Here is a 112128-nt window from a genome sequence, read left to right on the forward strand (position 1 = left end):
GCCGCCCGCCAGACCGCCGGGATGATCCAGCCGGTATAAAGCAGCAGCACGGCAAATACCCCCAGCAGCAGCGTGGTGCGCTGGTTGGCCAGGGCCCAGAGGGCCACCGCCCACAGAATGTTGCTGGGAATGACGCCCTGCAGCCAGAACACACTCCACAGGCGGGAACGGCCCTGGGCGTCGGGGGTTGGGTGCACGGAAGCGGTGGCGGTCATAAGTCTCCTTCTGGTTAGGAAACGTGCCGGTCCAGCCTGCGCTTGGTGGCTGGGAACGTCAACCCGCGTCGCACGTCACGCTTTGGCGTCGGCGGGTCCCCGCCATGCTCGACTCAGGCCCCCGCGGAGCCTGTCGCCATCACCCCTTCCCACCCGCTTCCCTCCCTCGCCCAACCTCGACACCTGTCGCAGATTGCACGGTTCGGGCGGATCACCACGCCAGCCAGCGCTGTCAGTGCTTAACAGCGTGGGAGAATGCCGAAAGCGTCTCCAATCGAGCGATGTTTGCAACTCTTCTGATTGGCATTGCACAGCGCCAGGGGCTCAGATGGCGTGCCACCGGAAAAGGGTGGCCGGGCTTCGAACACCCGAGTTGATGTTGATGTATGCGCTTGCCAGCCGGCGTCACCTCAGCGTGGCGCCGGCTGGCAATCCGTCTGCCGGCTATGGCGGGCGGTGCGTGGGGGCTTCCGGGCCCGCCGGACTGACATCAACCCGGTGTTCGAACCACGTACCGCCCGCCACTTTTATGGGTGGCGGCTACCGATTGCCCTGCACGGAGCTCTGCCATGAACGAATCGGACTTCCCCCATCTGCACGCCTATCGCAGTACCGCCCACGACGACGGTTCGCCACAGGCTGCGCCCGCAGTGGACAGGAACACCTTCATTGCCAATCTCAACCGCATCGGCTCCGGTGCGGCGGCTGATGGGCAGCCGTGGCCGGAGCGGCATCAGCTGCCCGGGCGCTGCCTGGCCCTGGCCGACGCCGATTGCGCGTTGAGCGGGTTGCGGGTGGTGCTGGAGATGCTGCTGGCGGCGGAACGCACCCGGCAGAACGGCGAACCCGGGCAGTACGTGGGCGATCGGGTGATGGAGGGGTTGGTCATGGCCTGCCAGTCGTTGTGCGCGCAGGCGGTGGGCCGGTTACAGCCCGAAGGGTGAACGCCATGCGCAACGGCCTTCAGCGAGGACCGCTTTCAACAGGCGTCAATGCTCGCTGAAAGCGCTTCTCAGATCGACGCCGATGATCGGCGAGAAGTCCACCTTCCACAGCTCCAGCTCGAAGAGCTGATCGTGATTATCCAGGCACAGGGTGACTCTCACCGGCACGCCGTCAGCATCGGCAAGCATGGCCGTAGCAATGTCACTGCCGAAAAGCTGGGTCGTGCTGGACAGGAACACCACGCCCCCGAATCCGACGACACCCACATCCTCCACCTGAGCGAGCGCCAGATCCTTCAACAACCGTTCGGACAGCTCGGTCGTCTCCGGCAGCAGCCTGTGGATGAGGGAGACCTCGTCGGGGGTGAGGAACCTGGGCACGGGATGTCCTTCAAGGCACTGCACCCGCCATCGGCAGATGCTCGATCCGCCATGTCCTGGCGTAGATGAGAATGACGCTTCCGGTCGAGCTGGTCTCGAGACGGAAACACTTCAGGCCGGACAGCGGATAGCCGACCGCCTTCCAACGATCAAGAAGATCAGCAAGTCCCGGCTCGTTATCGTCACCCCTGGCGAACTCAATTCGCTCTTCACCCAGTAAAACTGGCAGAGCGTTCTGCGCGAGCAGACATCCTGTGCAGCATGAGCCGGATAGGAAACAGCCATGACAACGCATCGATGGAGAACTTCTTCCAGCGACAGTAGCGGGAACATACAAAGCAGAGGATCTAAAGCAATCACGACGAGACACGCGCGAACGTCGCCCTGCACATCGAGATGTTCTAGAACCCAAGACAGCGCCACGGCTCCAGCGACGAGCCGCCCCAATAAAGTTCGAGACGCAGCAGGCACTTGGCGGCTGATGGCTACCCGGGAAACACTGGACGATTAACCTTTGGATCAGGCCCCGCCCAGCTTCTTAACATTCTTCCCCTTCACCACGTCCAGCATCGACTTGACCGCCTCAACTCCATGATTCAGGGCCACTATTAGAGAATCGCAAAGTTTCAGATCATGATCATCCAACGCCGGGACTAGTTCCTTCAGCAACTTCAGCGCTAGATCCGTCTTCCCCAATAGCGCCAATGCAGTTGCATGATTGATATGAGCGTGAGCACCTCTCAAGCCCCGCGTCTCAAGAAATGATGCAAATTCCATCAAGGTCATTGAAGACTTCGCTTCAATAACGTTTCGCAGCTCGATCGATGAAAGAATGCTCTCAACCACATCATCGTCTGCCATTTGATCCCTTCCGATAAACGGCCGATCCGCGATTCGGCTGCTGTAGGAAAGATGCGGCCCAAAGGAGTCAAACAATGGAAATACAAAATTCCATACATAGAGCCCCCTTGGGACGAACTCCAGAACAATTCCTTGTGCCACATAGTCATAGTCACTTCGGAAAAAATATCCGCTTGACCCGCCGATCAGGCCGGACCTTTTCCGCAGAAGGCTGCAAATGTATCGCTTGTTCATCTTATCAACGGCCTTCAGGCTTAAGTTCCACCACGAGAGTTCCCTCGGGGAGATTCTTGACGTACTTATTGTACTGATCCCAGGAGATGTAAGCCCAACCAGTCTTCAGATCGAAGATGGCTTGAGGTGCATCAACTGGGCCGTACACAGCGTCCGCCCGTGAGGACCCCGGGTACCCATACCTAACAACCCTACGGCCAGCGTAGCTCACCTCAGTCGCATACTGAGACGTCGGGCATGTGGTATCCACCAGGCGCTTGAACTCACTATGGATGAGCGTTCCGCGTATCCAAGGCAGTGAGCAACGCCATCCACAGGTGGCGTCAATGGTGGACGCTGCTTGGTTTGCCAGCCTCTGGAGCCGATTTCCGACCGCCTGCAACTCCGGTGAAACAGGTACGGCCTGAGGTATGTATTTTTTATCGGCCAAGCCTAGCGGATCGACACGGCCAGTGGGATCTCCGCTTCCATACGCGAACGAGTGCAGTCCACCCATCAACCCAATCGGATCGCTCTGGGTATACCGCCCCACTGCCGGGTCGTATTCCCTCCGATAGTTGTAGAACAGCCCACTCGCATCCGTCGCCTGTTGGCCCGGGAATCGCAGCGCCAACTCGAATGCCACGCCATCGCCGTCCGGGTCGGTACTCGGAATCTGGTTGCCGAACACCTCGCTCTTGTTGCTCCACTCCCAGATCGCCACATCGCGCGCCGGGTCGATCACCACGCGCGGCGTACCCAGATGGTCCGGCTGGATGTAGGCCAACTCCGGCACACCTGCGCTTGGCACGCTGATCAGCGCCACCGGGTAGTTGTCCAGCCAGATGGCCTGCTGCTGCGCCTGGCCCGTGGCCGAGTAGTTGCCCAGCCACTGCCCTGCTTCGTTATACAGGGTGATCTGTGCAGCGCCACCAGCCGGGGTGCGCAGCACGCGCTCGCCGCGATGGTTGTAGGCGTAGCTTTCCAGTACGGCGTTGCCTTGCTTCACCGCGTTCATGCGGTTGGCATCGTTGTAGATGAACGTCTTGCCGCCGATGCTGGTGGTGTTGCCCACCGCGTCATGGTTGCGCGCTTCACCATCCACCGCAGTCAGGCGATGACTGGTTGCGGGATAGGTGTAGCTGGCAGTGCCCGCCGAAGTGGTCAGCGCGGTGCGATTGCCGGTGGCGTCGTAGGCATAGGTTTCAATCGGCGTGCCGGTCGCACCGTCCTGGGTCTGGGTCAGGCGACCCAGCGCGTCGTAGGCGTACTTGGCCAGTACCGTCGAGCCAGTGCCGTTCTTCAGCTCGGTGATCGAACCGACCGGATCATAGCCGTAGCCCAGCGACAGGCCACCCGCGGCCGGGTCATGTACCGCCTGCGGGCGGTAGTCCAGATCCAGCGGACGCTGCAGCTGGCGGCCATTGCCGTAGGTCCAGCCGGTCGCCGGACCGAAGGCTGCATAGCTCACGTTGTTCACCACGATCTGGCGCGCCTGGCCGGGCCGGGTCAGGCCGATCTGGCTGATGCGGCCCTGGATATCACGCACGTAGTCGGCCACGCTGCCGTCGGGGTAGGTCAACGCAGTCAGACGGCCCGACTTGCTGTAGGCGTAGCGCAGCGTGCTGGCCACACCATTGACGGTCTGCACCTTGCGGGTGACCTGACCGAAGCGGTCATGGCAGTACTGGGTGCTGCCGTTGGCATGCAGCACCTGCCCCAGCCGCCCCTTGGCGAAGCGCTCGTCGGCGGCGCAGGCCGCTGGCGCCACGTCATAGCTGTAGCCTACGTCCAGATTGGGGTCCGGATAGGCGACTCCGATCAAACGGTTCAGCGCATCGTAGTGATAGGTGGCGGTGACGCCGCGCGCGTCGGTAGCGGTCTTGCGATTGCCTGCCGCGTCCACGGTGTAGCTGCTGGCGCCACTATCCGGGCTGACCTGTCCGGTCAGATCACCGAAGCCGTTGTAGGCGTAGGTGGTGTGCAGGCCCTTCGGATCAGTGACCTGGGTGACCTGGTCCAGCGCGTTGTACTGGCTGCGGATCTCCGCCGCGACGCCGCCCACGTCCTGCAGGGTCTGGGCCAGGCGGTTCAGCGGGTCGTACTGCTGGCTGGTCACGCGCTGCAGTGCGTCGGTCACCGTCTGCAGGTTGCCGTTGGCATCGTAGGCAAAGCCGGTAGCGTGATTGCCTGCGTCCTTCAGCGCGGTCAGCTGGCCGAGCGTGTTGAACGTGCGTGCCAGGGTACGGCGCAGCGTGCCACCGGTGTCCAGCGTGTCTTCCTTGAGGCGGTTGCCGGCATTGTCCAGTGTGTAGTGAATCGTGTTGCCTGCGTTGTCCTCGATGTCGGTCAAGCGCAGCGCAGCATCGTAGACGTAGGAAACGCTGCTGCCATCCGGCTCGGTGATCTTCTGCACCTGGCCCGTCGGCCAATAGCTCAGCTGGGTGACCCGATCCTCGGCAGTGGTCGCGCCGCGTACGGTGATCGAGGTCGGCCAGCCGCGAGCATGGTACGTGTAATCGGTGACCACGCCGTTGGCGTCCTTGACCGACAACGGCCGCCCGAGTGCGTCGTAGGCCAGGGTCTCGACCGTCTGGCCCAGCGCATTGGTCACGCTGTGCAGGTCGCCCTTCCGGTAGCCACAGGTAGCGTTGGTCGCGCAACCCGCATCATCCGCCGGGTAGTAGGCGTAGGTAACGGCATCAACCACATCCGTGCGCGGACCATCCACGCTCTTCAGCAGCCCTTCCACAGGGCAGCTCCCTGCCGCAGCCACGTCCGCGGCTTCGCAATACGTGTAGCTGGTGATGCGCGTCTGACCTGACGCGATGTCGGTCACCGTGTTGGTTGTCGGCTGACGCCGGGTATTGAAGGACGTTCGGGTTTCACGATTGCCGATGCGAGTGGTCAGTACCGCATTGGTTTCGACGTCGCGCGCCGTGGCCACCACCCGCTGTTCGGGCAGGCCGAACGCTTCGGTCACGGTATGGATGCTGACGGCACGACCGCTCACCGGGTCGGTGCCCTGCGCATAGGTGTGCTTGGTCTGGATGCCGCGACGATCAGTGTAGGTATCCAGACGCCGGCGGAAGTCGACACTCTGGTCGTAGTAGGTTCGGCTGACGGTTCCCTGCGAATCGGTCAGGCCGGTCACCTTGCGCGACGGCGCGGTGTCGCCGCCGGGTGTCAGGGTGTAGTCGGTCTGCCGCCCAAGCGCGTCAGTCACGACCGCACCGCCGTTGGGGCTGTAGGCGAGCGTCACGCCATCGGCACCGCCGGCGTGCTGACTGGAAATGACGCGACCGTCGGAATCATAGGTAAAAGTGCTGTAGCGACGCCCGTCTTCCGCGGTGATACCCGTCAGGTGCTGGGGGAAATCCTGATTCTCGTAGTGATACGTGCGCACACCGCCACCCGCATAGGTCACCGTGGCAACCTGGTTCTGCGGCGTGTAGGTATAGGTGACGAGCGCAATGCCTTCGACCAGTACCGAACTGATCAGCGCCTCATAGTCGTTGGACTGGTAGACGAACTTCAGCGTGCGGCCACTGCTGTGGGTGACGGCCGCAAGGCGGTCGCTGTCATCGTAGATATAGGTCAGCGACGTGCCATCCGGGAAGCGCTTGGTGATCAGACGCCCGTCCGCGCCGAAGGTCGAGATGGAACCCGCCGAATACAGCGTCCAGTTACCGTTCTGGACGAGACGATCACCACTGTCGTCGTCCGCCTCATAGGCTTGGCCGATCTTCTTGAATGCCCGTTGGAAACCGGTGCTTTCAATGATGCCCACACTGTCAGCGCCATCCAGTGCCAGGTGGGCGCCCAGCGAATGGGTCCAGCCATAACCGAAGCCACCGGAGGACGTGGAAATGCCGGAGTGATAGAAACGCGTCAGTGCGATCCAGCCAAGATCGAAGTCCGGCGCAATCTCATACTTCTCGCCCGTTTTAACATCACATGGGTTGCCGACATTGCCGTCGCAGGTACCGCCGTTGGAGGCCGGGTCATTGTCGGGAATCGGACTCATGTTCGCCGCTGTTTCGTTGCGGGACATGGGGCAGCTACCGTTGCCGCCGTCCTCGTCGCACTTCTGCGACTTCGAGGTGATGGTCGCAACGAATTCTTCGCTGACGCAGGCGTTGTGCTTGCTGGACCACTGCGTGAAGGGGATCGGGCAGTTCAAGCGTCGCATGCGAGCAAGCCCTGTCGTTCCTGCGTCGAAGGGCACGCACGGAGACTCCGCCGAATTGCTGCCCAGCATGCCGGTGACCCGGTACTCCCTGACCTCCGAAATTCCGTCCATCCCTGGAGCAGTTGGGCCCCATTCTCCTTCCGGCACAGCAGTTTCCCCAGGACACTGGGGATTGATGTCCTGCAAGTCTGCAATGAGCGCTTCCAGCACTTCCTCTTCGGACAGGAAGCCACCATCACCCGCGCCGTAGTAGGTCCAGTCAGGGTCGGATGGCTGCGTCTTTCCCATCCAGTAGGTAATCGACGTGTTTCCGTTCAAGTCCACGACTTTCGACTTGATCTTGTCGACGTACTGCCAGCCGAACTGGAACTCCGGCGGGAAGGGGCTGGGCGCCGGCAGGTTCTTGATGGCGGCCACCGCCGCCTGCTGGGTCTTGTACTGGGTCGCATCGCCACCGGGCTGCGAAATGCGCCAGGTAATCTTGCTTTCTTGCGCCTGTGCCACTGCAGAGGCGAAAAGGCCCGCGACATCCGTCACATTTCCACCCGCGCGGATTCCAGATCCAGCCGATTACCGCGACAGCTTTCGGAGCAGCCTGCGGGCAGGAAACACCTGCAACCGCCTGCATCCCTCACGCATCAGAAGATCCTGGACACCCATGGAACAGGATCATGAGGCGCATTCCCCCGCATTGCCGTACCGCACTCGGCACTCGCCGTTGGCGCAGCACTGCCATCGCCATCCTCACTCTGCTGACGCTTCCCGTGGCCACCCTCGCCTCACCCGTGGCGGATAGCACCTGTACCCTCCCCGCCCGCCCGGGCGAGCGCATCATCGACGTTCCCTTTGACGTCATCGACGGGCGCATCCATGTGCAGGTGCAGGTCAACGGCAGCGGCCCGTACCGCTTCGCCATCGATACCGGCGCCAGCGGCATGGCCCGCGCGGACAGCCGTCTGGTGCGGAAACTGGCGCTACCCGCGGACGCCAGCACCCGCCACTCCGACGGCGTGCAGACAGCCTGGGCCGATACGGTGCGCATCAACGCCCTCGCGCTCGGCGGGCTGCGCCACAGCGACGTGACCGCGCTCACCCGCGACTACAACGCACGGCAATCCAAAGACGCAGTGTTCGACGGCATCCTTGCGCGCGGATTCTTCGCTGATGGCGTGCTGATCATCGATTACCCGCAACGGCGCCTGCAGTTCCGCCGCGACATCGATCTCCTGCCCGCGCAATCAGACACGCTGGCCTATGCACGCGCCTTCCGCATCCCGGTGAAGATTGGAGCAGTCAGCACGGAGGCGCAGCTGGACACCGGCGCCAACGTCGCGATGGTGCTGCCCACTGCACTCTTCCGGCAGGCCGCCGGTACCGCAGTGACCACCGGGGATCGACTGACCCTCAGTCACGGCGAGGTCGATGGCGGACGCGCACGGCTGGATGCCACCGTATTGATTGGCGGCCTGGCACTGCAGGGGCTGCACGTCCGGGTGTCCGACCGCTATCCCGAAGCGGTGGTGGGCGCCCATGCGCTGCAGGAAGCGGTGGTGCTGATCGATCAGCGCAGCCAACAGGTGGCGATCTGCCCAAGCAGGCACCACCGCAACTGAGTCACTGTCGGCGTGCTGCCCGCCATGCCGGCCACGCTTCAGCGATCACGCCCACTGCCGACCTCAGGAACAACAGGGCGATCACTGCACCGACGACAATGTCCGGCCAGCCGCGCCCGGTCATAGCCACGCCACCTGCGGCCACCAGCACGCCCAGGTTCGCGGCCACGTCATTGAGCGAGCACTCGAACGTGCTCTTCATGTTGATGTTCAACCTGCGGAAACGCCATAGCAGCGCCAGGCAGGTGAGGTTCGCCACCAGGGCAATGCCACCGAACACCAGCATCAGTGTGCTGGACGGTGGCACGCCGTTGACCAGCTTTCCGGCCACTTCGAACACGATGAACACGAAGAAGGCCAGGATCAGCAGGCCCTTGGCCAGCGCCGCGCCCGCCTCCCAGCGCGCGCCCCGGTTTACCGCCCACAGGCTCAGGCCATAGACGATGGCATCGCCCAGCATGTCGACCGCATCGGCCTGCAGGGCACTGGATCGCGCGGCAAGGCCCGCGCCGAACTCGATGAAGAACATCGCCAGGTTGATCGCCAGCACCGCCACCAGCACCCGCCGCTGGGCGCTGTGCAGCGCTATCGATGCCAGCTCCTGGCGTTTGTGGCCGCAGCACTGGTCCATGGGGGCGCTCCGCCGGGCGTGCCCGGGCTTGAAATGAAAGGGAGCTGCCTTTATCAACCTTTTAGCCCCTACAAGGTCAAGCCCATGACAGCCCCATTCACCATCGGCCAGTTGGCCCGCCAGACAGGCACCAAGGCAGAGACCATCCGCTATTACGAAAAGATCGGCCTGCTGCAGCCGCCGCTGCGTTCGCAGGGCAACTACCGCTGCTACGACGCACAGGACCAACGGCGGCTGGCATTCGTGCGCCGTGCGCGCGAGCTGGGGTTCGCCATCGAGCAGATCCGCGAGCTGATCGCCTTCGGCGAACAACGCGAGCACCAATGCAGTTCGGTGGATGACGTGGTGAAGGCGCACATTGCCGACATCGCGCGCAGGATTGCCGACCTGCAAGTGCTGCAGGGCGAACTGCAGCGGATGATCGGCAACTGCCCCGGCGGGCGCGTGGCCGATTGCCGGGTGCTGGAAGCCCTGCAGCCCGCGCCGGCTAGCTGAGCAGGAACCGCACGCGATTCGGCACCCGCCTTAGACGCCGGTCGCGCCCGCCGCCCGCGCCAGCTCCGCCGCCAACGCATCGCCCTTGCGCTCGCTGTAACGGTCCACGAGGTAGTCGGCGCGGCCACGGGTCAGCAGCGTGAACTTCACCAGTTCTTCGACCACATCCACCACACGATCGTAGTAGGGCGAAGGCTTCATCCGCCCGTCTTCGTCGAACTCCTGCCAGGCCTTGGCCACCGACGACTGGTTGGGAATGGTCAGCATGCGCATCCAGCGGCCCAGCACCCGCAGCGTATTGACCGTGTTGAACGACTGCGAGCCGCCGCAGACCTGCATCACCGCCAGCGTCCGGCCCTGGGTCGGCCGCACGCTGCCGTCTTCCAGTGGCAGCCAGTCGATCTGGTTCTTGAACACGCCGGTCACCGTGCCGTGCCGCTCCGGGCTGACCCACACCTGCCCTTCCGACCAGTGCGACCACTCGCGCAGCCGCTGCACTTCCGGATGCCCCTTGTCCACGCTGTCCAGCAGCGGCAAGGCATGTGGATCGAACACGCGCGTGTCGCAGCCCAGATGCTGCAGCAGGCGTTCGGCCTCCAGTGCCAGCTTGCGGCTGAACGACTGCGGCCGCAGTGAGCCGTACAACAGCAGGATGCGTGGCGACCCCTGGCGTTCGGCGGCCAACCGCTGGTGATCGGGCTGGGGAAGCGAGGCTTGCCTCAGATGGGGCAACGAAGGACTTGTGATCGGCTTATTCATTCGACTATTCTAGAAATATGGAAACATCGAATGCAATCGCTGCGCTCACCGCGCTCGGCCACGCCACCCGCCTGGCGGCCTTCCGCCTGCTGGTCGAAGCCGGCCCGGCCGGTCGCATGGCCGGCGACATCGCCACAGCCCTCCAGGTTCCGCCCGCCACCCTCAGCTTCCACCTGAAGGAGCTGGTACAGGCCGGACTGGTCGAGAGCGAGAGCCAGGGCCGCCACGTCTGCTACCGCGCGAACTTCAGCGCAATGACCGGCCTGATCGAGTACCTCACGCACAACTGCTGCGCCGGTTCGCCCAGCGAACAGTGCGCGCCGTTGGGCAATCCCTGCAGCTGCTGATTCGGAAACGCCATCATGTCCCGCTCCATCCTGTTTCTCTGTACCGGCAACAGCGCCCGCAGTGTGCTGGCCGAAGCCACCCTGCGCGCATGGGGCGGCGGCCGCTTCACGGCCTACAGTGCCGGCAGCCACCCGACCGGCCAGGTCAATCCGTTCGCGCTTGCACAGCTGCGCGCGGAAGGCATTCCGGTGGCGGGACTGCGCAGCAAATCCTGGGATGAGTTCGCCGACGCGGCTCCGATGGATCTGGTGATCACCGTCTGCGATGCGGCGGCAGCGGAAGCCTGCCCGGTGGTGTTCGGTGATTTCATCCGCAGCCATTGGGGTCTGCCGGACCCGGCCGCGGTAGAGGGCAGCGATGCCGACAAGGCTGCCGCCTTCGCCCACGCGCATGCCATCGTGAAGGCACGCGTGCAGGCCCTGCTGGCGCTGCCCGGGCACGTGTGGCAGGACCGCGGAATGCTGCAGCAGGCGCTGGACCAGATCGGCCATCTGCTGCCGGCAGCGCGCACGCCATGAGCAAAGCGGCACCCATGGGCCTGTTCGAGCGCCACCTGACGCTCTGGGTCGCGCTGTGCATCATCGTCGGCACGCTGCTCGGGCACTTCCTGCCAGGTGCTTTCGCCTCCCTGGCGGCGGCTGAAGTGGCCAAGGTCAACCTGCCGGTGGCGGTGCTGATCTGGCTGATGATCATTCCGATGCTGCTGAGGGTGGATTTCGGTGCGATGCGCCAGCTGGGCCAGCACTGGAAAGGCATCGGGGTGACGCTGTTCATCAACTGGGCGGTGAAGCCATTCTCGATGGCGCTGCTGGGCTGGCTCTTCCTGCGCCACGTCTTTGCCGATTGGCTACCCGCCGGCCAGATCGACAGCTACATCGCCGGCCTGATCCTGCTGGCCGCCGCGCCGTGCACGGCCATGGTGTTCGTGTGGAGCAACCTGTGCCGCGGTGATGCCAACTTCACGCTGAGCCAGGTGGCACTGAACGACGCGATCATGGTGGTGGCCTATGCACCCGTGGTGGCGCTGCTGCTGGGGCTGTCGGCCATCACCGTGCCGTGGGATACGTTGCTGCTGTCGGTCGGCCTGTACATCGTGGTTCCGGTACTGGTGGCCGCATTGCTGCGGCGCTGGATCCTGTCGCGCCATGGCGAATCCGGGCTGCAGACGGCGCTGCGCCAGCTGGGGCCACTGTCACTGTCGGCGCTACTGCTGACGCTGGTGCTGCTGTTCGGGTTCCAGGGCCAGCAGATCGTGCAGCAGCCGATGGTGATTGCGTTGATCGCGATCCCGATCCTGATCCAGGTCTATTTCACCTCCGGCCTGGCCTACCTGCTCAACCGGCGCCTGGGTGTGGCGCATTGTGTGGCCGGGCCGTCGGCACTGATCGGCGCCAGCAACTTCTTCGAACTGGCGGTGGCGACGGCCGTGGGCCTTTTCGGTGTCCACTCCGGTGCGGCGCTGGCCACGGTGGTGGGGGTGCTGATTGAAGTACCCGTGATGCTTTCGGTGGTGAAGATCGTGAACCGGTCACGCAACTGGTATGAGGCGCGCGAGCGCGCTTGAGGCGGCCATGCCGGAGGCGGCGGCTGGATCGCCCCGTTACTTCCAGCACGTATGAATGGTGTACTACATCACTACATTACCAGCACGACCTGTCGCTGGGTCGGCGGGCGGGCCTCGTTCCCTTGCCTGATTCATCCAGGAGGGCGGGCGCGCCTTCATGACCCGGAGATGTCGAATGAAACGCAACCGAGTGAAGCTGTGGGCGCTGGCGGCACTGTTCCTGGCCACGGGCAGCGTATCGGCGCGGGAGATCACGGTTGATCGCGGCGCCTACGCGCTCCAGGCACAGGAGTCTGGTAGCGGCGCGGTCACCGTGGTCTTTGAATCAGGGTTCGGCCAGGGTGCCGGCGTCTGGAAGGATGTAATCACCGGGCTGGGAGAGGACTACCACAGCATCGCGTACGCGCGCGCCGGCCTCGGAAAGTCCGGCAGCAATGGCCAGCCCAAGCGCATCGACGAACACCTGGCGGATCTTACTGCCGTCATCGATACACTCGCGCCGGGGCGCAAGGTCGTGCTGGTCGGCCACTCCTATGGTGGACTGCTCGCCACCGAGTTCGCGCCGCGTCACCCCGATCACCTGCAGGGCCTGGTACTGGTCGATCCGGCCACGATGGGGCAGCGGCACGCCTTCAGGCAGGCCGATGCCGCACGCATCCAGGCAGACGACACCTCGCTGCGCGCCATGCTGCCACCTGCGATGGTCGCCGACTACGCCATCCTCATCGAGCAGCTTGATGCGCCGGGTGCGCAGACACCTCAGACGATGCCGGATGTACCGGTCGCGCTGCTCACCGCCACGCAGATCGCCAGCGAACCGCTCTTCTTCGAAGAAACCGCACAGGGCAAGGCTCTCTGGAAGATCCAGCACGCCCTGCTCTTCTCCGGATTCACCCGAGGCTCGCATCGCTATCTGGACACCGGCCACAACCTCCATCGCGAGAATCCAGCGGCGGTCGTCTCGGCCATCCAATCGGTCTCGGCTCGCCCCTGGTCGCCAGCGGGCTTCTGTGCATGTGGAACGGCGCTGGAATACGTTCACATTCATTGATCCATACTCCGCAGCACCACGCCGCATGCTGCGGCAAGGCCCGGAGGTTGCGATGAACACCACACGCCTGTTCGCCATTGCGTTGACCACGGCTGCCGCGCTGGCCGCGGCACCCGCCTTCGCCGATCCGCCGCACCATGCGCGCGGCAACGGGCCACCGCCGCACGCCGGTGGCCCGCACAACCGTGATGCACCTCCGCCGGGCTGGCAGAAGAAGGCCTGGCGTCGTGGTGATCGCCTGCCATGGGCGGAAGTGGACCGCCGCTACTGGGTGGACGACTACGCGCGCTATCACCTGCGCGAGCCGGGCCGCGACCGGCGTTGGGTGCGCCAGTCCGATAACGAGTACCTGCTGGTGGAGATCGCCACCGGTTTGATCATCGACGCGCTGCATCGCTGAAGCGACTTGCAGCGTCTCCACACGCGGCGAATTACCCCGGTGCAGACATCTTACGACCGGGGCCGACCCGATCGGCGGTGCTTGCGCCCACGGCGCCGCACCTGCTTGCGAGGCGGCCCGGCATTCATGCCGGGCCGCAGTGCGATACTCCCGCACATCAGCGCCGCAGCAAAGAGCCCCATCGCCACCAGCATTTCGAATCCGCGATCACCAAAGAGCAGGCGGATGGAGATCTCCAGTGAGCACAACCTGCCGCAGCGAAGGCCCTGCTCGTTGAAGCCATAGATGAGCACCAGTACGCCCATCAGCCCGCACAACGCCATCAGGGCCAGGCTTGCGATGAAGATGAAAGGTCGATGGATGCGCATGCGCTCGTCGCGGTCTTCTAGGGCGATGTCCAACGCGACGTTGCGAGCACGCGATCGGAAGCATCCAGCTCCACCGACCAGGCTTCGGTATCCAGGCCCAGCCGGTTCTCATACCACCATCGCTGCGCACAGCGACCACTGCATCCCCTGCTGGCATAGCGGCTAAAGGGAGCACCGGCGTGCTCCAGCACGTCAGGCTGCCCCAGCGCCCGGAGTACTTCGGCCTTGCCCGCCCCAACCGGAACCGAGGCAAGCGCGTGGGAATGCCACGCCGAGATTGCCGAGCAACCGGCAACGTACGCCACGAACAGGCCGGCAAGCCCCCACATCAGTGTCTTCATTGACGGATCCCCTCCTGCGCCACGCGCCCGCGCATCATCCGCGCAGACCTTCTGCAACGTCAAACCTCGACAAGCGGGCCTGTTGCAGCGCCCGGCATCCGTGCTAGCGTGCGCCGACCGATGATTCAGGATGAACACAGGGACGCCCGTCGATGGCAGGCAAGAGCCGGAAGGACAGGATCGCGCAGGAGATCGGCCTGTTCATGCAGCAGTACGCGCGCAAGACCCAGCGCCATACCGAACCCAACGACCGGCCGTACGATCGGAAACTGGAAGAGCGGCTCAAGCGCTTGCCACCGGAAGAACTGGGCAGGCTGCTTTCCGGAGAAGAGGACGACGATGACTAGCCCCGCCGGAATGGCCAGGCGCGCCATCGTCGTGACAGTCTGTAGCGCGCTATGCGCCTGCGGCCTGGTGATGGACAGTTCGTTCGACACCCTGCAGCAGGCCATCGACGCCGACATGGTGAACAAGGGATGGATTCCCGATTGGGTGCCCCACGAGGCGACCGACCTGCGCGAGGTGCACGACCTGGATTCAAACACCAGCGCGCTGGCCTTCACCAAGCCCCCTGCGATACCACTGCAGCTGCCTGCGGATTGCCAGGCAACCACATTCAACAACAGCGATCCTGTTGCGTTCGATCGATACTGGTGGCCTGGCAACGCGACGCTCAGCGCGTCGTACCGCGTCTTTCACTGCGCGCCCGAATCTGGAAAATCAGTCTTCGTCGCCATCAACAGGACCGAAGACCACGTGCTTTTCTGGCGAACTTACGCGCGGTGATGCGTTAGCGCCACCTCACTCCTCCCCAGGACCCCATGATGCCCAACGCACGTGCACGCTTCGCCGCCCTCGCCCTTTTGCTCCCGGCCTGCCTGCCGGCCTACGCCGCGCAGAACGCCCCCGCCGACGTCAAGGCCATCGAACAGGTGGTCGAATCGTTCCGCACTTCGCTGATCAACAAGGACAAGCCGACCTACATGGGCCTGTTCTTCTCCGACAAACCGGAAGACATCGGCTGGCAGTACGTCTCCGAGGATGTGCGCCTGCAGGACATCCGCAAAGCGAAGCCCGATGCGATCAAGGCACGGCAGATTCCCGCCAACAACTTCATCGCGCTGATCGACGGGGTCGTTGCGTCGCCGAAACCGAAGGAGGAGACATTCTCCAATACGAAGATCGAAACGGATGGCGATGTGGCCTCGGTGTCGTTTGACTACAGCTTCCACGACGATGGAGTGAAGACCAACTGGGGCAAGGAAATGTGGCAGCTGATCCGTACCGAACAGGGCTGGAAGATCTTCTCGGTGATCTATTCGATCCGCGATTCACGCAGCCCGGCCGAATGAGTGATCTGTCAGACTGGTGCCCACCGTTCGTCCATGCCAGCCAGACCCGATGACCCGGATTGCCGACCTCAACGCCGACCAGCTCGCCCACCACGCGCTCAACATCTTCATCGCCCAGGGCCGTCACGTGGAAGGCGCACGGGTGATCTACCGGGCGCTGCAGCTGGACCCGGACCATCCCGCTGCACTGCGCTGCCTGAGCGATTTCCTGGCCCACCAGGGCACCGAGCCGTTCGCAGCGGCCACGCTGGAGCACGCCTTGTCCGGCGCCGTTCCACTGAATGACGATGCGCGCCGGATGCTGGATGACCTGCGCTTCCTCGACATCTGGTCCTGGGGATTCTCCCGGCACGTCTCCGGCGAAACCAACCTCAGCGGCGAAGCATTCAAGAACCGCGAGGATTTCGTGTTCGATGGCCCGGCCTATGCGGCCTTCCTCAACACGGTCACCGAGCCGGCCGGTTCGCTGCAGGGCGCCTTCCAGGCGGCCGTCCGCATCTGCGGGCTGATGTCCGGCCTGCTGCGCCACCCGGAGAAGGACAATCCGGCGTTCGATGATGTGCTGCGATCCTCCGCCTTCGTCGAGACCGAGGCGTACCCGGCATGGCTGGCCTCGCCGACGGACGATCTGGATGCCCTCGACCAGACCATCCAGGCGCAGCGCCAGGCCGGCTGAAGGAAAATCCAACGGACGTCCGACGCTTTCCCGACGCCCGCCTGCACATCCTGTCGTGAGATCACTTCATGGCAGGACCGGCATGCAGCCACCCTCCCCCAAGGACAGCGGTAAATACCCGCATGGCAAGACCGGCCTTCGCCGCATCTTCTACACGCTGATCCATTCGCGCGACGGCTTCATCGCCACCTTCCGTGGCGAAGCCGCCTTCCGGCAGCTGTTGCTGCTGCATGCGCTGCTGATCGCCACCGCGTTCCTGCTGGACATCAGCCAGGTCGAACGCGCCGTGGTGCTGGCGGTCTGCTTCATCAGCCTGCTGGTGGAGCTGCTGAACTCGGCCATCGAAGCGGTGGTCGACCGCATCTCGCTTGACCACCACCCACTGTCCAAGAACGCCAAGGACATGGGCAGCGCCGCCCAGACCACAGCACTGCTGATGGTCGGCACGGTGTGGGGCGTGATCCTGCTGGGTTAGCTCGCGCCCGACCCGCCGGGCATGGCCCGGTGCCACAACGCCGCAGCCGCTAGCGCCAATGCGAGATCGCGAGCTTGGTCAACATGGTTGCGGCGATGGCCCAACCGAAGCTCAGCATGGTACCGATGATCACATATTCGGTGTGTGCCCGCGCCTGCCGGTCGGCGAAGCGCAGCACCGATTTGGCGGCCAGCATCAATCCCACGCCCTCCGGCTGGCCCAGCAGCAGGAACATGAAGATCAAGCCTCTTTCCAGCCGCCCGATATAGCGCCCTGCGGTCTGCATGCCCTTGTGATCGTCGCCCTGCACGGCTGCGGTCGTAGGCGCCGATTCGGCGCTTCCCATATTGAGTCCTGCCGTGAACGGCGCAAGCAGCTTCTCCACCAGGACGCCGCCGACGTTGACCACCAGGATCAAGCCGCTCGCGATCGACATGCCCTGATACATCAACAGTTGGACCTGGGTCGGGATCATCCCGTACCAGCCATTGCGGGCAACGTGAGGGAACATCAACGCGATCGACACGATGAAGGCGATATGCACCAACTGGTCAATGACGAATGCGTGCACGCCATCGGGGAGCCAATGCACCTTGATCCAGTCCATCACCGCATGGCTGAAACCGATGATGAGATAGACCCATGGGTTGATTGAACCGGTCAGCGCGGCGATGACGAGCAGCACCACTGCTACGTGCAGCAGCAGGCCATGCAGTTCCTGCTTGCGCGCGATCATCTTCGTGGTCTGAAGCACGAAATCGGCGACAAGGTGAGCGGTCAACAGTACGAGCAGCGTTTCAAGCATATCCTTTCTGCCTGTGAGTCCTTCCTGTGGCTCGCTTCGCGATAGCCAAGTCGCCGCCAGAAGCAACGAAATTTAGTTGCTTAAGCCAAAGCAACGCTATTTAGTTGCTTTTCCAGAACCGTGAACGCTCCCGTACGGCTGCATCAGTGCACGTTCAGCCGCGGTGATCAGCGCCAGCAAGGCAAAGACGCCAGCATCGTGATAGACCCGGTTCACCGATTGTCGGTGCCGGTTCAACGCATTGGCAGCTTCCAACTGCGAGGGGGCATCGGGGATCAGAAACAACGACGCCACCTCAGCCTGACTGCGTGTCCAGCGCGCGACAATAACATCACAGGCAGACACCACTGCCGGTAACCAGTACAGATCCTCCCGTTGTACTGGCAGGGCTACGTCCATGTCCTGCGTGCGCCCCATGGATTCAAGCAACCGACCGGACAGCACGAATGCCTCACCCAGCGAACGCGACACCGCCTTCCGGTCCAATGCCTCTACCGTACCCAGTCCAATCGCGATCCGCGTGCGCGCCCGCGACTCCGACGCGGCAAGCTTGGCCTTGATCCAGGTCGCCAACCTCAGGAAACCGTGCGGCTGGGTGACCGCCAGCTGCCAGGCGTCGCCCCGGTAGAACTCGGGGCCGACAATGCCCGGCAAAGGCCACTCCATGGCCTGGGCCACGGCAACGGAAATCACTTCACGGACGTCATCAATGGTGGCCGCGTCCATCTCCGTGGACTTGACCAGGTCGCCGGTAAGCACGGCAATCAGATCAGACGATGTATCGGGCATGTTCATACCTTGGGCTGCACAGGCTGTACCTCACAGGACATCTGCGGCTGGGCAGCGCCGGCCACATCTGTGCCGGGCCCGCTCAACGCCATTCTACCGTCGTAGCGGTTGATCACTGCCTGCAGCCTGCCCGCGCCAGCGACCTGCGGAAAATCCAGCCGATACAGGTTCGCCTCCACCTCCAGCTTGCCCGCGCGCGCGCTCGGACGGTTGACCCAGACCACCGACGCCTGGCCGGAGTCCAGGATCAACACCATCGGCGCCTGGGGCGTGGCGCTTGTGCTGCTGCAGGACAGCTGGATCACCCGCGGCGGCGTCAGATCGAGCGCCGACAGCTTGCATCCACCGAGTGCGGTCGTCGCCACCAGGACCGATACGAGTGATGGCCGGAGCAGAATCTTGGTCGTGGTCATCGCCCGATCGTAACCCGACAATCGATCCTATGACCCGGCGCATCGTGCAGGAACCTGCCGGGTCCGCTTGCACGTCCACGTGCCTTACTTCGTCAGGGCGAAATCCAGGCCTGCGCACACCGCCGCCACCTGCGCATCATTGCATTCCTGCGGGTTGGTGCGCGGGCTGTCCGGGTAGACCTCGGTGGTTGTGGCAAAGCGCGCGTCGGTGAAGCCGGCGCAGGCGCCGATCGAACGCGACTCACCCCAGACCACGCCTGGCGACTGCAGCGGCAGGCCGACCAGGTTGCCTTCGGCGTCTGCCGGGGCGATGTGAGTGACCGGGGCGACGGCGGTGATCAATGCCTTCTGGAACTCGGCCTGCGGATCTTCGCTGTTGCCGATCACGTAGAAGCCATCCGGAATGGTGTCGCGCTCGAACGGCTTGCCGTCGCGGGCGCAGCGCGCCGGATCGAACTCGTGCAGGTCGCTGTCGGTGGTCTCGTGCAGGTCCAGGTGCACCAGCAGGTTCGGCTTGCGCTCGGCCACCCAGCGCATCAGCGCGGCGGCTTCCTCGATCTGGCCGCCGTCACGGAAGCTGCGGTTCGGGTCGATGGCATCCGGGTTCCAGCGCTGGATGCGCTCGTAGCCCCACGGGCTGACGCACGGCGCCACGATCAGGTTCAGCCGGCCCAGGTAACGCTCGGCCTGCTGTTCCAGGAACTGCAGCGCGCCGTGCACGCCGCTGGTCTCGTAGCCATGCACGCCACCGGTGATCAACGCGGTCGGCAGCGCCGGGTTCCAGTCGTGGTTGACCGCGGCGAACAGCGGGTAATGGTCAGGTGCATAGTCCAGCTGACCGTACTGGATCACATCGAAGCTGTCGTCCAGGCGTTCAAGGGCGGCCACCACGTCGTCGTGGTAGCTGCGCTGGCGCTGCTGGCGGGCCCGCCACTGTGCGCGTTCCGCGTCGCCCCAGGGCTGTCCGGGGGTGCCGATCGGGTAGAACTGCGCAACAGTCATTGGGGAACTCCAGGGGTCGAACGGATGGGTGCAGCCGGACATTCTAAGCCCTGTCGCGCCTGCGGGCGCCCCACCCCGGCACCGCCTTCATCCAGGCCGGGTCATCTGGTTGTAAAATCAACGGTTTTTGGCCCCTCACCCCTTGATGGCGAACGCAGCGCAGCCGGTCCTGGGTGGACCGGAATTCCTCCGCCTGCTCGCCCGTCTCAGCGACGGCGCGATGCCGGCCAGCAGTCCCGCCCTGACCGATCGCCTCGGCCAGTGGGTGGACTGGAGCCGTGCCGTGGCCCTGTCCGGGGCGCTCGGCGGACGCCTGCCCGAGCCGGGCGAGGCCACCGAAGCGGCCGGGGATGTGCTGGACGACTGCGCCCAGGCCCATGCCAGCCTGCTGGCCTCGATCAGTGAGGATGCCGAGGCCGAGCGCCTGCTGGACCTGGCCGAAGCCGCCGCCGCACCCAATTTCGCCTCGCTGCGCCAGCGCTACCGGGTGCTGCAGCAGGCCATCCAGACCGCCACCGGGCGCCTGCGCGGCCGCCTGCGCGACCAGCTGGTGCAGGTTTCACCCGAGCTGGCACGGCTGGCCGAGGTCGATGCGGTGATGGAACAGACCCTCACCCCGCGCGAGCACAGCCTGCTGGCCACTGCGCCGGCGGTGCTCGGCGCCCGCTTTGAACGCGTGCACGGCCAGCCCGGCTGGCGCGCGGCCTTCCGCCATGACATGCGCATCCTGCTGCTTGCCGAGCTGCAGCTGCGCTTCCACCCGATCGAAGGGCTGCAAGACGCCCTGCGCTCCCACTGACCGGAACACCATGTCCAGAACTGCTTTCCATGTCGTTGTTTTCCTTGTCGGCCTGCTGGCCGTGTGCTGGATCGGCATTGGCTACGTTTCGGTGCATCCGCTGGGTGCAGCGGTGGCGGCAATCATCGCGGCCTGCTACATCGCCGGTGGCGTGGAGCTGTACCGCTATCGGCAGGCCAGCAACGGCCTGCGCAGCGCGCTGAGCGATCTCTCCAGCGCGAAGGAAAGCCTTGCCCCCTGGCTGGAGCGCGTGCCGATGGGCCTGCGCAACGCCGTGCGCCTGCGCGTGGAAGGCGAGCGCACCGCCCTGCCCGCGCCGGTGCTGACCCCCTATCTGGTTGGACTGCTGGTGCTGCTGGGCATGCTCGGCACCCTGCTGGGCATGATGGACACGCTGCGCGGCACTGGCCTGGCCCTGCAGAGCGCGACCGACATGGCCGCCATCCGCGGCTCGCTGGCCTCGCCGGTGCAGGGCCTGGCCGTGGCATTCGGCACCTCGATCGCCGGTGTGGCCAGCTCGGCCATGCTCGGCCTGCTGGCGGCGCTGCTGCGCCGTGACCGCCTGCAGGCCGTGCAGCAGCTGGACCGTGCCATTGCCGGCGACCTGCACCCGTACTCGCAGGCCTGGCAGCGCGCCGAGTCGCTGCGACTGCTGCAGGCACAGTCCGCCGCGCTGCCGGCGCTGGTCGACCGCCTGCAGGCGATGACCAGCACCTTCGAACAGCACAGTGCGGCCGCCAATGAGCGCCTGCTTGCCGGCCAGGCCGAGTTCCTGACCCAGAGCCAGGCGCTGCAGGAACGCCTGGCGGTCTCGCTGCAGCAGTCGCTACGCGAAGGTGCCGAGGCCAGCGCCGCCGCCATCGGTGGCGCGCTGCAGCCGATGGCCGAGACCACGCTGGCCGGCCTGGCCCACCATGGTGAGGCGCTGCATGCGCGTGTCGAGCAGGCGGTGCAGCAGCAGCTGACTGGCCTGAGCGACGGTTTCGAGCGCAGCCGCGTCGCTACCGAAGCCAGCTGGGCCAAGGTGGTGAGCGAGCAGACCCAGGCACAACAGGCGCTGGTGAGTGATCTGCGCCAGCACCTGCAGGCCTTCAGCGATGGCCAGGGCACGCAGGCGGAAGCACTGGTCGCGCGCATTGGCGAGCGCCTGCAGGCCGATGCCAGCGGCAATGCCGAGGCCTGGCGCGCCGCTGCCGAACAGCAGCAGGCATTGAATACCGCGCTGGTCGAACGCCAGCAGCAGGCCTTGCTGGCCGCCAGCGAGCACCTGGACGCGCGTGCGCAGGCGCTGCTGCAGGCACTGGAACAGCATCACAGCGCCAGCCAGGCGCTGCTGCAGGATCATGAAGAGCAGCGCTCGCAGCAGTGGCAGGCCGCGCAGGCCGCCAACGCGACCGCGCACGCCGAACTGCAGGCCAGCCTGGACAGCCGCGAACAGCAGCGCCAGGCGCGCTGGGATGCGGTCAGTGCCGAACTGCAGCAGGCCCACGCCGCGCTGCAGGCCCAGCTGCAGGCCGGCGACGAACAGCGCCTGCAGCGCTGGAGCGATGCCCTGCAGCACGTTTCCGCCGATCTGGCCGAACGCCTGCAGGCCAACGGCGAACGCCTGGCCGCGCAGCAGCAGCAGGTCTGCGACACGCTGGCGGCCACCGCACAGCAGATCGGCGAGAACGGTCGCGCCCAGGCCAGCGCCACGCTGGCGGAAGTGTCCACCCTGCTGCAGACCGCCGCCGCTGCGCCGAAGGCCGCCGCCGACGTCATCAACGAGCTGCGCAGCACGCTCTCCGAGAGCCTGGTGCGCGACAACGCGATGCTGGAAGAGCGCGGCCGCCTCCTGGCCACCGTGCAGACCCTGCTCGATGCGATCAACCATGCCTCGCACGAACAGCGCACCGCCGTGGACGCGCTGGTCGGTGGTTCGGCCGAGCTGCTGGAACGCGTCGGCAACCGCTTCACCGACCATATCGCCGCCGAGACCGGCAAGCTGGATGGCATTGCCGCAGCGCTCAGCGGCAGCGCCGGTGACGTCGGCCAGCTGGCTGGCGCCTTCGGCGATGCGGTTGCGCAGTTCGGCAGCGCCTCCACCGAGTTGTCCGGCCGCCTGGAACAGATCGGCGGCGCACTGGATGCCTCGCTGGCGCGCAGCGACGAGCAGCTGGCCTACTACGTGGCGCAGGCGCGCGAGGTGGTCGACCTCAGCCTGCTGTCGCAGAAGCAGGTGATGGAAGAACTGCAGCAGCTGGCCGCGCGCCGCGGCAAGGCCGGCAGCGCATGAGCGACGAGCTGGAGGTCGACGGCGGCTCACACGCCCCGATCTGGGCCGCCTTTGGCGACCTGATGTCGGTGCTGCTGGGTGCGTTCGTGCTGATCCTGGTTGGCGTGGTCGCGGTGCAGCTGGAGCTGTCGCAACGGCTGGACCAGGAAGTGAAGCAGCGCCAAGCCGAAGCCAAGCGCCTGCAGACGCTGGAACAGGCGCTGGCCGGCCCGCTCGCCGCCGGTCGCGTGACGCTGGTGGATGGCCGCATCGGCATCAGTGGCAGCGTGCTGTTCGCACTGAACTCCGACCAGCTGCAACCGGAAGGCCAAGAGCTGCTGCGCAGCCTGGCCGCACCGCTGGCCGCCTATCTGGGGACGCGCGAAGAGATCCTGATGGTCAGCGGCTTCACCGATGACGCGCCGGTGCGCGAAGGCAACCGTCGATTCGCCGACAACTGGGAGCTGTCGGCGCAGCGATCACTGACCGTGACCCGCACCCTCATCGCCGATGGCGTACCGGCTGACGCGGTGTTCGCCGCCGCGTTCGGCAGCGAGCAGCCGGTCAGCTCCAATGCCAGCGAAGATGGCCGCGCGCGCAACCGTCGCGTGGAAATCGCGCCGATTCCCAAGCCCAAGGCCGCGGATGCCAAGTAAGCCACCCGCACTGGATGGCCTGCGCGCACTGGTGCGCGATCTCGATGCGGGATCGCGTTCGCTGCCGCATTACCCGCAGGTACCGATGCTGCAGCAGGTGCAACGCGAGTGGTCGGAGCTGCGCAGCGAACTGCAGGTGCGCCGCTCGCTGCGCACCGAGGCCCCGGCCGATGGCGGTCCGCTGAATTCGGCGGTGCTGGTGCAGCGCATGCTGGACACGATGCAGTCGACCAGCCCCGGTTACCTGCGCCACTTCATCGACTATGTGGACACCCTGTCGTGGCTGCAGGCGCTGCAGGATGGCGCCGCCAGCGGCGGCGATACCGCGAAGCCGAAGCGTACGCGCAAGCCGCGCTGAACACCGATTGGTAGTGCCGGCCGCTGGCCGGCAGCTGCACATTGCCAGATGGGTCCACGTGGCTGCCGGCCAGCGGCCGGCACTACCCGTCGTGGTAGGCGCCTCACAACGAATGAACATGTCACCAGACAGTCATCTGTCTAGCGCACCATTTTCACGTTGATCCACGGCGCCTGCAGCGCCACCGGTCGCATCGGTTGTCTCCCCTTTTTAACTCCATGAGCTCCGCGCCCGTGCGGTGGCTCGTGCCTGCCTGAGTGTCCGTAACATGACGAAGACTTTGTTGGCCGCTGCGCTGTCCCTGGCGCTCGCTCCCGCGGCCTGGGCGCAGGATGCTGCCCCGACCTCCACTGGCACGTCCGCCACCGATCTCGATGCGGTTTCGGTGATCGGCAGCGGTGAAGCGCGCCAGGTGCAGCGCATCACCCGCGAGAACCTCGACATCCTGCCGCCGGGCACCAGCCTGCAGAAGACGCTCAATCTACTGCCGGGCGTCAACGCGCAGTCGGCCGATGCGCTGGGCACCAACGAGCAGTCGATGACCCTCAGCCTGCGCGGCTTCAACTCCACCCGTCTCGGTTACACGCTCGACGGCGTGCCGCTGGGCGACGGCGCGTACAACAACTACAACGGCCTGACCATCAACCGTGCGCTGATCAGCGAGAACATGGCCGGCGCGGAACTGGCGGTGGGCATCGGCAGCCTCGGTACGCCGTCCACCAGCAACCTCGGCGGCACCATCTCGTATACCTCTGACCGCCCAGCCCAGGAGTTGGGTGGCCGCGTGGTGCAGACCTTCGGCAGCGATGCCAACCGCCGCACCTTCGTGCGCGTGGACAGCGGCGAGTACAACGGCTTCTCCGGCTACGTTTCCGGCATGAATGCCGTCTCCGATCTGTGGAACGACCAGACCGCCTACAACAAATCCACCACCAAGCAGTTCAACGCCAAGGGCGTGTGGAACTTTGGCCGCGGCCAGATCACCGGTTTCGTCGATACCTCGCGCACCACCCAGGCGGACTACTTCTACCTGTCCAAGGACGAGATGTCGCGCGGCCTGGGCTGGGACTGGGGCGGCTACGCGCCGGACTGGAACAAGGCCGTGGCCAAGGCCTACTGCAACACCGCCAGCTTCAATGCGAAGAAGTGCGACAGCAGCGGCCCGGACAAGGATGCCGATGGTGCTTTCACCGCCGGGCAGATCCTGCGCGACGATAACCTGTACTACCTGGCCGGCGACTTCTTCCTGGCCGATGGCTTCAGCCTGCGCGCCCTGGCCTACCACCACGATGACCGCGGCGAAGGCCACAACTGGAACAGCGGCGCCTGGTCGAACAAAGGCACCGCACAGGAGATCCCGATCATCTTCCGCAACACCATCTACACCATCGACCGCGATGGCGGCACGCTGTCGTTCGACTGGGAGCTGGGCGCGCACCGCATCGAAGGCGGCGTCTGGTACGAGCGCAACACCAGCAGCGCCGAGCGCTACCAGACCGCCGTGGACGGCCCGCGTGACCTGAGTGGCATGAACACCCTGCCCTCCGATGTCGGCGTGTTTGCCCAACGCACGCGCTGGAAGACTCACCAGTTCTTCCTGAAGGACACCTGGCGCCTGCTCGATGACCGCCTGACTCTGGAGTTCGGCGCCAAGAGCCCGCATGCCACCTCCGATGCACAGGCACTGCCGGGCGATGCGAAGACGCCGATCTCGCCGACCACCAACAACCAGTTCGCCACCGGTTCGCTGAAGGCCAGCAAGAACTTCCTGCCCAGCATCGGCGCCAACTTCCACCTGACCGAGCACCACGAAATCTTCGCCAGCTACGCCGAGAACATCGCCATGTTCCAGGGCGGCTTCAAGCTGGGCCCGCAGGCGGTCAGCCAGGCGACCTGGAACGCACAGGGCAACCTGAAGCCGGAGGAATCGCGCTCGCTCGAAGCCGGTTACCGCTTCGTCACCGATACCCTGCAGGCCTCGATCGCGGCCTACAGCGTGCGCTTCGACAACCGCCTGCTGCAGTACAACCCCTGTGATTCGCGCCAGCCGGTGGGTCCGACCTGCGGCAACCGCTTCTACAACGTAGGCGGCGTCGACAGCCGCGGCGCCGAGCTGACCGTGCTGTGGACCCCGAACGAGCACTTCAGCTGGTACACCTCGGCCTCGCTGAACCGTTCGACCTACGCCTCCAACTACGTGCAGGCCGGTGTCGAGCAGCAGATCAAGGGCAAGATCCAGACCGATACGCCCAAGCAGCTGCTGGCCACCGAGATCACCTGGCGTGACAACGGCTGGTTCGCCAGCCTGCGTGGCAAGTACACCGGCGAGCGCTTCTACACCTACACCAACGACCAGGGCTTCGGTGGCTTCACCGTGTTCGACCTCGCCAGTGGCTATGACTTCGGCGAGGTCGGCTTCGCCAAGGGCATGCGCCTGTCGTTCAACGTGACCAACCTGACCAACAAGCGCTACGCCAGCAACCTGGATTCGAGCGTGTTCGCGCCCAGCGACCCGGCCGGCAAGCTGTACGTGTTCCATGCCTCGGCACCGCGCCAGGTCTTCGGTACGATCGACCTTCGCTTCTGATCTTCCGCCCGGAGTCCACTGATGCTCACGACCGCCCTGCTGCTGGCCACCCTCTCCGCCAGCGGATACTCCGCTCCGCATGAGGCAACGGGTGCACCACCGCGCACCCTGCAGCTGGGCGGTCGTACCTATGTGGACAAGGGCCTGGTCGCTGCCGGACGGTTGCCCGCGGGCACGGTGGACTTCCTCGGCGATACGCTGGGCTCGTTTTCGTCGCTGGCGGTGCAGCCCGGCACCTGGAAGCGCACCGCCAGCGGCTACGAAGGCGTGCTCTGGACCCTGCCCGACCGCGGTCGTAATGATCCCGAGGCCGGCCTGTTCTACGACTACGCCGGTCGCGTGGAGCGCATGCAGCTGCGCATCGACGTTACCCCGGGCAAGCCTGCGCTTGGCACGCTGAGCATGGTGCCCGACAAGGGCGTGGTACTTAAGGATTTCAAGGGGCAGCCGTTCACCGGTGCCGACCCGGGTGAGCACACGATCACCCAGCGCGATGTGGTGCTGCCCTCACCGGCCAGCGGCGCAGGCGCGGGCAAGGTCTCGCTGGATGCGGAGTCGCTGCAGTTCACCGCCGATGGCCACTTCTACATCGGCGATGAGTACACCGCCAACGTCTACTACTTCGATGCGCAGGGCCAGCTGCAGGGCGTGATCGTGGCACCGCCGGCGATCCGTCCCCAGCGCGATGGCAAGCCCGCCTTCGGTTCGCTGGCGGCGCCGCAGACTGGGCGCCGCAACAACCAGGGCGTGGAAGGCATGGGCCTGTCACCCGACGGCAGCCGCCTGTTCCTGGCCCTGCAGAGCGCGACACTGCAGGACAGCGCAAAAGGCAACGCGGCCGGGCGCATCAACACCCGCGTGCTGGTCTACGACGTGACGGCCTCGCCGACGCCGCAGCAACCGATCGGCCATTACGTGATGGCCCTGCCCGCCTATGCACACGACGGCAAGGGCAAGCTGGACCGTACCGCCGCGCAGAGCGAGCTGCGTGCACTGGATGCCCACCGCTTCCTGCTGCTGGCCCGCGACGGCAACGGTCTGGGCAAGGACGGCGATGACCCGATCGTCTACAAGTCGGTGCTGCTGGTGGATGTGGCCGATGCCAGCAACCTGGCAGGAAGCAACTATGAGTCCGGTACGGCCTCGGTGCTGGCCGACCCGGCGGGCACCGTGTTGAAGGACGGCATCGTGCCCGCACGCAGCGACGAACTGCTGAACCTGCTCGACCGCCCGCAGCTGGCGCGTGCCGGCCTTGACCTGAACACCAAGCGCGGCCCGCATGCCGGGCTGCTCTCGGAAAAGTGGGAGGCCATGGACGTGCTGCCAGCGCTGGACCCGCAACACCCGAACGACGTGCTGCTGCTGATCGGCAACGACAACGACTTCATCGCCCGCCACTGCCGCATGCAGGGCCAATCCTGCGACAGCGCGTACGACAACGACAACCGTGTGCTGGTGTACCGACTGACCCTGCCCTGACCGCAACGGGTATTGCCGCAACCGTCTCGCTCGAAAGCCTGGTAGTGCCGGCCGCTGGCCGGCATCACGTCCAGGCCGACCACGCATGCGGGTACTCGCCAATCAGCTGGACAATACCGGCGCGTACCGGGTTCGCCAGGATGTATAGGGTTTGCCGCGCCAGCGACTCCTCGGCCCTCACGGCATGATCGAAGTAGCCAGGCTGCCACACCGTACTTCGACGACCCGCCAGGCGATTCAGGGCAAGCGCGCTCGACGACTTCATTCGGCGCGCAATGCCTGAAAGGTGAGCTGCACGCAGCTCGAACATCCAGTGGACGTGATCCGGCATGACGACCCATGCGAGTGACTGTACGAGCCCGCGCTGTTCGATGTAATGAAGCTGGTCGATTACACATGCCACTGCAGCTTCGCTTTCAAAGAGCCGGCGGCGCTGATGTGTGGTCGTTGTCAGAACGTAGACCTGGCCGATGATCGATTGACGGCCCAGGCGGAGGCGATGGCTGCTCATGCCCCATGGTGGAGCGATCATTGCGCGTTGAACGTCAGGCCATGCCTCGATGGATGTTCGGAGATGTCTGAAGTTGAATGAGGTTGCCGGCCAGCGGCCGGCACTACCAGGGACCATGGATTGCCGGCCAGCGGACGGCATTAGCAGTACTCACCCGCGCAGGGTGGCGCCGCCGTCGACGTACAGGTCGCTCATTGCCACGTGCCCGGCCTGCTCGGAGAGCAGGAACATCACCGAGTGCGCGATGTCTTCCGGGGTGGCCAGCTTGCGCATCGGGATGCCGGCCTTGTACGTCTCCAGGTTGCCGGCAATCACCCGCTCTGCGCCATGCTCGTCCTGCCACATGCCGGTCTGCATCGGGGTCAGCGTTGAACCCGGGGCGACGATGTTGCAGCGGATGCCCAGCGGCGCCAGTTCCAACCCGAGGCAGCGGGTGAACATCGTGGCGGCGGCCTTGGACGCGGCGTAGGCCGCCATGCCGTGCCGCGGCACGCCGGCGGCATTCGAACTGACGGTGACGATCGCGCCCCGACCCCGCGGTGACATCACCCGCGCCAGCGCACGGCCAACATGGAACACACCATCGGCGTTGACTGCGAACACCCGGCGCCAATCGGCATCCGTGGTCTCCGCAACAGCTCCCACATGCAGAACACCCGCCACGCTTGCGGCGAGGCCGATCGGCCCTATGCTGGCTTCCACACGATCCACCAGGGCGTCCACCGCCGCGCTGTCGGTCACGTCGAGCGCAAACGCCTGCACACGTGCATCCACTACCACGGGCGCCTCGCGATCGGTTGCCACGACCGTGCAGCCGGCCTCGGCCAACAGCCGTACCAGGGCCTCGCCGATGCCGCCGGCGGCGCCGGTCACCAGTGCCACGCGACCTTCAAAGCCGGTCAACTGCATGTTGCGATCTCCTGTTGCTCATCCCAGTGGCGCAGGCGCGCCGACAACCACGGTGCCAGCTGCGCCACCGCATCGCGGCCGGTCAGCTCGGCATGCAGGAACGGCAGTTCCAGCGCCTGCACCTTGCGTGCGTGCGCGCGCCACAGTGCCGACTGCAACTGCGGCCGCGCCTGGTGGTCCCGCCCCGCGCGCACGTGCACCAGCGTGCCGTCGAACGGACGGTGGATGTGTTCGCGGATCAGCCGGTTGGTGCCAGTCACTGCGCGCACCACGCCATCAAGCACCACGTCCGGCAGGCTGCCGAGCGCACTACCACCGCGACGCAGGAAGGCAAGAATGCGTTCACGGCTGTCCAGCTCCGGATGCGCCTCCGGGTCATGGCCTGCAATCGCCAGCAGCGCACGCAATGCGGCGATGGCATCGGGTTCCGGCTCAGCCCGCCAGCATTCGCTGGGGTAGGCGTCGAGCAGCACCAGTTCACCAACTTCACGCCCGATTTCATGCAGACGCACCGCCATCGCCTGGGCGAGGATGCCGCCCACCGACCAGCCCAGCAGATGCACCGGTCCCTTCGGTTGCAGCGTGACCACCCGCTGCACATAGTCATTGGCCATGGCTTCGATGCTGGACGGCAACGGTTGCTTCGGATCCAGCGCGGGCGACTGCAGGCCATATACCGGGCGTGCCGGCTGCAGGGCGCGCGCCAGCGTCCGGTAGTTCCAGGCGATGCCACCGGCCGGGTGCAGCACGAACAACGGAGTGGGTCCGTCAGCATCAGTGGCAGCCAACGAGATCACCGGGCCCAGCGCGTGATCGGCCAGCGCGGGTGGCTCGGCGATACGAACCGCCAGCGCGGCCACGGTGGGCTGGGCAAACAAGGCCCCCAGACCCAGATCGCAGCGCCAGCGCTGCTCGATCGCCAGCAACAGGTGCACCGCCGACAGCGAGTCACCGCCGAGACTGAAGAAGTCCGCATCCACCGCCACCGGCGCCTCACTCCTAAGCGCCTGGGCGAACAACACCGCCAGCTCCTGTTCCAGCGGCGTGCGCGGCGCCAGTCCGGAAATCTCGCTCTGCGGCGGCTTCGGCAACGCGTTGCGGTCGAGCTTGCCGTTGGCGGTCACCGGCCACTGATCCACGCCAACGAACGCCGACGGCACCATGTAGTCCGGCACGCGCGTGGTCAGGTGGCTGCGCAGCATCACGGCATCGGCAAGCGCCGCTGGCACATAGGCCACCAGTCGGGCATCGCCCGGCGTGTCCTGGCGCAGCAGCACTTCCACGCGCTCCATGCCCGGCAGCTCGCGCAGTGCCGCCTCGATCTCGCCCAGCTCGATGCGCAGGCCGCGCAGCTTCACCTGGTGGTCGCTGCGGCCCAGGTATTCGACTGCGCCGTCGCTCCGCCAACGCCCCACGTCGCCAGTGCGGTAGATGCGCTCCCCTCGTAGGAAGGGATCGGCCAGGAAACGTTCGGCGGTCAGGTCATCGCGGCCGAGATAGCCACGCGCCAGCTGCACGCCGCCCAGATACAGATCGCCCGGCACACCCACCGGCAGCGGCTGCATCCGCGCGTCAAGCACGTACAGGCGGGTGTTCCAGACCGGGAAGCCGATCGGTACCGGCCGTGAGCGGTCCTGCGCAGAGGCCGGCCAGTAGCTCACGTCCACGGCCGCTTCGGTCGGGCCATACAGGTTGTGCAGTTCGGCCTGCATGCGCCCATGGAAACGATCACGCAGCGATGCGTCCAGCGCCTCGCCACTGGTGAACACGCGGCGCAGCTGCAGGTCTTCGGAGGCCGGCGCGGCAAGGAACGCGTCGAGCATCGACGGCACGAAATGCGCGGTGGTGATGGCATGCGCACGGATCAGCCGCGCCAGCTCGGTCGGATCGCGATGCGCGTCCGGGCCCGCCACCACCAGCGTCGCGCCGCACAGCAGCGGCAGGAAGAATTCCCAGACCGAAACATCGAAGGTCGCCGGGGTCTTCTGCAGAACACGGTCATCGGAACGGATGCCGTAGTGCTCGCGCATCCACAGCAGGCGATTGACGATGGCACGGTGCTCGATGACGACGCCCTTCGGCTCGCCGGTCGAACCGGAGGTATAGATCACATAGGCTGCATCGCTGGGCGCCGGATCGGCCCACGGTGCTGCGAAACTCAGCGCGGTCCATTGGTCGGGGGCAAGCACCGGCACACCGTCCATGCGCGCCGATACCTCTGCCGCAGCCAGTACGCACGCCGGCTGCGCCGAGGCGAGAATACGCGCGAGGCGCTCATCGGGATGGGCAAGGTCCAGCGGCAGGTAGGCGGCACCCGCACGCAGCACCGCCACCAGCGCGATCACCAGTTCCAGCGAGCGCGGCAATGCCACCGCCACCACACTGCCCGGACCGACCGCCATCGCGCGCAGTTGTGCCGCCAGCGCGAAACTCCGCGCTTCCAGCGTTGCGTAGTCCAGCGTGGTGTCGCCGAACACCAGCGCAGGCGCGTGCGGATCACGGTCCATGCCCTGCTGCAGCAGTTCAACCAACGTAGTCTGTGGCAGCGCATGCGCGGTGGCATTGAAGCCATGCACCACCTGCTGCGCTTCTGCGACGGTGGCCAGCGGCACCGCCGCGATGTCTCCGGCCTCCAGCGCCGCCGATACGAAATGCAGCAACCGGGTCGCGTGCGCCTCCACATCGTCCCGACTGTACAACGCGGGATTGGCTTCGATCTCCAGATCCAGCAGGTGCTGGCCATCGCCACGGAAGCCCAGCGTCAGATCATCCACCGGCCCGGTGCACAGCACTTCCAGCGTCGCCCGCACGCCGTTCAGTGCCAGTGGCTTGTAGAACGGCTGCACATTCACCAGCGGACCGTGCAGGCGCTGCTGCGCGCCCACCAGGCCCAGGTCGCGGCGCAACTGCTCGCCACGGTAGCGGCCGTGCTTGCGGCCCTGGCTGAGCTGCCGGCCCAATGCCCGGGTAAACGCCTCGACACTGCCCTCGCCGGCCGCCACCCGCAGCGGCAGCACATTCATCACCATCGCCGGCACCCGCGCCGATGCGTTGCCGAGCCGCCCCATGTAGGGCACCCCCAGCACCACTTCATCGGCGGCGCTCATCCGCCGCAGGTACTCGGCCGACAACGCGGCCAGCACATCCGGCCAGGGCTGCAGCCAACGCACCGATGCCTGCAGCAGCTGCTCACGGAATGCAGCATCGAGCGGCTGCACCCAGCGCAGCGCGTCGTCACTGGCCGCGAGCGTACCGGCCAGGCCCGCGCCCGCCGGCGCGCCCTGCATCTGCTCGCGCCACCACTGCCCGGCCTGCGTGCGGCGCGGGTCGGCACGATAGGCGGCATCATCGGCCAGCACGCCCGCCAGTCCCGGCAGTGCCTCACCCGCACGACCGGCATACAAGGCGCATACGCGATCAGTGAACAGCGCCATGCCATAGCCATCGGCTGCAAGGTGATGCACACGCAGATACCAGACCCAGCGCTGGCCACCCAGATCGAACAACACCTGCTGGCTTATGCGGTCGCGGGTCGGATCGACCGCGCTGAGCCGGTCGGCCTGCATCAGGGCACGCGCCGCCGATGCCGGGTCGGTATCGCCGGATAGATCGCGCACCGACAGCAGCGGCACATGCGTCGGGTCATGCCACTGCAGCGGCTGGCCATCGGCACCTTCGGCAAAGCGCAATGCGAAGGCCTCGGTTTCAACCGCCGCCCGGTTGGCCGCCGCCATGAATGCGGCCACGTCCAGCGCACCCTCGATCCACACCGCATGCGCGGTATTGAACGACGGATTGTCCGGTGCCAGCCGCTGCGCGAACCACAGTCCGGCCTGGGCCTCGGTCAGTGCCACCGGCGTGGCCAGCACAGCGACGTTCATGCGTTCTGCGCGGCCTGCAGTTTCTGCACCACACCCCACCACTGGCGCAGCGTGGTGTGCTCGGCCAGCTGCGAGAACTCCAGCGGCAACCCGGTGTTGCCCCAGGCCAGGACCAGGCCGAGCATGCGCATCGAGTCCAGGTCCAGATCGATCAGGTTGTCGTCGTCACCGATCTCTGCCGGCGTGCACTCCAGCACCCGCGCAACGTCGGCACGCATCCGCTCCAGATCCAGCGCATCACCCGTGGCAGCCATCACAGCACCTCCAGCAGCTGATCGGTGGTCATCGGCACGCCACAGGTGCGTGCGATCCAGTGCAGCGCCTGATCGTGATCGGCACGCGAAAAGTCCGCCACCGCATCGGCGGCGATGAAGGCCTCGATGTCACGCTGGAACGCCTCCACCACGGTCGCGGTGCAGCCGATATGCGCGTACACGCCGGTCACCAGCAACTGGTCACGGCCGCGCACCCGCATCAGCGTTTCCAGGTTGCTGCGCTGGAACGCGCTGTAGCGGTGCTTCACCAGCACATGCTCGCCCGGCTGCGGTGCCAGCGCCTCGATGATCGGCTCATGATCGGCATTGCGGCGCATGCCCGGGCCCCACAGGTCGGCCTGCAGGCCACGGTCACGGCGATCCTGGTCGCCATGCTGGGCGGTGTAGAACACCGGAATGCCATGTGCGCGGCAATGCGCCAGCAGGCGCGCGATGTTGTCCACCGCCGGCCGCAGCGGCGCGTTTCCGGCATCGAACGCGGCCAGGAAGTAGCGCTGCATGTCGTGTACCAGCAGCGCGACACGATCACGCTGCGGGCGCCAGGGGCCACGCGCCTGCGGCAGTTCGGCAGCGGTCGGCAAGGGATAGTTGGTGATACGGGGCAGCGCCATCAGCGCGTTCCTCCTGTCTGTTGCAGATGACGCGCACGCAGCTGCGCACGCAGTTCGCGGCGGCTGATCTTGCCGACCGCAGTGGTATCGAAACTGTCAACGAACACGACCTGGTCCGGCACCTTGAAGGCGGCCAGGCCGCGGGTACGCATCCAGGCCTTCAGTGCCGGCGCCTTGATCGGCTCCCCCTGCTGGATCACGAACGCGCAGCTGCGCTCACCGAGATACTCGTCGGGAATGGAGACCACGGCCGCGTCGAACACACCAGGGTGGGCCAGCAGGTGATCTTCAATCTCCTCGGCGGAGATTTTCTCGCCCGCGCGGTTGATGTGGTCACCGGCACGGCCCTGCACCACTAGATAGCCACCGGCCAGCTGCTGCACGCGGTCACCGGTTCGGTAGAAACCGTCGTCGGTGAACGAGCGCGCGTTGGCCACCGCATCGTTGTGATAGCCACGGATGGTGTACGGGCCGCGGGTCAGCAGATGGCCCACTTCGCCTTCGGCCACCGGCTGGTCGTGGTCATCGACCACGCGCACTTCGTCGTCCGGGCTGATCGGCCGGCCCTGGCAGGCCACGATCAGTTCCTCCGGATCATCCAGCCGGGTGTAGTTGACCAGGCCTTCGGCCATGCCAAACACCTGCTGCAGGGTGCAGCCCAGGCCGTCGATCACTCGCCGTGCGGCTTCCGGTACCAGTTTGGCGCCGCCTACCTGCAGTACCTGCAGGCTGGACAGGTCGTGCTTGCTCGTAGCCGCTGCCTGCGCCCACAGCAGCGCCAGCGGCGGCACCAGGCCACAGCAGGTCACGCGCTCGCGGGCGATCAGCGGGAAGGCCGCATCCGGGCCGGGGCCGGGGCTGAGCACCACGCGGGCACCGGCATACAGCGCGCCGAAGAAACCGGGCGAGCTCATCGGGAAATTGTGCGCGGCCGGCAGCGCGACCAGATACACGCTGTCGCGGTCGATGCCGCAGATGTCATTGCTGGCGCGGAACGAATAGATGTAGTCGTCGTGGGTACGCGGAATCAGCTTGGACAACCCGGTACTGCCACCGGAGATCTGCAGGAACGCCACCGACTGCGGATCCGGATCGGCCGGCAGCTGGCCGCGGTCGCCCTGCAGCGCCTCCAGCGCGGTGAACTCCGCCGCATCGCCGTCGATGACCACGTGGCGCAGTGCCGGCACCTCGGCCTGCAGCGCCCGCGCCAGCCCGCGATGATCGAAGCCATCGTGCAGGTCGGCAGTGATGTAGGCACTGGCCTCGGCCTTGTTGGCGAAGTGCACCAGTTCGGTGATGCGATGCGCCGGCAACGCGTATACCGGCACCAGACCCGCACGGAACAGTCCGCATACGGTGGTGATGAACCCGGCGGTGTTGCCCAGTTGCACCAGCACCCGCTCACCGGGCTGCAGGCCGAGTGCCAGCAGGCCGGCACCAATGCGACCGGCTTCGTGCCACAGCTGCGCGTAGCTCAGGCGGACATCACCGGCGACCACTGCGATGTCATCCGCATGGCGTTCCGCGCGCTCGCGCAGGAACGCCGGGAAGGTCTCGCCACGCCAGTGGCCCGCCTCGCGATAGCGCGCCATCAGCTCATCGGGCCATACCTGCTGCAGTGGCAGGCGGGAGGAATCAGTGGAGGTAGTCATGCGGCAGGCTCGATGACGGGCGAGGATTCCTGGACACCCAGCGCGTTCAACAGGGCAGCGAACTTCGCTGCCGTTTCAGCCACTTCGGCCTCGGGTTGCGAATCGGCGACGATGCCGGCGCCTGCGTACAGGCGCAGCTGCGTGCCCTGCAGGCGTGCGCAGCGGATCGCCACGTACCAGTCGCCGTCACCCTGCGCATCCAGCCAGCCCACGGCGCCGGCGTAGAAGCCGCGCGGCACCGGTTCCAGTTCGCGGATGCGCTGCAGTGCCGCCAGCCGCGGCGTACCGCAGACCGCCGGCGTGGGGTGCAGCTGTGCCAGCAGTTCGGCGGCAGACGTCTGCGGATCCTTCAGGGTGGCATGGATGCGGGTGCCCAGGTGCCACATGCTGGCGGTGGCATGCAGCACCGGCCGTGGCTGTGCATCGATGTGGCTGCAGTACGGTGCCAGGCCCTCGACGATGGCGTCCACCACATGGCGATGCTCGTCATGGTCCTTGGTCGAGGCCAGCAGCGCCTGCGCGGCACGCTCGTCCTCGGCAGCATCGGCGCTGCGGCGTGCTGACCCGGCGAGCGGATGCGACAGCAGTTCGGCACCGCGCTTGCGCAGCAGCAGTTCCGGGGTTGCCCCCACCAGCCACGCCGGCGCCTGGCCCAGCTCCACCGGCAACGGCACCGCGTAGGTCGCCACCGACGGATCCGCGCCCAGGCGTGCCAGCAGCACGTCCGGCGACAGCGCCTGGCGGGTGCGTGCCAACAGGCTGCGCGCCAGCACCACCTTGTGCAGGTTCTGCTCGGGCGCACGCAGGACCTGCACCGCCGCGGCAACCGCTGACGCATAGTCCTGTGGCGCAGGCTCGGCCCGCAGGGCGCCGTCCAGCGGCGGTGCGGCCTGCGGTTGCAATGCCAGCGCAGGCAACAGGCGCTCGGGCTGGTACAACGCATCGTCCGCACGCGGTTCGAACGGCACCGCGCCAACCAACAGGCCCGGACCACCGCGCTGCTGGGCAAAGAACTCCGAAACGCGCTCTGCCAGCGTCGCCAGTGCACCGGCCGGCAGCGCGGCGCGGCAGCCACGTGCGTGCACGTGCTGGCCGGCATGCTGCAGCAGGAACAACGACGCGTCGTCGGTGCTTTCCAGCGCAGCCGGCGCAGCCTCCGGCCACGCGCCCTGCATCAGGGAATCGTTCATGAGGTCTCCTTCATCCGATACGCGGCGGCCAGCGCGCACAGCAACAGCAGCAGCGCGCCCACCAGCAGGTAAGGCAGGCTGGGCCCACCGCGATACAACAACGTGCCGAGCATCGGCCCGGCCACCATGCCCAGCCCCTGCGCGGCAGCAACGGTGCCGGCGGCAGCACCCTGCTCGTTTGCTTCCACCGCGTCGGCAGCCAGCGCCTGGAACGAGGGGAATACGAAACCCATGCCGAACGCGGCCAGCGCGTACGCCGTCGGCAACTGCCAGGCCTGCTGCACGCCAGCCACCGAAGCGAAGCCGATGCCGGAAATGAGTGCGCCGAGGACGATCCAGCGGCGTGGATGTACCTCCATCTTCATCACCAGCGCCTGTGCCAGGATGAGGCCGACGCCAACCGCTGTGAGTGCAATGCCGGCCATGCGCGCGCCCGCAGCGGCATCCAGGCCAAGGCGATCAATCGCGAAGAAGCCGACCGTCACCTGCGCGATGGTCACCGAGATCATGGCGATGAACGCCGCCAGCTGAGGCAGGCGCAGGCGCGGGTCGAGACGGCTCATCGGCTGGCGGCGTTGCGCAGAAGCGCTCTCCACCGGCGGTGTGGCCGGCAACCGCCACGCCAGCAATGCCAGCGCAAGCAGCGGCAACAATGCGGCCACATACAGCGCCAGCGACAGATTCGTATAGGCCAGCCAGCCAGCCGCCGCCGGCCCCAGCACCATGCCCAGCGCGTTGGCGCTGCCCAGGCGGGCTAGGAATTTCGCACGCTGCCCGGTCGGTGCCTTGTCGGCGATCAGCGCGGCAGCGGTGGGAGGCACGGCGGCGTAGAACAGGCCGATCAGGCCACGCGCACCGACCAGCACCAGCACCGACACCAGCACCGGCGGCACCGTCTGCAGGGCCACGTCGATGAACACCGCCAGCGCGATGTAGACCACGGTGTAGGCACTCATCGCCAGCATCAGCACGCGCTTGCGGCCGATGCGGTCGCTGAGCTGGCCCCACGGGCGCGCGGCCAGCATCCACAACACACCGGCGGCGGTGACCGAGAGGCCGGCATGCCACTCGGACAAGCCGAGCATGCGGACCACCGGGCCGATCACGGCGACGAAGGACATCATCGCCATGGTGCCGATCAGGGCAGCCAACACCAGCGCCGGCAAGCCGGGAACGACGGGACGTGCGTGCATGAAACACCAGCCGTAACAGGAAAGGATGGCCGGGCGCGTCTGTACGCCCCCGCCCGGCATCAGTCCTGCTCAGGGCCCGATGCCATCCTTAAATGATAACGGCTCGTATTTGCATTTGATACCCATTCTCTTGAATGGGCATGCAACAGTGGGTTCAGCGCATTGCACGCAGGCCCAGCAGACCACGGCGCTTGAACCACCACTCCAGCGGCAGCGTCACCAGCGGCGGGATCGCCGCCAGCAGGGCCAGGGCACTGGCCCACCACGGCCAACGCAGGCGCACTGCCGCGAACAGCGTCACCACCACATAGACCAGGAACGCCACGCCGTGCAGGGGTCCGAACAACTTCACCAGCGCCACGTTGGCCATCGGGCCGTACTTCATCCACATGCCGATGAGCAGGCCGGCCCAGGTCACGGCCTCGATGAAAGCGACCACCGCGAACAGGCGTCCGGCCGGGTGCATGGGGGAACGTTGGGTCACGCGGAGCTCCAGCATCGGGATATCAAATGCGAATGATACGCAGATGCGAACCCCATGTAGAGTCGAGCCGTGCTCGACTGCTGGAACGTGTCCACCAAGGTGGACACCTACCGGAGCACATCCGGCAGAACCTGCTCGCCGATCTCGCGCAGCACCGCGTCCATCGGCCGTCCGTTGTCGACCAGATTGAACATCACGTGCGCCACACCCTGCGCATGCACGCGCCGCAGGTAGTCACGCAGACCATCGCGGCCGACCTTCAGGCCCAGCGGCAATGGCTCGGCTGGCGCCTGCGGATCCGTCTGCAGGTCCAGCAGCATCGACTGTACGAACGGCTTGCCCGGCCCGCCGCGCTGCACCAGCGCCTGCTGCCACAGACCGATGCGTCCTTCCTGCGCAACCTCCTCGCGGTGATAGGTTGCCCAGCCTTCGCTTTCACGCGCGATCCATTGCAGGCTCTGCCGCGCAGTACCCACCACCAGCATCGGAATCCGCGTTGCCGGCGCCGGCAACACGTCGAAACCACCGGTCGCCTGCAGTACGGCGGTCCGTTCATCGGCCTCTGGTGACAACGCTGCGCGCAACAACGTCCAGCGCTCACGGAACGCCGCCGCCCTGCCCTCCAGATCCTCACCGAACGCGGCAAATTCTTCCGGGCGGTCACCCGAACCCAGGCCCAGCACGAAGCGCCCGCCACTGATCCGGTCCAGGCTCAGCGCCGACTTCGCCACCTGCAACGGCTGCCGCAGCGGCAGCACAATGGCTGCACTGCCGACCACGATGCGCTCGGTCGCGGCAGCCAGCATGCCCAGCCACAGGAACGGGTCATCCAGCGCACTCGCTGTTGCATCCGGGCCCTGCGGCACCATCAATGGCACGTCGCGCGTCCATAGCGCGGCGAAGCCAAGATCATCGGCCAGCCGTGCGATGCGCCGCGCCTCGTCCGGGTCGGCCAGTCCATGCGCCGCAACCGGCGTCATCAGGCCCAGGCTCAGTCCTTGTTGAGGAAACAACGAAGCATGGGCGGGATTGAATTCACTCATGACGCCAGCTTAGCCTGCAGGTCTGCGGCAACGATGATGCGCCGCCCACCACAGGAAGAACACTGCATGCCAAGGATCCGCCCTGCCCACGTCGATGACCTGCCTGCGATCAGCGCGGTGTGCCTGGCCGCGTTCAACCAGGCAGTGGCGCCGTCTCTCAGCGCGGCCGGCATAGCCGCCTTCGGCAGTGTCGCAGCAGCCGATGCGTTTGGTGCGCGCCTGCAGGGTGACAACCACATCCTGGTGGCCGAACAGGATGCGCGCGTGGTCGGCGTGGTCGAACTGAAGGAGGGCCGGCACCTGGCGATGCTGTTCGTCGATCCCGCCTGCCAGGGCCAGGGCATCGGGCACGCCTTGTTCGAAGCCGTGCTGCCACAGGTACGCGAGCCGGTACTGACGGTGCGCGCCTCGCTCAATGCAGTGCCTACCTACCTGCGCTATGGCTTCGTGCTGGATGGCGAGGTCGGCGAGATCAACGGGCTGGTGTACCAGCAGATGGTGCGGGCAGCGGCCTGAAGGCATCCGCCCGGCAATGCCCGGTGGGCGTCATGCCCTGCGGCACGCCTGTCATAAGCAAACTGAATCAGCAGGCTCCCCGGCGGTTCCTACAATGGCCTGTCACCCTGCCCTTCGAGATGCTGCCGATGCGCGTCGCGCTTTCCGTGTTGCTGCTGGCCTCGGCGCTGAGCGCCTGCACCCCGGCCCCGGTATCCACCGCCAACTCCGCCGAGGCACCTGCGCCGGCGTCCGCCATCGCCTGGCGCCAGGGCGATGTGGACGATGCCTTCGCCGAAGCCGCCGACAGCGGCAAGCCGGTGCTGCTGTACTGGGGTGCCGTCTGGTGCCCGCCGTGCAACCAGCTCAAGGCGGGCCTGTTCAAGGACCCGGCCTTCATCGCGCTGACCAGCAAATTCGTTCCCGTCTACCTGGATGGCGACGAGGAAGGTGCGCAGGCCTGGGGCGAACGCTTCGGCGTGCGCGGCTATCCCACGCTGATCGTGCTCGACCCCCAGCGCAACGAAATCACCCGCGTCGCCGGCGGCAATGACGCCGCCGAACTGACCCGGGCACTGACCGTCGCCGCAGGCCGCCGCAGTGCCGTTGCGGCCACCTTGGCCACCGCGCTGGCAACGCCGGACCGACTGGCCACCGAAGACTGGCAGGTGCTGGGCGACTACGGCTGGGAAGTGGACGCCAACCGCCTGGCCGGCGAGCGCAGGAGCCAGGACGTGCTGCGCCAGTTGTCCAGGGCGGCACCCGACGCCGCCCTGCAGCGCCGTTTCGCCCTGCTGGCTCTGGCCACAGCCGAAAAGCCCGATGCCTCGCCCACCGAAGTGCGCGAGCTGCTGCAGGCCGTACTGGCACAACCGGCGGAAGTGCGCCGCAACCGTGAATTGCTCGGCTATGCAGGCGTGCAGCTGGTCAAGCAGGCCAGTGCCGGGCCGGCCACCAGCAACACGCTCGGACAGCAGCTGCTGGTCGCACTGGAGCGTGCAGACGCCGAGCGCGGTGATCGCGCCGACGACGCGTTGTCGCGTGCGCTGACCGAAGTATCGCTGGCCCGCCAGCAACAGCCCAAGGGCGCACTGCCCGCGCCGCTGGTCGAGCGGGTCAAGCAGCGCGTGGCCGCTGCTGATGCCGCCGCCACCGATGCGCATGCACGCCAGGCCACGATCAGCAGCGCGGTGTACGCATTGCGCGAGGTAGGTGACGACGCGGGTGCCGAGGCGCTGTTGCTGGCCGAGCTGAAGCGCAGCGAGCAGCCGTACTACTACATGCCCGAGCTGGCCGAACTGGCCGAGCAGCGCGGCGACACCGCCGGTGCGCTGGAGTGGTTGAAGCGCGCCTACGATGGTGCACAGGGCCCGGCCACCCGCGTGCAATGGGGCGTGCTGTACGTGGAAGGCCTGCTGAAGCTGGCGCCGGACGATGCACCGCGCATCGAGCAGGCGACCGCGTCGCTGATCGCCGAGCTGGAAGCGCAGCCGTCGGGCTACCACCAGCGCACCCGCCAGCGCTTCGAGCGACTTGCCGCGCAGTTGAAGGCGTGGAGCGGCAAGCACCAGGGTGCGGAGACGCTGGCACGGCTGCAGCTGCGGATGCAGCAGGCCTGCGGTGACCAGGTGGATGGTGCGTGCAAGGACTGGTTGAGTTGAGTTGATGAAAGCGCTGGCGGCGGGTTCGCCTGCCGGCGCTTTTGTTGATCCGTGTGGGAGGGCGCGGGCAGCGCATCAGCGCGCCGGTGAGGGTTCGGAAAGCGGGTTCTGGTAGTGCCGGCCGCTGGCCGGCAACCCGACCTTCGCTGAATGCCGGCCAGCGGCCGGCACTACCATGCCTCCGTCTTGACCTCTTGATCTATTGACCTCAACCAATGTTGAGGTGCGATAACAGTCTCCCCACGGCCAGCCCCCTCTGGCCTTCCCCACGGAGATTGCTTCGATGTCGTACTCGCTTCCCCCGCTCCCCTACGCCTACGACGCCCTCGAGCCGCATTTCGATGCGCGCACGATGGAGATCCACCACAGCAAGCACCACCAGACCTACGTCAACAACCTCAATGCCGCCATCGAGCAGGCCGGCATCGCCGAGCAGCCGGTCGAGGCACTGATCGCCAACCTCGATGCAGTGCCCGAGGCGCAGCGTGGCGCAGTCCGCAACAACGGCGGTGGCCACGCCAACCACAGCCTGTTCTGGACCGTGCTCAGCGCCAACGGCGGCACGCCCGATGATGAGCTGGCCGCCGCCATCGACCGCGATCTGGGTGGCTTCGATGCCTTCAAGGAGGCCTTCACCAAGGCCGCGCAGACCCGCTTCGGCAGTGGCTGGGCCTGGCTGACCAGCGATCGCGACGGCCGCCTGAAGGTTGAAAGCAGCGCCAACCAGGACAGCCCGCTGATGGGTGCAACGGTCGGCCTGTCCGGCAATACCCCGATCCTCGCACTGGACGTCTGGGAACACGCCTACTACCTGCACTACCAGAACCGCCGCCCGGACTACATCGGTGCGTTCTTCAACATCATCAACTGGGCCGAGGTCGGCCGGCGCTACCGCCAGGCCCGGGCCTCATGAGCGGCGAGACACTGCCGTACGCCGGGCCGTGGGCGGGGGTCTTCCCCGCCCCGGCCCCGGTGCCGTCGGTCGAGATGCCGCCGCGTGCCCTGCGGCGGCTGCTCGGCCATTTCCCCACCGGCGTGGCCATCGTCTGCGCGCGCGATGCGCAGGGCAAGCCGGTCGGCCTGACCATCAATTCGTTCGTGCCGGTGTCATTGCAGCCGCCACTGGTGCTGTGGAACCTGGCGTTGCACGCGCAGAGTCTTTCCACCTTCCAGCGCGCCACCCGCTTTGCGATCAGCGTGCTGGCGGCCGACCAGGAAGCACTGGCCCGGCGCTTTGCCGATCCGCAGGTACGCAACCGCTTCGACGGCCTCGCATTGCTGGATGACGACGAGGACGCCCCGCCACGCATCGCCGGTGCGGTGGCCCATCTCACCTGTACCCGTCACGCGCAGTGGCCGGTGGGCGATCACCTGTTGCTGGCCGGCCGCATCATCGAAGTGCACGAGAACGGCGGCGCGCCGCTGCTGTTCCATCGCGGCCGCTTCCAGCCGGGACCGGCCGAGCTGCTGGTGGAGGTGCGCTGATGAACATCGAGGCTTTGGAATGCATGCTCGCCAGCGGCAAGGACGGCGCGCTGCTGCGCTTCGGCCTGGGCAAGGGCTGGCTGGATGCCGGCAACCCGGTGCGCGCGGCAACCCATCTGGGCCGTTGCGTGGTCCTTGATCCGCAGTATTCGGCGGCGTGGAAGCTGCTGGGCAAGGCCTGGCTGGCCAGTGGCCAGCCGCAGGCGGCGCGCGAAGCGTGGCAACGCGGGCTGAGCGTGGCCGGCAGCAAGGGCGACCAGCAGGCACGCAAGGAAATGCAGGTATTCCTGCGTCGCCTGGACCGCGAACAGGCGGCCCTGGCGAAGGCGGGCTGAGTCGATCAGCCCGCGTTGGCCGATGCCGGTGCGGACATGATGTCCGACATCGGCAGGCGGCGCGGCTTGCTCGGGAACGCGTGGCGCAGGATGCGCCAGACGACCTGGCCGAACTGGCGCGGCAGCGAGCCGTTGTTGTAGTGCTGGCCGTAACGGCGGCAGATGTCCTTCACTTCCTTGGCGATGGCCGCATAGCGGTTGGCCGGCAGGTCCGGGTAGAAGTGGTGCTCGATCTGGTGGCTGAGGTTGCCCGACAGCACATTGATCAGGAAGCCGCCACTGATGTTGGACGAACCGCGCAGCTGGCGCAGGTACCAATGGCCGCGCGACTCATTGCGCAGGCACTCCTTCGGGAAGGTTTCCGATTCGGCGGTGAAGTGCCCGCAGAAGATGATCACGTAGGTCCAGATGTTGCGCAGGCCGTTGGCCACCAGATTGCCCAGCATCACGGTGAGGAAGAACGGGCCGGCAAGCAGCGGGAAGAACACGTAGTCCTTCAGCACCTGACGGGCCATTTTTCGCGCCACCGGGCGGGTCTGCATCCACATCGCACGGCCACTGATGCGGCCCTTCAGCCAGCGGCCCAGGCGCAGGTCCTGCGCGGCCACGCCCCACTGGAACAGCAGCGCGAAGATCGGCGCGATGATCGGCTGCAGCAGGTAGAACGGCTTCCAGCGCTGTTCCGGGAAGATGCGCAGCAGGCCGTAGCCGATGTCATCGTCCATGCCACGCACGTTGGTGTAGGTGTGGTGGCGGAAATTGTGGGTCTTGCGCCAGTTGTCGGCGGTGGCAACGATGTCCCACTCGTAGGTGTTGCCGTTGAGCTTGGGGTCGCCGGTCCAGTCGAACTGGCCGTGCATGACGTTGTGGCCCAGCTCCATGTTCTCCAGGATCTTCGATAGCGCCAGCAGCAGCGTGCCGGTGATCGCGGCCGGCCACAGCAGCGGCATCCAGAACAGTGGCGAGAACGCCGCCAGGAACAGCAGGCCACGGCCACCCACGCCGAACCAGCGCACGGCGGCGGCCACGCGGCGGATGTAGCGGGTATCGGAGGCGCCGAGGCTGCCGATCACACGGTCGCGGATCGCGTCGAGTTCCTCACCGAAGGCATGCATCTCGGCAGTACTCAGGGCACGGTCGGTAGCGCGGGTCATGGCAGGCGTCCTCAGAGATCCAGGGTCAGGTCGGTGGTCGGTGCGCTCACGCAGATCCGCACCGGCTGTGCCGATTCGGACTGCAGGTCGCCGGTGCGCAGGTGGCGGGTGGCGCCACTGACGCGGTCACAGCTGCAGCTGTTGCAGATGCCCATGCGGCAGCCGTGTTTGGGCTTGATGCCGTGGGCTTCGAGGCTTTCCAGCAGCGAGCGGCCCCGCGGCACGCTCAGCTGGCGGCCACTGCGCGCAAGCGTCAGCGACACCTCACCTTCGCTGCTGGCATCGCCCAGCGGCGCCGGCGGTGTGAACGCTTCGGCCTGGAAGCCGGCCACCTGGTGCGCCAGACGCTCGCGCGCAGCGGCAACGAAGCCGTCCGGGCCGCAGGCCAGCACATGGCGCTGCGCCAGAGGCGTGTCATCGCCGGCCACCAGCAGGTCGTGGCGATCGATACGCGCAGCCGGCACCTCACCCTCGCGGGTGGTCAGCAGGTGCATGCGCAGGTTCGGATGCGCTGCGGCCAGCGCCTGCAGTTCATCACGGAACTGCAGATGGGCAGCGGTGCGCTCCCAGTAGAACAGGTCCACCGGCGCCGCCAGCGGACGCTGGCAGGCCTCGCGCAACAGGCTGCGCATCGGCGTGATGCCACTACCGGCCGCCAGCAGCAGCACCGGCGCCGCAGCCGGCATATGGAATTCGCCGAAGGCGGCATCGAGGCGGAACAGCTCGCCCGGCTGTGCATGATTGACCAGATGCTGGCTGACCCGGCCGCCGTCGATCGCCTTGACGGTGATCGCCAGCTCGCGCCGACCGAGTGCGGTGGGGCTGTAGCTGCGCTGCCACAGGCGCCCTTCAATCTCGACGCCGAGGGTGACGTGCTGGCCAGCGCGCATGCCTGCCCAGTGCCGGTTGGTGCGCAGGACCAGGGTCGCCGCGCCCTCGCCGGCCGGCTCGCGCCGGACCAGGCGGGCCACCGGCTCGCGCACGGTCCACAGGGGATTGAGCTGGCCCGCCCAGAAATCGAACAGCGACGGCGAGACCCAGCGGTACGGAGAGAACAGGGACGGACGGACGACAGCGCTCATAAGCGAACTATACGGGCGCACATACACCTGTGTATACATGTGTATATTGAACCGGATTGGGTATGATTCAGCCTCGCCCCACCGGAACCCCCATGGCCGCCGCCACCGCCTTGTCGACGCCCGAAGATGCCAACAGCCCGGCCCGCCGTACGGTGAGCCGCGAGGATCTGCTGGCTGCTGCTCTGAAACTGATCGGGCCGCACCGCAGCCTGTCCACGCTCAGCCTGCGCGAAGTGGCGCGTGAGGCCGGCATCGCGCCGAACAGCTTCTACCGGCAGTTCCGCGACATGGACGAACTGGCCGTGGCGCTCATCGATGCGGCCGGCCGCTCGCTGCGCACCATCATCGGTGAGGCCCGGCAGCGCGCCACCTCCACCGCCAGCAGCGTGGTGCGGGTCTCGGTGGAGACCTTCATGGAGCAGCTGCGCGCCGACGACAAGCTGCTGCACGTGCTGCTGCGCGAGGGCGCGGTCGGCTCGGACGACTTCAAGCACGCGGTCGAACGCGAGCTGCACTACTTCGAGGAAGAGCTGCAGCACGACCTGGTGCGCCTGGCTGCATTGGACGGCGCGGTCCTGCATGCGCCGGAACTGGTGGCCAAGGCCATCACCCGGCTGGTGTTCGCGATGGGCGCCACCGCCATGGACCTGCCGCCGGAGAAGGATCCGGAGCTGGTCGAGCAGATCTCCACGATGATCCGCATGATCATCGTCGGCGCCCGTACCCCCGCCGCGTTCCGCCGCGGCTGATCGAGGCCCCTGGGTCGGACCCCTTTCCAGGGGAAAGGGCTCTGACCCGCCCCAGCTCCATGAAGCCCGCCACGCAGCGCCACGGCGCCGATGGACTGTGGCCGCTGTCACAGATCTAGATTGCAGATGCGCAGCTTGAGCATCCTGCACGCGCCATTCACTGCGGTCTCACGCACGCTGAATTATTCAGACCGCGCGCTCCATTCAGTTTGGTGAGTTATTGAACGGGGTTTGAATCCGGCAAGTGCCGCTGCAGTCCTTTCAGATTAATTGCATGGCCCAGGCAAGACCCGATCCGCACAGTGCCGCCTCCGGTCCTGCGGATGCAGGTCCCCCCAATGAGCTTCAAGGAGAAACACCCATGCGCATGATGCAGTTCACGCCGAAGTTTCCTTCCACGCTTGTCCGATCACGGCTGGCACTTGCACTCGCCGGGCTGATTCTCGTGCCCTCCATGGAGGCCGCGGCCGTTGATCTGAACAACGGCGCGTCCGCTACGGTCGTTCCGGGCCATGTCTGGGTCGGGCAGGACTTCACGCTCCGTGGCAATTCGCAGCTGAACGTCGACGGTACTCGAGTAGGCTCAGTAAATTCGCAGAATTCGACACTCACCCTCAGTAACGCATCCGCCGGCCTGGTCTCGTTGATGGATTCCGTCGGCGACATCCGAGGCAGCACGCTGGCCGGCCTGAACACCAGTGCATTTCTGTCCAACCCGACATCGGCGCGCACAGTCATCGCCATTTCAAACAGCCGCGTCGAAAGTCCTTTTACGGCTTCGCGCATTTCGGGTGGCGGAACCATCCGTGCCTCATCGACGGCCTTTGCTGGCGATGTGCACGGCGTCCTGATGCTGGCGGGCATTCTGGAATTACGCAGCGGCTCTTCTGTCGTCGGCGCGCAGGATGGCATCGACAGCAGACACAACGCCGGCGGCCAGCCCGCCATGGGCCCAGATGGGTGGTACGTACTTGTCGATGGCTCTTCGGTGGAAGGAACCGCTGGCGCAGCGCTCAGCGCGAATACCCAGGGCTCAGCTCCGCAGGTCAACCGCTTCATTGTGCAGAACGGCGCCACGCTGAAGGGTGGCAACGGCAACCTCCTGCAGGCCAATGCAGGTGCCCGGTTCGACTTTAGCGGCCGAACTTCCACGCTGGCCGGTAACTTCACCATCGCAGATACCGCCACCGGCACGCTGCGCTTCCTTGACGGTCTCGACCTCACCGGCCGCATCCTCGGCCCGGCCGACGTCATCGTCGACCAGGGCGGTCGCTGGACGCTGTCCGGCGACAGCAACACCGGCAACCTCACCCTGGGTGCAGGCAGCAATATCTTCCTCGGTGCTGCGGGTACGGCGGCCTATCCGCAGCTGACCGTCAACGGCAACTACGCCGGCAATGGCGGCACCCTGCACTTCAACACGGTACTGGCCGGCGACGACGCGGCAAGCTCGCGCATGCACGTGACCGGTGATACCAGCGGCACCACCCAGGTCACCGTCAACAACATTGCCGGCGCTGGTGCACAGACCGTCAACGGCATTCCGTTGATGCAGGTGGACGGTGCCAGCAATGGTCACCTCGCGCTGCAGGGCCGCGCCATCGGCGGCATGTACGAGTATTTCCTGCGCAAGGGCACTCCGGGCGCGACCAACGGCAACTGGTACCTGACCTCGGCCTACACCGGCAATCCGTGCGACATCAATCCGGCGCTGCCGGAGTGCCAGGGCACTGGTCCGGTGGATCCGGTCGATCCTGTTGACCCGGTCGATCCGGTGGACCCGGTCAATCCCGTCGATCCGGTCCCCGTACTGCGTCCGGAGCCGGGCGCGTACCTGGCCAACCAAGCCGCGGCCGTGCAGATGTTCCAGCTGCGCCGCCATGACCGCGGCGAGCCCGGCTTCGACCGCGCCCGCATCGGCACCTGGGTGCGCGCCGGGCGTGACCAGCTGCAGGCGAACGTGGCCGGCCAGGTTGACGCCCGTACCCACATCAACACCCTGCAGCTGGGCAGCGATGTCTGGCGTTGGGGCGATGGCCGTGGCCAGGTCGGCGTGATGCTGGGCACCGGCGAGGCGACCACGCAGGCGGTGTCGACGCTGAGCGGCTATGGCACGCGCGGCAAGGTCAAGGGCAAGTCGGCCGGTGTCTACCTGGGCTGGGTGCAGGATGCACAGAGCAGTGCCGGCCTGTATGTGGACGGCTGGCTGCAGGCGGCGCGCTTCGACAACGAGGTGCAGGGCGAAGGCATCGCCCGCGAGACCTACGATTCCAGGACCCGCAGTGCGTCGCTGGAAGCCGGATATGCCTGGGCCATCCGCAGCAGTGAGGCCAGCACGCTGTACCTGCAGCCGCAGGCGCAGCTGACCTGGACCGACTACGACGGTGACAGCCTGGTCGAAAACAATGGCACCACGGTCGAGGATGGTCGCGGCGGCGGCCTCAACAGCCGCCTCGGCGTTCGCCTGTTTGGCCAGGGCACGCTGCAGGGCAACCGCGTGCAGCCGTTCCTGGCGGCGAACTGGCTGCGTGGCCAGCGCGATGAGGCCATGCGCTTCAACAGTGAGTCGTTGAGCGCGAAGACGCCGGAGAACCGCTACGAAGTGCAGGCCGGTGCCCAGCTGCAGCTGGGCCAGCGCTGGAGCGCATGGGGTGACCTGCGTGTGCAGCGTGGCGACAGCGGCTATCGCAACCACGGTGCCCAGGTCGGCCTGCGCGCCGCCTGGTAAGCCCCTCGCCGCCCTGGGGCCAGACCGGGGCGGCGTTCCTCGATTTCGATCGCACCCTGCCGGGCATGACATCCGGCAGGGTTCTGGCGCTTAATTGTAATGTTATAACGCCGTCGTCCGCGATGTTCTGACCCTGCTTTCGGCTTCGTGATTGCACGGACTTATTTATATAGCCGTTGCTATATCTATGACCCTCTGCTTTTATATGCGTCAGCCAGGTCGCCCTCGCCGCCTTTCCTCTCCCAAGGACGACGCCTTCATGCCCGTTTCCAGACCCCTTTCCCGCCGGCTGCCTCTGGCTGCCGCCATCGCCCTGACCCTGCCGCTGCCTGCGCTGGCAGCCACACCGAAGCCGACCGAGCTGGACCGTGTGCAGGTCAAGGTCAGCACTGCCACCCGCAGCGAACGCCTGCTGTCCGATGTCCCGATCCGCACCGAAGTGCTGCGCAAGGAAGACATCGCGCTGCGCGCGGCCACTGACTTCTCGCGTGCCGCAGAGCTGATCAACGGCCTGCGCGTGGAAAGCAACTGCCAGAACTGCAACACCAGCGAGGTACAGCTGCTGGGCCTGCCCGGCGCCTACAACCAGCTGTTGTTCGATGGCATCCCGCTGCTGTCCACGCTGGGCAGCGTGTACGGCCTGGAACAGATTCCGGCCGGGTTCGTCGACCGCATCGAAGTGGTCAAGGGCGGCGGCTCGGCGCTGTACGGCCCGGGCGCGGTGGCCGGTGTGATCAACCTGATCCCGCCACTGCCGGCGCGCAGCGGCGGCCATGTGCAGGCCGGCGTGGATGTGCTGAAAGGCACGCCGCAGAAGAACGCCGATGTGCGCCTCGACCTGGTGGCCAAGGATGCCGACGCCGGGCTGTCGGTGATTGCCCAGCGCAACTGGAACAGCGGCATCGACTACAACGGTGACGGCTATACCGAGATCACCCGCAAGAACCTCAAGGTCGGCGGGCTGCAGGCCTGGTATGCGCCCACGCCGGGCACGCGGCTGCGCCTGGACCTGCAGGTGACCGATGAAACCCGCCGCGGCGGCAACCGCCTGGACCAGCCCGAATACCTGGCCAACATCGCCGAATCGCTGGATACGAAGTACCGCCGAGGCAGCGTGTCGTGGGATCAGGAGATCAATGCCGACCTCGATTTCCGCCTGGCCTATGCCTTCGCCGACATCGACCGTGACAGCTTCTATGGCGGCCTGGGCGATGTGGTCACCGATCCGTCTGCGCCTGGCTATGACCCGTCGCAGCTGGATCCGAACGTAGCCGGCAGCGCCGCCTCACGCTCATGGCGCCAGTACGGCCGCACCCACAACCCGCTGCACTACATCGACAGTCAGTTGAACTGGCGGTTGGGTGCGCACGCGCTGGCCTTCGGCGTGCAGTACAAGCACGAGTCACTGCGCGACGACAACCGCACCGGTGACGGGCAGCGCCTGGCAGTGCTGGAGGATGCCACTTTCCACAACCTGGGCGCCTTCATCCAGGACGAGTGGAGCCTGCGCGACAACGTCGACCTGGTGCTGGGTGCGCGCGTGGACAAGAGCTCGGAGCTGGACAGCGCGGTGTTCTCGCCGCGCATCGCGCTGGCCTGGCAGGCCACGCCCAACCTGAAGTGGCGGGCAGGCGTTGCCACTGGCTTCCGTGCACCGGAAATCTTCGTCGAGGATGTGCATGTCGATACGCTGGGTGGCGAACAGGTGCGCGTGCGCAACACCGACGGCCTGAAGGAAGAGCGCGCGTTGACCACCCTGTTCGGCTTCGACTGGCGATCTGACCCGGCCAATCCGGTGTGGAGCTGGGATGCCACCGCCTCGTATGCGCGCATCCGCGACACCTTCGCACTGGGCGAGATCCAGCGCGGCGATGACGGACAGCTCAGTCAGCTGCGCTACAACGCGTCCGGTTCCAACGTGCTGGGGGCGGAAACCAACCTGGGCTGGCAGCCGTCGCCACAGTGGCGCCTGACCGCGGGTGCCTCGTGGTACCGCTCGCGCTTCCGCGAACCGCAGCGCATCTTCGACGACACCGGCGACGGCGGCGACACCGTGATCGAAAGCCGGGACTACCTGAAGACCCCACGCTGGACCGGCCTGGCCCAGCTCAGCTGGATGCCGGCCGAGCCGTGGGAGACCTTCGTCGCGCTGCGCCACACCGGGCCGATGTCGGTGCTGAACAACCGGCTGGGCGAACTGCACCGCACGCGTTCATTCCTGGTGACCGATCTGGGTGCGCGCTGGCACCGTCACCTGGGCGCGCAGGCGCAGCAGGAAGTGTCGGTGGCCGCAGGCGTCAAGAACGTGTTCGACCAGCGCCAGAAGGATCTGGAGGTGGGTGCGTTGCGTGACAGCGACTATGTCTATGGGCCGCGCTTCGCGCGCTCGTGGTACGTCAACCTGCGCTATGCGTTCTAAGCCGCTACGAGCGTTGTTGCTGGCCTGTGCCGTGCTGCTGGCCGCACCGGCGATGGCTGCGGACCTCCACGCGCAGGTCTCGGCCTCGCTGGTGCGGCCGGATCAGCGCTCGCTGCGGCCGATGCAGTGGTCATCGCCACCGAAGCTGGTGGCGTTGTACTTCGGCGCCGACTGGTGCGCGCCCTGCCATGCCTTCGTACCCACACTGCGCAGCGTGCGTGACGCATTGCGCGAGGCCGGCGCCGATACCGAAGTGGTGTACGTCAGCCTGGATGAGAGCGAGGCCGCGCTGCGCCGCTACATGCATGCGCAGGAGATGCCGTGGCCGGTGCTGGACCCGCGCCGCGCCGCGCGCATGCCGGCACTGCAGGCGTTGGCTGGGCTGGCACCGCCGAATCTGGTGCTGATCGATGCTGACGGCAAGGTGCTGGCCAATGGTTGGCAAGGCCGGCGTTACGAAGGCCTGCAGCCCGTGTTGAAGGAATGGACGAAGCAGGCGTGTGCGCAGCAGCAGGCCCATTGCCCCAACGCCGGCATCCAATCGCGGTAACGCCGGGCCATGCCCGGCGAATTGCTTGACGCAGCCTTACGGCCGCCGGGCATGGCCCGGCGCCACCGCTACGGCGCCCCGCCCTCGGCCTTGCGCACGAACGCTTCGAACAAGGCCAGCGTCTGCTCGCTCACATGGTGCTCGATGCCCTCGGCATCGCGCCGCGCGGTATCCGCGTCCACGCCCAGCGCCAGCAGGAATCGCTCCACGGTCTGGTGGCGCTGGCGGCTGGCATGCGCCAGCGCCTCGCCTTCCGGGGTCAGGAACACACCGCGGTACGGCCGCTGCACCACCCAGCCATCACGGGCCAGGCGCCGCAGCATCTTCGCCACGGTGGGCTGGGCCACGCCCAGGCGGGTGGCGATGTCGACCTGGCGGGCCTCGCCGCCGTCGGCCAGCAGGTCCGAGATCAGCTCGACATAGTCCTCCACCAGCTCCATCCGGTGCGCCTCGCGCACTTGCCGGAAGCTCTCGACCTGGCGCTCGGCCTCGATCAAGGGGGTGCTTTTCAGCGATGTCGAATCGTCGGTCTTGCCCACGCCTGCGCCTGTCCTTCCGGGGTGATCCGGTGTTGAACCTGAATTCTGGACCAGTAACGCGATAAAGACGATTGTTTCACATTGCTAATGACTATAGCAGGAGCTATATTCGGACCCATGAACACCCTGGCGCCCCGCGACCCTTCGGCCTCCACTGCGGCCAGCCTGGGTGCGCTCAACGCCTCGGTGGCGGTGCCCGACAAGGGTCACTGGTGGTTCCGCCTGCTGGCCTTCCTCGGCCCGGGCTACATGATCTCGGTCGGCTACATGGACCCGGGCAACTGGGCCACCGACCTCGCCGGCGGTTCGCGCTTCGGCTACCTGTTGTTGTCGGTCATCCTCATTTCCAACCTGATGGCGGTGATCCTGCAGGCGCTGTCTGCGCGGCTCGGTATCGCCACCGGCATGGACCTGGCCCAGGCCTGCCGCGCGCGTTACCCGAAGCCGGTGAACCTGGCGCTGTGGGCGCTGTGCGAGGCGGCGATCATCGCCTGCGACCTGGCCGAAGTGATCGGCACCGCGATCGCATTGAAGCTGCTGTTCGACCTGCCGCTGCTGTGGGGCGCGGTGATCACCGCCCTGGACACGCTGCTGGTGCTGCTGCTGATGAACCGCGGCTTCCGGGCGCTGGAAGCCTTCGTGATCGCGCTGCTGATGGTGATCTTCGGCTGCTTCATGGTGCAGATCGCGCTGGCCGCACCGCCGGTGATGGACGTGCTGGGCGGCTTCATTCCGCGCGCGCAGGTAGTGACCGATCCGCACGCGCTGTACATCGCGATCGGCATCATTGGTGCCACGGTGATGCCGCACAACCTGTACCTGCATTCGTCGATCGTGCAGACCCGTGCCTACCCGCGCACCGATGAGGGCCGTCGCAGCGCGCTGCGCTGGGCGGTGACCGACAGCACCCTTGCGCTGACCCTGGCACTGTTCATCAACGCCAGCATCCTGATCCTGGCGGCGGCGGTGTTCCATGCCAATGGCCGATTTGATGTGGAAGACATCGAACAAGCCCACCAGCTGCTGGCGCCGATGCTGGGGGTGGGCGCGGCGGCGACGTTGTTCGCAGTGGCCCTGCTGGCGTCGGGCCTGAATTCGACAGTAACCGCCACGCTGGCCGGCCAGATCGTGATGGAAGGTTTCCTGCACCTGCGCCTGCCGCCGTGGCTGCGGCGGCTGATCACGCGCGCACTGGCAATCATTCCGGTGGTGGTGGTGATCATGCTGTTCGGCGACCAGGGCGCGGTAAAGCTGCTGGTGCTGAGCCAGGTGGTGCTGTCGATGCAGCTGCCGTTCGCGATCATCCCGCTGGTGCGGATCGTGACCGACAAAGTGACGATGGGCGCGCTGGTGGCCCCGCGCTGGCTGGGCAGCATCGCCTGGGTGATCGCACTGGTGATCGTGGCGTTGAACGTGAAGCTGCTGGTGGATACCTTCAGCGGCCAGTAGATCCACGCCATGCGTGGATGCCTTTGTAGAGTCGAGCCATGCTCGACTCATTCCATCACCGCGCGAACAGCAGTCGAGCATGGCTCGACTCTACAGAAAGCAAATCCCGCCAGCAGATCCACGCCACGCGTGTATGCCTTTGTAGAGTCGAGCCATGCTCGACTCATTCCATCACCGCGCGAACAGCAGTCGAGCATCGCTCGACTCTACAGATACAGCGCAATGGCGGCTTCAATCTGCTGCGGCGACTGGAACCCGGCCAGGCGGGTGCGTTCGTCGCCGTCACGGAACAGGGACAGCGTCGGCGTCTGCCGCAACCCCAGTCCCCTGAAGAACGCTTCACCCAGCACTTCCAGCTGCACGCGCAGCAGGGTGATGCCCTGCCCTGCACTGCTGGTCGCCACGCGGTGCAGCGACATCTCCAGCATCCGGCACCCTGGGCACTGGTCCTTGTGGAAATCCACCAGCACCCTCGGATGTTCGGCCAGCAGCTGCTGGAACTGCTCAGGCGTGGTGGCGTCGATGATCTGCATCGGTGTTGCTCCAGTAATGGGCCAGGACCGCGTCGGTCCAGGCCTCGATGGCCGCGGAATGGCAAACGCCATGCGGCATCTGTTCGATCTCCAGCGGCGGGTAGTCGCTGCGGAAGTAGCGGATCAGCCGGTGCACGGCGCCGCAGTAGTACTCCTGTCCCCACTGCGTCTCGCCGGTACCGAACACCGCCAGCTGCCGTGGCCGCTCGCCGCGCTCGGCGATGCCGGCCACCCAGGCTTTCATCTCCGACGGCGTGCGGCCGGCGTTGTCGGTCCAGCAGCCCAGCAACACCAGGTCGGCCTCATCGACGGCCAGAGGCGGTGCCTGGCGCAGGTCGTCGGCCTCCTGCCAGTGCACCGCATGGCCCGCTGCGCGGCAACGCTCCGCAATCAGCCGAGCGAGCTCGCGGGTGTTGCCACTCAACGAGGCCACCACCAGCAGGATGCTCAGCGCTTCGCTGGGCTCAGAGGTCGTCGAAGCCGTTGTCGACGTTGGTCTTCTTGTAACTTGCATTGCGCATCTCGAAGAAGTCGGTCTTGGTTTCGGTGAAGTTGTCGGCGTAGGCCTTGATCCACGGCATCACGTTGTCGGTGGTGTCGCTGTACAGGCGCTCGATGCCGAGCATGCCGGCCATCTTGTTGGCGCGGTACTTCACGTAGCGCACCATCTCGTCCACGTCGATGCCATCGATACCGTCCAGCACCTCCGACGACCACTGCGTCTCCAGCTCGATGGCGTGTTCGAACGATTGGTGCACGTAGGCGGTCAGCTCGTTGGTCTGCAGCTCAGGGTTCTCACCGATGATGGCGCGGACCAACTCGCTGATGAACTTGGTATGCGCCAGCTCGTCACGGTTGATGAAGCTGATGATCTTGCCCGTACCGTTCATGCGGTTCTGCCGCACCATGTTGTAGAAGTAGGCGAAACCGGAATAGAAGTTGATGCCTTCCAGGATCGAGGACTGGATCAACGACTTCAACAGGGTCTCGGCGGTCTTCTCGCGCATGAAGTCGTCGTATGCACCCATGATCGGTGCGTTGCGCTTGATGATGGTCGGGTGGGTCCGGGCGATCTCGAAAATGCGGTTCTGGTTCGGCAGGTCGGTGATCGACGCCAGCACGTAGCTGTAGCTTTCGTTGTGGATCACTTCCTGCTGGCCGATGATCGCGGCGTTGGCATGCGCGGCCGGGTCGGTGATGTACTCGGCCACGTTGTAGATGAAGCGCGTCTGCGGTGAATCCAGCGTGGCGAGCAGGCCGATGATCGAGTCGTAGGCGTTCTTTTCGCGTGCGTTGAGCTCGCCGTACTGGCGGGCATCGAGCTTCATGTCGACCTCGTCGGGAATCCAGAAGTTGGTCGACAGCTCCTTGTAGGCCCGATAGAACGACGGGTACGGAATGTCGTTCCAGTTGAGGATGCCGCTGGTGCGGCCGTTGATGATGCCGGTGCTGCGGTTGGGATGGCGCGGTTCGAGGATCTTGATGCGGTCGAGGGGGGTTGCCATGGGTTTCTGCCTTCGTTCTCTTTCTATCGTGTTGCCGGCCAGCGGCCGGCACTACCATGGATCGCGGGGTTGCCGGCCAGCGGCCGGCACTACCGTAGATCGCGGGGTTGCCGGCCAGCGGCCGGCACTACCGTGGGTCGCCGGCGGTCAGCTGGAGCACCACTCGCATTCGCTGATGTCTATGTCGTTGGAGCGCACGTAGTAGGTGGTCTTCAGGCCTTCGCGCCAGGCACTCAGGTGCAGCTCCAGCAGCGTGCTGGCGCGGATGGTGCTTGGCACGTACAGGTTGAAGCTGATCGACTGGTCGACGTGGCGCTGGCGGCGTGCGTTCTGGCGCACGCTGGCGAACTGGTCGACCTTGTAGGCGCCCTTCTCGTAGTACGGCCAGGTTTCCAGCGACAGGCCCGGCGCGGCCACCGGCCGCCGGAAATCCTTCTTTTCCTCGTAGTAGAACGCGCTGTAGATCGGGTCGATGGAGGCGGTGGAACCCGCGATCTGTGCCGTACTCATGTTCGGCGCCACCGCCAACAGCCAGCCGTTGCGCAGGCCGTGCGTGGCGACCTCGCGGGCCAGGCTGTTCCAGGCCGCGCCGTTGTAGTCGCGGTCACTGAAGTAGCGTCCGTTGTGCCAATCGCTGCCGGTGAACATCGGGTAGCTGCCTTTCTCCTTCGCCAGCTGCGCGCTGGCCTGGATGGTCAGGAAGTTGATGCGCTCGTAGAGGCGGTCGGCCAGCTCTTCGGCATCCGGCGATTCCCACTGGATCGCCTGCTGCGCCAGCAGGTGGTGCCAGCCGAACGTGCCCAGGCCGATGGCACGGTACTTGCGGTTGGTGATCGTGGCCTGCGGCACCGGCAATGCGTTGAGGTCGATCACGTTGTCGAGCATGCGCACCTGGATCGGGATCAGGCGCTCCAGCACGTCGGTGGCCAGCAGGTCATCCGGCGCACTGATCGCACGTCCCAGGTTGATCGAGGACAGGTTGCAGACCACGAAGTCACCGGCCCGGCGTGTGGTGACGATCTGGTCGCCGCTGACGATCTCCTGGATCATCCGCGTCGGGCTCATGTTCTGCAGGATCTCGGTGCACAGGTTGCTGGAATAGATCATGCCCGCGTGCTTGTTCGGGTTCCGGCGGTTGACCTCGTCGCGGTAGAACAGGAACGGGTTGCCGGTCTCCAGCTGGCTGAGCATGATCCGCTTGAACAGATCGATGGCCTTCACCGTGCGGCGGCTGATGCGCTCATCGGCCACCAGCTCGGCGTAGCGGTCGCGGAAGCTGCCAGAACCACGCTTCTCGTCGTAGAAGTCCTGCAGGTACCAGCCCTTGGCCTGCTTCACCTCGTGCGGATCGAACAGGTACCAGTCGGCGCGACGTTCGACCGCTTCCATGAACAGGTCGGGCACGCACACCGAGGTGAACACATCGTGCGCGCGCAGGCGCTGGTCCCCATTGTTGAGGCGCAGGTCCATGAAGGCTTCGATGTCGCGGTGCCAGATGTCCAGGTACACCGCCACCGCACCCTTACGCTGGCCGAGCTGATCAACAGACACCGCAGTGTTGTTGAGCTGCTTGATCCACGGCACCACGCCGCCGGAGGAATTGGCCACGCCACGGATCGGCGCGCCGCTGCTGCGCACATAGCCCAGATAGGCTCCAACACCACCGCCGTGCTTGGACACACGGGCGATATCGGTGTTGGAGTCATAGATGCCCTGCAGGCTGTCGTCCACCGTGTCGATGAAGCAGCTCGACAACTGCCCGCCCACCTTGCCGGCATTGGCCAGGGTCGGTGTGGCCACCGTCATGTACAGGTTGGACAGCGCCCAGTACGCCTCTCCGACCAGCTGCATGCGCCGCTCACGCGGCTTTTCCTCCTGCATCAGGTACAGCGCGATGGTCAGCCAGCGCTCCTGCGGCAGTTCGTAGACTTCGCGGCTGCGGTCGCTGGCCAGGTAGCGCGTGGCTAGCAGGTACAGGCCGTTGTACGCGAACAGGCGATCGCGTTCCGGATCGATCATCTCGCCGGCCTGCTGCAATTCTTCCTTCGAGTAGCAGCGCAGGATGTCGTTGCTGTAGATGCCGCGATCGGCGAGGCTTTCCTGCAGGCCCACGTAGGAGCCGTACTTCAGGCCGACATCGTAGAAGCGGTTGCGGCTGGCGCGCTTGTACAGGCGGCGCAGGTAGATGCGCGCGGCAAACTGCTCCCACTCCGGCGCGACCAGGTCCACGCGCGATTCGGCCTCGCGGATCAGCAGATCGACCAGGTCGTCGGCGCTGATGCTGGGCTTGCGCTCGACCATCGCCTGCACCACGCGGCGGTAGTCGCTCACATCCAGCTGCGGGAACTCGGCATGCACCGCATCGATGCTGCGCTGCAGGCGCTCGGCCTCGAACGGCAGGCGGCGGTTGCCGGCCTCCTTGGTGATCCAGGTCGGCACGCGCTCGCCACCGGCGCGCAAGGCGTCGCCAGCGCCGGCCAGATCGGCCACGCGGAAGGTACTGTCGGTCATGGTGGTGAAACTCCAGGCTCGCACGCGCGTCGGCGGTCGATGCCATGGCGGCCCTGCACGCGATACCGGCGCACGGGGCGGTCGGGGTGGGATGCCAAAGCGCGGGAACACCAGATCGTCGGCAACAGCCTGCGCCTGCGGCCGGTATCCGGGCCGTGGGGGCGATCTGGGTCCGCACGATGGCGGCCGCGTCGACACGGCAAGCCTTCAGGGGCGGGCCGCGGGACGTTTGCTGCATGTCCGGCGGCGGCGGCTGACCGGGAGTGACGGCCACAACATAGTGGGGATACTCGGAGCCGTCAACACAAGATGCGGTAATCAGCACATGTCGCGACGATCAGTCGCAGGATGCCGTGTTGCACCGGCGGCGCCTTGTCGACATCCCCTGCGTCCCCAGTTCGGTACAACATCAACTTTCCCCGGAACACCGCCCATGCGCGCTGCCCAGTACCCCTCCTTCGGCGACCCGGCCGACGTCCTCGCCATTGCCGATGCCGCCCTGCCCGAGCCCGGCCCCGGCGAAGTGCGCATCCGCACCGTGCTGGCCTCGATCCACAACCACGACCTGCTGACCGTGCGCGGCCTGTATGGCTACAAGCCAACGCTGCCGGCGATCGGGGGCAGTGAAGCACTGGGCGTGGTCGATGCACTCGGCGACGGCGTCGACGGCCTGCAGATCGGCCAGCGGGTTGCCGCCGCCTCGGTGCACGGCACCTGGGCCGAGGCCTTCATCGCCCCGGCACGCATGGTGATTCCGATGCCGGAGGCGATCCCCGACGAAATGGCCGCACAGCTGATCGCGATGCCGCTGAGCGCGCTGATGCTGCTGGAGTTCCTGCACGTCGAGACGGGCCAGTGGATCGTGCAGAACACTGCCAACGGCGCGGTGGGCAAATCGCTGGCGATGCTGGCGCGGGCGCGTGGCGTGCATGTGGCCAACCTGGTGCGCAATGCCGATGCGGTCGCACAGTTGAAAGCGCTGGGCATCGATCATGTGTTCGACACCTCGGTGGACGGCTGGAAGGATCGCGTGCGTGAGGCGACCGGCGAAGCGCAGGCCGCGGCCGCGGTGGATTCCATCGGCGGCGACGCCAGCGGCGATCTGGTCGACCTGCTTGGCCACCACGGCACCCTGGTGTCGTTCGGTGTGATGAGCGGCGAGCCGATGCGCATTCCCGCCGGCGGCCTGATCTACAAGGAAGCCACGGTGAAGGGCTTCTGGGGCAGCAAGGTCAGCCAGGCGATGGCGGTGGAGGACAAGCGCCGGCTGGTTGGCGAACTGCTGAAGCGCGCGGCGAGCGGCGAACTGACCCTGCCGGTGGAGCAGGTCTTCGCGCTGGACGACATCGCCCAGGCAGCAAAGGCCGGTGCGGGTTCGGGCCGCAACGGCAAGGTGCTGCTGCGGCCGTGATGGCCGGACAACCGGGGTCGGATCCCTTTCCGTTGGAACGGGATCTGACCCGCAGGAGGAGTGCGGACCAACGGTCCGCACCCACCGAAGGACAGATCGCGCCGCCGAGAGCGTCTACTTTCGTTAAGAACCTGTGATGTATAACTGAATGCGCTTTCGTCATTGGAAGGCGCACGTGGCTGCGTGCGGTACTGACGGCTCCTCCCCCGTTTGGCGTTGTCGCTTCCATGTACCGCACCACCCTGAACCTGCTTGCCGGCGCGATCGCGCTGGGCCTCACCGCCGGCGCTGCCGGCGCCGCTGAAACCGCCGATTCCGGCAAGGACAGCACCACCCTCGGCACTGTGCTGGTGACCGGCTCCAACATCAAGCGCAGCGATACCGCCGGGCCCAACCCGGTGCAGATCGTGAGCCGCGAACAGATCGAACAGACCGGTCGTTCCACCCTTACCGACGTGCTGCGCAACCTGTCGGCCAATGCCGGCAACAGCTTCGACGAGCAGTACACCGGCAGCTTCGCCGCCGGCTCGGCCTCGATCGGCCTGCGCGGCCTGTCGCCGAAGAACACGCTGGTGCTGGTCAACGGCTATCGGGTGTCCAACTTCGGCTTCGCGCTCAACACCCAGGACACCTTCGTTGACCTCAACGCGCTGCCGATCAGTGCGGTCGAGCGCATCGAAGTGCTGAAGGATGGCGCCTCGGCGGTGTACGGCTCCGACGCCATCGCCGGCGTCATCAACATCATCCTGCGCAAGAACTTCCAGGGCGTGGAAGTCGGCGGCGGCTTCGGTACCGCCACCCAGGGCGGCCTGAACGAACGCAAGGCCAACCTGCTGGCCGGCTTCGGTGATCTGGAACAGCAGGGCTGGAACGTGCTGTTCGGGCTGGATCTGCTCAAGCGCGACCGCCTCGATGGCGATAACCGTGCCTATACCCGCAGCGGCGATTTCCGCGACAAGCCCGGTGGTCGCCTGGCCGGGTGGTCCACTGCCGGTGGCAACTGGCTGAGCAACCCGCGTGCGCCGCAACCGTTCGCCAACTGCCCCGACGGCAGCCAGCTGCGCCCGTACAGCGACTTCGGCAGCACCCTGCCCGGCCAGGCCTGCGCCTTCAATGCGCAGCCGTTCAAGACCCTGCAGCCCGGCGCCGAGCGCCTGCAGGCGTCGCTGAGTGCGACCTACCGCTTCAATGACAGCGTCGAGGCCTTCGCCGATGTGCTGTACAGCCACAACAAGGCCGACCAGATCTTCAGCGCGCCACTGACCGTCGGGCCGGGCCTGCGTGCCTACAACCCGGCCACCGGCACCCTGATCGATGTGCCGGCGGTGCTGCCGGTCGGCCACCCGAACAACCCGGGCAGCACGCCGCTGCCGTTCGAGTACACCTTCTTCGATCTCGGCCCGCGCCTGAAGGACAACACCCAGGTGTTCTACCGTGCCCTGGCCGGCGTGCGCGGCAGTGGCGAGCGCTGGGACTGGGAAGTGGCAGCGCTGACCTCGCAGAGTGCACAGCGCGAGTACGTCGACAACTTCGTCAACCGCTACGCCTTCGAGCAGATCCTGCGCGATGGCAGCTACAACTTCCTCAACCCGTCCAGCACGCCGGGGGCGCTGGATGCACTGCGCCTGCAGACCAAACGCCCCGGCTGGTACAAGCTGCACTCGTTGAACGTAAAGGCGTCGACCACGCTGTGGGAGCTGCCGGCCGGTGCAGTCGGCTTCGCCTGGGGCGCCGAGTTCCGCAAGGAATCATTGGATGCGCGCACCAGCGCACAGGTGCTGTCGGGTACCGAGCTGCGCCCGGCCATCAACGTGGTCAACGGCGAGCGCCAGGTCAGTGCCGCCTACGCCGAACTGAGCGTGCCGCTGCACCGCACGCTGGAACTGCAGCTGGCCGGTCGCGGCGACCGCTACGACGACTTCGGCAAGGCGTTCTCGCCGAAGGTGGCATTGCGCTGGCAGCCGCTGGACAGCCTGCTGCTGCGCGGCTCGTTCTCGCGTGGCTTCCGTGCGCCGTCGCTGCCCGAAATCGCTCCGGGCCAGACCGTCAGCTACGGCTCGGTGATCGATCCGTTCGACCCACTGCAACCGGGTGGCAGCCGCGGCGTGACCAACATCCGCACCGGCAACCCGGACCTGAAGGCCGAGCGCTCGCGTAACTTCAACGTGGGTGCGGTGTGGTCGCCGGATGGCGATACCAGCATCGGCCTGGACTGGTACCGCATCGAACAGGACAACCTGGTCAAGCCTGACAGTGCGCAGTTCATCGTCGACAACCCGACCCTGTTCCCGGGCCGCGTACAACGCGAGAACGGACGCATCCAATTCATCACCAACCAGTACGCCAACCAGGGCGAACTGACCACCTCGGGGCTGGACCTGGACGCCAGCCGTACCTTCCGCACCGACGGTTGGGGCAACTTCACCGTCGCCGGCAGCTGGACCCACCTGCTCAGCTTCAAGCAGCCGCTGGTGGCCGGCCAGGCGCCCTATGACGGGGCCGGCAACAACCGCCATGGCGCGCTGCCGCGCACCCGCGGCACCACCTCGTTGAACTGGGCGGTGGGCGACTGGAGCAGCACGCTGAGCCTGCAGTACGTGAGTGGCTACGACCAGCGTGTGGCGACGGCCACCAGCAATCCGGGGCTACGCGACCGCATCAAGCCGTATCACCAGCTGGATCTGTACGTGGCCTACGAAGGTATTCCCAACACCACGCTGTCGCTGTCGGTGCTGAACCTGACCGACAAGGACCCGCCGTTCGACCCGGCCGGTGGCTCCAACGGTTTCGACATCAGCCAGTACAACCTGCGCGGGCAGTTCGTTTCGCTGGGGGCTCGTTACAGGTTCTGATTGCCACTGTAGAGCCGAGCCATGCTCGGCTGCTCTTCCGACACCGAGGAGCCGAGCGCGGGCTCGGCTCTACAGGGTGTGCGGACCAACGGTCCGCACCCACCGCATCACCGGCTCAGGTGCAGGAACTGCAGGTGCCGTTCGTACTGGCTGATGATGTCGTTGATGATCTGCTTGCGGCTGTAGCCCACCAGGTCGTAGTCCTGGCTGCCTTCGAACAGATGCACTTCAGCGCGGTAGTAGCGCTGGTTGCGCAGCTGCTGCGCGGCGAACGACGGCGTCAGGTAGCCACTCAGGATCACCCGGTACAGGAAGTCCTGCTGCTCGCCGTGGTTGACCGTCAGCTCCATGTCACCCGCTTCGAAGCGGGTGGCCACGTCCCAGCCCTGCCCGCGCAGCTGTTCGGCCACCGCTTCCATCGCCGGCTTCACCGTGTCATCCATGAAGCGGTAGACCTGGTCGCGCACCGGGAAGTGCATGGCCTGGCTCAGGCGCTGGCGCCAGCCCTGGTGGTGCCGGTCGTCACCGATCAGCGGCGAGGGCCGGTATTGCAGCGCGCGCTTGCGGTGCGATTCGTCACTGAAGGCGCGAGTCAGGCCCCACATCATCAGCAACAACACCGCCGAGAACGGCAGCGACGCCAGCACCACCGCCGATTTCAGCGCATCGATGCTGCCGGCAAGCAGCAACCCGGCGGTCAGCACCGCGATCACCGTGCCCCAGAACACGCGCAGCCAACGCGGACCATCATCCTCCGGCGCCCCGCCATGCGAGGACAACGTGGACAGCACCACCGCGCCGGAGTCAGCCGATGTCACGAAGAAAATGAAACTGACGAACACCGTCACCGCGATCACCGCCTTGCTCGACGGATACCCATCCAGCAGGGCATACAGCACGGTGGGTGGATCATCCACCGCCAGTTGCGCCAGTTGCTGCTGGCCATGGTGCAGCACCTGGTCCAGTGCGCTGTTGCCGAAGATCGACAGCCACGCCAGGGTGAAGCCGAGCGGGATCAGCAGCACGCCGAACACGAATTCACGGATGGTGCGGCCACGCGAGATGCGCGCGATGAACAGGCCGACGAACGGCGCCCAGCCGATCCACCAGGCCCAGTAGAACACCGTCCAGCCGCCCAGCCATTCCGGTCGGCCGCCATAGGCGTACACATCGAAACTCTTGCCGACCACGCTGCCGAGGTAGTCGCCCAGGTTCTGCATCAGCGTGCTGAGCAGGTACTGGGTAGGGCCGGCGCACAGCATGAACAGCACCAGCGCGATCGCCAGCAGCATGTTGATGTTGGCCATCCAGCGCACGCCCTTCTCCACGCCTGAAACGGCCACGGCCACCGCCGCGCCCATCATGCTGACCACCAGGATGATCTGCACCAGGTTGGAGTGCGGGATGTTGAACAGGTGCGACAGGCCGGCGTTGAGGTGCAGCACGCCGAAGCCCATGTCGGCGCCGATGCCGAACACGGTGGCGACAATGCCCAGCGCATCCACGGTATAGCCGATCGGGCCATTGATGCGCTTGCCGATCAGCGGGTACAGCGCCGAACGCAGGGCCAGCGGCAGGTTGTGGCGGTAGGCGAAGTAGGCCATCGCCATCGCCGCGAGTGCGAACACGCCCCAGCCATGCAGGCCCCAGTGCAGGAACAGCAGCTGCATGGCCTGGCGCGCGCCGGCCTCACCGGCCGCCGGATCGCCCTGCGGCGGCTGCAGGTAGTGGGTCAGCGGTTCGGAGACGCAGAAGAAGAACAGGGTGATGCTGATGCCGGCGGCGAACAGCATGCCGGCCCAGGAGAGATAGCTGAACTCCGGCTCGTCATGGTCGGCACCGAGCTTGATGCCACCGTACTTGGACAGCGCCACGCCGACCACGAACACCAGGTACAGGGTCATCGCCAGCAGGTAGTACCAGCCGACATTGAGTGCGGCCCAGTCCTGCGCCTTGACCAGAAGGCGGCCCGCACCGAGCGGGAACAGGCTGACAAACAGCGCGAACGCCACGACAACGATCGCCGCGAAGGCGAACACAGGTCGAAGGGTGCGCACCGGGGATTGTTGCGGCTCCAGTACTTCCATGGGGCGGCGTTCTCCGGTAGATCAAAGGGTTAGCCGACCGATTCTGGCTGAACCGCAGTGGACAGAGCATGAAGTTGCGGCCTGTGGTCACAGGCCCGGTCCACCATTCCGTGTTATCACGCGCGCGCCGAAGCGTGCCTGCGAGCGCAGCCGCGCGCGGACCGCGTGCATCGCGGCCACGCGCGTACTGGCCAATCACGACATTACGTGCACCGCGCACAGCTTGTTGCCATCCGGGTCGCGCAGGTAGGCCAGGAACAGCTGGCGCCCGGCCATGGTGCGGATGCCGGCCGGGTCTTCGATGGCGGTGCCACCATGGGCCACGCCCGCATCCTGCCAGCCACGCACCGCCTCGGCGCTGTCGAGGGTGAAACCAATCGTGCCGCCGTTGGCATGGCACGCCGGCTGCCCATCGATCGGTGCGGTGACGATGAACATGCGGCCGTCCTTGAAGTACACCAGCCGCCCCTTGTCATCGAAGACACCGGGACGGGCGCCCAATGCGGTGAACAGGGCATCGTAGAAGCGATGCGCGACGTCCATGTCGTTGGTTCCAACGGTGATGTGGCTGAACATGCGGGCACTCCCTGCGGAAAGACCGCAGTGTCGGCGAGCCCGGCGGTCATCGCAAACGCCCTGGCCGTTGCCCCCCCTGCACAGGGTTTGTCGTACACCTCCCGATCACACTATAATGGGAATCATTCTCATTAATGATCGATGCCGATGGCCGTGCCCGCCGCCTCCAGCACTGCGCTGGCGGGGTTCTACCGCGAACACCATGGCTGGCTGCTGGGCTGGCTGCGCCGCCGCACCCACAACGCCGACTGCGCTGCCGACCTGACCCAGGACACCTTCGTGCGCCTGCTCAGCCGTCGTGTCGATCCGTCCGAACTGCGCCTGCCGCGTGCCTATCTCAGCACCATCGCGCACGCGCTGCTGGTCAACCACTGGCAGCGCGCGGATCTGGAGCGCGCCTACCTGACGGCCTTGGCCGCCCAACCGGAGCCGGTGCATCCATCGGCGGAAGAACGCACGCAGGCACTGCAACTGCTGCACGCCATCGCCGACATGCTGGCCGGCCTGGCCGAACGCCCGCGGCGTGCGTTCCTGCTGGCACGACTGTCTGGCCTGGGCTATGCGGAGATCGGCCAACAACTGGGCGTGTCCGAGCGCATGGTCAAGAAGTACATGGCGCAGGCGATGCTGCATTGCCTGCGCCTGTCCGGCGACGCGGCGGCATGAGTGCGGCATTGGCTGGCCCGGCCCTGGAACAGGCTGCCGAATGGTTCGCGCTGCGCCAGCAGGGCTGGACTGATGACGAGCAGTACCGCTGGCGCGCATGGCTGCAGGCTGATGCCGGCCACGCCGATGCGTGGCGTCGGGTCGAGTCGGTCTGGCAGTCCTTTGCGCCCCTGTCGGCGCCGGCCGCCGCCACCGCGCTGGATGCCGCAGGCCGTCGTCGCCGGCAGGCTCTGCGCAGCCTCGGTGGCGCCCTCGGCATCGGCGCGGTTTCACTGCTGGGCCTGCATGGCCTGCAGGCGCAACGCGGCCTGCAGACGCAGCGCACCGTTGCCGGGCACACCGGGCACTGGAGACTGATTGATGGCAGCCAGTTGTGGCTCAACGCCGACAGCGAAGTCACCATCGACATCGGCAGCGGCCGCCGCGCCCTGCATCTGCTGCGTGGCGAGCTGCTGCTGCAGACCGGCCATCACCCTGCGTTCGCCGGCCAGCCGTTGACCGTGCATGTGCCGGGCGCACGCCTGCAGCCGATCGGCACCCGCTTCGCGGTCGGTCGTGAGGCGCAGGGCAGTCGCCTGGATGTGTTCGAGGGCGTGGTGCGCTGCCTGCCGATGTTCGGTGCGGCGCTGGATGTGGCTGCCGGAGGCGCGGTGCGGATCGGCCCGATGGGCGGGCTCACAACGGTCGCTGCCGATCCTCTGCGCGGTGACTGGCAGGACGGACGACTGCAGGTACAGGACACGCCTTTGATCCGCGTCATCGATGAGCTGGCCCGCCACCATCAGGGCTATCTTGGCTGTGATCCGGCGCTCGCCGCATTGAAAGTCACGGCAGTACTGCCACGCCTGGACAGCACCCAGGCGCTGCATCTGCTGGCCCGCGCCCTGCCGATCCGTGTCGAGCAGCGCTGGCCGTGGTGGACCGTCGTGCGTCCGCTTTGAAATCGCGGTTCCCTTTCTGTGCGCTCACCGGGCACTACAAGGGAACCCATTGCGGATGTTGCCGCCCCCATGAAACTGCCCTGCCCCTCCCCTCGCCCCCTGGCCATCGCCTTGTGCATGGCCCTGGCGACCCCCTGCCTGCTGCCTGCCTCGGTCCATGCACAGGAGACCGCCGCTGCGGTCCGCTGGCAGATTGCGCCCGGCCCGCTCGACCAGGCCCTGACCGCGTTCGGCCAGCAGTCGGGCCTGTCGATCGCTGCCGATGCGCGCCTGACCCGCGGCCGCCACAGCAGCGGCGTGCAGGCCACGCTCGGTACTGACGCCGCATTGGCGCAGCTGCTGGCCGGCACCGGCCTGGCCTTCCAGCGTGATGCCAGCGGTGTGGTGCTGCAGGCGGCACCCACCGCTGAAGCCGGGGTACGCCAGATCGGCACCCTGCGCGTGGCTGGCCAGGCCAGCGAAGGCGCTTCACCGTGGGGCCTCGCCGATGCCGATGCGGTCTACCGTGACAGCGGCTCCCGCGTGCACCTGGACCATCAGCAACTGGAACGCTTCCGCGGCCAGTCGATCGGCGACGTGCTGGCCGGCGCGGTGGGCGTGCACACCGCTGACGTTCGCAACGGCGGTGCGCTGGACGTCAACATCCGCGGCCTGCAGGGCCAGAACCGGGTGCCGGTGATCATCGACGGCGGCCAGCAGGCCATCGACGTGTACCGCGGCTATGCCGGCGTGCAGCAGCGCAGCTATCTCGATCCCGATCTGATCAGTGCGGTCAGCATTGAAAAGGGACCGAGCCTGGCCGCCAACGCCGCCAGCGCGATCGGCGGCGTGGTCTACATGGAAACGTTGAACGTCGATGACATCCTCGATGATGGCCAGACCTGGGGCCTGCGCATGCGCGGCGGCGTGGCCGACAACAGCATCGACCGCACCCGCACCTTCAAGCAGATCGCGCGCGGCAGCGACGACCGCAACAGCCTGCGCGACCCGCGCGACTGGAATGGCAGCGTGGCCTTCGCCCAGCGTGGCGAAGACTGGCAGCTGGTCGCGGCCTATGCGCGGCGCCGCCAGGGCAACTTCTTCGCCGGCAGCAACGGTGCGCATCGCTACGACAACCAGCACCTGTCCAGCGGCGGTACCGGCATGTCCAGCCAGGCCGTATCCAAGCTCTTCCATCCGGGCGATGAAGTGCTCAACACGCATACCGACAACGAATCGGCATTGCTGAAATTCACCTGGACGCCCAACCCGGACCAGCGGTTGGAGCTGAGCCACCGCTACTTCAACTCCAGCTTCGGCGAGATCATGCCGTCGGCGATCGGACGCGTGGGCGAGTCCAACGAATGGGTGACCTACGTGGACAAGGCCAACACCATGTTCCAGTTCGAGCCGGGAAAAATGCGGGTCAACGCCACCTCGCTGCGCCACCGCTACCGGCCCGAGGCACATCCGTGGCTGGACCTGAGCAGCACGCTGTGGTTTACCACCGCCACCAGCCGCATGTTCAACAGCAACATCGCCAACACGCCGCTGTTCAAGGACGTGCCCAACGACCAGATGCCGGACACGCTGGGCGAAACCTACGGCCCGGGACTGCAGTCGGACGTGAAGACCCAGCGCTGGGGCGTGGACAGCAGCAACACCACGAGCTTCAGCAATGCTCTGGGCGACTGGACGCTGCGCTATGGCGCCTCCTTCCAGCACGAGGACACGGCGCCCAACTCACCGGTGCTGCCGGTGGATTTCAACAACAACCGCTACCTGCGCTCGGGCACGCGCCGCGAAGCCAGCGTGGTGGCATCACTGCAGTGGCAGCCGTGGGACTGGCTGTCGCTGACCGCGGGCGGCCGCTTCACCGACTACCGCACCCGCGACCGCAACCGCGTGGCCTTCGTCAGTGAATCGCGCGACCTGCGCTACACCTTCGCGCGCCTGAGCAAGGGCGGCCAGCTGCTGCCCGGCTGGTACAAGGAGTGGTACCCGGATGCCCAGGGCAATTACACCTATGACTCGCTGCGCGCCACGCCCTATGGCGACAGCACGCTGGGCCAGGCCTACGATTTCGACGGCTTCATTCCCGATCCGCGCGGCGCCAACGGCTTCTATACCAAGCAGATTCCCACTGCCTGGGGCTACAAGCCGGCGATCCGGCGCTCCGGCCACGGCTTCGCGCCCTATGCCGAAGCACGCTTCAACCTCGACCAGGACATGTTCTTCTACGTGAAGTACGCGCAGGGCTGGAAGATGCCCAGCCTGTTCGAGTCGACGCTGGGCAACAGCACCTCGGCACCGGTGGCCGACCTCAAGCCGGAGAAGAACCGCGCCTGGGACATCGGCTTCAGCCTGCTCAAGCAGGACCTTTGGCGTGACGGTGATCGCCTGGCGTTCAAGGTCGCCTGGTTCAAGAACGATATCGACAACGCGATCACCCGTCGCTTCGATTCCAGCAACTGGGCGTTCTACGTCGACAACGTCGACAATTACACCGTGTCCGGCTATGAGCTGCAGTCCGGCTATGACGCCGGCATCGCCTACCTGGACCTGTCGGCCAGCTACTACCAGCGCGCGCGTACCTGCGATGCGGCCACCGCCAAGCGCCTGCGCGAAGACCCCTATGCGAAGTGGAGCAAGCTGGACACCACTCCGGACTGCGTGGACGGCGGCTTCGGCACCTCGTTCGTCAACGCGCAGAACCCACCGAAGTACTCGATTCACAGCACGCTGGGCTTCCGCCTGTTCGACAAGCGGCTGGATACCGGCATCCGCCGCACCTACAACAGCGGCCCCACCCACGAACTGGACAAGCCCTGGAACACCACCGGCTCGACCGGCCTGCAGAACATCTACCTGCCGACCGCGATCTATGACTTCTATGCGCGCTGGCAGTTCACGCCGCGCAGCGAAGTGGAGCTGGTGGTCAGCAACCTGCGCAACACCTACTACATGGACACGCTGGCGATGAGCCTGATGCCGGGCCCAGGGCGCACCACGCGGCTGAACTTCACCGCACGCTTCTGAGTGCTTCAGAAACAGCAACGCCCCGGGGAGATCATCCCCAGGGCGTTTGCCTGCGGCGGCTCACGCTCTGGAAGGTGCCAACCGTGGTTCTGGTAGGCGCCAACCTTGGTTGGCACAGCGACGCGTTACTTCGCGGTACTCAGCAACAGCACCGCAACAGTGACCAGACCGATGCCGACCCAGCCGATCGGACGCAGGCGGTTGCCGAACAACAGGCGGCCGCAGGTGGCAGTACCGATCACGCCGATCGCACCCCACATCGCATAGGCCGTGGCCAGATCCATGTAGCGCACGGCCTGGCCCAGCAGGGCAAAGGCGATCCAGACCATGACGATTGCAGCGACGCCCCAGCGCCAGCGGCGGAAACCTTCCGACTTGGCCACCATCATGTTGGCGGCGACGTCGATCAAGGCCGAACAGATCACGAAAAACAACGCCAAGGTATTCATCAGTGCGCCTCCCCGAGGGTGACGCAGACGATGCCGACCACTGCCAGCACCAGGCCGGCCAGCTGCTGCAGCGACAGGCTTTCACCGAAGACGGTGAGGCCGACCACAGTGAGCAGGGTCAGGCCGAGGCCTTCCCATACCGCATAGGCCACGCCCACGGCGATGCGGCGCACCGACTGCGCGAGGAAGAAGTAGGACAGCGCCAGCGCGCCGGCCATGATCAGATAGCCGGTCCAGCCGCCATCGCGAGCGGCATGGGCCATGAACGAGGTGCCGACCACTTCGGCGACGATCGCCACGGTCAGACAGGCCCAGGCGACCAGCGCGCCACGGGCGGGAACAGTACGGGACATGTGAAGCTCCTTGCAGGGCGGGGACCACGCCGCCTCATCAATGGATCCACACCGAGCGTGGAGGGTCCGGAACGCCCCGCAGACGGGGGCGACGGAAGCAAGTATCATCGCCTTTTACGGTGGTATCAAAATGGATTCCATCGACAGGAGCGATGGATCAATGCCCTACTCCCCTGAATCCCTGCAGGCCTTCGTGGAAGCCGCGGCGCTGGGCTCGTTCTCGGCGGCGGCGCGACGCCTGCGCAAGACCCAATCGACGGTCAGCACCGCCATCGCCCACCTGGAAGCCGACCTGGGCGTGAGCCTGTTCGACCGCAGCGGGCGCTACCCGCAGCTGACCGAGGCCGGGCGCCAGGTACTTGGGCACGCGCAGGAAATCCTGGCTGCCGATGCCCGCCTGCAGCAGTTGAGCGTACGCCTGGCCGCACCGGTCGAGCCGCGCTTGACCGTGGCATTCTCCGACGTCTACCAACTGGACCCGGAGCAGCGGATCCTGCAACGCTTCGCCGAGGCATTCCCGGAGATCGAGCTGGAATGGCTGGACGCCGAGGGCGAGGACGTGCTGGAACTGGTGAGCAACGGACGCGCCGCGCTGGGTCTGCTGCCACGGCAGGAGCACTATCCGGACGGACTGGTGGCACGTCCGCTGGCGCACCACAGCGAGCTGTCGGTGTATGTGGCGCGCGAGCATCCGCTGGCCAGCGCTGGCCGTCGCGCCGCCGCACAGCTGGCGCGGCATAGACAGGTGCGCTTGAGCGCGGAAGTCGATCATTCCCGCGTGGTCACCGGCCTGGCCTGGACCGCCACCGACTACCTGATGGTGATGGAAATGGCCGAGGACGGCCTCGGCTGGGCCGAACTGCCGCGCGCACTGGTACAGCGCTACGACCGCGGGCGGATGGTGGAACTGCTGCTGCCCGGCTGGCCGCGGCGCATCCACAGCGACCTGCTGTGGCGCCGCGACACGCCACCAGGCCCAGCCGCACTCTGGTGGGCCGAGGCGCTGGGGTGAAAAGGGGACGGAGGGGATTAAGTCGTTTGTGACCTAGTACTGCCGGGTCACAAACGACTTAATCCCCTCCGTCCCCTTTTTCAGTTGCCGGCCAGCGGCCGGCACTACCGATCAGGGGTGCGCCAGCGCGTAATCCAGCGCCGAGCACACTGCGGCCACCTGCGCGTCGTTGCACTGCTGCGGGGTCGCACGCGGGCTGTCCGGGTAGACCTCGGTGGTGGTGGTGTACTTCGCCCCGGTAATGCCGGCGCACAGGCCCAGCTTCACCAGCGGGTACTCGATCACGCCATGCGCCACCACCGGCGAACCGATGATCTCGCCCTTGTCGTCGGCCGGCGCGATGTGGGTGACCATCTCCACCGCAGCGATCACCGCCTGCTGGAACGCCGCCTGCGGGTTCTCGCTGTCGTCCACCAGATAGAAACCATCTGGAATCAGGCCCGGCTCGAACGGCTTGCCGTCGCGCGCGGCCAGCGCCGGGCGGAACTCGCTCTCGTCGCTGTCGGTGGTTTCGTGCAGGTCGATGTGCAGCACGAACTGGTCCTTGATCGGTGCGATCAGTTCGATCAGCGCGGTCGACTCGCGGGCCGGGCCGTCGGCGCGGAAGTTGCGGTTCGGGTCGATCGCATCGAAGTTCCAGCGATTGATGCGCTCGAAGCCCCACGGATTCACGCACGGTGCCACCAGCAGGTTGGCCTTGCCGGCGTAATCGGCCGCGTGCTTTTCGAGAAACTCCAGCGCGCCTATCACGCCGCTGGTCTCGTAGCCGTGCACGCCACCGGTGACCAGCGCGGCCGGCAGCGCCGGGTTCCAGTCGCGGCTGCGCAGGGCGAACAGGGTGTAGGTCTCGCCGGCGTAGTCGAGCTGGCCATAGGCCACCTTGTCGAAGCGCGAAGCCAGTGCCTCGATGCGCGGCAGCACCTCCTCGTCGTAGCGACGCAGGCGCTGCTGGCGGCCACGCCACGCCTCCCGTTCCGCCGCTCCCCACGGCTGGCCAGGGGTTCCGACGGGGTAGAAAGCGGCTTGGGACATGGCAGATCTCAGCGAGTCAGGAAGCAATCACCCACTTTACCACCGGCCCATCAGCATGAACCGGAGACGCATTCCATTGGCGAATGGAATCAGCAATAATTCTCATTTACGCCCTTCCACGACCTGCATCGATGCCCATCCGCGCCCCGCAAACGGCCCGCCTGCCACTGGCCGCCGCCCTCGCCCTGTGCCTGCTCCCGGCTGTCAGCGCCTTCGCCCAGGACGGCGCCACCACGCTGGACAGCATCCAGGTCTCCGGCAGCTGGCTGGGCACCGGCCTGCACGACAGCGTGAAGAGCTTCGCTGGCGCGCGCACCGTGGTGGACCGTCAGCGCATCGAAGCCAGCGGCGCGGCCAGCATCGGCGATGCCATGCGCCGCATCCCCGGCGTGCAGGTCACCGACAACTCCGGCACCGCCGGCAGTTCGGTCTCGCTGAACATCGGCGTGCGCGGCCTGACCGGGCGCTACTCGCCGCGCTCGACCGTGCTGCTCGATGGCGTGCCGCTGGCAGTGGCGCCGTATGGCCAGCCGCAGCTGTCGTTCGCGCCGACCAGCCTGTCCAACATCGAATCGATCGACGTGGTGCGCGGTGGCGGCGCGGTGCGCTACGGCCCGCAGAACGTGGGCGGCATCATCAACTTCAGCACCCGCGCCATTCCCACCGAGGCCGGCCTGCACGGTGAGGCCGGCGTGCGCTACACCGCCTACGACCACGGCGGCGGAGACAGCACCCAGTACAACGCCTTCCTCGGTGGCACCGGCGACAACGGCCTGGGCGCGGCCCTGCTTTATTCCGGCCAGGACGGCCGCGGCTGGCGCCAGGGCAGCGATGACCGTTTCAACGACCTCGCGCTGAAGTTCGCGTACGCCATCGACGAACAGCAGGAACTGCGCGCCAAGCTCTCCTACTACGATGTGCGCTCGCTGACCCCGGGTGGCCTGACCCGTGCCCAGTACGAAGCCGACCCGTTCCAGAACACGCGCCCCACCGATTTCTGGAAAGGCCACCGCACCGGCATCGACCTGGGCTACACCAATACGCTCTCGGCCAACAGCGAGTTCGAGGTACTGGCCTATTACAACGAAAGCAGCCGTGCCAGCTCGCTGATCAACGCCGCCAATACCCAGCTGACCGTGCAGCCGCGCGACTACCGTGTGCTCGGCATCGAGCCGCGCTACACCCAGCGCCTGCACTGGGGCGCCAGCGTGCACGACATCACCGCCGGCTACCGCTTCCTGCGCGAGCGTGGCAACGACCGCAGCTACACAGTCACCCGCCGCACCGGCGCGGCCAGTGCCACCACCCGCTTCGACAACGCCACCGACGCACACGCCTTCTACATCGACGACCGCATCGCGATCGGCCAGTGGCGGATCACCCCGGGCGTGCGCATGGAGTGGATCGACATGGACCGCCGCCAGGCCGGGGGCGCGGCGACCTTCAGCAGCCGCAACGACAAGGCGCTGCCCTCGCTCAACATCGCCTATCTGCTGACCCCGCAGCTGACCGTGTTCGGCAACTACACCACCTCGTTCGGGCCGGTGCAGAACATCCAGCTCAATTCGCAGACCGCCAGCAACCCGCTGAACCCGGAAGTGGCCAAGACCACCGAACTCGGCGCACGCTGGCAGGACGGTGCGCTGCGCGCGGAAGTGACCGTGTTCAAGATGCGCTTCGACAACCAGATCCTGCAGGTGCCGGGCATCACCCCGCCAACCTTCCAGAACATCGGCGCCACCGACCACAAGGGCGTGGAGAGCGCGCTGGAGTACCACTTCAGCGAAGACAGCGCGCTGGCCGGGTTGGAGCTGTACGCCAACTACACCTGGACCAAGGCGATCCAGCAGTCCGGCGACAACCGTGGCCTGGACGTGCCGTTCTACTCGCGCGACACCGACAGCGTCGGCGCCCGCTACGCGCTGGCCGGCTGGACCTTCAATGTCTCCAGCACCCACCAGAGCGGCCAGTTCTCCGATGCGGCCAACACCTGGGCCGAGAGCGCCGATGCGCGCGTGGGCCGCGTGCCGGGCGTGCGCCTGTGGAACGCGCAGGTGGCCTGGCAGGTGCCGGGACTAGGTGACAGCGAGATCGCGCTGGGCGTGAACAACCTGGCCGACAAGCGCTGGTACACCCGCAACGTCGATGGCAACGCCGGCCGCATGGTGGCCGCGCCACGCACCTTCTACCTGCAGGGCCGCTACCGCTTCTGACGCAGTAACCGCCCGATGCAGTGACGGCGGCGATCACGGTGGCGGCGTATCATGCCGCCACCATGTCATTGCCTGTTTCGCCATCGCGCCTGCATCTGGCCTTCCAGGGCCTGCGCCTGCGCCTGCGCGGCAGTGACCTGTGGTTCATTGCGCTTGCCCTGCTGGTCGGCCTGATCGCCGGCTACCTGACCTTGCTGCAGTCCGGCATCGCACGCTGGCTGCAGGGCACCCTGTACGGGCTGGACGACGGCATGCGCCTGAGTTCCCTGCCCTCGCTGACCTGGACCGCGCTGCTGGTACTGCCACTGGGTGGTCTGCTGGTCGGCCTGGTCAGCCTGGCCGCGACCCGGCTCAAGCGGCCCCTGCTCGATGCGGTGGAAGCCAATGCCCTGCATGGCGGCCGCATGTCGATGCGCGACAACCTCATCGTGCTGACCCAGACCCTGCTGTCCAACGGCTGCGGCGCCTCGGTCGGGCTGGAGGCGTCGTATACGCAGATGGGCGCGGGCAGCGGCTCGCAACTGGGCCGGGTGATGCGCCTGCGCCGCAACGACGTGCGCATCCTGGTCGGCGCCGGTGCCGCCGGCGCCATTGCCGCCGCCTTCGGTGCACCGCTGGCTGGTGCGTTCTACGCCTTCGAGATCGTCATCGGCGCCTACACCCCGGCCGCGCTGGCCCCGGTGGCGGTCGCTGCATTGGCTGGCGCATTCGTCGCCGACCAGGCGGGGATCGAGGCCTACCTGCTGCCTGCCGCCTCGACGATTGATGTCCGCGTCGCCGACTACGCCATCTACGGCCTGCTCGGCTGCTGCTGCGCGATGGTCGGCATCGCGGTGATGCGGCTTATCGCTTCGATCGAGGGTACGGTCAAGCGCAGCCCGTTGCCGTTGTGGGGCCGGCCGGTGGTGGGCGGCCTGCTGCTGATTCCGCTGGCACTGGCCAGCCCACAGGTGCTGTCGTCCGGCCATGGCGCGCTGCACCTGGACCTGACCACGCATCTGCCGCTGATCTGGATCGGCGGCCTGCTGACCCTGAAGTGCCTGGCCTCGGGCATCTCGCTGGGCTTCGGCTTCCGCGGTGGCCTGTTCTTCGCCTCGTTGTTCATGGGCACCCTGGTCGGTGCCCTGTTCGCCGGCCTGCTCGCCATGGCCACCGGCGTGCCGGTGATCGACGCCACCTCCGCCGCGCTGGCCGGCATGGCCGCACTGGCCGCTGCGGTGGTCGGCGCACCGATGACCATGGCCATGCTGGTGCTGGAAGGCACCCACGACTTCCTGCTGACCAGCGTGGTGATGAGCGCGGTGCTGGTCTCCAGCACGCTCGTGCGGCAGTGGTTCGGCTATTCGTTCTCGACCTGGCGCATGCACCTGCGCGGCGAGACCATCAAGAGCGCCCGCGACGTGGGCTGGGTGCAGAACCTCAACGCCGGCCGGTTGATGCGCAAGGGCGTGGCCACCGCCCCGGCCGACCTTGATGCCGCCGCCTTCCGCCAGCGCTTCCCGCTGGGCTCGGGCAGCCGCGTGATCCTGATCGACAGCGAAGGCCATTACGCCGGGATCGTGCAGATTCCGCGCGTGTACGGCGACGGCGTGAAGCCCGAAACCACGATCGGCGAACTGGCGGAAAACCGCGACGTGTCACTGCTGCCAAGCGCGGACGTGGTCACCGTGATGCAGCGCTTCGACCACACCCAGGCCGACGAACTGGCCGTGGTCGCTGCCGACGGCCAGGTGCTGGGCGTGGTCTCCGAAGCCTTCGTACGCAAGCGCTACGCCGAGGAACTGGACAAGCGCCAGCGCGAACTGATGGGCGAGCGGGTCGAGGACACCGACTGACCCCGCAAAAAGGGGACGGAGGGGATTAAGTCGTTTCTGGCCCCCTCGAAATCCACGTATGGCGTGGATCTACTGTCACCTCGACCGGGTAGACTCCGGCCATGCGCTTCATTGAAACCTTCCAGGCCGGTCCCTTCGCCGACACCGTGGTCAGCCTGCTGGCCGCCTTCGTGCTGGGCACGCTGATCGGCGCCGAGCGCCAGTACCGGCAACGCACCGCCGGCCTGCGCACCAACGTGCTGGTGGCGGTCGGCGCCGCTGCCTTCGTCGACCTGGGCATGCGCATCGCCGGCAGCGCCGAGGCGGTGCGGGTGATCTCCTACGTGGTCTCCGGCGTCGGCTTCCTCGGCGCCGGCGTGATCATGAAGGAAGGCATGAACGTGCGCGGGCTGAACACCGCCGCCACGTTGTGGTGCTCGGCGGCGGTCGGCAGCTGTACCGGCGCGGACATGTTGGCCGAAGGCGTGCTGCTGACGGTCTTGATCATCGCTGGCAACACCCTGCTGCGGCCGCTGGTGAATGCGATCAACCGCATCCCGATCAACGAGACGGCCACCGAGGCCACCTACGAGGTGCGCCTGAGTGTGGATGCCGAAGCGGTGCCACGTGTACGCGAACGCCTGGTCGATGCGCTGGAGGCGGCGCAATATCCGGTCGGTGATGTGCAGGTGGTCGAGCATGCCGACGCGCCCACCGATGTGATCGCGGTGCTGGTCAGTACCGCCGTGAGTGCCGATGAGCTGGACGTGGTGCTGGCGCGGATGGAGCATGTGCCGGGCGTGCTGCACGCCACCTGGGAAGTCAGTACCCGCGATTGATTCATCCACGCATGGCGTGGATCTACCGAGGTTGTGGTGCAGTAGATCCACACCATGCGTGGATGCGCTTCTCTCACCCACCCGCCAGGCGCTGCTGGGCCCGCAGCAACTTACGGAACGAACCGCACTGGCGCGCATCCTGCGCTTCCGGGCAGGCCGCCGCGCGTTGTAGATGGCGGCGTACCCGCTGCAGCTGGGTGATCTGCTGCTGCAGCACATCGGCCTGTGCCAGCAGGGCTTCGCGATCCAACGTAATGCATCCGCGCTGAGGCGGCAGCGACAACCCGATCTGCTGCAGCGACAACCCGGCCGACTGGCCAAGGCCGATCAACGCCAGGCGCTCCAGCACCTGCTCGTCGTACTGCCGGCGCAGGCCGCGACGGCCCAGCGACTGCAACAACCCGAGCTGCTCGTAGTAGCGCAGGGTCGAGGCCGGCACGCCGCTGCGCTTCACCACCTCGCCGATATCCAGTTCACGCATGGGCTTGACCTCAAGTCGCCTTCAAGCATCAACCTATGGGCAACTTCCCGGCAGGACAAGGCCATGGCCAGTACATCCCACGTTGATCAGAATGCGCTCTGGAATGGCCCTGGCGGCCAGATCTGGGTCGCCCAGCAGGCCATCCTCGACGGCCTGTTCCAGCCGATGGCCGACCTGCTGGTGGCCGAGCTTCCGCAAACCGTCACGCAACTGCTCGATATCGGCTGTGGCACCGGCGCGAGCCTGCTGGCATCAGCCGCCGCTCGCCCGGCGACACACAGCACCGGCCTGGACATCTCCGCGCCGATGCTGGCACTGGCCCGCCAGCGCGCCGAGGCGGCCGGACTGGACGCGGACTTCATCGTGGCCGATGCGCAGCAGCATCCGCTGCCCTCCGCGCACTTCGACTGGATCCAGTCGCGGCTGGGTGTGATGTTCTTCGAGGATACCGGCGCGGCCTTCGCCAACCTGCACCACGCCGCGCGACCGGGTGCCGGCCTGCGTTTCATCGCCTGGCGCAGCGCAGAGGAGAACCCATTCATGACGACGGCCGAGCGTGCCATTGGCGATGAACTCGATCTACCCCCACGCGTGCCAGGAGCACCCGGCCAGTTCGCCTTTGCCGATGGCCAGCGCGTGCAGCGTCTGTTGCAGGCCGCCGGCTGGAAGGATGTGGAGTTGGTCGCGGTAGACCTGCCGTGCTCGATTGCCCGCGATGAACTGCCGACCTATGTCGGCCAGCTGGGCCCGTTGGGCTTGGCGCTGCGCAATCTGCCCGAAGACCGCGCCGACGCACTTCGAAACAAGGCGCTGGCCGCGTTCGCGCCCTTCATCGAAGGCGACCGTGTGCGCGTCGATGCCGCCTGTTGGCTGGTCCGCGCCGCGCCTGATACAAAAAAAGGGGACGGAGGGGATTAAGTCGTTCTTGCCCCGGCTGTGCCGGAAACGACTTAATCCCCTCCGTCCCCTTTTTCTACTACAGCGCCTCGCCGGCGTCGGCCAGGCGCGATTCAATCAGCGCATACCACTGCTGCAGCACGTCGATCAGCATGTCCAGCTCGGCGTCGGTGCGCTGCGCGCGCCCACTGCGCAGGCAGGCCTGGGCTTCCTGCAGCTGGGCGAGGAAGCCGGCCACGGTGTCTGCCTGCAGGATCAATCCCGGCAGGCGCCGCCCGGGAATGCGCACCACCGCATGATTGCCGAGCTGGCCGTACACACTCAGTGTGGTTTCCGTCTTCATGGAAAGAGGCAGGAATTGGGCGTTCATCGCGTGCACCATGGAAAACCTGAGCCGCCGGCAGGCGTGGACAACAGGGGGAGACGTGGCCACGTCCTGCCGGCGGTCAGGGGGGACTCGGGATGCCGGGGACTTGCCCCGGCGCAGGATTCTCAGCGTGGCTGCGCCACACCCGCGATCTGCACGCGCCGGTTCGGCGCCAGGCAGGCGATCAGCTCGCGACGGTTGCGCTGCTCGCACTGCACGATCGGCTCGGCCGCGCCGCGCCCTTCGGCACTGATGCTGGCTGCAGGCACGCCGCCCTGCACAAGCGCGCTGCGCACGGCCTCGGCACGTCGCTGCGACAGGGCCTGGTTGTAGCTGGCACTGCCGATACGGTCGGTATACCCGGTCACCCGGATTGACTGCACCTGACTGGCCTCGCGCACCTGCGCCAGTACGCCCTGCACGGCCTGCTGGCCTTCGGCACTGAGCACCGCGCTGTCGAAACCGAACAGCGCATCGGCGGACAGGCGCAACGGCTGCTCCGGCAACGGCGCCGGTGCAGGCGGGGCCGGCGGCCGCGGCGGGTCCAGCACCGCCGCACATGATTCAGGCTTCCAGTAGCCACCCTGGGCGATGCCCTTGCTGTCGAATCGCACCTGGAACTGGCAGGTGAAGTACTCCGCGCCCTGCGCAGTGCGGAAGTTGAACAGGTAATTCCACTCACGTACGCCCCACATGCCTTCGTTGAAGTGCGGCGTACCCAGCAGCGTATACAGCTGGCGCTTGCTCATGCCCGGCGCGAAACGGCGCAGGTCGGCGACGTCGGGATAGATGCCTTCCTTCAACGAGGCCTTCGAGGCCTCCGGGAACTGCACGGCGGTGGTTTCGGCAGGACCTTCGGCGGCCGGCGCATGGCTGCGGCAGGCGGCCAGCAGGCCCATTCCCAGGACCAGGCCCAGCACTGCGGCCATCTGGCCGGTGCGGGCGATGCGATGCTGTTTCATGTCATTCCCCCTTTGGACGTTTCCGCGATGCCGGGCCGCGCGTGCGGCCCGGCGGCGGGGATCACCACTGGATGCCTGCACCAACGGCCACACCGGCCTCGCCACGGCTGTTGGTCGAGCCGCTGAACTTGTAGATCCAGCGGCCACCTTCCGAGACACCGGAGATGCCGACCGCAACGCCGGATTCGCCGTTGTAGCTGCCGGCGGCGACCGAGGCCATGCTGCGGCCCGCTTCGCTGGGCTGCGGCAGTGCTGCGGTGGCCATTGCCGAGGCGATGCCGGCCGAGGCGCGGTTGTCGGTCTTGCGCAGGTCGCGCTCGAAGCCACCCATGCGCTCGTCGGTGTAGGCCTTCGACCAGTCCAGGGTCTGCGCCATGCCCGACTTCAACTGGTCGACGTTGACTGCGTCGGTACCGGCGGTACCGGCGGCGACGTTACGCACCGTGGTCGGGCCGCTGTTGGTGCTGCCCAGCGTGACACTGTTGTAGTTGGTCGCGCCGTTCACCGTGGTGTCGTAACGGATCGTACCCTGCTGCGAGGCCTGCAGCTGGCGTACGTTGACCGCGTCGGTCGCCTGCGAACCGTCGGCCACGTTGACCACCTGGCGTTCGGCACCGGCGGCACCGACCGAGACCGTGTTGGCCCGGTTCGCCACCGAACCCGCACCCAGCGCCACCGAGTTGTCGGCCTGCGCCTGCGAGCCATTGCCCAGCGCGGTCGAGTTGGCACCGGCGGCGGTGGAGCCAGCGCCACCTGCGGCCGAGTTGGCACCGCTGGCGGACGGATCGGCCAGGTTGTTGGTGTTGTTGGCGCGGAAGCTGCCGGCCACGTTGGTGATGTTCTGGATCTTCTGGTCGGTGTACTTCTTCGATTCGTCGATGGCGTAGTTCACGCCGTTCTTCAGCTGGCCGACGTTGGTCGCGTCGTACGTATCGGAACCGTCGGCGACATGGGTGATCTTGCGCTCGCTGCCGGTGCTGCCGACCGAAACCTCACCGGCCGAGTTGCTGGCGCCGGTCTCGCCATAGGCGCCGGTGTAGCCGCTCTGCGCACCGACGCTGGCCACCGACCCGGCACCCAGGGCGACGCTGTTGCCGGCACTGGCGCTGGCGCCGTTGCCGACCGCCACGCTGTTGGCACCGGCCGCACTGGCCTGCGGGCCGACCGCCACCGCTTCCGCACCGGCAGCCGTTGCAGGCGCTGCGGTCGAGTTCACTGCCAGGTAGGCACTGCCACCGCTGTTGTTGGTGATGCGTTGGTTGAGGACCTTCAGCGAGCCGTCCACCGCAGTGAAGGCGGCGGTGACATTGTTGTAGTCGCCGCTGGTGAAGGTGCCGTCGGTGGCGATGCTGGAGATGCTGAACTTCGGCGCGGTCCACACGTTGGTGGTGCCGTTGTACGCGGTGGTGCCACCGAAGTAGTTGGCGATGGTGCTGTTCGTGCTGAACAGCTGGTCGCCGGTGATGGCATCACTGCTGCCGGCCAGGATGCTGCCGGCGGCGACGTTGGTGATCTTCACCGCGCCGGTGCCGGTACCCGTCAGCGTCACGCTGTTGAGCACGTTGCCACTGCCATCGACGTCGTACTTCACGGCCAGCTTGTCGATCTCATCGGTCTGGTCGGCAACGTTGGCCAGCGAGTTGCTGACCGCATCGAAGGCGGTACCGACGTCGTTGTAGCTGCCCTTGGTCACGGTGCCGTTGGCGGCGACGTTGTTGATCGAGTAGGTCGGTGCGGTCAGCACGCCGCTGGCGTTGACCGCCGCGCCACCACCGAGGTGGGTGGCCACGGCCTGGTTGGCCGCAAACAGCTGGGCACCGTTGATGGCCTCGCTGCTGGTGGCACTGACCTGGCCCGGGCCGAGATTACGCAGCGTGGTGGCCGTGCCGGTCTGGCCGAGCGTGGCACTGGCGTAGTTGACGCTGCCGTCGCCATTGAGGTCATAGCGCAGTGCCCCCTGTTCCGACGCCTGCAGCTGGCCGACATTGACCGCATCGGTCGCTGCGGTACCCGCAGCCAGGTTGGTGACCTGACGCTCAGCACCGGCGGCACCGATGGACACGCTGTTGGCACGGTCAGCCAGGCTGCCGGCACCCACCGCGATGCTGTTGGCGGCGGTGGCGCGGGCGTTGGTACCGACGGCGATCGAGTCGGCGCCGCTGGCCAGTGCCTCGGTACCGGTCGAGTTCACCCGCAGGTACTTGGTGCCACCGTTGCGGATGTCGGTGATCTGCGTGTTGAGATTGACCAGCGAACCATCGACCGCGGCGAAGGCATCGGTGGCGTTCTCATACAGACCCTTGGCGATCGCACCGCCGGTGGAGATGGTGCTGATCTCGAACAGTGGTGCGGTGAAGGCACCGCTGGCCGGATCGAAGGCTGCGCGACCGCCGAAGAAGCTGGCGATGGCCGCATTGGTCGCCGCCAACTGGCCGCCATTGACCGCTTCCAGGCTGCCGGCGGTGACCGCACCGCCGGCCAGGTTGCCGATGGTGGTAGTGCCGGTGCCCGCACCGAGCGTGACGCGGCGATAGTTCGGATTGCCGGCACCGTCCAGATCGTAGGTCACCGCAGCGGCCGCCACATCATCGATCAGGCTGATGGCACCCTTCAGCTGGGCCACGTTGACCGCATCGGTATTGACACTACCGGCGGCCACGTTGGTGATCTGGCGCTCGCCGCCACCGGCGGTACCCACCGACACTTCACCGGCCGAGACCTGCGGCGCAGTGAGGCCATAGGCGCTGTAGCTGGCCTGGGCACCGCGCAGCGCGGCCGAACGGTAGCCCAGTGCAACCGAATTGGCCTGGTTAGAGGTCGCCTCGGCACCGAGCAAGGTCTGCCCGTTGGCCGTGCCCACCGCGCTGTCGCCGACGATCACCGAATGACCCATGCGTGCGGCGTAGTCCGCGGTCGGCACGCCGGTCGGGTTGCTCGGGTCATTGGTGCCTGCACCCGGGAAGGCCACGTTGGCATCGACCTTCGGCAGTTCGTGGCGGGCATTGGCGCCGATCACCACTTCCTTCGAACCGTTGGCAAAGGCGCCGTCACCCATCAGCACCTGGTAGTCCTGCGCGGCGTTGACGGCCCAGCAGGAGATGTCGGCGAGGACGATATCCAGGCACTTGGCCGCCCATGCCGGCGAATCCTTCGGCAGCAGCAGCCCGAGCAGGCCGCCGGGATTGCCGTTGTTGATGTTGTAGATGTAGCTGTCGGAGGTGACACCGCCGATCAGGGTCAGGTGCGAGCTGCCGCCGGTGACGGCGCCGCCCAGGCCATTGAGGGTGCTGCCGACCGGCGACAGGTTGACCACCGGCAGGCCCAGCACATTGACCGTCGAGTAGGTCTGCATCACGTTGGCGTTGCTGAGCTTGAGGTTGCCGTTGCTCAGGTAGCCGTTGCCACCGAACAGGCTGGTGGTGGTCGGGCCGATCAGCTGCCCGACATTGCCGACCAGGCCACCGGTGCCGATGATCAGGCCCGCGTTCGGATCGGCCGGAGCCGGCGCCTTCGGGCTGGTCGGCGGGATCGCCGAGGGCTTGGTCAGGCCGAGACCGCCGAGGGTGCCGCCGACCAGGCCACCCACGGCACTGCCGAGATTGCCGATGGTGCCATTGAGGTTGCCGTTGAGCAGGTTACCGACGGCGCCGCCGACATTGCCGAGCGTATCGCCCAGCAGGCCACCGAGGCCGCCGGTGCTGCCACCTGTAGCGCCATTGAGTACACCGCCGACGGTGCTGCCGACCGAACCGACCGTGCCGTTGAGCGCACCACCCACGGTGCCGCCGACCGCACCAACCGTGCCAACTGCACCGTTGAGTGCCCCGCCGACTACGCTGCCGACCGAACCGACCGTGCCGTTGAGCGCACCACCGACGGTGCCGCCGACTGCACCAACCGTGCCAACCGCACCGTTGAGTGCGCCGCCGACGGTGCTGCCGACCGCACCAGCCGTGCCGTTGAGTACACCACCCGCAGTGCCGCCGACTGCACCAACCGTGCCAACCGCACCGTTGAGTGCGCCGCCGACGGTGCTGCCGACCGAACCGACCGTGCCGTTGAGCGTGCTGCCCACTGCCCCGCCCACCGCACCAACCGTGCCGTGCAAGGCGCCGCCGACCGCACCAACCGTGTTGCCGACGGTGCCATCAAGCACGCCACCCACGGCGCCACCTGCCGCGCCGACAACGCCGCCCACCAGGCCACCCACGCCCAGTGCGCTGTTCTGCGCTGCCACAGTCGCTTGGCCGGCCAGCTTCAGATTGCGGTCGGCCACGACTTCCTGGCCATCGGGCGCCTGCACGCGCACTTTGCCGGCAACACCGGTATCGAAAGCTGCGGTGATCGCACGATCATGGGTCTCGCCCGGCAGCTCCTCCTTTGCCGGCAACGTGACCGCCGCCGTCGCCTTGACCTGCCCCTGACCATCGATCTGGTGGCCCGCCAACTTCAGCTGCGAATCCACCTTGCCGTCAACGGACGCCTTGAGGCCGGACAGCGAGCCAGCGGATGCGCCAGCAACAGCGGCGGCCGCCTTGGCACCGGTATCGATCGAGGCCGCCTGGGCACCGGCGATGCCAACCCTGGCCTTCGCCTGCGCATCCGCAGCCACACCGAGCGGCGCATGCGCGGACGGCGTAACGTTGGCCGCCAGTGAGGCATCAATCTTCGCCACATTGGACGCTGCGTGCCCCAGCCCGACATTGGCGCGAACATCGGCGGCCAGTGCAGGAACCGCGACCTGCTTCGGCGCGGCGTTCGCCGCCAGCTTCACCTGTACGGTCGCCGGCAGCACGTCGCGCACGATCGGCAGCGAGGTCGTACTCAGCTGCAGGCCCACACGCGCGTCTGCGCTGATCGCCGGACTGCTTTGCGCCTGGCGCGATGCCGCGGCCAGCGCGACTTCTGCGTCGACCTTGACCGGCATCGGCTGCGCGTATTTCGCGGCCAGTGCCTGCAGATCACGCAGCGACTGATTGGATTCGGATGCTCCTGCATGCCCGCTGGCCAGCGCACACAGCAGGGCCAGGGCCAGTGCGGTCGGCATCAGCAGGACACTGCGCGGATCGCGGGCGGCGCTGCCGCCGCTATCGCCGGTGGCCAGTTCCGAGGCCACAACCAGAGCATTGAGCTGGCGGTTCCATACACGCCGGTAGATGCGGTTCATGAGCATTTCCCCCGTAGGCGAACAACTGGAATGTCAGTGGACTTGCCGTTAGGCAGGTGACTGACATTTCAGCGTTTGCAACGGCGGCTGCGCACTTCATTCCGGCACGGCAATCGCGCATTCCGGCAAATCCACGTTCGGAATCGGCAGCCGGTTATGCAGAAGCGGCAACCATATCGGCAAGCGGATATGCAATTCCGGCAGGAACCGCCGGGAAACCCTTATGGGGCCTGGATCAGGCGGGCTGGCCGATCTGCGCGGGTGCGCGCATCAGCGTGTCACGCGGCAGTTCACCGAAGACCTTGCGGTAGTTGTCGGCGAAACGCGAAAGGTCCCACAGGCCACAACTGAGGGCGATGGCCTTGACCGAACGGCGGCTGGAATCGGCCATCGACAGGCTGCGGCAGGCTGCGCACAGGCGCAGCATCGACAGGTAACGATTGGGCGACGTACCGAACAGGTCCTCGAACGCGTAGCGCAGCCCACGCTCACTGACACCGGCAGCGTCGCAGATCTCATTCATGTAGATATTGCGGCGCAGGTTGAGGCGCATGAAGTTTTCCGCCCGCTGTGCGATCAGATAATGCGTGCGCCGCGCACGGCTGCAACCCGGGCGTTCGGCGGAACCCGCACCCAGCAGTGCCTGCACGTGTTCGTGCAGCAGCCGCTCGGTTTCTTCCGGCTGCAGGCCCGTGCCTTGGCCCAGCTGCAGGTGCAGCTGCTGGTAATGCTGTGCCAGCGGGGCGGCCTCGCTGGCGAGATTGAACAGTGAAAGCGCCTGTCCGGCCGGCGGCGTGCTGCGCAGGCTCAATTCGGTCAGCTTGCGTTGCACCCGTGCCACCGGCACCAGCATCAGGGTCATGTGCGTGCCCGGGCTCAGGGTGAACTCGCTGATGCCCTCGGGCATCACGGTCAGCGCCATCCCAGGGGCAAGCGGTACGCCATGGCACCAGCTCAGGGTTTCATCGGTCGCATGCAGATACCCCAGCATCGCCCAGTCCGGCGGCAGCATGAAACGTCCACGGCAATGGAATCCACAGCTGATGCTGCAGAACAACGCCTCCTCGTGCACGCGTGACGCGAAGGCCGCCCGCGGCCCATTGCCATCGAGCAGAAGCAGTTCGACATCACATACACGAAGCACGCCGCTCAGCGTCGCCAGGTCAATCGACCGCAGGCCGCTGTCGTCGCTGTCTCCTACCCCACCATCGACCATGACAGTGTCGTCCCCCGATTATCCGCCGTGCGGTACGGCCCCCACTGCCTGACAGGGCGCGCACCTCTCATGGAATCTCTTCCATCACCGGGATGCGCGCCGCCAAGGTGCGCACCCCAAAAGAAACGCGAGTACTTGAATGCGAGTATGCCCGATAATTCAATGGGGTAAACATCTGCACCGCGTTGAATAAGAAGGATACAGAGGTGAAAATCAGATTGTCGTGTTTGGCACAGTTTTCGCATGCGACCTGAAGCCTGCCTCACATTATCTGCACGTCGATGAATCGTTGTGCGGGCGAACGGATTTCCGTCACAGAACCCGGCTTTGAAACTAAGGACCAATGGGATTCTGCCGAATTTGCATATAGGTTCCGGTTGCAGCCGGCCGCCATTCAGGCAAAGTCGATAACACGGTGATCCGGTCTTTGATAATGACCGCACCCAGGGGGACAGCATGACCATGCACGTATCGCTCGACACGTCGACCACCGGCCCCGCGCCGCGCGGTCGCGGTTGCGCGAACGGCGTCCCGCCTGGAAACGATCACCCTGCTTGAGCACGGCGGGTCCATCCCGCCGTGCCTCCTCCGCCAGGACGTGCGGAGGTCCACGGACGATCCCGGCGGAGCCGGGCCACCGCCCAACAGGTGTCCTGTAGCAGACAGGTAGAGGGAGACAAACGTCATGAACGCATCGATCCGCAAGTTCCTGAAGGAAGAAGATGGCGTTACCGCACTCGAGTACGGCCTGCTGGCGGCTGTGATTGCGGGTGTCCTGATCGCACTGGGTAGCACGCAGATCAAGGATTTCTTCGAAACGCTCTTTGAGAATCTCACCAAGCTTGCCGACAAGGCATCGGGCAACACGCCGGCCTGAGCCGCGTCCCAGGCTGATCAGGGACAGCAACTGCTGACCGTCCACTGACGGACAATGGAGGGTGCGATGACACTGCTGGGATTGCTGGCCATCGGTGTGTGCCTGCGGATCGCGATCAGCGATCTGTACGCCCGTCGGGTGCCCAACGCCTGGCTGCTGTCTGCATGCGCGATCACCGTTGTCGTGCTCATCGCCGGACAGTTCAACGCGCCGCGCCTGCCGTGGGCTTCCCACGTTGCCGGCGCGGCGCTCGGCCTGGTCGCATTGCTGCCTTTCCACGCAGTGCGCTGGATGGGCGCCGGCGATGTCAAATTCTTTTCGGTACTGGGATTGATGCTGGGCTGGCAGGCACTGCTGCCGATCTGGATCGCGGCCAGCCTGGCAGCGGGCGCACATGCCGCACTGGTGCTGGTATCGCGACGGTTGGGTCCAGTACTGCCCATCGGCCTTCAAGCCCATATGCATCGGGCAAGTTCGCAATGGCATTCGCATCCGGCGCTGCGCGGGATGCAGAGCGCCCGCCAGGGACGCCAAGGCATTCCCTACGCCGCCTACCTGGCGGTATCCGCCATCGCCTGGGTCCTCATCAGCACGTACGGAGGCGTGGCATGAACATCCACAACCGACGCCGGCAACGTGGCGCGGCCAGCATCGAGTTCGCGCTGATGTTGATGCTGGGCCTGCTGCCGCTGCTACTGTTCACGTTCTCCGGCGTAATGATCATGGCGGCCCAGCAGACGTTGGCAACCGCCTCGGCCGAGGGTGCACGTGCATCGCTGCGCTATGGCAGCGCCAACGAACGCCGTACTGCCGCCTGCGTTGCAGCGCGTAGTTCGATGCAGTGGCTGCTGAACTTCTCGGGTCAGCCGGTCGACTGCAGCAATGGCGGAAACAACGCCATTCTGGTTTCCGCGCAGGCCCCCTGCGCCGGACTGGCCAGCGCCCAGTGCATGACCGTAACGGTCAGCTACGACTACGCAAGCCATCCCTTCCTGCCCGGCACCGCCACGCTTTACAAGTGGGTGATGCGGGCTCCCATCCGCAGCGTCGCGGTCGCTCAGCTCGACCTCGGCAGCGGCAACTGACGTTCGGTACAGGAGACGGTTCCATGCTCAAGTTGACCCGCATTGCTGCCGTCGCCCTGATCGGGCTGGCCGTGCTGCTGGCGGTGATCGCCTTGATGATCGGGCGCAAGCAGGCCGCACCGGCAACGGTTGCCCCGATGACGCAGAGCGAAGCCCAGGCGATCACCGTGGTGGAAGCGGTGGCGCGACTGCCGGCCGGCGAACCGATCTCTGCCAACGGACTGCGTCTCGCACAGCGCAGCGCCCCGGTTGCCGGTGCCGCCACCAGCATTTCCGCCGTGGTCGGAAAGGTGCCGGTGCAGGACATCGCCGAAGGCACGGCGATCAGCAGCAACGCACTCGCGCAGGGATTCTCGCTGCAGCTGCGCCCCGGGGAACGCGCACTGGCGGTCCCGGTCGACGAGCTGGTGGGGGCCGGCAACCGCATCCTGCCCGGTGATTTCGTCGACGTGTTCCTCAACCTGCGCAATGCCCAATCCACTGCCAGCGGCCCGGCCGACGCAGCACAGACGCGCCTGCTGCTGTCGCGCCTGCGCGTGCTCAGCTATGGCCAGCAGGACATCGCCCCGGCCAACCATGACGCTGTTGCCAGCAACGAGGCCGATGGCCGCAACGATCCACGCGCCGCCGACATCACCGGAAGCAGCAGCACCCAGAGCACGGGCAGCGGGACCGCCCAGCCGGCACGCAGCGCGGTACTGGCGGTGCCGGTGGCCGATGCCAACCGGCTGCTGCTGGGTGCGCAGCAGGGCAAGCTGTTCCTCGCCCTGCGCAACCCTGCCGATTCCGGCCAGCCCGATCTGGCGCTGTTCCCGCAGGCACGCGGGGTGATTGATCCCCTGCGTGGCCTGGATGCGGAACAGCAGCTTGCGCTGCAGCGGCCAGAGAATCACGCCTTCGCCGGCATCGACGGCGATGCATTGGCCGGCCGCAGCAACGCGCCGGCGCGCAGCACCCAGGATGCCCCGGCACGCGCACCCGCACCACGGCGCAGCGCCCCACGCGCATCGGGCATCGAAATCATCCGAGGTGACAGCTCCGCCCCCCGTGGTTCCCTTTGACCTGCATCGAGCGCATCCATGACCGAACGTCGCCGCAGTCCACGCCCTTCCCCCCGCCAGCGCTGGCTGGCCCTGCTGCTGGTGCTGCTGGCACCGGCGACAAGCGTGGCCGCCGACGACCTGGTGCTGCAGGCGCGTGAGCAGCGCCCCTGGACCCTGCCGGGTGATCTGGAGCGGGTCGCCATTGCCGATCCGGGCGTGGCCGATATCGTGATGCTGCGCGGCCAGCGCCAGGCCCTGCTGGTCGGCAAGGCGCCGGGCACCACCACGCTCCTGCTCTGGCACCGCAAGCAGACCGAACCACAGCGCCTGCAGGTGCGGGTACAAAGTGCGGTGCAGGGTGCGGCCGACGCCGGCGCGAACGGGCTGGTATTCACCCAGCAGGACAATCAGGGCCTGCTGCAGGGAAGCACCGAGAGCGTGCTGTCGCACATGCAGGAGCAGAAGGCTGCCGCCATGGCCCTGGGCAAGGATGGCCTGCTTGCCGACGCATCCACGGTGAGCAGCGGCGGCGTGGTCCAGGTCGAGGTCAAGGTGGTCGAGTTCAACAAGACCGCACTGAAGCAGATCGGCATCAGCTTCCAGAACCGCAATGGCAACTTCGCCTACGGCTTCGCCCGCCCGGGCGGCCAGCTGCCGGGCAATACCGGCATCCTGCCCGGCATGAAGGAAGGCAACTCCGGCAACGAAGCCGAATCGCCCATTTCTTCGGCCTTCCGCCTGGTGTTCGGCTCGACCAAGGGCCTGTGGAATGCCGACGTCGACCTGCTGCAGAGCAATGGCATGGCGCGTGTGCTGGCCGAACCGACACTGGTCGCGCTGTCCGGGCAGAGCGCCAGTTTCCTGGCCGGCGGCGAGCTGCCGATCCTGGAACCGCAGGGACTGGGCACCACCACCATCACCTACAAGCCCTTCGGCATCGGCCTGACCGTGACACCGACGGTACTGGCACCGAACCGCATCGCCCTCAAAGTCGCACCGGAAGCCAGCGACCTGGACTACAGCAACGCCATCGCGCTCAACGGCGTGCAGATTCCCTCCATCACCACCCGCCGCGCCGATACCACGGTCGAACTGGGCGATGGCGAGAGCTTCGTGATCGGTGGCCTGGTCAGTTCCAACGTGGTTTCCAGCGTCGGCAAGATCCCGCTGCTGGGTGACCTGCCGATCATCGGCTCGTTCTTCCGCAACTTCGACTACAAGCGCCAGGACAAGGAACTGGTGATCATCGTCACGCCACGCCTGGTGAAGCCGTTGGCACGCAACACCGAGCTGCCGCTGCCCGGCGACCGCGAGGCCAAGCCGCACATGCCCGAATGGGGCGCCTGGCTGCTGGGTCCTATCAGCCAGGACCCGGTGCCCGGCTTCTCACGCTGATTCCATGATGCCTGCGATACCACGCCCATGCCCTACGCCACTGCCCAGCCGCTGCATCCGCAAGGACCGCCGATGAACCTGGTCCTGTACGGAATGGATCGCGAACTGCTGCCCCGGCTGGCGGCGAAACTGCCGCCAACCACCACCCTGCACTGGCAGGACAGCAGCACGCCGACCTCCGCCCAGGACCTGCAACGCGGGCCGCAGAGCCTTGTGCTGCTCGACTTCCGCCCGGAACATGCGGCCGCCTCCAGCGTGCTGGCGCAGCAACTGCAGCAGACCGAGCCGGATCTGGCATTGGTTGCAGTCGGTGCCACCAGTGCCGGCCAGGTGGAAGGCGTTGTCATCGCATTGCGGGCGGGCCTGCGTGATGTGCTGGACCTGGACAGCGACAACGTCGGCATCGAGGCCGCGCTGCGTCGCGCCCTCTCACCACGACCGGCTGCCGCCGCGCAGCAGGCGCACAAGGCCCGCCTGATCGTCCTGCTGGGCGTGCGCGCCGGGGTCGGCACCAGTACGCTGGCCGCGCATCTTTCGGTGCTGGCACAGCAGACCCGTGCACTGGCACAGGGCGAGGCACTGCAGCAGGATGGCCTGCTGATGGAGCTGGCCCAGCCTTCGGGCGACCTCGCCCTGTACCTCAACCTGGACAGCCGCTTCCACTACGAAGACGCGCTGCGCAACGCCAGCCGCATCGACGCCACCCTCGCCCGTACGGCCATGGCCCGTCACGATTCCGGGCTGGTGCTGCTGGACCGCGCCAGCGGTAGCGATGCGGTACCGCCGTCCGATCCGGGTGCGCTGCTGCAGCGCCTGCGCACCGTGTTCGCCAGCGTGCTGTGTGATGCCGGCGGCTGCCCGCTGCGTCAGCTGCCGCCGCTGCTGCTGGACCAGGCCGACGAGATCTGGCTGGTCACCGATGCCTCCATTGCCACGCTGGTGTCGCTCGACCAGGCACTGAAGCATCTTGCCGGCCAGCGCGAACGCGAGAAGCGCCTGCAGCTGGTGATCAACCGCCACGATGACAGCAGCGGCATGAGCCCGGAGCAGATCGCGCGCCGCTTCGAGGTTCCCCTGCTGGCCACGCTTCCCGAACGACCGCGCGTGCGCCTGGCTGCCAGCCAGGGTCACCTGCTGCTGCAGGATGCGCCGCGCGACCCCTACCTGCGTGCCCTCGCCCCGCTGGTTTCGCGCCTGGATCCGGCTGCCTGCCCGGTCCAGGCGCAGGGCCTGCGGGAAAGACTCTCCCTTGCCCTGGGTGGATCGCAATGGAAGACAAGGTAACCCCGTTCCCGCATGCCGTTGCCCGGCCGGTGCTGCCCGAAAGCTCGCCGGGCCATCAGCCATTCGCGCAGACCGAGCAGTACCAGAAGGTGCTGTCGGCCGCGCATGAGCACCTGCTCAACAGCATCGAGGACGAGCGCATCGACATCGATTCCTGGGCCCCCGACACCATCGCCCGCTGGGTGCAGGTGCAGACGGTGAGCTTCATCCAGGAATGGCGCATCCCGATCAACGAAGAGGAGATGCAGGTGGTTGCCGACGGCCTGGTCAAGGAGCTGACCGGCTTCGGCCCGCTGGACGACCTGCTACACGACCCGTCCATCGAAGACATCCTGATCAACGGTTTCAAGGATGTGCACGTGTCCCAGGGCGGCCAGCTCAAGCGGGCCACCCAGCGCTTCACCGACGATACGCATCTGCTGCGCATCCTGCGCCGCATCCTCGCCCCGCTTGGGCGCCGCCTGGATGACTCCAATCCGATGGTCGATGCGCGCCTGCCCAACGGCGGCCGTCTCAACGCGATCATCTCGCCGCTGGCGGTGGATGGACCGATGGTGTCCATCCGCAAGTTCCGCAAGGACCCGTTCACCCCCGATGAACTGCTGGCCAAGGGCACCTTCGATGCGCCGATGCAGGCCTTGCTGAAGGCGATGGTACTGGGTCGCTGCAACATCCTGGTGTCCGGCGGCACCAGCTCGGGCAAGACCTCGCTGCTGAACGCCCTGGCCAGCTACGTCCCCGCGAACGAGCGCGTGATCACCGTCGAAGACACCGCCGAGCTCTCGCTCAACCACCCGCATGTAGTTCGCCTGGAAAGCCGTATCGGCGGCGCCGAAGGGCACGGTGCGGTCAGCATCCGCGATCTGGTCCGCAACAGCCTGCGCATGCGCCCCGACCGCATCGTCGTCGGCGAAGTGCGCGGTGCCGAGGTGCTGGAAATGCTGCAGGCGATGAACACCGGCCACGACGGCTCGATGGCCACCATCCACGCCAATTCGCCCCGCGACTGCCTGTACCGGATCGAGATGCTGGCCGGTTTTGCCGGCTTCCAGGGCAGCGAGGACAGCCTGCGCCGGCAGATCGCCAGTGCCATCGACTTCATCGTGCAGATCTCGCGCCTGGGCAGCGGCCGCCGCGTGCTGGTCTCGATCACCGAGATCACCGGGGTCAGCGACAACCTGATCACCACCCAGGAAATGTTCCGCCACGAGCTGCAGATCGACGGCAACGGCAAGGAGATCGATCGCTGGGTCGGGCTGGGCTTCCATCCGCACTCGCACAAGCTGGAGCCGTTCCGCCAGCAGCTGCGCGAATCGCTCTACGGAGACTTCTGAGCATGGGAACCGGCGCGCTGCTGGGCATGCTGAGCATCATCGCGGTGCTGCTGGCGCTGGCAGCCTGGCTGTGGGGCACGGCCAGCAGCCGTGAGCAACGCCAGGTTTCAATGCGGCACGCCGAGCAGCAGCTTTCGCGCGGAAGCGCCACGGGCGGAGCACCCGCCGGGCCGTCCGTCACCGCTGCCAACGACCCGGCGCGGCCCGCCAGCGCCGGGCGCCGCGTGCTGCCGCTGGATGGCCTGCTGCAGCGCGCAGGGCTGCAGACCGGCTGGAAAATTCCCATCATGCTGCTGGTACCGGGGCTGGTACTGTCGGTGGTGGCGATGCTGCGGCTGGGCACCGCATGGATGTTTCCGCTGACCCTGCTGCTGTACCTGCTTGGCTGCTGGCTGTGGGTGATGCGGCGGACCACGAAGCTGCGTGCGCAACTGCTGCATCAGCTGCCGGACTTCCTCGACAACCTGGTGCGGCTGACCGCACTGGGTAACAGCCTGCAGGCCGCGTTCCAGGTTGCGTCGATGCAGACGAGCGCGCCGTTGCGCGGGCTGCTGGACACCACGGTGCGCTTTGCACGCAGCGGCATGGAGCTGGACCGTGCACTCGCACAGGCTTCGCATCCCTATCGCATGGATGTGCTGAAGGTGTTGTCGGTGGTGATCGGTGTCAGCGTGCGCATCGGCGGGCGCTCCGACCAGATCCTGCAGCGCATGGGCGATTTCATGCGCGATCTGGAACAGGCCCAGCAGGAGCTTGCAGCGACCACCTCGGAGACGCGGATGTCAGCGTGGGTGCTGGGCCTGTTGCCACCGGCCTGCGCGGTACTGATGGCGATCACCAGCCCGGACTTCTTCCAGCCGGTGCTGCACGATCCGCTCGGCCACAAGATCCTGCTGCTTGCACTGGGCATGGAACTTGTCGGTGGCTTCCTGCTGTATCGCCTGGCCAAGTCGCTATGAACCCCCTTCGCCCCGCCGGAGACAACCGATGAGCGCCAGCGCCTGGTTCGCCCTCTCCCTGCTCGTGCTGGCCGCCGGTATCGCCCTGCTCGGTATCGGCGGCTGGGTACGCAGCCATCGTGAGCAACGTACAACGGCCACCTTGAAGACCGCCCTGCAGCCGCGCGAGGCGTCCCGTGACACCGAGCCTGCGCGGCACGATTCGCTGGGCTGGCTGGAACGCTTCGGCCGTGCCCTCAGCGGCGGCCGGCTGGAAACGGCATTGCTGGCCAATGAAGACCGGCTGCTGTTGGACCTGGCCGGGTGGAACACCCGCCGCGGTACGGCCATCTACCTCGGCCTGCGCCTGCTGCTGGCCGTGCTGGTGCTGGTACTGGTGCTGACATTCAGCAGCGTCACCGGGCTGGCCAGGATCATGGTGATCATCGGCGCCCTCGCCGCCGGCCTGCTCCTGCCCAAGTTCGTTCTCTCCTCCTGGGTGAAACGGCGCCGACGAGCGGTCGACAACGAGCTGCCGCTGCTGATCGACCTGCTGCGTCTGCTGCAAGGCGTGGGCTTCAGCATGGACCAGAGCCTGCAGACGCTCGGCGACAAGCTGCGCGATGCATTGCCGGTCCTCGGCGGCGAGCTGCAGGAGGCCAACATCGCCTATACCCACGGCCGCACGCGCGCACAATCCCTGCGCCGGCTGAGCGAGGTCTATGCCGACGATGACCTGACCAGCCTGATGCAGCTGATCCTGCAGGTGCACGCCCATGGCGGCGCGGTGCAGGAGCCCCTGCGGCAGTTCAGCATCCGCCTGCGCGAACAGCGTCGCAACACGCTGAAGGAAAAGGTCGGCAAGCTCTCGGTGAAGATGACCGTGGTGATGATGCTGACCCTGCTGCCAGCGTTGATGCTGGTCCTTGCCGGTCCGGCGCTGGTCGCGCTGGCTACCACCATGTCCAAGATGGGGTCCCCCTGATGCCTGCCCTGCGCACTTCCTGCCTCATTGTTGCCCTGGCTGCCGTTGCCGGCGCCAGCGGCTGTGCATCGACCACGCCGAAGTACCTGCGCGCGCCCAGCCTGGCCGCGCCCGAACCGGCACCGCAGGACAGCCGCAATGCCTACCTGGAGCTGATCGAGCGCATGCAGCAGCAAGGCGCATGGTATGCCTCGCTCGCCCACGTCGACGCCTTCCGCCAGCGCTACGGCGATCCGCCGGCGTTGCGCCTGCTGCAGGCCGACGCGCTGCGCGAGACCGGCCAGGCCGATGCCGCGGTCACCCTGTACCGCGATCTTTCCAGTGGCCCCCAGGCCGCCGCGGCCGCCCATGGTCTGGGCCTGATTGCCGCGCGCCGCGACGACGACACCGGCAGTGAGCAGGCGTTGGCGCGGGCGACCGAACTGCAGCCATTGAACACAAGTTATCTCGGCGACCTGGGCTATGCGCGGCTGCGCGCCGGGCAGTTCGAGCGCGCGCGCGAACCCCTGGCCAAGGCGCTGGAGCTGTCGCCGGGCAATGCCAAGGCCACCGCCAACCTCGCCCTCTGGGCGGTGCTGCGGGGCGACACCGCCACTGCCGAACGCCTCGCCCAGCAAGCGAACCTCAACGACGAGACCCGGCTCAGCATCCAGCAGCAGGCGGCGCAGATCCGTGCCCGCCTGCAGCAGCGCCAGGCCGCAGCGGCAGCCGCCGCAGTCGTGCCGGCCACTGCCCGTGCTCTCGCCAGCGATGCCGCCGGCAACCCGCCCGGCGCCACGCGATTGGCGGCGGAACCGCGCCGCGACAGCCGCGATGAACGCGATCCGCAGCGCCTGCCGCCCTCGATGCTGGAACGCTTCAGCGCCTCCGACCACCCGAACGGGAACACACCATGACCGCGACGCCCCTGACCCGACGCCTGCTGCCCGTTCTGATCTGCCTGCTGCCGGCCGCCGCCGTGCAGGCGCAGCAACAGCCGCTGACCGGGCAGATGCTTGGCGGCAGCACGCCGGCTGCGTCGGCTTCGCAGCCGCTGCAGTCCGAGTCACTGCCCACCGTGGACCTGGCGGCCCCGCCAGCACCGGTGCCGCAGGCGGCGCCTGCAGCAGTGGCCAACACCGACGGCAGCACTGCAGCTCCGCGGCCCGGCCGCAGCCAGATCGGCGATACCACGCGCAACCTGTTCCGCCTGCAGGCATCGGGCCAACAGGCCGGACAGCACCTGCCGATCCTCGGCGACCAGGCGACGCTGAGTTACGCCCGCTACATGAAGAGCTTCGAACACGAGATCCCGGACTTCTTTGAAGCCGATGTCGCCAAGTCCAAGGGATCATCCTCATCCGGACGCTGAGGTAGGCCATGAAACGCCCACGCCAGTTCAGTTTCAGCCGCCCACGGGGCGGCATGTCGATCACCATGATGCTGGTCATGCTGGCACTGCTGGCGATGCTGGGCCTGATCGAGATCGGTTACCTGTTCTGGGCCAAGCGCGATGCACAGAAAGTCGCTGATCTGGCCGCACTGGCCGGAGCGCAGCGACTGGAACTGTGCACCTCGGACAACAGCGACAACAGTGCTGCGCGGCAGAGCGCACTCACCCAGAACACCTTCGCAGGAAGCCTGGAAATCCGCTGCGGAAACTGGAACGTGACCCGCGCCACCGAAGGGCACTTCAGCCCGGTCGTCGATGCAGCGAATCAACGCAATGCTGTCCGTGTCATCACCCGCCGCGCGGTGCTTCCCTTCTTCGGGCAGAACAGCAGCCTGCCGACCGTGACCGCCCAGGCGGTGGCGCGCCGTGCAGAACCGACGGCGGTTTTCAGTGTCGGCTCGCAACTGCTGCGCATCAATGGCAACACGCCACTGGGAAATGTCCTGAAACTGGTGGGTGCCGACCTCGACAAGACCACCCTGCTCGGCTACGACGGCCTTGCACAGGCGCATATCACCCCGAACGGACTGCTGCAGGCACTGGGCATTCCGATCGACGTCAACATGGGCGTGGCGGAGTTCAACAATCTGCTGGCCGGCCGCAAGGTCAAGCTGGGCAAGATCCTTCAGGCGACCGTTGACCTGCTCACCCAGCAGGGCGTTGCCCACGTGGACCTGAGTGCACTGGAGAATGCCCTGGTCGTGAAGGGCATCGACCTCAAGCAGCTGGAGGTGAAACTCGGCTCCGATGACAGCGGTGGCGGCCTGTTCGCACGCGTGGTCGCGCCGGATGGAACGATTTCCAGCGCGCTGCAGGCCGATGTCAATGTGCTGGACCTGATCGGCACCAGCATCAGCATCGCCAATGGCGGCCGTGCGGTCTCGGTCGATGAACTCAACCTGCTGGGCCTGGTCAATGCCAAAGCCGCTGTGGTGGAACCGCCGTCCATCGCCATCGGTGGCGTTGGCTCGCGCGCTTACAACGCGCAGATCCGTGTCTTCCTCGACATCGACACCAACAACATTCCCGTTGCAGGCGGCGTGCTTTCACTGCTGGGCATCCGCCTGAAGCTGCCGGTCCATGCGGACGTGACCAATGCAATGGCGACCCTGACCAGCCTGCAATGTGGCAGCACGCCTCCCACGGCGACGATCAAGGTCGAGTCTTCCGTGCTGCGCGCCTGCGTCGGCAAGGTGGCCGACAGCGAGCGGTTCTCCAAGCAGAATGTCTGTGGCGACACCCTGCAGAAGGAACAGATGCTCACACTGCTCGGCGCCCCGTTGATCAATGACAGCATCAAGGTCAATACGCTGACCGACACGCAAAGCCTCACCCTCCCCGCCGGCGCGACCGGTTCAACCCAGGTCAACTCCCTGGAGGTGGGCACCGCGGTGTCCGAGCTGGTCGGCGAACTGCTGCGCGTACTGTCCGGCATGCTCGATCCGCGCGACGATGGCATGAGCCAGGGCTCGACCGCAGCGCAGTTGGCCGATCGCTACCTGAAAGCAGCCAACGTTGGTCGCAAGCGATACGATGTTGACGCAACCATCAAGCTGCTGGAATTCGGAGACAGCACGCAGGGATTGAAACCACTTGGAAACTGGGACATCACCAAGGGGGTACCTACCAGCTGTGTGCTGGTGACCTGCATGGTCGACGGCAAGGTCTGGCAAGGATTCCGCAACGCAGTGACCGGGGTTGGCTCGGGGCTCCTCGATGGCGTACTGGGAGCGCTTGTGGGTGGGCTGCTGGTCAAGCAGTGCAACAGCCTGATTGGCGCGCTGGATGACACCACCTACAACAACTGCATGAAGTACAACCTGACTTCCTACCTGCAGACCGCCGATGCCGGCTTCCTGGACCAGTTCGCCGGCGACGGCGTCACCGCCCCCGGCAATGGCCCGGTCAGTTGTTCGGGCCTGCTGTGCTTGCTGCTGAAGCCCGCCCTGGACGTCCTGAAGCCGCTGCTCAACAGCGTCGGCTCCCTGCTGCGCTCGCTGCTGGCGCAGGTGCTGGGCCTGGAACTGGGCCGTACGGATGTGCATGTCCAGTCCATCCAGTGCACGCCCGCACAGCTGGTCTACTGACCCGTGACGGGCGCCCTTGGCGGCGCCCGCGCACATGCTAGACTCCCGGCGGGGAACCACCTTCATCTCAACCCACACTCATCCGTGGATGGTCTAGACATGCGAGAAACTTCAGGGGGCGCGGTCTTCGCCCGGCACGCGCGCGGCGCGGCACTGCTGGCCGTGGCCATGATGCTGGTGGCACCGGCGGCGATGGCTGCCCGTGGCGACCGCGAAGCAGCCGCAGAGCCGGCCGCACGTACCGCACCGGTGGTGCGCAACACTGTTGACGAGCTCAAGCAGCTGATGGATGCCCGCCAGCTGACCGAGCTGCGCACCACCTACAACGGCAACTACGGCGCCAGCCTGCTGTTCAATGCCAACACCCTGACCTACTACGTCGCCCTGTTCCAGGAGAAGAACTTCTGGCGGGTGATCAAGACCGATGCCGTCGACAACGCCGAGCGTGTCTACCGCACCTTCGCGCAGCAGTCAGAGCAGCTGGCCCAGGTCTACATCGACACCACCCGACTGGAAGCCGGCAAGCGCTATACCGAGCGCCTGGTGGCCTACAACGAGGAGCGCCTGCGCACCCTGCAGCAGGAAATGGAACAGCAGCAGGCACAGTCGGCCCAGGTCAGCGCTGCCCTGCAGCAGGCCCAGCAGCAGGCGGTCAGCCTGAGCAGCGACGTGCAGAGCACCAACAGCCAGCTGGATTCCCTGCAGCGCCGCATCCAGATCCTGCAGGCCGAACAGGGCAACCCGGAGCTGAGCCTGCCCAAGCCGGACAGCGTGCCCTCGCCGGCACCGGCGGCCGCCAGCGACGGTCGCTGAGGTCCAGCGCCTGGCGTGCCGTCCAACGGCGCCTACGGGCGCCGTTGTCGTTTCCGGCACCATTCCATTTCAACGGCACGCCTCATGCACGGCATCGTCCAGTTGCCGGCGCTGCACGAAGTCCATGCGCTTGCCATTGGCCAGCACCTTCCCACGATGCTGCCGCGCGCGCTCACAGGCGGCGGGATCCGCGCTGATCGGTATCAGTGCAGCCCGCGCACGCCGCTGCTGCACCACACGCGGACGCAATGAAGCTGGGCTCGCTGCCTTGGCCGCGCTCGCACCTGTCGAGGGCGGCTCCGCCGGCACCTCCCAGCGCCATTCCGCGCGCCCCTGGCACGGCGTCTGCTGGTAGACCGGGTGCGGCCCGTCCACACATTTGTAGACGTTGGTCTGAGCATGCGCCCCCGTGGCCAGCAGCAGGTACAACAGCGGGCTCCAACACGCGTTCGACATTGCAGGCTCCTCGTCAGGGCTGCCGCCATCCTCGATGCCGGCACGGCTTCGTGCCAGAGCGATACACGTCACATCCGGCGTAATCCAGCACAGCCGTGCAAGTCGTCGGTCTGGCGCTGCGCTGTACTGCCGAAGGCACCGGCATCCACGCCAGCGCCTTCCCTCCCTTCCGTCAAGGAAACCACAATGAGCAACTTCGTCACCGTCGCCGACGGCGCGCGCATCTTCTACAAGGATTGGGGTACCGGCCAGCCGATCGTGTTCGCGCACGGCTGGCCGCTGTCGTCCGATGCCTGGGACCCGCAGATGCTGTTCATGGGCCAGAACGGCTTCCGCGTGATCGCTCACGACCGTCGCAGCCACGGCCGCTCCAGCCAGACCTGGGACGGCAACAACATGGACACCTACGCCGACGACCTGGCCGCCGTGCTCGAGGCGCTGGACCTGAAGGACGCGATCCTGGTCGGCCACTCCACCGGTGGCGGCGAAGTGGCCCATTACATCGGGCGCCACGGCAGCAAGCGCGTGGCCAAGGTGGTGCTGGTCGGCGCCGTGCCGCCGCTGATGCTGAAGACCGATGCCAACCCGGCCGGTACCCCGCTGGAGGTCTTCGACGGCATCCGCAAGGGCACCGGCGGTGACCGCTCGCAGTTCTTCAAGGACCTGACCACGCCGTTCTTCGGCGCCAACCGCGACGGCAACAGCGTTACCCAGGGCATGCGTGATTCGTTCTGGCTGCAGGGCATGCTCGGTGGCGTCAAGGGCCAGTACGACTGCGTGCACGAATTCTCGGAAGTGGATTACACCGAGGACCTGAAGAAGATCGATGTGCCAGCGCTGGTGGTGCATGGCGATGACGACCAGATCGTGCCATTCGATGCCTCAGCCAAGCTGTCCTCGCAGATCATCAAGGACGCCGAGTTGAAGGTGTACGCCGGTGCGCCGCACGGCCTGACCGTCACCCACGCCGACCGGTTCAACGCCGACCTGCTGGCGTTCGCACGCGGGTGATGCACTGCGGCGGCGCCACCCAGCGCCGCCGCCCCTGTGGTAGAGCCGACCGCTGGCCGGCTGCGCAGGATCGGGATGGATTGATCGCGCAAAAAGGGGACGGAGGGGATTAAGTCGTTTGTGCACAAACGACTTAATCCCCTCCGTCCCCTTTTTTGTCAGATATCGCTGTGGTGGTGCGGGACCCCGGTCTTCGGCAGCGGGTCATGCCCGCCCACGAAGTGGCGCACCACCGGTGCACGCTCACCGCGATGCAGCCCGCGCAGCACTTCCTGGATCGCCTTGTCATCGGCGGTGATGCGTTCGTGCTGGCGCAGATGCTCCAGCCACGACGGGGTCACGAAATACTCAAGGTGGATGCCCGGGCTGGCCACATCCTCCACCACGCCCCAGACCACGGCGCCATCGCGGCGGCGGATCGTGCCCAGCGCGCGCATCTGCGCCTGGAACGCGGCGCGGTCAGCCTCGTCGATGCGGTACTCCAGGGTGACCAGTACCGGGCCGCGATCGTTGGATACCGGCACCGACAGTTCCGGTGCCGGCCAGTGTCCCGCCGGGCGCAGGTTCAGATCCTCGGTGCCAGCGATGCGCACGCGCCACACCAGCAATCCGCCGATCACCGCACCCGCGGCAGCCACCAGCAAGGCCAGCTCCGGCGAGGTGCGCTGCGCCAGTGCACCCCAGCTCAGGCCACCAGCCGCCATGCCAGCGGAAAACACCATGATGTACAGCGCCAGTGCACGCGCCCGTACCCACGCTGGCACTGCGGTCTGCGCGGCAATCTGCAGCGACGACAGCACGGTGATCCAGGCAAAGCCATTGATCAGCATCACCAATGGCAGCAAGTACCAGCTGCGGGTCAGCGCCAGCCCGACCAGGCTGAGCGCCAGCGACAGCGTGGCCAGCAGCACCAGCAGGTCGCGATCCATCTGCGCGCGCAGCTTCGGCAGCAACAACGCACCACCCACGGCACCGATCCCGATGCAGCCGAGCAGCATGCCGTACTGCCCCGCCCCACCCTGCATCTGGCCGCGCACCACCACCGGCAGCAGTGCATTCATTGCTGCAGCAAAGAAGAAGAAGCCGACCGACTTGATCAACACCGCCTGCAGGCGCCCGGCGCGGCTGGCATAGCGCAGGCCCGCCTTCAGGCCGGCACCGAAGCCTTCCGGCGGCAGGCTGGACTGTTTCGGGTCGCGCTTCCAGCCCCACACCACGAACAGCATCGCGGCAAAGGTGATGGCGTTGAAACCGAAGGCCCAGACCGCGCCGAGCTGGGCGACGATCACACCGCCGATGGCCGGGCCGATCGAGCGCGCGATGTTGATGCCGATCGAGTTCAGCGCCACCGCCGAGGCCAGCATCGGCTGCGGCACCAGTTCGGATACGATCGCGGCCTGCGCCGGCATCGCCATCGCCGCACCGCAGCCCATGCAGAAGGTCAGCAGCACCAGCAGCTGCGGGGTCAGCATGTCCAACGCAGTCAGCGCCGCCATCACTGCCGCGACCAGCAGCATCCAACCCTGGGTGGCCAGCAGATACCTGCGGCGATCGACGATGTCGGCCAGGGTGCCGGCGGCCAGCGCCAGCAGCACGATCGGCACCGTGGTGGCCGACTGCACCAGCGCCACCATCAGTGGTGAGCCGGTACGTTCGGCCATTACCCAGGCGGCGGCCACATCGTTGACCCAGGTGCCGATGTTGCTGGCCAGGATCGCCAGCCAGATCGAGCGGAACATCCGGATTTTCAGCGGGGACCAGGCACCTGCGGCCTGTGCGGGGGGTTGCGACGCGGTTGCGTTCACCATTGCCATGCTCCAACGATCGAGGCGAACAGCGTGTCCTGGCCTCCGGCCTGCTTCAGTGCAGGACCGGCATCGACCCAGGCCAGCTGCAGCTGCCATTGCCAGTGTTCGCTGGCCTGCCAGCGTGTTTCGGATTTGTATTGATTACCGATGCGGCGCGCGCCACCGGCGCTGCCTGGCAACGCCACCAGCGGTGCCGGCGTGGTGTAGACCGCATCGGCACGACGATGCTTCCAGGCCATCTGTACGCCCAGTTCCGTCGTCACCGCGTCGTGCAGGCGCAGGGACAGGGTCGGCTGAAGGTCCATCAGGTTGGCCGGGGCCAGCAGGCTGGCCTCGCTGAAGTAAGCCGATTTCGGGAACAAGGCGTTGAAGGTTCCCAGGCGGCCGTCATGCAGGTTGCCATCGCCACTGGCGATGTCGGCCTTCAACCCCAACCGCGGCTGCAGCGGCAGGTTCGTCCAGCGCCACCCCGTATCGGTCGCCAGCGTCCAGGCGCGGATATCGAGGGTGCCGGCGGTCGTCCGCAGTTCACCGCCCTGCGCCACCAGCTCGCTGTTCCAGTCCAGTGCACCGGCATGGCCGAACCAGCGCGCGCCCAGGGTCTGCCGACGTTCGGTACCGCTGCCTGCGGCGAAGCGCGCGCCTTCGCGGCGGTAGTCCAGCAGATACAGATCCCACTGTCCCGCGCCCTGTCCCCGCACCGTGGTGGCATAGGCACCCCACAGGTGGGCACCGTGCTCGCCGCGATCATCAAAGGCACCCGGTCGGTTTTCCACTGGCCGCAATGCCATCAGATCAAGCGTACCCAGGCGGCCTTTCCAACCCACACGCGCACCGTCGAACGCCAGGCGGATGTTCGGCCCGTCGCGCACTGACAGCAGCCGTGAACTGCCATAGCCGGCTTCCTGCCGGCCGAGTTGCAGGTGGAAGCCATCGCGCTGCCAGCGCCAGTACGCCTGCTGCACATCCAGCGCGCTGCGGTCGGTGCGACCCGGGCCGCCGGCCTTGCCATTCTCCCCATGCACACCCAGCTGCAGCTTCGCCTGCCAGGTGTCTTCCACATAGGTGGCCGATGCCAAGGCACGCAGCAGGCCATAGGCATCCTCGCTGCCGCCAATGCCGAACCGGGTCGGGTCGTAGTACAGCCCACGCACACGCAGCGACGCATCCCATTGCAGTTGGCCGTCACCGGCGTCGCTGCAATGACCGCCGTCGCAGGCCTGCACCAGCGACGGTGCGGCCAGCAATGCCAGGCTCAGAACGCGAAGCACGAGCATCCCATCGCGCCCCAGAACGCGGTCAGGTCATCGGTGGGCGCCGCGTGCCGGGCCGCATGACCATGAGCACCGTGAGTGCTGCAGGCTACGCCGTGATGGTGACGATGGGCGGCGGCCAACCCGGTGGCGGTACCGCCGACGTGGTAGCCGCCGAACCGGTTGACCGGCGACCAGTTGGGCATCGCCGGCGGCAGCTGCGGCGCAAGCCCTGCATAGTCGGCGTCGGCATGCACGATGCGGCCACCGACCACGGTCAACACGCTGGTGATGTCGGCGATCTGCGCATCATCCACGCGGAAGAAATCGGCCGAGAGCAGGATGAAATCGGCCAACTGGCCGACCTTCAACGTACCCTTCACTGCTTCGTCGCCGGAGAACCAGGCACTGCCCTGGGTCCACAGGCGCAGCGCCTGCTCGCGTTCGAGCAGGTTCTCATCGCCATACAGGGCCAGCCCGCCGACGGTGCGCCCGGTCACCAGCCAGGACAACGCCACCCACGGGTTGTAGCTGGCCACACGGGTGGCATCGGTTCCAGCACCGATCGGCACGCCTTCGGCCAGCATGCGCTTGACCGGCGGCGTATGCCGCGCGGCCTGCACGCCGTAGCGCTCGACGAAGGCTTCGCCCTGATAGGCCATGCGATGCTGCACGGCGATGCCGCCACCCAGCGCACGGATGCGCTCGATGTTGCGCGGGGTGATGGTTTCGGCGTGATCGATGAACCAGTGCAGGCCATCGAACGGCACCTCGCGGTTGACCTGTTCGTACACATCGAGGATGCGGGTGATGCTCTCGTCGTACGTCGCATGGATGCGGAACGGCCAACGCTTCTCGACCAGCAGCTTCACCACATCGTGCAGTTCCGGTTCCAGCTCCGGCGGCAGTTCCGGGCGCGGCTCGTTGAACAACTCGAAGTCGGCCGCCGAGAACACCAGCATCTCGCCGGCACCGTTGTGGCGCAGCAGGTCATCACCCTGCCGCGGCTGCAGCATCTCGCTCCATCCGCGGAAGTCATCCACTTCCTTGCCCTTGTTCTGGGTGAACAGGTTGTAGGCGATGCGCACGGTCAGCTGGTCATCGCGGTGCAGCTGCTCGATGACCTGGTAGTCCTCGGGGTAGTTCTGGAAACCACCGCCGGCGTCGATCACCGAGGTGATGCCGAGACGGTTCAACTCACGCATGAAATGACGGGTGGAATTGGCCTGGTACTCGATCGGCAGCTTCGGACCCTTGGCCAGGGTCGCGTACAGAATCAGCGCGTTGGGCTTGGCCAGCAGCAGCCCGGTCGGGTTGCCCAGCGAATCACGCACGATCTGGCCGCCCGGCGGATCCGGGGTGTCCTTGGTATAGCCACAGGCACGCAGTGCGGCGCGGTTGAGCAGCGCACGGTCGTACAGGTGCAGTAGGAACACCGGCGTGTCCGGCGCGATGTCGTTGAGCTCCTGCAGCGTGGGCAGGCGCTTCTCGTTGAACTGGGTGGCGGTGAAACCACCGACCACGCGCACCCACTGCGGTGCAGGCGTGCGGTCGACCTGCGCCTTCAGCATGTCCAAGGCATCGCCCAGCGAACGCAGGCCGTCCCAGCGCAGTTCCAGGTTGTAGTTCAGGCCACCACGTATCAGGTGGGTATGGCTGTCGTTGAGGCCGGGCAGCAGGCGCCGGCCTTGGGCGTCGATCAGGGTCGCTTCATTGCCCCAGCCACGCATGATCTCCTCGTCGCTGCCGACGGCAACGATGCGCCCTTCCTGCACGGCCAGCGCCTGTGCATGCGGCTGCTGCGGGTCGAGGGTGGTGATGCGGGCATTGCGGATGACCAGCGTGCTCATGCGACGCTCCTTGGAAGTGGAATCGAGTGCGGCACCGGCACGGCCGGCCAGGCCCAGCGCCACCGCGGCGCTGCCGGCCAGCACCACGTTGCGGCGGCCGTGATCGAGTGGATCGTGACTCATGCGAGATCTCCCGGAAGGCGTTGGCCGTCCAGTGCCCAGGCGCCGGGCCCGGTCAGCGCGAGGGCCAGCAGTACCGTGGTCCACATCAACGGGTACTCACTGCCACCGCGCATCCAGAACCAGCCCTTGGGCAGGGCCAACAGAACGGTGAAGCCGATGAAGGCCGCCGCTGCAAGCGCGGCGACGCGGGTCTGCCAGCCCAGCAGCACGGCCAGCCCTGACAGCACCTGCAGCAGGGCCAGCAGCAGCGGCAGCGGTGCCACCGCTGGCAGGCCGAAGCCGCGCAGTTCGGTGGCGAAGCCGGCCAGCCCAGGACCGCCGAACCAACCGAACAGCTTGCCGAGCGCGTGTGGCAGCAGGAATCCCCCGGCTGCCGCGCGCAGCATCAGCAGGGCCAGGTCGAGGCCATGGCCAACCAGCATGCTCAGTGCCCGCCTTCCTGCGCGCCGAACATGCGCTTGGCGTACTGGATGCCGATGCCATAGCCACCGGCGTGGTCGCGGGCGATGCCGGTGGTCAGCTCGTAGGTCTCGCCACGCGCCCAGTCACGCTGCAGCTCCAGCAGGTACTGCACGCTGGTCATCGGCACTGCACCGGCCTGCACCATGCGGGTGATCGCACGCTCGTGGGCTTCTTCGCTGACATCGCCGCAGGCATCGGTGATCACATACACCTCGAAGCCCTGTGCCAGCGCCGACAGCGCCGGTCCCACGATGCAGACGCTGGTCCACAGGCCGGCAACGACCAGGCGACGCTTGCCGATGCGGTTGATCTCATCGATCACCGGCTGGTCTTCCCAGGTGTTCATCGAGGTGCGGTCGAACACCGTCTGGCCCGGGAAGATCTCCGGCAGTTCCGGGAACATCGGGCCGGAGAACGACGCTTCGGCGACGGTGGTCAGCAGCACCGGCACGTTGAAGCCCTTGGCGCCCTTGCTGATCAACGACACGTTGTTGCGCAGCGCGGAGATATCGATGGTGTGGGTGGCGAATGCCATCTGCGACTGGAAGTCGATCAGCACCAGGGCATGGTCGGTGGGCGACAACAGGGCCGGGGCGGGCGTGGCGGTGGCAAGGCTCATGGTTGGACTCCGTTGGAAACACGATCAGGGGGAAGCAACAGGGCCGCATCGCCGGCCAGGTACTGGCCGGGGCTGCAGCCGGTCTCGGCGCGGAAGCTGCGGACGAAATGGCTCTGGTCGAAGAAGCCCAGCTGCTGCGCCAGGCAGGACATCGGCAGCTGCGCGACCGGCAACAACTGGCGCGCACGTTCGATGCGGCGACGGCGCACGTAGCGCAGCGGGCTGGCGCCGGTACCGGTCCGGAACAGGCGCACCAGATGGAAGCGGCTGACGCAGGCGGCTGCGGCCAGCTCGGTCACCCGCAGCGGCTGCGACAGGTGCTCATCGACATAGCGCAGGGCGCGCTGCAATGCGGCGGCCTGCTGCGGTGCCAGCGCCACGGCGGGCGGATCGGGCGAAAAGACGGTGGCCATGCGGGACGCCGCGAGGGGGTGCCCCATGGTGCGTGGCCGCCGCACGATGCCCTACCCCCGTCGGTCGAGGCCAGCACCTACCCGAATGGGGGAGGCCGACGCCCGAGCAGGCGACGACCGAACAACCGCGCATCCAGTGAATAGGCGCCAGGGCCCAACATCAACAGCGCCAAGGGCAGCACCACCTGTGACCACGGCGCCTGCTGCGCGAACAGGCCCACGGCCACCATCAGCACGGCCAGTGGCGTCAACACACCCAGCGTGAGCATCGGCACTGCCAGCAGGCACAGCGCCGACCACCCGCCCGCATGCGTGCCGGGCGTGCACAGTGCCGCGGACAGGCACAGCCGCAACCACAGCAGGCCGATGCCCGGCCCGCGGTCGGGGAACATCACGAACAGGCGCTGCATGGCCAGGCTCCACAGGACATGCCGGCGTGATAACCGACCGCGGCGGCGACCGCCTACCCCGTTCGGGTCACCCCGGACTGCCCCGCACCTGCCAGAATGCGCGCCATGCGTGGCCGCCCCTTCCCGTTCCTGCGTCGCCTGCCGACGCTGCTGACGTGCCTGCTGCTGTGGACCGCCCTGCCCGCTTTTGCCGTGCAGCGCCCGCCGGTGAGCGGCGGGCTGCCCGGTTACGAGCACACCGCGTGGCGGGTCGGCCAGGGTGCACCCGGCGATATCTGGGACATCACCCAGGACCGCGACGGCCTGCTGTGGCTGGCCACCGGCTCGGGCCTGTACCGCTTTGATGGCCGTCGCTTCGAACGGCAGGCAGCGCCCGTCGGCAGCCAGTTCCCGTCCACCAACATGGTCACGCTGGCGCATGCCGCCGACGGTGCCCTGTGGATCGGCTACTTCCAGGCCGGCATCAGCCGGTTCGCACAGGGGAGGCTGCACAACTACGGCCGCGAGCAGGGGGTGCCGGTCGGCGTGGTCCCACGCTTCAGCCAGGATCGCCAGGGCCAGCTGTGGGCGGCGGTCAATGGCGGGCTGCGCCGCTTTGATGGACAGCGCTGGCAGCCACTGCCGGCCGCAGCCGGCCTGCCCGAGCGCCGTGTGCAGTGGGTGCTGCACGACAGCCGGGGCAGGTTCTGGGTGCTGGCCGACCTGAAGATCTGGATGCGTGCGGCCGGCCAGACCACGTTCGAGGACACCGGCATCGCGGTCTCGCAGATGGCAACGCTGGCCGAAAGCCCGCAGGGTGAAGTGTGGTTGGCCGACCGGGTGCGCGGCACCTCACCCCTGGCCAACGCGCAGGGCCTGTTGGCGGCCAGCGAACGTGAAGCGCGGCGTCTTCCGGAACTGGTTGCTGCACGCCTGCAGTTCACTGCCGATGGCGCGCTGTGGGCCACGATGAGCCCGCACGGCGGCGTCGCCCGCATCACCTTCGACGGCAGCCGCGCCGTGCGCATGGAGCGTTTCGATTCGCCGCACGGGCTGACCGCCACCTCGGCGGTGCCGATCATCGCCGACCGCGAAGGCAATCTCTGGGTCGGCACCAATCTCGGCCTCAACCGCTTCCGCGCACGCAGCGTGCACACCCTGGCAGTCGGCCCGAGTGATCCCTACCGCTCGCTGGTGCGGGCCAGCGATGGCCGCGTGTATGGCTATGGCGAAGACCTCAAACCCTACGATCTGCGGCGCACTCTGCTGGATGGCAGTGCCCCGCAGCTGCAGGCCGCCGCGCGCCAGGCACCCACGCCGATCTGGCAGTTCGACTGGGTCAATCTTGCGCGCACGCTCGCCGGCCACACCTCGTTGATCCCGCTGCCGGCCCCGTTCACCGGGCAACCGCTGCACGCCCTGCTGTTCCCCGACGACGCGCAGGCCTGGGTATGCACGGGTGAACGCGGCGTCCTGCACTACCTGCATGGCCAATGGCAGCGCGAGGTCCGCCTGCCCGAGCAGGCCTGCTCATCGCTGGCGCTGGATGCCCATGGCCAGCTGCTGCTCGGCTATGCCGACGGCCGCCTGCGCCGGATGAGCGCGGGCCACATCGAGAGCTTCGATGCCAGCCAGGGCCTGTCGGTCGGGCCGATCACCGCAATGCTGCATCACCAGGACCTGCTGCTGGTCGCCGGCGAAGCCGGTCTGGCTGCGCGCGTTGGCAACGGTCGTTTCGTTCCGGTGCGAACCGACATGGCCGGTGTACTGGAAGGCATCACCGGCATGGTGGCCGATCCGAACGGACACCTCTGGTTCAATGGCAGCCGTGGCCTGGTCCGGCTGGGGAGCGATCAGCTGCGACGGACGCTGCGGACCGGGCTGCCGGTGACGCCACGCCTGTTCGATGCGGTGGATGGCATGCCGGGCATCGCCCTGCAGAGCGGACCGATCGCCACCGCCACGCTGGCCGATGACGGACTGCTGTGGCTGGCCACCAACCAGGGCCTGGCCTGGCTGGACACCACCCGCTCGCACGTCAACACCATGGCGCCCAGCGTGCGCATCGGCGAAGTGCTGTATGGCAGTGAGCACGAGCCACTGCGCGATGGCCTGCGCCTTCCGGCCGGCACCAGCCAATTGCAGATCGATTACGTGGCGCTGTCGCTGGCACGTCCGGAGCGCAACCGCTACCGCTATCGCCTGTCCGGCGTCGACGACGGCTGGCAGGATGCCGGCAGCAGCACGCGGGCGTACTACACCAACCTCGCCCCGGGCAATTACCGGTTCGAGGTGGAAGCCGCCAACGAAGACGGCATCTGGAGCACTGCACCGGCCAGTCGCAGCTTCCGCATCGCCCCCACCTTCATGCAGACCGTGTGGTTCAAGCTGCTGTGTGCGGCCGCGATCCTCGCACTGCTGGTGATGGCGGTGCGCATCCGCAGCGGGCAGCTGGCCGCGCTGTTCCGCGCGCGCCTGCAGGAACGCAATGGCGAACGCGAACGCATCGCACGCGACCTGCACGACACCCTGCTGCAGGGCAGCCAGGGCCTGATCCTGCGCCTGCACGCGATCAGCCAGTCGCCGCAGACCCCGGAGCAGGTACGCGGCCAGCTGGAATCGGCGATGCAACTGGCCGAGCGCAACCTGGCCGAGGGCCGCGAGCGGGTCAATGCCCTGCGTGAGGGACCGTTCGCTGGCCGCGACCTCGCTTCGGCACTGGCCGATGTGCACGCCGAGTACGCCGGGCATGGCACCAACCCACTGCGCCTGACCGTGGAAGGTGCAACGCCACCGCTGCAGGCCGACGCGGCCGAAGAAGTGTTCCTGATCGGGCGTGAGGCGATCCGCAATGCGTTGCGTCACGCCAACGCCAGCGCCATCGAAGTGGAGCTGTCCTACGGCACGCGGTGCTTCCTGCTGCACGTGCGCGACGATGGCGTCGGCATCGCCGACGACAATGCCGGCCATGGTCATTGGGGCCTGCAGGGCATGCGTGAGCGCGCGCAGCGCCTCGGTGCGGAACTACAGCTGTGGACCCGCGCCGGACTGGGGACCGAAGTCGCGCTGGCGGTTCCCGCCCGGCGCCTGTATCACCGCCGCCCATCGCGCTGGCGCTGGCCCTGGAGTAAAGCAAACCATGACTGAGTCCCC

At 66.6% G+C, this 112128-nt stretch carries 103 protein-coding genes and 1 pseudogene (2 of these 104 cut by a window edge); 56 read left to right on the plus strand and 48 right to left on the minus strand.

The annotated features are described in order from the left end of the window. Positions 1-215: the 5' portion of a hypothetical protein gene (locus tag ACZK3W_RS12795; protein WP_197615462.1), read on the minus strand. It extends 115 nt beyond the left edge of the window; the window shows 215 of its 330 coding nt (coding positions 1-215); its start codon is at positions 213-215; the stop codon falls past the left edge of the window. A gap of 569 nt (positions 216-784) precedes the next feature. Between ACZK3W_RS12795 and ACZK3W_RS12800 the strand changes: the two genes are divergently transcribed. Beyond that, positions 785-1159 carry a hypothetical protein gene (locus ACZK3W_RS12800; RefSeq protein WP_197615461.1) on the plus strand — a complete coding sequence of 125 codons (375 nt, stop codon included), beginning with the start codon at positions 785-787 and terminating at the stop codon, positions 1157-1159. A 45-nt stretch (positions 1160-1204) separates the two neighbouring features. On the opposite strand, the gene ACZK3W_RS12805 is transcribed toward ACZK3W_RS12800, so the two are convergent. Further along, a complete protein-coding gene (locus tag ACZK3W_RS12805) occupies positions 1205-1540 on the minus strand; it encodes a DUF6984 family protein (RefSeq protein WP_197615460.1) in 336 nt (111 codons plus the stop codon). Between the two features lie 220 nt (positions 1541-1760). On the opposite strand from ACZK3W_RS12805, the pseudogene ACZK3W_RS12810 reads away from it, so the two are divergent. Continuing rightward, positions 1761-2022 (plus strand): annotated as a pseudogene (locus tag ACZK3W_RS12810) (IS3 family transposase); the annotation flags it as partial. 37 nt (positions 2023-2059) lie between these two features. Here ACZK3W_RS12810 and ACZK3W_RS12815 read toward each other — a convergent pair. Further along, on the minus strand, positions 2060-2635 hold the full coding sequence (locus ACZK3W_RS12815) for a hypothetical protein (RefSeq protein WP_478449976.1): 576 nt from the start codon (positions 2633-2635) through the stop codon (positions 2060-2062). A gap of 4 nt (positions 2636-2639) precedes the next feature. Further along, a complete protein-coding gene (locus ACZK3W_RS12820) occupies positions 2640-6641 on the minus strand; it encodes an RHS repeat-associated core domain-containing protein (protein ID WP_478449978.1) in 4002 nt (1333 codons plus the stop codon). Between the two features lie 836 nt (positions 6642-7477). Here ACZK3W_RS12820 and ACZK3W_RS12825 point away from each other — a divergent pair. Then, positions 7478-8419 (plus strand): aspartyl protease family protein, encoded by a 942-nt coding sequence (locus ACZK3W_RS12825; RefSeq protein ID WP_197615459.1) that lies wholly within the window; start codon positions 7478-7480, stop codon positions 8417-8419. A 1-nt stretch (position 8420) separates the two neighbouring features. On the opposite strand, the gene ACZK3W_RS12830 is transcribed toward ACZK3W_RS12825, so the two are convergent. Beyond that, positions 8421-9050: a cation efflux transmembrane domain-containing protein gene (locus ACZK3W_RS12830; protein ID WP_197615458.1), complete on the minus strand. Its 630-nt coding sequence runs from the start codon at positions 9048-9050 to the stop codon at positions 8421-8423. Positions 9051-9134: 84 nt separating this feature from the next. On the opposite strand from ACZK3W_RS12830, the gene ACZK3W_RS12835 reads away from it, so the two are divergent. Further along, complete coding sequence (locus ACZK3W_RS12835; protein ID WP_197615457.1) at positions 9135-9545, plus strand: MerR family transcriptional regulator; 411 nt, start codon at positions 9135-9137, stop codon at positions 9543-9545. Between the two features lie 30 nt (positions 9546-9575). Here the strand turns inward: ACZK3W_RS12835 and arsH are convergent, their stop codons facing one another. Then, on the minus strand, positions 9576-10304 hold the full coding sequence (gene arsH / locus ACZK3W_RS12840; RefSeq protein ID WP_197615456.1) for an arsenical resistance protein ArsH: 729 nt from the start codon (positions 10302-10304) through the stop codon (positions 9576-9578). Between the two features lie 17 nt (positions 10305-10321). Here arsH and ACZK3W_RS12845 point away from each other — a divergent pair, with 17 nt between their 5' ends. The 5 genes from ACZK3W_RS12845 (at position 10322) to ACZK3W_RS12865 (ending at position 13667) form a co-directional block, all read left to right on the plus strand. After that, positions 10322-10651 carry an ArsR/SmtB family transcription factor gene (locus tag ACZK3W_RS12845; RefSeq protein WP_049462763.1) on the plus strand — a complete coding sequence of 110 codons (330 nt, stop codon included), beginning with the start codon at positions 10322-10324 and terminating at the stop codon, positions 10649-10651. A 15-nt stretch (positions 10652-10666) separates the two neighbouring features. Then, positions 10667-11170 carry an arsenate reductase ArsC gene (locus ACZK3W_RS12850; protein WP_197615455.1) on the plus strand — a complete coding sequence of 168 codons (504 nt, stop codon included), beginning with the start codon at positions 10667-10669 and terminating at the stop codon, positions 11168-11170. A 14-nt stretch (positions 11171-11184) separates the two neighbouring features. Next, positions 11185-12216: an ACR3 family arsenite efflux transporter gene (gene arsB, locus ACZK3W_RS12855; protein WP_197615466.1), complete on the plus strand. Its 1032-nt coding sequence runs from the start codon at positions 11185-11187 to the stop codon at positions 12214-12216. A gap of 175 nt (positions 12217-12391) precedes the next feature. Beyond that, on the plus strand, positions 12392-13267 hold the full coding sequence (locus ACZK3W_RS12860) for an alpha/beta fold hydrolase (RefSeq protein ID WP_197615454.1): 876 nt from the start codon (positions 12392-12394) through the stop codon (positions 13265-13267). Positions 13268-13319: 52 nt separating this feature from the next. Beyond that, a complete protein-coding gene (locus ACZK3W_RS12865; protein WP_197615453.1) occupies positions 13320-13667 on the plus strand; it encodes an RcnB family protein in 348 nt (115 codons plus the stop codon). Positions 13668-13717: 50 nt separating this feature from the next. Here the strand turns inward: ACZK3W_RS12865 and ACZK3W_RS12870 are convergent, their stop codons facing one another. Continuing rightward, positions 13718-14068, minus strand: coding sequence for a hypothetical protein (locus ACZK3W_RS12870; RefSeq protein WP_478449982.1), 351 nt, complete (start codon positions 14066-14068; stop codon positions 13718-13720). After that, on the minus strand, positions 14053-14376 hold the full coding sequence (locus tag ACZK3W_RS12875) for a hypothetical protein (protein WP_197615452.1): 324 nt from the start codon (positions 14374-14376) through the stop codon (positions 14053-14055). Before ACZK3W_RS12875 ends, ACZK3W_RS12870 begins: the two co-directional genes overlap by 16 nt. Before the next feature lie 152 nt (positions 14377-14528). Here ACZK3W_RS12875 and ACZK3W_RS12880 point away from each other — a divergent pair, with 152 nt between their 5' ends. From ACZK3W_RS12880 to ACZK3W_RS12900, 5 genes are all read left to right on the plus strand, one after another. Continuing rightward, entirely contained in the window at positions 14529-14723 is a 195-nt protein-coding gene (locus ACZK3W_RS12880; protein ID WP_197615451.1) for a hypothetical protein, read from the plus strand. Beyond that, positions 14716-15162: a YbbD-related protein gene (locus ACZK3W_RS12885; RefSeq protein ID WP_197615450.1), complete on the plus strand. Its 447-nt coding sequence runs from the start codon at positions 14716-14718 to the stop codon at positions 15160-15162. The genes ACZK3W_RS12880 and ACZK3W_RS12885 overlap by 8 nt, the downstream gene beginning before the upstream one ends. A gap of 35 nt (positions 15163-15197) precedes the next feature. Beyond that, the gene (locus ACZK3W_RS12890) at positions 15198-15728 is read left to right on the plus strand and encodes a nuclear transport factor 2 family protein (RefSeq protein WP_197615449.1); all 531 of its coding nucleotides are present in this window, start codon (positions 15198-15200) and stop codon (positions 15726-15728) included. A gap of 49 nt (positions 15729-15777) precedes the next feature. Beyond that, complete coding sequence (locus ACZK3W_RS12895) at positions 15778-16404, plus strand: hypothetical protein (RefSeq protein ID WP_125895732.1); 627 nt, start codon at positions 15778-15780, stop codon at positions 16402-16404. Positions 16405-16486: 82 nt separating this feature from the next. Further along, positions 16487-16879 carry a diacylglycerol kinase gene (locus ACZK3W_RS12900; RefSeq protein ID WP_032129972.1) on the plus strand — a complete coding sequence of 131 codons (393 nt, stop codon included), beginning with the start codon at positions 16487-16489 and terminating at the stop codon, positions 16877-16879. Positions 16880-16928: 49 nt separating this feature from the next. Here the strand turns inward: ACZK3W_RS12900 and ACZK3W_RS12905 are convergent, their stop codons facing one another. The 4 genes from ACZK3W_RS12905 to ACZK3W_RS12920 all read right to left on the minus strand — a co-directional run bounded on the left by ACZK3W_RS12905 (position 16929) and on the right by ACZK3W_RS12920 (position 19888). Next, positions 16929-17684, minus strand: a complete 756-nt coding sequence (locus tag ACZK3W_RS12905; RefSeq protein WP_180838519.1) for a DUF3307 domain-containing protein — start codon at positions 17682-17684, stop codon at positions 16929-16931. Between the two features lie 96 nt (positions 17685-17780). Continuing rightward, positions 17781-18479 carry a hypothetical protein gene (locus ACZK3W_RS12910; protein ID WP_152907374.1) on the minus strand — a complete coding sequence of 233 codons (699 nt, stop codon included), beginning with the start codon at positions 18477-18479 and terminating at the stop codon, positions 17781-17783. Further along, positions 18476-18886 carry a hypothetical protein gene (locus tag ACZK3W_RS12915; protein WP_125895729.1) on the minus strand — a complete coding sequence of 137 codons (411 nt, stop codon included), beginning with the start codon at positions 18884-18886 and terminating at the stop codon, positions 18476-18478. The genes ACZK3W_RS12910 and ACZK3W_RS12915 overlap by 4 nt, the downstream gene beginning before the upstream one ends. Positions 18887-18970: 84 nt before the next feature. Further along, the gene (locus ACZK3W_RS12920; RefSeq protein ID WP_197615448.1) at positions 18971-19888 is read right to left on the minus strand and encodes a M14 family metallopeptidase; all 918 of its coding nucleotides are present in this window, start codon (positions 19886-19888) and stop codon (positions 18971-18973) included. Positions 19889-20033: 145 nt separating this feature from the next. On the opposite strand from ACZK3W_RS12920, the gene ACZK3W_RS12925 reads away from it, so the two are divergent. From ACZK3W_RS12925 to ACZK3W_RS12950, 6 genes are all read left to right on the plus strand, one after another. Then, positions 20034-20687 (plus strand): DUF3348 family protein, encoded by a 654-nt coding sequence (locus ACZK3W_RS12925; protein ID WP_125895727.1) that lies wholly within the window; start codon positions 20034-20036, stop codon positions 20685-20687. Positions 20688-20697: 10 nt separating this feature from the next. After that, complete coding sequence (locus ACZK3W_RS12930; RefSeq protein WP_197615447.1) at positions 20698-22962, plus strand: DUF802 domain-containing protein; 2265 nt, start codon at positions 20698-20700, stop codon at positions 22960-22962. Continuing rightward, positions 22959-23597: an OmpA family protein gene (locus ACZK3W_RS12935; protein ID WP_046986176.1), complete on the plus strand. Its 639-nt coding sequence runs from the start codon at positions 22959-22961 to the stop codon at positions 23595-23597. Before ACZK3W_RS12930 ends, ACZK3W_RS12935 begins: the two co-directional genes overlap by 4 nt. Next, positions 23527-23955 carry a DUF2894 domain-containing protein gene (locus tag ACZK3W_RS12940; RefSeq protein WP_293794646.1) on the plus strand — a complete coding sequence of 143 codons (429 nt, stop codon included), beginning with the start codon at positions 23527-23529 and terminating at the stop codon, positions 23953-23955. The genes ACZK3W_RS12935 and ACZK3W_RS12940 overlap by 71 nt, the downstream gene beginning before the upstream one ends. 268 nt (positions 23956-24223) lie before the next feature. After that, positions 24224-26542 carry a TonB-dependent receptor domain-containing protein gene (locus tag ACZK3W_RS12945; protein WP_197615445.1) on the plus strand — a complete coding sequence of 773 codons (2319 nt, stop codon included), beginning with the start codon at positions 24224-24226 and terminating at the stop codon, positions 26540-26542. Between the two features lie 21 nt (positions 26543-26563). Next, the gene (locus ACZK3W_RS12950) at positions 26564-28021 is read left to right on the plus strand and encodes an esterase-like activity of phytase family protein (protein WP_197615444.1); all 1458 of its coding nucleotides are present in this window, start codon (positions 26564-26566) and stop codon (positions 28019-28021) included. Between the two features lie 64 nt (positions 28022-28085). Here the strand turns inward: ACZK3W_RS12950 and ACZK3W_RS12955 are convergent, their stop codons facing one another. The 10 genes from ACZK3W_RS12955 to ACZK3W_RS13000 all read right to left on the minus strand — a co-directional run bounded on the left by ACZK3W_RS12955 (position 28086) and on the right by ACZK3W_RS13000 (position 39770). Next, the gene (locus tag ACZK3W_RS12955) at positions 28086-28532 is read right to left on the minus strand and encodes an REP-associated tyrosine transposase (protein WP_197615443.1); all 447 of its coding nucleotides are present in this window, start codon (positions 28530-28532) and stop codon (positions 28086-28088) included. 150 nt (positions 28533-28682) lie between these two features. Then, positions 28683-29441 carry a 2,3-dihydro-2,3-dihydroxybenzoate dehydrogenase gene (locus tag ACZK3W_RS12960; protein ID WP_197615442.1) on the minus strand — a complete coding sequence of 253 codons (759 nt, stop codon included), beginning with the start codon at positions 29439-29441 and terminating at the stop codon, positions 28683-28685. Then, positions 29432-33322: a non-ribosomal peptide synthetase gene (locus tag ACZK3W_RS12965; RefSeq protein WP_197615441.1), complete on the minus strand. Its 3891-nt coding sequence runs from the start codon at positions 33320-33322 to the stop codon at positions 29432-29434. The genes ACZK3W_RS12960 and ACZK3W_RS12965 overlap by 10 nt, the downstream gene beginning before the upstream one ends. Next, positions 33319-33576, minus strand: coding sequence for a phosphopantetheine-binding protein (locus ACZK3W_RS12970; protein WP_049462779.1), 258 nt, complete (start codon positions 33574-33576; stop codon positions 33319-33321). Before ACZK3W_RS12970 ends, ACZK3W_RS12965 begins: the two co-directional genes overlap by 4 nt. Further along, on the minus strand, positions 33576-34208 hold the full coding sequence (locus ACZK3W_RS12975) for an isochorismatase family protein (RefSeq protein ID WP_197615440.1): 633 nt from the start codon (positions 34206-34208) through the stop codon (positions 33576-33578). Before ACZK3W_RS12975 ends, ACZK3W_RS12970 begins: the two co-directional genes overlap by 1 nt. Continuing rightward, the gene (locus tag ACZK3W_RS12980; RefSeq protein WP_197615439.1) at positions 34208-35860 is read right to left on the minus strand and encodes an AMP-binding protein; all 1653 of its coding nucleotides are present in this window, start codon (positions 35858-35860) and stop codon (positions 34208-34210) included. Before ACZK3W_RS12980 ends, ACZK3W_RS12975 begins: the two co-directional genes overlap by 1 nt. Next, a complete protein-coding gene (locus ACZK3W_RS12985) occupies positions 35857-37050 on the minus strand; it encodes an isochorismate synthase (RefSeq protein ID WP_197615438.1) in 1194 nt (397 codons plus the stop codon). Before ACZK3W_RS12985 ends, ACZK3W_RS12980 begins: the two co-directional genes overlap by 4 nt. Beyond that, positions 37047-38243 carry an MFS transporter gene (locus tag ACZK3W_RS12990; protein ID WP_197615437.1) on the minus strand — a complete coding sequence of 399 codons (1197 nt, stop codon included), beginning with the start codon at positions 38241-38243 and terminating at the stop codon, positions 37047-37049. The genes ACZK3W_RS12985 and ACZK3W_RS12990 overlap by 4 nt, the downstream gene beginning before the upstream one ends. A gap of 154 nt (positions 38244-38397) precedes the next feature. Then, entirely contained in the window at positions 38398-38709 is a 312-nt protein-coding gene (locus ACZK3W_RS12995) for a DUF3817 domain-containing protein (RefSeq protein ID WP_197615465.1), read from the minus strand. Between the two features lie 125 nt (positions 38710-38834). Next, positions 38835-39770, minus strand: coding sequence for a TIGR03571 family LLM class oxidoreductase (locus tag ACZK3W_RS13000; protein ID WP_197615436.1), 936 nt, complete (start codon positions 39768-39770; stop codon positions 38835-38837). A 66-nt stretch (positions 39771-39836) separates the two neighbouring features. Between ACZK3W_RS13000 and ACZK3W_RS13005 the strand changes: the two genes are divergently transcribed. The 5 genes from ACZK3W_RS13005 (at position 39837) to ACZK3W_RS13025 (ending at position 43746) form a co-directional block, all read left to right on the plus strand. After that, positions 39837-40286: a GNAT family N-acetyltransferase gene (locus ACZK3W_RS13005; protein ID WP_121503489.1), complete on the plus strand. Its 450-nt coding sequence runs from the start codon at positions 39837-39839 to the stop codon at positions 40284-40286. Positions 40287-40405: 119 nt separating this feature from the next. Next, complete coding sequence (locus tag ACZK3W_RS13010; RefSeq protein WP_197615435.1) at positions 40406-41926, plus strand: thioredoxin family protein; 1521 nt, start codon at positions 40406-40408, stop codon at positions 41924-41926. Between the two features lie 283 nt (positions 41927-42209). Further along, a complete protein-coding gene (locus tag ACZK3W_RS13015) occupies positions 42210-42839 on the plus strand; it encodes a superoxide dismutase (RefSeq protein ID WP_049462787.1) in 630 nt (209 codons plus the stop codon). Then, positions 42836-43411 carry a flavin reductase family protein gene (locus ACZK3W_RS13020; RefSeq protein WP_121503492.1) on the plus strand — a complete coding sequence of 192 codons (576 nt, stop codon included), beginning with the start codon at positions 42836-42838 and terminating at the stop codon, positions 43409-43411. The genes ACZK3W_RS13015 and ACZK3W_RS13020 overlap by 4 nt, the downstream gene beginning before the upstream one ends. Then, a complete protein-coding gene (locus tag ACZK3W_RS13025) occupies positions 43411-43746 on the plus strand; it encodes a tetratricopeptide repeat protein (protein ID WP_008267331.1) in 336 nt (111 codons plus the stop codon). Before ACZK3W_RS13020 ends, ACZK3W_RS13025 begins: the two co-directional genes overlap by 1 nt. 5 nt (positions 43747-43751) lie before the next feature. Here ACZK3W_RS13025 and ACZK3W_RS13030 read toward each other — a convergent pair whose 3' ends face one another. Together ACZK3W_RS13030 and ACZK3W_RS13035 are read right to left on the minus strand one after the other, a co-directional pair. Beyond that, positions 43752-44900 (minus strand): fatty acid desaturase family protein, encoded by a 1149-nt coding sequence (locus tag ACZK3W_RS13030; RefSeq protein ID WP_024957648.1) that lies wholly within the window; start codon positions 44898-44900, stop codon positions 43752-43754. Between the two features lie 11 nt (positions 44901-44911). Next, complete coding sequence (locus ACZK3W_RS13035; RefSeq protein WP_197615434.1) at positions 44912-45982, minus strand: FAD-binding oxidoreductase; 1071 nt, start codon at positions 45980-45982, stop codon at positions 44912-44914. 92 nt (positions 45983-46074) lie between these two features. Between ACZK3W_RS13035 and fabR the strand changes: the two genes are divergently transcribed. Further along, a complete protein-coding gene (fabR, locus tag ACZK3W_RS13040; protein ID WP_100472925.1) occupies positions 46075-46731 on the plus strand; it encodes an HTH-type transcriptional repressor FabR in 657 nt (218 codons plus the stop codon). A 345-nt stretch (positions 46732-47076) separates the two neighbouring features. Here fabR and ACZK3W_RS13045 read toward each other — a convergent pair whose 3' ends face one another. After that, positions 47077-47679 (minus strand): hypothetical protein, encoded by a 603-nt coding sequence (locus tag ACZK3W_RS13045; RefSeq protein ID WP_258015763.1) that lies wholly within the window; start codon positions 47677-47679, stop codon positions 47077-47079. 40 nt (positions 47680-47719) lie between these two features. Between ACZK3W_RS13045 and ACZK3W_RS13050 the strand changes: the two genes are divergently transcribed. The 3 genes from ACZK3W_RS13050 to ACZK3W_RS13060 all read left to right on the plus strand — a co-directional run bounded on the left by ACZK3W_RS13050 (position 47720) and on the right by ACZK3W_RS13060 (position 52428). Beyond that, positions 47720-49459 (plus strand): autotransporter family protein, encoded by a 1740-nt coding sequence (locus tag ACZK3W_RS13050; RefSeq protein WP_293794648.1) that lies wholly within the window; start codon positions 47720-47722, stop codon positions 49457-49459. 259 nt (positions 49460-49718) lie between these two features. Next, on the plus strand, positions 49719-51878 hold the full coding sequence (locus tag ACZK3W_RS13055; protein WP_125894407.1) for a TonB-dependent receptor plug domain-containing protein: 2160 nt from the start codon (positions 49719-49721) through the stop codon (positions 51876-51878). Continuing rightward, positions 51868-52428, plus strand: coding sequence for a thioredoxin-like domain-containing protein (locus tag ACZK3W_RS13060; RefSeq protein WP_125894405.1), 561 nt, complete (start codon positions 51868-51870; stop codon positions 52426-52428). The genes ACZK3W_RS13055 and ACZK3W_RS13060 overlap by 11 nt, the downstream gene beginning before the upstream one ends. A 68-nt stretch (positions 52429-52496) precedes the next feature. Here ACZK3W_RS13060 and mntR read toward each other — a convergent pair whose 3' ends face one another. Further along, on the minus strand, positions 52497-52967 hold the full coding sequence (mntR, locus tag ACZK3W_RS13065; protein WP_005413716.1) for a manganese-binding transcriptional regulator MntR: 471 nt from the start codon (positions 52965-52967) through the stop codon (positions 52497-52499). A 117-nt stretch (positions 52968-53084) separates the two neighbouring features. On the opposite strand from mntR, the gene ACZK3W_RS13070 reads away from it, so the two are divergent. Beyond that, on the plus strand, positions 53085-54416 hold the full coding sequence (locus ACZK3W_RS13070) for an Nramp family divalent metal transporter (RefSeq protein WP_197615433.1): 1332 nt from the start codon (positions 53085-53087) through the stop codon (positions 54414-54416). A 206-nt stretch (positions 54417-54622) separates the two neighbouring features. Here the strand turns inward: ACZK3W_RS13070 and ACZK3W_RS13075 are convergent, their stop codons facing one another. The 4 genes from ACZK3W_RS13075 to ACZK3W_RS13090 form a co-directional block, all read right to left on the minus strand. Next, complete coding sequence (locus tag ACZK3W_RS13075) at positions 54623-54949, minus strand: thioredoxin family protein (protein ID WP_049461515.1); 327 nt, start codon at positions 54947-54949, stop codon at positions 54623-54625. Then, complete coding sequence (locus ACZK3W_RS13080) at positions 54921-55400, minus strand: flavodoxin (RefSeq protein WP_180837663.1); 480 nt, start codon at positions 55398-55400, stop codon at positions 54921-54923. Before ACZK3W_RS13080 ends, ACZK3W_RS13075 begins: the two co-directional genes overlap by 29 nt. Before the next feature lie 13 nt (positions 55401-55413). Beyond that, positions 55414-56454 (minus strand): ribonucleotide-diphosphate reductase subunit beta, encoded by a 1041-nt coding sequence (locus ACZK3W_RS13085; protein WP_125894401.1) that lies wholly within the window; start codon positions 56452-56454, stop codon positions 55414-55416. Between the two features lie 147 nt (positions 56455-56601). Beyond that, positions 56602-58965 carry a ribonucleoside-diphosphate reductase subunit alpha gene (locus ACZK3W_RS13090; RefSeq protein ID WP_197615432.1) on the minus strand — a complete coding sequence of 788 codons (2364 nt, stop codon included), beginning with the start codon at positions 58963-58965 and terminating at the stop codon, positions 56602-56604. 433 nt (positions 58966-59398) lie between these two features. Between ACZK3W_RS13090 and ACZK3W_RS13095 the strand changes: the two genes are divergently transcribed. Both ACZK3W_RS13095 and ACZK3W_RS13100 read left to right on the plus strand, forming a co-directional pair. Then, positions 59399-60376: a zinc-binding dehydrogenase gene (locus ACZK3W_RS13095; RefSeq protein ID WP_125894397.1), complete on the plus strand. Its 978-nt coding sequence runs from the start codon at positions 59399-59401 to the stop codon at positions 60374-60376. A gap of 227 nt (positions 60377-60603) precedes the next feature. Further along, on the plus strand, positions 60604-63228 hold the full coding sequence (locus ACZK3W_RS13100; protein WP_197615431.1) for a TonB-dependent receptor domain-containing protein: 2625 nt from the start codon (positions 60604-60606) through the stop codon (positions 63226-63228). Positions 63229-63335: 107 nt separating this feature from the next. Here ACZK3W_RS13100 and betT read toward each other — a convergent pair whose 3' ends face one another. Both betT and ACZK3W_RS13110 read right to left on the minus strand, forming a co-directional pair. Next, positions 63336-65315 carry a choline BCCT transporter BetT gene (betT, locus tag ACZK3W_RS13105; RefSeq protein WP_197615430.1) on the minus strand — a complete coding sequence of 660 codons (1980 nt, stop codon included), beginning with the start codon at positions 65313-65315 and terminating at the stop codon, positions 63336-63338. Positions 65316-65510: 195 nt separating this feature from the next. Next, positions 65511-65891 carry a VOC family protein gene (locus tag ACZK3W_RS13110; RefSeq protein WP_106468284.1) on the minus strand — a complete coding sequence of 127 codons (381 nt, stop codon included), beginning with the start codon at positions 65889-65891 and terminating at the stop codon, positions 65511-65513. 147 nt (positions 65892-66038) lie between these two features. Between ACZK3W_RS13110 and ACZK3W_RS13115 the strand changes: the two genes are divergently transcribed. From ACZK3W_RS13115 to ACZK3W_RS13125, 3 genes are all read left to right on the plus strand, one after another. Next, positions 66039-66557 (plus strand): sigma-70 family RNA polymerase sigma factor, encoded by a 519-nt coding sequence (locus ACZK3W_RS13115; protein ID WP_049400598.1) that lies wholly within the window; start codon positions 66039-66041, stop codon positions 66555-66557. Continuing rightward, positions 66554-67498, plus strand: a complete 945-nt coding sequence (locus tag ACZK3W_RS13120; protein ID WP_197615429.1) for a FecR domain-containing protein — start codon at positions 66554-66556, stop codon at positions 67496-67498. Before ACZK3W_RS13115 ends, ACZK3W_RS13120 begins: the two co-directional genes overlap by 4 nt. Positions 67499-67567: 69 nt before the next feature. Beyond that, positions 67568-70516: a TonB-dependent receptor gene (locus ACZK3W_RS13125; RefSeq protein ID WP_478449996.1), complete on the plus strand. Its 2949-nt coding sequence runs from the start codon at positions 67568-67570 to the stop codon at positions 70514-70516. A gap of 125 nt (positions 70517-70641) precedes the next feature. On the opposite strand, the gene ACZK3W_RS13130 is transcribed toward ACZK3W_RS13125, so the two are convergent. Together ACZK3W_RS13130 and ACZK3W_RS13135 are read right to left on the minus strand one after the other, a co-directional pair. Next, positions 70642-70965: a DMT family transporter gene (locus ACZK3W_RS13130; RefSeq protein ID WP_014037506.1), complete on the minus strand. Its 324-nt coding sequence runs from the start codon at positions 70963-70965 to the stop codon at positions 70642-70644. Continuing rightward, on the minus strand, positions 70965-71318 hold the full coding sequence (locus ACZK3W_RS13135; protein ID WP_010485170.1) for an SMR family transporter: 354 nt from the start codon (positions 71316-71318) through the stop codon (positions 70965-70967). Before ACZK3W_RS13135 ends, ACZK3W_RS13130 begins: the two co-directional genes overlap by 1 nt. A gap of 160 nt (positions 71319-71478) precedes the next feature. On the opposite strand from ACZK3W_RS13135, the gene ACZK3W_RS13140 reads away from it, so the two are divergent. After that, positions 71479-72330, plus strand: coding sequence for a LysR substrate-binding domain-containing protein (locus ACZK3W_RS13140; RefSeq protein WP_197615427.1), 852 nt, complete (start codon positions 71479-71481; stop codon positions 72328-72330). A gap of 111 nt (positions 72331-72441) precedes the next feature. On the opposite strand, the gene ACZK3W_RS13145 is transcribed toward ACZK3W_RS13140, so the two are convergent. Continuing rightward, positions 72442-73362 carry a DUF2817 domain-containing protein gene (locus ACZK3W_RS13145; RefSeq protein WP_197615426.1) on the minus strand — a complete coding sequence of 307 codons (921 nt, stop codon included), beginning with the start codon at positions 73360-73362 and terminating at the stop codon, positions 72442-72444. Positions 73363-73493: 131 nt separating this feature from the next. Between ACZK3W_RS13145 and ACZK3W_RS13150 the strand changes: the two genes are divergently transcribed. From ACZK3W_RS13150 to ACZK3W_RS13160, 3 genes are all read left to right on the plus strand, one after another. Next, entirely contained in the window at positions 73494-75575 is a 2082-nt protein-coding gene (locus tag ACZK3W_RS13150; protein ID WP_197615425.1) for a TonB-dependent siderophore receptor, read from the plus strand. A gap of 62 nt (positions 75576-75637) precedes the next feature. Then, the gene (locus ACZK3W_RS13155; protein WP_478449999.1) at positions 75638-77410 is read left to right on the plus strand and encodes a chloride channel protein; all 1773 of its coding nucleotides are present in this window, start codon (positions 75638-75640) and stop codon (positions 77408-77410) included. A gap of 101 nt (positions 77411-77511) precedes the next feature. Beyond that, positions 77512-78228 carry an MgtC/SapB family protein gene (locus tag ACZK3W_RS13160; protein WP_024957423.1) on the plus strand — a complete coding sequence of 239 codons (717 nt, stop codon included), beginning with the start codon at positions 77512-77514 and terminating at the stop codon, positions 78226-78228. Between the two features lie 73 nt (positions 78229-78301). On the opposite strand, the gene ACZK3W_RS13165 is transcribed toward ACZK3W_RS13160, so the two are convergent. Beyond that, the gene (locus ACZK3W_RS13165; RefSeq protein WP_049423068.1) at positions 78302-78709 is read right to left on the minus strand and encodes a MerR family transcriptional regulator; all 408 of its coding nucleotides are present in this window, start codon (positions 78707-78709) and stop codon (positions 78302-78304) included. 63 nt (positions 78710-78772) lie between these two features. On the opposite strand from ACZK3W_RS13165, the gene ACZK3W_RS13170 reads away from it, so the two are divergent. Next, a complete protein-coding gene (locus tag ACZK3W_RS13170; protein ID WP_478450002.1) occupies positions 78773-79627 on the plus strand; it encodes a class I SAM-dependent methyltransferase in 855 nt (284 codons plus the stop codon). 58 nt (positions 79628-79685) lie between these two features. Here ACZK3W_RS13170 and ACZK3W_RS13175 read toward each other — a convergent pair whose 3' ends face one another. The 4 genes from ACZK3W_RS13175 to ACZK3W_RS13190 form a co-directional block, all read right to left on the minus strand. After that, a complete protein-coding gene (locus ACZK3W_RS13175) occupies positions 79686-79976 on the minus strand; it encodes a DUF6959 family protein (protein ID WP_019659952.1) in 291 nt (96 codons plus the stop codon). Positions 79977-80098: 122 nt separating this feature from the next. Further along, positions 80099-80935 carry an OmpA family protein gene (locus ACZK3W_RS13180; protein WP_012511335.1) on the minus strand — a complete coding sequence of 279 codons (837 nt, stop codon included), beginning with the start codon at positions 80933-80935 and terminating at the stop codon, positions 80099-80101. A gap of 61 nt (positions 80936-80996) precedes the next feature. Then, the gene (locus ACZK3W_RS13185) at positions 80997-86102 is read right to left on the minus strand and encodes a YadA-like family protein (RefSeq protein ID WP_197615423.1); all 5106 of its coding nucleotides are present in this window, start codon (positions 86100-86102) and stop codon (positions 80997-80999) included. A gap of 235 nt (positions 86103-86337) precedes the next feature. Continuing rightward, entirely contained in the window at positions 86338-87318 is a 981-nt protein-coding gene (locus tag ACZK3W_RS13190; protein WP_032128070.1) for an AraC family transcriptional regulator, read from the minus strand. Positions 87319-88003: 685 nt separating this feature from the next. On the opposite strand from ACZK3W_RS13190, the gene ACZK3W_RS13195 reads away from it, so the two are divergent. The 13 genes from ACZK3W_RS13195 to ACZK3W_RS13255 all read left to right on the plus strand — a co-directional run bounded on the left by ACZK3W_RS13195 (position 88004) and on the right by ACZK3W_RS13255 (position 100591). Next, a complete protein-coding gene (locus tag ACZK3W_RS13195) occupies positions 88004-88195 on the plus strand; it encodes a Flp family type IVb pilin (RefSeq protein WP_019337868.1) in 192 nt (63 codons plus the stop codon). Between the two features lie 66 nt (positions 88196-88261). Further along, positions 88262-88807, plus strand: a complete 546-nt coding sequence (locus ACZK3W_RS13200) for an A24 family peptidase (RefSeq protein WP_032128071.1) — start codon at positions 88262-88264, stop codon at positions 88805-88807. Beyond that, positions 88804-89280 (plus strand): TadE/TadG family type IV pilus assembly protein, encoded by a 477-nt coding sequence (locus ACZK3W_RS13205; RefSeq protein WP_049398481.1) that lies wholly within the window; start codon positions 88804-88806, stop codon positions 89278-89280. The genes ACZK3W_RS13200 and ACZK3W_RS13205 overlap by 4 nt, the downstream gene beginning before the upstream one ends. A gap of 23 nt (positions 89281-89303) precedes the next feature. Continuing rightward, positions 89304-90341, plus strand: coding sequence for a Flp pilus assembly protein CpaB (cpaB, locus tag ACZK3W_RS13210; protein WP_197615422.1), 1038 nt, complete (start codon positions 89304-89306; stop codon positions 90339-90341). An 18-nt stretch (positions 90342-90359) separates the two neighbouring features. Continuing rightward, a complete protein-coding gene (locus ACZK3W_RS13215) occupies positions 90360-91718 on the plus strand; it encodes a type II and III secretion system protein family protein (RefSeq protein ID WP_049423074.1) in 1359 nt (452 codons plus the stop codon). Positions 91719-91745: 27 nt separating this feature from the next. After that, on the plus strand, positions 91746-93002 hold the full coding sequence (locus tag ACZK3W_RS13220; protein WP_032128075.1) for a CpaE/TadZ family protein: 1257 nt from the start codon (positions 91746-91748) through the stop codon (positions 93000-93002). After that, complete coding sequence (locus tag ACZK3W_RS13225) at positions 92987-94336, plus strand: TadA family conjugal transfer-associated ATPase (protein ID WP_032128076.1); 1350 nt, start codon at positions 92987-92989, stop codon at positions 94334-94336. The genes ACZK3W_RS13220 and ACZK3W_RS13225 overlap by 16 nt, the downstream gene beginning before the upstream one ends. Before the next feature lie 2 nt (positions 94337-94338). Next, positions 94339-95295: a type II secretion system F family protein gene (locus tag ACZK3W_RS13230; protein ID WP_032128077.1), complete on the plus strand. Its 957-nt coding sequence runs from the start codon at positions 94339-94341 to the stop codon at positions 95293-95295. A gap of 28 nt (positions 95296-95323) precedes the next feature. Then, complete coding sequence (locus ACZK3W_RS13235) at positions 95324-96259, plus strand: type II secretion system F family protein (protein WP_032128078.1); 936 nt, start codon at positions 95324-95326, stop codon at positions 96257-96259. Continuing rightward, on the plus strand, positions 96259-97155 hold the full coding sequence (locus ACZK3W_RS13240; protein WP_049460957.1) for a tetratricopeptide repeat protein: 897 nt from the start codon (positions 96259-96261) through the stop codon (positions 97153-97155). Before ACZK3W_RS13235 ends, ACZK3W_RS13240 begins: the two co-directional genes overlap by 1 nt. Beyond that, on the plus strand, positions 97152-97610 hold the full coding sequence (locus ACZK3W_RS13245; protein ID WP_032128080.1) for a DUF3613 domain-containing protein: 459 nt from the start codon (positions 97152-97154) through the stop codon (positions 97608-97610). The genes ACZK3W_RS13240 and ACZK3W_RS13245 overlap by 4 nt, the downstream gene beginning before the upstream one ends. An 8-nt stretch (positions 97611-97618) precedes the next feature. Then, positions 97619-99778 (plus strand): TadG family pilus assembly protein, encoded by a 2160-nt coding sequence (locus ACZK3W_RS13250; protein WP_197615420.1) that lies wholly within the window; start codon positions 97619-97621, stop codon positions 99776-99778. A gap of 99 nt (positions 99779-99877) precedes the next feature. Beyond that, a complete protein-coding gene (locus tag ACZK3W_RS13255; RefSeq protein ID WP_043402505.1) occupies positions 99878-100591 on the plus strand; it encodes a DUF2968 domain-containing protein in 714 nt (237 codons plus the stop codon). 69 nt (positions 100592-100660) lie between these two features. On the opposite strand, the gene ACZK3W_RS13260 is transcribed toward ACZK3W_RS13255, so the two are convergent. Further along, complete coding sequence (locus ACZK3W_RS13260; RefSeq protein ID WP_197615419.1) at positions 100661-101047, minus strand: hypothetical protein; 387 nt, start codon at positions 101045-101047, stop codon at positions 100661-100663. 186 nt (positions 101048-101233) lie between these two features. On the opposite strand from ACZK3W_RS13260, the gene ACZK3W_RS13265 reads away from it, so the two are divergent. Beyond that, entirely contained in the window at positions 101234-102058 is an 825-nt protein-coding gene (locus ACZK3W_RS13265) for an alpha/beta fold hydrolase (RefSeq protein WP_049423090.1), read from the plus strand. A 158-nt stretch (positions 102059-102216) separates the two neighbouring features. Here ACZK3W_RS13265 and ACZK3W_RS13270 read toward each other — a convergent pair whose 3' ends face one another. The 7 genes from ACZK3W_RS13270 to ACZK3W_RS13300 all read right to left on the minus strand — a co-directional run bounded on the left by ACZK3W_RS13270 (position 102217) and on the right by ACZK3W_RS13300 (position 108996). After that, positions 102217-103866, minus strand: coding sequence for an MFS transporter (locus ACZK3W_RS13270; protein WP_197615418.1), 1650 nt, complete (start codon positions 103864-103866; stop codon positions 102217-102219). Then, on the minus strand, positions 103860-105143 hold the full coding sequence (locus ACZK3W_RS13275) for an alginate export family protein (RefSeq protein ID WP_197615417.1): 1284 nt from the start codon (positions 105141-105143) through the stop codon (positions 103860-103862). The genes ACZK3W_RS13270 and ACZK3W_RS13275 overlap by 7 nt, the downstream gene beginning before the upstream one ends. Next, entirely contained in the window at positions 105122-106969 is a 1848-nt protein-coding gene (locus tag ACZK3W_RS13280) for an amidohydrolase family protein (protein WP_197615464.1), read from the minus strand. Before ACZK3W_RS13280 ends, ACZK3W_RS13275 begins: the two co-directional genes overlap by 22 nt. 119 nt (positions 106970-107088) lie before the next feature. Continuing rightward, positions 107089-107514 (minus strand): DoxX family membrane protein, encoded by a 426-nt coding sequence (locus ACZK3W_RS13285; RefSeq protein ID WP_197615416.1) that lies wholly within the window; start codon positions 107512-107514, stop codon positions 107089-107091. Between the two features lie 2 nt (positions 107515-107516). After that, the gene (locus tag ACZK3W_RS13290; protein ID WP_049422794.1) at positions 107517-108173 is read right to left on the minus strand and encodes a hydrolase; all 657 of its coding nucleotides are present in this window, start codon (positions 108171-108173) and stop codon (positions 107517-107519) included. Continuing rightward, on the minus strand, positions 108170-108613 hold the full coding sequence (locus tag ACZK3W_RS13295) for a helix-turn-helix transcriptional regulator (protein WP_053091059.1): 444 nt from the start codon (positions 108611-108613) through the stop codon (positions 108170-108172). Before ACZK3W_RS13295 ends, ACZK3W_RS13290 begins: the two co-directional genes overlap by 4 nt. Positions 108614-108663: 50 nt before the next feature. Then, positions 108664-108996, minus strand: coding sequence for a hypothetical protein (locus tag ACZK3W_RS13300; RefSeq protein ID WP_197615415.1), 333 nt, complete (start codon positions 108994-108996; stop codon positions 108664-108666). Between the two features lie 96 nt (positions 108997-109092). Here ACZK3W_RS13300 and ACZK3W_RS13305 point away from each other — a divergent pair, with 96 nt between their 5' ends. Both ACZK3W_RS13305 and ACZK3W_RS13310 read left to right on the plus strand, forming a co-directional pair. Continuing rightward, positions 109093-112122 (plus strand): two-component regulator propeller domain-containing protein, encoded by a 3030-nt coding sequence (locus ACZK3W_RS13305; protein WP_197615414.1) that lies wholly within the window; start codon positions 109093-109095, stop codon positions 112120-112122. Next, positions 112115-112128, plus strand: the start of a protein-coding gene (locus tag ACZK3W_RS13310; protein ID WP_032128093.1) for a response regulator. It continues 640 nt past the right edge of the window; the window shows 14 of its 654 coding nt (coding positions 1-14); the start codon lies at positions 112115-112117; its stop codon lies off the right edge, out of view. Before ACZK3W_RS13305 ends, ACZK3W_RS13310 begins: the two co-directional genes overlap by 8 nt.

The sequence above is a fragment of the Stenotrophomonas sp. 80084_Sma genome (genome assembly GCF_056481995.1).

What these genes read in the sequence shown, in the direction of transcription:
- ACZK3W_RS12915 (WP_125895729.1), bottom strand. Translation starts at nt 18,886, where the DNA reads ATGACCACGACCAAGATTCTGCTCCGGCCATCACTCGTATCGGTCCTG.
- ACZK3W_RS12990 (WP_197615437.1), bottom strand. Translation starts at nt 38,243, where the DNA reads ATGCACGCACGTCCCGTCGTTCCCGGCTTGCCGGCGCTGGTGTTGGCT.
- ACZK3W_RS13005 (WP_121503489.1), top strand. Translation starts at nt 39,837, where the DNA reads ATGCCAAGGATCCGCCCTGCCCACGTCGATGACCTGCCTGCGATCAGC.
- ACZK3W_RS12890 (WP_197615449.1), top strand. Translation starts at nt 15,198, where the DNA reads ATGATGCCCAACGCACGTGCACGCTTCGCCGCCCTCGCCCTTTTGCTC.
- ACZK3W_RS13185 (WP_197615423.1), bottom strand. Translation starts at nt 86,102, where the DNA reads ATGAACCGCATCTACCGGCGTGTATGGAACCGCCAGCTCAATGCTCTG.
- arsB (WP_197615466.1), top strand. Translation starts at nt 11,185, where the DNA reads ATGGGCCTGTTCGAGCGCCACCTGACGCTCTGGGTCGCGCTGTGCATC.
- ACZK3W_RS13250 (WP_197615420.1), top strand. Translation starts at nt 97,619, where the DNA reads ATGAAACGCCCACGCCAGTTCAGTTTCAGCCGCCCACGGGGCGGCATG.
- ACZK3W_RS13075 (WP_049461515.1), bottom strand. Translation starts at nt 54,949, where the DNA reads ATGCAGATCATCGACGCCACCACGCCTGAGCAGTTCCAGCAGCTGCTG.
- ACZK3W_RS13110 (WP_106468284.1), bottom strand. Translation starts at nt 65,891, where the DNA reads ATGTTCAGCCACATCACCGTTGGAACCAACGACATGGACGTCGCGCAT.
- ACZK3W_RS13200 (WP_032128071.1), top strand. Translation starts at nt 88,262, where the DNA reads ATGACACTGCTGGGATTGCTGGCCATCGGTGTGTGCCTGCGGATCGCG.
- ACZK3W_RS12905 (WP_180838519.1), bottom strand. Translation starts at nt 17,684, where the DNA reads ATGCTTGAAACGCTGCTCGTACTGTTGACCGCTCACCTTGTCGCCGAT.
- ACZK3W_RS13060 (WP_125894405.1), top strand. Translation starts at nt 51,868, where the DNA reads ATGCGTTCTAAGCCGCTACGAGCGTTGTTGCTGGCCTGTGCCGTGCTG.
- ACZK3W_RS12975 (WP_197615440.1), bottom strand. Translation starts at nt 34,208, where the DNA reads ATGGCGCTGCCCCGTATCACCAACTATCCCTTGCCGACCGCTGCCGAA.
- ACZK3W_RS13070 (WP_197615433.1), top strand. Translation starts at nt 53,085, where the DNA reads ATGAACACCCTGGCGCCCCGCGACCCTTCGGCCTCCACTGCGGCCAGC.
- ACZK3W_RS13095 (WP_125894397.1), top strand. Translation starts at nt 59,399, where the DNA reads ATGCGCGCTGCCCAGTACCCCTCCTTCGGCGACCCGGCCGACGTCCTC.
- ACZK3W_RS12800 (WP_197615461.1), top strand. Translation starts at nt 785, where the DNA reads ATGAACGAATCGGACTTCCCCCATCTGCACGCCTATCGCAGTACCGCC.
- ACZK3W_RS13280 (WP_197615464.1), bottom strand. Translation starts at nt 106,969, where the DNA reads ATGAGCACGCTGGTCATCCGCAATGCCCGCATCACCACCCTCGACCCG.
- ACZK3W_RS13090 (WP_197615432.1), bottom strand. Translation starts at nt 58,965, where the DNA reads ATGACCGACAGTACCTTCCGCGTGGCCGATCTGGCCGGCGCTGGCGAC.
- cpaB (WP_197615422.1), top strand. Translation starts at nt 89,304, where the DNA reads ATGCTCAAGTTGACCCGCATTGCTGCCGTCGCCCTGATCGGGCTGGCC.
- ACZK3W_RS13030 (WP_024957648.1), bottom strand. Translation starts at nt 44,900, where the DNA reads ATGACCCGCGCTACCGACCGTGCCCTGAGTACTGCCGAGATGCATGCC.
- ACZK3W_RS12880 (WP_197615451.1), top strand. Translation starts at nt 14,529, where the DNA reads ATGGCAGGCAAGAGCCGGAAGGACAGGATCGCGCAGGAGATCGGCCTG.
- ACZK3W_RS13195 (WP_019337868.1), top strand. Translation starts at nt 88,004, where the DNA reads ATGAACGCATCGATCCGCAAGTTCCTGAAGGAAGAAGATGGCGTTACC.
- ACZK3W_RS12935 (WP_046986176.1), top strand. Translation starts at nt 22,959, where the DNA reads ATGAGCGACGAGCTGGAGGTCGACGGCGGCTCACACGCCCCGATCTGG.
- ACZK3W_RS12815 (WP_478449976.1), bottom strand. Translation starts at nt 2,635, where the DNA reads ATGAACAAGCGATACATTTGCAGCCTTCTGCGGAAAAGGTCCGGCCTG.
- ACZK3W_RS12970 (WP_049462779.1), bottom strand. Translation starts at nt 33,576, where the DNA reads ATGGCTGCCACGGGTGATGCGCTGGATCTGGAGCGGATGCGTGCCGAC.
- ACZK3W_RS12895 (WP_125895732.1), top strand. Translation starts at nt 15,778, where the DNA reads ATGACCCGGATTGCCGACCTCAACGCCGACCAGCTCGCCCACCACGCG.
- ACZK3W_RS13205 (WP_049398481.1), top strand. Translation starts at nt 88,804, where the DNA reads ATGAACATCCACAACCGACGCCGGCAACGTGGCGCGGCCAGCATCGAG.
- ACZK3W_RS13100 (WP_197615431.1), top strand. Translation starts at nt 60,604, where the DNA reads ATGTACCGCACCACCCTGAACCTGCTTGCCGGCGCGATCGCGCTGGGC.
- ACZK3W_RS13260 (WP_197615419.1), bottom strand. Translation starts at nt 101,047, where the DNA reads ATGTCGAACGCGTGTTGGAGCCCGCTGTTGTACCTGCTGCTGGCCACG.
- ACZK3W_RS13290 (WP_049422794.1), bottom strand. Translation starts at nt 108,173, where the DNA reads ATGAGCCTTGCCACCGCCACGCCCGCCCCGGCCCTGTTGTCGCCCACC.
- ACZK3W_RS13230 (WP_032128077.1), top strand. Translation starts at nt 94,339, where the DNA reads ATGGGAACCGGCGCGCTGCTGGGCATGCTGAGCATCATCGCGGTGCTG.
- ACZK3W_RS13015 (WP_049462787.1), top strand. Translation starts at nt 42,210, where the DNA reads ATGTCGTACTCGCTTCCCCCGCTCCCCTACGCCTACGACGCCCTCGAG.
- ACZK3W_RS13055 (WP_125894407.1), top strand. Translation starts at nt 49,719, where the DNA reads ATGCCCGTTTCCAGACCCCTTTCCCGCCGGCTGCCTCTGGCTGCCGCC.
- ACZK3W_RS12955 (WP_197615443.1), bottom strand. Translation starts at nt 28,532, where the DNA reads ATGAGCAGCCATCGCCTCCGCCTGGGCCGTCAATCGATCATCGGCCAG.
- fabR (WP_100472925.1), top strand. Translation starts at nt 46,075, where the DNA reads ATGGCCGCCGCCACCGCCTTGTCGACGCCCGAAGATGCCAACAGCCCG.
- ACZK3W_RS13300 (WP_197615415.1), bottom strand. Translation starts at nt 108,996, where the DNA reads ATGCAGCGCCTGTTCGTGATGTTCCCCGACCGCGGGCCGGGCATCGGC.
- ACZK3W_RS13140 (WP_197615427.1), top strand. Translation starts at nt 71,479, where the DNA reads ATGCCCTACTCCCCTGAATCCCTGCAGGCCTTCGTGGAAGCCGCGGCG.
- ACZK3W_RS12850 (WP_197615455.1), top strand. Translation starts at nt 10,667, where the DNA reads ATGTCCCGCTCCATCCTGTTTCTCTGTACCGGCAACAGCGCCCGCAGT.
- ACZK3W_RS13150 (WP_197615425.1), top strand. Translation starts at nt 73,494, where the DNA reads ATGCCCATCCGCGCCCCGCAAACGGCCCGCCTGCCACTGGCCGCCGCC.
- ACZK3W_RS12900 (WP_032129972.1), top strand. Translation starts at nt 16,487, where the DNA reads ATGCAGCCACCCTCCCCCAAGGACAGCGGTAAATACCCGCATGGCAAG.
- ACZK3W_RS13120 (WP_197615429.1), top strand. Translation starts at nt 66,554, where the DNA reads ATGAGTGCGGCATTGGCTGGCCCGGCCCTGGAACAGGCTGCCGAATGG.
- ACZK3W_RS13190 (WP_032128070.1), bottom strand. Translation starts at nt 87,318, where the DNA reads ATGGTCGATGGTGGGGTAGGAGACAGCGACGACAGCGGCCTGCGGTCG.
- ACZK3W_RS12995 (WP_197615465.1), bottom strand. Translation starts at nt 38,709, where the DNA reads ATGCACCCGGCCGGACGCCTGTTCGCGGTGGTCGCTTTCATCGAGGCC.
- ACZK3W_RS13240 (WP_049460957.1), top strand. Translation starts at nt 96,259, where the DNA reads ATGCCTGCCCTGCGCACTTCCTGCCTCATTGTTGCCCTGGCTGCCGTT.
- ACZK3W_RS13305 (WP_197615414.1), top strand. Translation starts at nt 109,093, where the DNA reads ATGCGCGCCATGCGTGGCCGCCCCTTCCCGTTCCTGCGTCGCCTGCCG.
- ACZK3W_RS12945 (WP_197615445.1), top strand. Translation starts at nt 24,224, where the DNA reads ATGACGAAGACTTTGTTGGCCGCTGCGCTGTCCCTGGCGCTCGCTCCC.
- ACZK3W_RS12965 (WP_197615441.1), bottom strand. Translation starts at nt 33,322, where the DNA reads ATGAACGTCGCTGTGCTGGCCACGCCGGTGGCACTGACCGAGGCCCAG.
- ACZK3W_RS13175 (WP_019659952.1), bottom strand. Translation starts at nt 79,976, where the DNA reads ATGAACGCCCAATTCCTGCCTCTTTCCATGAAGACGGAAACCACACTG.
- ACZK3W_RS13295 (WP_053091059.1), bottom strand. Translation starts at nt 108,613, where the DNA reads ATGGGGCACCCCCTCGCGGCGTCCCGCATGGCCACCGTCTTTTCGCCC.
- ACZK3W_RS13025 (WP_008267331.1), top strand. Translation starts at nt 43,411, where the DNA reads ATGAACATCGAGGCTTTGGAATGCATGCTCGCCAGCGGCAAGGACGGC.
- ACZK3W_RS13255 (WP_043402505.1), top strand. Translation starts at nt 99,878, where the DNA reads ATGCGAGAAACTTCAGGGGGCGCGGTCTTCGCCCGGCACGCGCGCGGC.
- ACZK3W_RS13285 (WP_197615416.1), bottom strand. Translation starts at nt 107,514, where the DNA reads ATGCTGGTTGGCCATGGCCTCGACCTGGCCCTGCTGATGCTGCGCGCG.
- ACZK3W_RS13000 (WP_197615436.1), bottom strand. Translation starts at nt 39,770, where the DNA reads ATGAGTGAATTCAATCCCGCCCATGCTTCGTTGTTTCCTCAACAAGGA.
- ACZK3W_RS12865 (WP_197615453.1), top strand. Translation starts at nt 13,320, where the DNA reads ATGAACACCACACGCCTGTTCGCCATTGCGTTGACCACGGCTGCCGCG.
- ACZK3W_RS12830 (WP_197615458.1), bottom strand. Translation starts at nt 9,050, where the DNA reads ATGGACCAGTGCTGCGGCCACAAACGCCAGGAGCTGGCATCGATAGCG.
- ACZK3W_RS13165 (WP_049423068.1), bottom strand. Translation starts at nt 78,709, where the DNA reads ATGCGTGAACTGGATATCGGCGAGGTGGTGAAGCGCAGCGGCGTGCCG.
- ACZK3W_RS12985 (WP_197615438.1), bottom strand. Translation starts at nt 37,050, where the DNA reads ATGAACGATTCCCTGATGCAGGGCGCGTGGCCGGAGGCTGCGCCGGCT.
- ACZK3W_RS13160 (WP_024957423.1), top strand. Translation starts at nt 77,512, where the DNA reads ATGCGCTTCATTGAAACCTTCCAGGCCGGTCCCTTCGCCGACACCGTG.
- ACZK3W_RS12835 (WP_197615457.1), top strand. Translation starts at nt 9,135, where the DNA reads ATGACAGCCCCATTCACCATCGGCCAGTTGGCCCGCCAGACAGGCACC.
- ACZK3W_RS12825 (WP_197615459.1), top strand. Translation starts at nt 7,478, where the DNA reads ATGAGGCGCATTCCCCCGCATTGCCGTACCGCACTCGGCACTCGCCGT.
- ACZK3W_RS12960 (WP_197615442.1), bottom strand. Translation starts at nt 29,441, where the DNA reads ATGCAGTTGACCGGCTTTGAAGGTCGCGTGGCACTGGTGACCGGCGCC.
- arsH (WP_197615456.1), bottom strand. Translation starts at nt 10,304, where the DNA reads ATGAATAAGCCGATCACAAGTCCTTCGTTGCCCCATCTGAGGCAAGCC.
- ACZK3W_RS13225 (WP_032128076.1), top strand. Translation starts at nt 92,987, where the DNA reads ATGGAAGACAAGGTAACCCCGTTCCCGCATGCCGTTGCCCGGCCGGTG.
- ACZK3W_RS13180 (WP_012511335.1), bottom strand. Translation starts at nt 80,935, where the DNA reads ATGAAACAGCATCGCATCGCCCGCACCGGCCAGATGGCCGCAGTGCTG.
- ACZK3W_RS13145 (WP_197615426.1), bottom strand. Translation starts at nt 73,362, where the DNA reads ATGTCCCAAGCCGCTTTCTACCCCGTCGGAACCCCTGGCCAGCCGTGG.
- ACZK3W_RS13275 (WP_197615417.1), bottom strand. Translation starts at nt 105,143, where the DNA reads ATGCTCGTGCTTCGCGTTCTGAGCCTGGCATTGCTGGCCGCACCGTCG.
- betT (WP_197615430.1), bottom strand. Translation starts at nt 65,315, where the DNA reads ATGGAAGTACTGGAGCCGCAACAATCCCCGGTGCGCACCCTTCGACCT.
- ACZK3W_RS12885 (WP_197615450.1), top strand. Translation starts at nt 14,716, where the DNA reads ATGACTAGCCCCGCCGGAATGGCCAGGCGCGCCATCGTCGTGACAGTC.
- ACZK3W_RS13135 (WP_010485170.1), bottom strand. Translation starts at nt 71,318, where the DNA reads ATGTCCCGTACTGTTCCCGCCCGTGGCGCGCTGGTCGCCTGGGCCTGT.
- ACZK3W_RS13085 (WP_125894401.1), bottom strand. Translation starts at nt 56,454, where the DNA reads ATGGCAACCCCCCTCGACCGCATCAAGATCCTCGAACCGCGCCATCCC.
- ACZK3W_RS13270 (WP_197615418.1), bottom strand. Translation starts at nt 103,866, where the DNA reads ATGGTGAACGCAACCGCGTCGCAACCCCCCGCACAGGCCGCAGGTGCC.
- ACZK3W_RS12925 (WP_125895727.1), top strand. Translation starts at nt 20,034, where the DNA reads ATGGCGAACGCAGCGCAGCCGGTCCTGGGTGGACCGGAATTCCTCCGC.
- ACZK3W_RS12920 (WP_197615448.1), bottom strand. Translation starts at nt 19,888, where the DNA reads ATGACTGTTGCGCAGTTCTACCCGATCGGCACCCCCGGACAGCCCTGG.
- ACZK3W_RS13020 (WP_121503492.1), top strand. Translation starts at nt 42,836, where the DNA reads ATGAGCGGCGAGACACTGCCGTACGCCGGGCCGTGGGCGGGGGTCTTC.
- ACZK3W_RS12940 (WP_293794646.1), top strand. Translation starts at nt 23,527, where the DNA reads ATGGCCGCGCGCGCAACCGTCGCGTGGAAATCGCGCCGATTCCCAAGC.
- ACZK3W_RS13035 (WP_197615434.1), bottom strand. Translation starts at nt 45,982, where the DNA reads ATGAGCGCTGTCGTCCGTCCGTCCCTGTTCTCTCCGTACCGCTGGGTC.
- ACZK3W_RS12910 (WP_152907374.1), bottom strand. Translation starts at nt 18,479, where the DNA reads ATGAACATGCCCGATACATCGTCTGATCTGATTGCCGTGCTTACCGGC.
- ACZK3W_RS13130 (WP_014037506.1), bottom strand. Translation starts at nt 70,965, where the DNA reads ATGAATACCTTGGCGTTGTTTTTCGTGATCTGTTCGGCCTTGATCGAC.
- ACZK3W_RS13265 (WP_049423090.1), top strand. Translation starts at nt 101,234, where the DNA reads ATGAGCAACTTCGTCACCGTCGCCGACGGCGCGCGCATCTTCTACAAG.
- ACZK3W_RS13235 (WP_032128078.1), top strand. Translation starts at nt 95,324, where the DNA reads ATGAGCGCCAGCGCCTGGTTCGCCCTCTCCCTGCTCGTGCTGGCCGCC.
- ACZK3W_RS13170 (WP_478450002.1), top strand. Translation starts at nt 78,773, where the DNA reads ATGGCCAGTACATCCCACGTTGATCAGAATGCGCTCTGGAATGGCCCT.
- ACZK3W_RS13045 (WP_258015763.1), bottom strand. Translation starts at nt 47,679, where the DNA reads ATGGCGGGCTGGCCGCCGGCGTTGTGTCTGCTGTCGATGCCATCCTGC.
- ACZK3W_RS13215 (WP_049423074.1), top strand. Translation starts at nt 90,360, where the DNA reads ATGACCGAACGTCGCCGCAGTCCACGCCCTTCCCCCCGCCAGCGCTGG.
- ACZK3W_RS12875 (WP_197615452.1), bottom strand. Translation starts at nt 14,376, where the DNA reads ATGAAGACACTGATGTGGGGGCTTGCCGGCCTGTTCGTGGCGTACGTT.
- ACZK3W_RS13125 (WP_478449996.1), top strand. Translation starts at nt 67,568, where the DNA reads ATGAAACTGCCCTGCCCCTCCCCTCGCCCCCTGGCCATCGCCTTGTGC.
- ACZK3W_RS13010 (WP_197615435.1), top strand. Translation starts at nt 40,406, where the DNA reads ATGCTGCCGATGCGCGTCGCGCTTTCCGTGTTGCTGCTGGCCTCGGCG.
- ACZK3W_RS13245 (WP_032128080.1), top strand. Translation starts at nt 97,152, where the DNA reads ATGACCGCGACGCCCCTGACCCGACGCCTGCTGCCCGTTCTGATCTGC.
- ACZK3W_RS12950 (WP_197615444.1), top strand. Translation starts at nt 26,564, where the DNA reads ATGCTCACGACCGCCCTGCTGCTGGCCACCCTCTCCGCCAGCGGATAC.
- ACZK3W_RS12860 (WP_197615454.1), top strand. Translation starts at nt 12,392, where the DNA reads ATGAAACGCAACCGAGTGAAGCTGTGGGCGCTGGCGGCACTGTTCCTG.
- ACZK3W_RS12930 (WP_197615447.1), top strand. Translation starts at nt 20,698, where the DNA reads ATGTCCAGAACTGCTTTCCATGTCGTTGTTTTCCTTGTCGGCCTGCTG.
- ACZK3W_RS13115 (WP_049400598.1), top strand. Translation starts at nt 66,039, where the DNA reads ATGGCCGTGCCCGCCGCCTCCAGCACTGCGCTGGCGGGGTTCTACCGC.
- ACZK3W_RS12820 (WP_478449978.1), bottom strand. Translation starts at nt 6,641, where the DNA reads ATGAGTCCGATTCCCGACAATGACCCGGCCTCCAACGGCGGTACCTGC.
- ACZK3W_RS12980 (WP_197615439.1), bottom strand. Translation starts at nt 35,860, where the DNA reads ATGACTACCTCCACTGATTCCTCCCGCCTGCCACTGCAGCAGGTATGG.
- ACZK3W_RS13220 (WP_032128075.1), top strand. Translation starts at nt 91,746, where the DNA reads ATGCCCTACGCCACTGCCCAGCCGCTGCATCCGCAAGGACCGCCGATG.
- ACZK3W_RS12845 (WP_049462763.1), top strand. Translation starts at nt 10,322, where the DNA reads ATGGAAACATCGAATGCAATCGCTGCGCTCACCGCGCTCGGCCACGCC.
- ACZK3W_RS13155 (WP_478449999.1), top strand. Translation starts at nt 75,638, where the DNA reads ATGTCATTGCCTGTTTCGCCATCGCGCCTGCATCTGGCCTTCCAGGGC.